General features: G+C 72.3%; 103 protein-coding genes, 1 tRNA gene and 2 pseudogenes (1 of these 106 running past the window's edge). 61 read left to right on the top strand and 45 right to left on the bottom strand.

The features are described from left to right. Nucleotides 1-438, top strand: the 3' portion of a protein-coding gene (locus ABGB05_RS16335) for a Crp/Fnr family transcriptional regulator (RefSeq protein ID WP_347654248.1). Its footprint begins 240 nt before the window's first position; only the last 438 of its 678 coding nucleotides appear in the window; its start codon lies off the left edge, out of view; its stop codon occupies nt 436-438. A 115-nt stretch (nt 439-553) separates the two neighbouring features. On the opposite strand, the gene ABGB05_RS16330 is transcribed toward ABGB05_RS16335, so the two are convergent. From ABGB05_RS16330 to ABGB05_RS16315, 4 genes and pseudogenes are all read right to left on the bottom strand, one after another. After that, nucleotides 554-1489: an NADP-dependent oxidoreductase gene (locus tag ABGB05_RS16330; RefSeq protein ID WP_347654247.1), complete on the bottom strand. Its 936-nt coding sequence runs from the start codon at nt 1487-1489 to the stop codon at nt 554-556. Between the two features lie 107 nt (nt 1490-1596). After that, nucleotides 1597-2319, bottom strand: a complete 723-nt coding sequence (locus ABGB05_RS16325; RefSeq protein WP_347654246.1) for a BON domain-containing class I SAM-dependent methyltransferase — start codon at nt 2317-2319, stop codon at nt 1597-1599. A gap of 213 nt (nt 2320-2532) precedes the next feature. Further along, nucleotides 2533-2784, bottom strand: a pseudogene (locus ABGB05_RS16320) (hypothetical protein); the annotation flags it as partial. Nucleotides 2785-2895: 111 nt separating this feature from the next. Continuing rightward, nucleotides 2896-4533: an ABC-F family ATP-binding cassette domain-containing protein gene (locus ABGB05_RS16315; RefSeq protein ID WP_347654245.1), complete on the bottom strand. Its 1638-nt coding sequence runs from the start codon at nt 4531-4533 to the stop codon at nt 2896-2898. 153 nt (nt 4534-4686) lie between these two features. Between ABGB05_RS16315 and ABGB05_RS16310 the strand changes: the two genes are divergently transcribed. From ABGB05_RS16310 to ABGB05_RS16300, 3 genes are all read left to right on the top strand, one after another. Then, nucleotides 4687-5439 carry an ROK family protein gene (locus ABGB05_RS16310; protein WP_347654244.1) on the top strand — a complete coding sequence of 251 codons (753 nt, stop codon included), beginning with the start codon at nt 4687-4689 and terminating at the stop codon, nt 5437-5439. 125 nt (nt 5440-5564) lie between these two features. Further along, nucleotides 5565-5933 carry a tetratricopeptide repeat protein gene (locus ABGB05_RS16305; protein ID WP_347654243.1) on the top strand — a complete coding sequence of 123 codons (369 nt, stop codon included), beginning with the start codon at nt 5565-5567 and terminating at the stop codon, nt 5931-5933. Nucleotides 5934-6051: 118 nt separating this feature from the next. Continuing rightward, nucleotides 6052-6306, top strand: coding sequence for a Smr/MutS family protein (locus ABGB05_RS16300; RefSeq protein ID WP_275032160.1), 255 nt, complete (start codon nt 6052-6054; stop codon nt 6304-6306). 35 nt (nt 6307-6341) lie between these two features. Here ABGB05_RS16300 and ABGB05_RS16295 read toward each other — a convergent pair whose 3' ends face one another. Continuing rightward, the gene (locus tag ABGB05_RS16295) at nt 6342-6737 is read right to left on the bottom strand and encodes a hypothetical protein (RefSeq protein WP_347654242.1); all 396 of its coding nucleotides are present in this window, start codon (nt 6735-6737) and stop codon (nt 6342-6344) included. 197 nt (nt 6738-6934) lie between these two features. On the opposite strand from ABGB05_RS16295, the gene ABGB05_RS16290 reads away from it, so the two are divergent. Continuing rightward, nucleotides 6935-9385, top strand: coding sequence for a glycoside hydrolase family 9 protein (locus ABGB05_RS16290; protein ID WP_347654241.1), 2451 nt, complete (start codon nt 6935-6937; stop codon nt 9383-9385). Nucleotides 9386-9439: 54 nt separating this feature from the next. Here ABGB05_RS16290 and ABGB05_RS16285 read toward each other — a convergent pair whose 3' ends face one another. The 4 genes from ABGB05_RS16285 to ABGB05_RS16270 all read right to left on the bottom strand — a co-directional run bounded on the left by ABGB05_RS16285 (nt 9440) and on the right by ABGB05_RS16270 (nt 15903). Further along, complete coding sequence (locus tag ABGB05_RS16285) at nt 9440-11722, bottom strand: bifunctional polysaccharide deacetylase/glycosyltransferase family 2 protein (RefSeq protein WP_347654240.1); 2283 nt, start codon at nt 11720-11722, stop codon at nt 9440-9442. Nucleotides 11723-11727: 5 nt separating this feature from the next. Beyond that, entirely contained in the window at nt 11728-12135 is a 408-nt protein-coding gene (locus ABGB05_RS16280; RefSeq protein WP_347654239.1) for a hypothetical protein, read from the bottom strand. Between the two features lie 60 nt (nt 12136-12195). Then, nucleotides 12196-13221, bottom strand: coding sequence for a hypothetical protein (locus ABGB05_RS16275; protein WP_347654238.1), 1026 nt, complete (start codon nt 13219-13221; stop codon nt 12196-12198). A 120-nt stretch (nt 13222-13341) separates the two neighbouring features. Then, nucleotides 13342-15903, bottom strand: coding sequence for a M28 family peptidase (locus ABGB05_RS16270; protein WP_347654237.1), 2562 nt, complete (start codon nt 15901-15903; stop codon nt 13342-13344). A 67-nt stretch (nt 15904-15970) separates the two neighbouring features. Between ABGB05_RS16270 and ABGB05_RS16265 the strand changes: the two genes are divergently transcribed. The 13 genes from ABGB05_RS16265 to ABGB05_RS16205 all read left to right on the top strand — a co-directional run bounded on the left by ABGB05_RS16265 (nt 15971) and on the right by ABGB05_RS16205 (nt 29980). Beyond that, nucleotides 15971-16327, top strand: coding sequence for a hypothetical protein (locus ABGB05_RS16265; RefSeq protein ID WP_347654236.1), 357 nt, complete (start codon nt 15971-15973; stop codon nt 16325-16327). 211 nt (nt 16328-16538) lie between these two features. Further along, entirely contained in the window at nt 16539-17747 is a 1209-nt protein-coding gene (locus ABGB05_RS16260; RefSeq protein ID WP_347654302.1) for a SpoIIE family protein phosphatase, read from the top strand. Continuing rightward, nucleotides 17744-19540, top strand: a complete 1797-nt coding sequence (locus ABGB05_RS16255; protein ID WP_347654235.1) for a CHASE3 domain-containing protein — start codon at nt 17744-17746, stop codon at nt 19538-19540. The genes ABGB05_RS16260 and ABGB05_RS16255 overlap by 4 nt, the downstream gene beginning before the upstream one ends. 28 nt (nt 19541-19568) lie before the next feature. Beyond that, nucleotides 19569-20021 carry a response regulator gene (locus ABGB05_RS16250; RefSeq protein ID WP_347654234.1) on the top strand — a complete coding sequence of 151 codons (453 nt, stop codon included), beginning with the start codon at nt 19569-19571 and terminating at the stop codon, nt 20019-20021. Beyond that, on the top strand, nt 20014-20823 hold the full coding sequence (locus tag ABGB05_RS16245) for an inositol monophosphatase family protein (RefSeq protein WP_347654233.1): 810 nt from the start codon (nt 20014-20016) through the stop codon (nt 20821-20823). Before ABGB05_RS16250 ends, ABGB05_RS16245 begins: the two co-directional genes overlap by 8 nt. 336 nt (nt 20824-21159) lie before the next feature. Next, on the top strand, nt 21160-22113 hold the full coding sequence (locus ABGB05_RS16240; protein WP_347654301.1) for a hypothetical protein: 954 nt from the start codon (nt 21160-21162) through the stop codon (nt 22111-22113). A 36-nt stretch (nt 22114-22149) separates the two neighbouring features. Next, nucleotides 22150-23742: a fused MFS/spermidine synthase gene (locus ABGB05_RS16235; protein ID WP_347654232.1), complete on the top strand. Its 1593-nt coding sequence runs from the start codon at nt 22150-22152 to the stop codon at nt 23740-23742. 208 nt (nt 23743-23950) lie between these two features. Next, nucleotides 23951-25156, top strand: coding sequence for a substrate-binding domain-containing protein (locus tag ABGB05_RS16230; RefSeq protein WP_347654231.1), 1206 nt, complete (start codon nt 23951-23953; stop codon nt 25154-25156). A 4-nt stretch (nt 25157-25160) separates the two neighbouring features. Continuing rightward, a complete protein-coding gene (locus ABGB05_RS16225) occupies nt 25161-25904 on the top strand; it encodes an ABC transporter ATP-binding protein (protein ID WP_347654230.1) in 744 nt (247 codons plus the stop codon). Continuing rightward, a complete protein-coding gene (locus ABGB05_RS16220) occupies nt 25901-26659 on the top strand; it encodes an ATP-binding cassette domain-containing protein (RefSeq protein WP_347654229.1) in 759 nt (252 codons plus the stop codon). Before ABGB05_RS16225 ends, ABGB05_RS16220 begins: the two co-directional genes overlap by 4 nt. Beyond that, complete coding sequence (locus ABGB05_RS16215) at nt 26656-27546, top strand: branched-chain amino acid ABC transporter permease (RefSeq protein ID WP_347654228.1); 891 nt, start codon at nt 26656-26658, stop codon at nt 27544-27546. Before ABGB05_RS16220 ends, ABGB05_RS16215 begins: the two co-directional genes overlap by 4 nt. Nucleotides 27547-27734: 188 nt before the next feature. After that, nucleotides 27735-28778, top strand: coding sequence for a branched-chain amino acid ABC transporter permease (locus tag ABGB05_RS16210; RefSeq protein WP_347654300.1), 1044 nt, complete (start codon nt 27735-27737; stop codon nt 28776-28778). Nucleotides 28779-28978: 200 nt separating this feature from the next. Next, nucleotides 28979-29980 (top strand): type IV toxin-antitoxin system AbiEi family antitoxin domain-containing protein, encoded by a 1002-nt coding sequence (locus ABGB05_RS16205; RefSeq protein ID WP_347654227.1) that lies wholly within the window; start codon nt 28979-28981, stop codon nt 29978-29980. Between the two features lie 76 nt (nt 29981-30056). Here the strand turns inward: ABGB05_RS16205 and ABGB05_RS16200 are convergent, their stop codons facing one another. After that, nucleotides 30057-32873 (bottom strand): hypothetical protein, encoded by a 2817-nt coding sequence (locus ABGB05_RS16200; RefSeq protein WP_347654226.1) that lies wholly within the window; start codon nt 32871-32873, stop codon nt 30057-30059. An 89-nt stretch (nt 32874-32962) separates the two neighbouring features. Further along, nucleotides 32963-34423 carry a DHA2 family efflux MFS transporter permease subunit gene (locus ABGB05_RS16195; protein WP_347654225.1) on the bottom strand — a complete coding sequence of 487 codons (1461 nt, stop codon included), beginning with the start codon at nt 34421-34423 and terminating at the stop codon, nt 32963-32965. 97 nt (nt 34424-34520) lie between these two features. On the opposite strand from ABGB05_RS16195, the gene ABGB05_RS16190 reads away from it, so the two are divergent. Continuing rightward, nucleotides 34521-35093: a TetR/AcrR family transcriptional regulator gene (locus tag ABGB05_RS16190; protein ID WP_347654224.1), complete on the top strand. Its 573-nt coding sequence runs from the start codon at nt 34521-34523 to the stop codon at nt 35091-35093. A gap of 88 nt (nt 35094-35181) precedes the next feature. Beyond that, a complete protein-coding gene (locus ABGB05_RS16185) occupies nt 35182-35928 on the top strand; it encodes an SDR family oxidoreductase (RefSeq protein ID WP_347654223.1) in 747 nt (248 codons plus the stop codon). An 84-nt stretch (nt 35929-36012) separates the two neighbouring features. On the opposite strand, the gene ABGB05_RS16180 is transcribed toward ABGB05_RS16185, so the two are convergent. Beyond that, on the bottom strand, nt 36013-36810 hold the full coding sequence (locus ABGB05_RS16180; protein WP_347654222.1) for a hypothetical protein: 798 nt from the start codon (nt 36808-36810) through the stop codon (nt 36013-36015). 196 nt (nt 36811-37006) lie between these two features. Here ABGB05_RS16180 and ABGB05_RS16175 point away from each other — a divergent pair, with 196 nt between their 5' ends. Together ABGB05_RS16175 and ABGB05_RS16170 are read left to right on the top strand one after the other, a co-directional pair. Next, the gene (locus tag ABGB05_RS16175; protein ID WP_347654221.1) at nt 37007-38884 is read left to right on the top strand and encodes a BTAD domain-containing putative transcriptional regulator; all 1878 of its coding nucleotides are present in this window, start codon (nt 37007-37009) and stop codon (nt 38882-38884) included. 34 nt (nt 38885-38918) lie between these two features. Then, on the top strand, nt 38919-41084 hold the full coding sequence (locus ABGB05_RS16170) for a DEAD/DEAH box helicase (protein ID WP_347654220.1): 2166 nt from the start codon (nt 38919-38921) through the stop codon (nt 41082-41084). Nucleotides 41085-41103: 19 nt separating this feature from the next. Here the strand turns inward: ABGB05_RS16170 and ABGB05_RS16165 are convergent, their stop codons facing one another. Further along, entirely contained in the window at nt 41104-42060 is a 957-nt protein-coding gene (locus ABGB05_RS16165) for an NlpC/P60 family protein (protein ID WP_347654219.1), read from the bottom strand. A 115-nt stretch (nt 42061-42175) separates the two neighbouring features. Between ABGB05_RS16165 and ABGB05_RS16160 the strand changes: the two genes are divergently transcribed. Then, nucleotides 42176-43210: a hypothetical protein gene (locus ABGB05_RS16160; protein ID WP_347654218.1), complete on the top strand. Its 1035-nt coding sequence runs from the start codon at nt 42176-42178 to the stop codon at nt 43208-43210. Between the two features lie 18 nt (nt 43211-43228). On the opposite strand, the gene ABGB05_RS16155 is transcribed toward ABGB05_RS16160, so the two are convergent. From ABGB05_RS16155 to ABGB05_RS16145, 3 genes are all read right to left on the bottom strand, one after another. After that, entirely contained in the window at nt 43229-43654 is a 426-nt protein-coding gene (locus tag ABGB05_RS16155; RefSeq protein ID WP_347654299.1) for a helix-turn-helix domain-containing protein, read from the bottom strand. 130 nt (nt 43655-43784) lie between these two features. Next, nucleotides 43785-45026 carry an SAM-dependent methyltransferase gene (locus ABGB05_RS16150; RefSeq protein ID WP_347654217.1) on the bottom strand — a complete coding sequence of 414 codons (1242 nt, stop codon included), beginning with the start codon at nt 45024-45026 and terminating at the stop codon, nt 43785-43787. A 184-nt stretch (nt 45027-45210) separates the two neighbouring features. Then, nucleotides 45211-46950, bottom strand: coding sequence for a DEAD/DEAH box helicase (locus ABGB05_RS16145; RefSeq protein WP_347654216.1), 1740 nt, complete (start codon nt 46948-46950; stop codon nt 45211-45213). A 463-nt stretch (nt 46951-47413) separates the two neighbouring features. Between ABGB05_RS16145 and ABGB05_RS16140 the strand changes: the two genes are divergently transcribed. Then, nucleotides 47414-48163, top strand: coding sequence for a ferritin-like fold-containing protein (locus ABGB05_RS16140; protein ID WP_347654215.1), 750 nt, complete (start codon nt 47414-47416; stop codon nt 48161-48163). 87 nt (nt 48164-48250) lie between these two features. On the opposite strand, the gene ABGB05_RS16135 is transcribed toward ABGB05_RS16140, so the two are convergent. Then, nucleotides 48251-48481 (bottom strand): DUF3107 domain-containing protein, encoded by a 231-nt coding sequence (locus tag ABGB05_RS16135; protein ID WP_347654214.1) that lies wholly within the window; start codon nt 48479-48481, stop codon nt 48251-48253. A gap of 66 nt (nt 48482-48547) precedes the next feature. Further along, nucleotides 48548-49186, bottom strand: a complete 639-nt coding sequence (locus ABGB05_RS16130; protein ID WP_347654298.1) for a TetR/AcrR family transcriptional regulator — start codon at nt 49184-49186, stop codon at nt 48548-48550. A gap of 161 nt (nt 49187-49347) precedes the next feature. On the opposite strand from ABGB05_RS16130, the gene ABGB05_RS16125 reads away from it, so the two are divergent. The 8 genes from ABGB05_RS16125 to ABGB05_RS16090 all read left to right on the top strand — a co-directional run bounded on the left by ABGB05_RS16125 (nt 49348) and on the right by ABGB05_RS16090 (nt 59353). Next, on the top strand, nt 49348-52362 hold the full coding sequence (locus ABGB05_RS16125; protein WP_347654213.1) for a hypothetical protein: 3015 nt from the start codon (nt 49348-49350) through the stop codon (nt 52360-52362). 135 nt (nt 52363-52497) lie between these two features. Further along, complete coding sequence (locus ABGB05_RS16120; protein WP_347654212.1) at nt 52498-53613, top strand: alpha/beta hydrolase; 1116 nt, start codon at nt 52498-52500, stop codon at nt 53611-53613. A 14-nt stretch (nt 53614-53627) separates the two neighbouring features. Further along, a complete protein-coding gene (locus ABGB05_RS16115; protein WP_347654211.1) occupies nt 53628-54593 on the top strand; it encodes a DUF3152 domain-containing protein in 966 nt (321 codons plus the stop codon). Nucleotides 54594-54695: 102 nt separating this feature from the next. After that, the gene (locus tag ABGB05_RS16110; protein WP_347654210.1) at nt 54696-55724 is read left to right on the top strand and encodes a DUF3152 domain-containing protein; all 1029 of its coding nucleotides are present in this window, start codon (nt 54696-54698) and stop codon (nt 55722-55724) included. 164 nt (nt 55725-55888) lie between these two features. Continuing rightward, nucleotides 55889-57070 (top strand): adenylyltransferase/sulfurtransferase MoeZ, encoded by a 1182-nt coding sequence (gene moeZ, locus ABGB05_RS16105; RefSeq protein ID WP_347654209.1) that lies wholly within the window; start codon nt 55889-55891, stop codon nt 57068-57070. Between the two features lie 305 nt (nt 57071-57375). Next, nucleotides 57376-58260, top strand: a complete 885-nt coding sequence (locus ABGB05_RS16100) for an ABC transporter ATP-binding protein (protein WP_347654297.1) — start codon at nt 57376-57378, stop codon at nt 58258-58260. After that, on the top strand, nt 58257-59108 hold the full coding sequence (locus ABGB05_RS16095; RefSeq protein WP_347654208.1) for an ABC transporter permease: 852 nt from the start codon (nt 58257-58259) through the stop codon (nt 59106-59108). Before ABGB05_RS16100 ends, ABGB05_RS16095 begins: the two co-directional genes overlap by 4 nt. Further along, entirely contained in the window at nt 59108-59353 is a 246-nt protein-coding gene (locus ABGB05_RS16090) for a helix-turn-helix transcriptional regulator (RefSeq protein ID WP_347654207.1), read from the top strand. The genes ABGB05_RS16095 and ABGB05_RS16090 overlap by 1 nt, the downstream gene beginning before the upstream one ends. Before the next feature lie 37 nt (nt 59354-59390). On the opposite strand, the gene ABGB05_RS16085 is transcribed toward ABGB05_RS16090, so the two are convergent. Next, entirely contained in the window at nt 59391-60299 is a 909-nt protein-coding gene (locus tag ABGB05_RS16085; protein WP_347654206.1) for an AraC family transcriptional regulator, read from the bottom strand. A gap of 161 nt (nt 60300-60460) precedes the next feature. On the opposite strand from ABGB05_RS16085, the gene ABGB05_RS16080 reads away from it, so the two are divergent. The 3 genes from ABGB05_RS16080 (at nt 60461) to ABGB05_RS16070 (ending at nt 62495) form a co-directional block, all read left to right on the top strand. Continuing rightward, complete coding sequence (locus tag ABGB05_RS16080) at nt 60461-61222, top strand: SDR family oxidoreductase (RefSeq protein ID WP_347654205.1); 762 nt, start codon at nt 60461-60463, stop codon at nt 61220-61222. A 129-nt stretch (nt 61223-61351) separates the two neighbouring features. After that, complete coding sequence (locus ABGB05_RS16075) at nt 61352-62164, top strand: prenyltransferase/squalene oxidase repeat-containing protein (RefSeq protein WP_347654296.1); 813 nt, start codon at nt 61352-61354, stop codon at nt 62162-62164. Then, nucleotides 62151-62495, top strand: a complete 345-nt coding sequence (locus ABGB05_RS16070) for a hypothetical protein (RefSeq protein ID WP_347654204.1) — start codon at nt 62151-62153, stop codon at nt 62493-62495. Before ABGB05_RS16075 ends, ABGB05_RS16070 begins: the two co-directional genes overlap by 14 nt. 42 nt (nt 62496-62537) lie before the next feature. Here ABGB05_RS16070 and ABGB05_RS16065 read toward each other — a convergent pair whose 3' ends face one another. Beyond that, entirely contained in the window at nt 62538-63806 is a 1269-nt protein-coding gene (locus ABGB05_RS16065) for a glutamate-5-semialdehyde dehydrogenase (protein WP_347654203.1), read from the bottom strand. 100 nt (nt 63807-63906) lie between these two features. Continuing rightward, complete coding sequence (gene proB / locus ABGB05_RS16060; RefSeq protein ID WP_347654202.1) at nt 63907-65082, bottom strand: glutamate 5-kinase; 1176 nt, start codon at nt 65080-65082, stop codon at nt 63907-63909. A gap of 71 nt (nt 65083-65153) precedes the next feature. Here proB and ABGB05_RS16055 point away from each other — a divergent pair, with 71 nt between their 5' ends. Continuing rightward, the gene (locus ABGB05_RS16055) at nt 65154-65462 is read left to right on the top strand and encodes an MGMT family protein (RefSeq protein ID WP_347654201.1); all 309 of its coding nucleotides are present in this window, start codon (nt 65154-65156) and stop codon (nt 65460-65462) included. Nucleotides 65463-65503: 41 nt separating this feature from the next. On the opposite strand, the gene ABGB05_RS16050 is transcribed toward ABGB05_RS16055, so the two are convergent. Next, nucleotides 65504-66109 (bottom strand): hypothetical protein, encoded by a 606-nt coding sequence (locus ABGB05_RS16050; protein WP_347654200.1) that lies wholly within the window; start codon nt 66107-66109, stop codon nt 65504-65506. A 218-nt stretch (nt 66110-66327) separates the two neighbouring features. Between ABGB05_RS16050 and ABGB05_RS16045 the strand changes: the two genes are divergently transcribed. After that, the gene (locus tag ABGB05_RS16045; RefSeq protein WP_347654199.1) at nt 66328-67260 is read left to right on the top strand and encodes a TAXI family TRAP transporter solute-binding subunit; all 933 of its coding nucleotides are present in this window, start codon (nt 66328-66330) and stop codon (nt 67258-67260) included. A 12-nt stretch (nt 67261-67272) separates the two neighbouring features. Here ABGB05_RS16045 and ABGB05_RS16040 read toward each other — a convergent pair whose 3' ends face one another. Beyond that, complete coding sequence (locus tag ABGB05_RS16040) at nt 67273-68637, bottom strand: HAMP domain-containing sensor histidine kinase (protein WP_347654198.1); 1365 nt, start codon at nt 68635-68637, stop codon at nt 67273-67275. A gap of 12 nt (nt 68638-68649) precedes the next feature. After that, nucleotides 68650-69306: a response regulator transcription factor gene (locus tag ABGB05_RS16035; RefSeq protein ID WP_347654197.1), complete on the bottom strand. Its 657-nt coding sequence runs from the start codon at nt 69304-69306 to the stop codon at nt 68650-68652. Between the two features lie 226 nt (nt 69307-69532). On the opposite strand from ABGB05_RS16035, the gene ABGB05_RS16030 reads away from it, so the two are divergent. The 6 genes from ABGB05_RS16030 to ABGB05_RS16005 all read left to right on the top strand — a co-directional run bounded on the left by ABGB05_RS16030 (nt 69533) and on the right by ABGB05_RS16005 (nt 76876). Continuing rightward, the gene (locus tag ABGB05_RS16030) at nt 69533-70981 is read left to right on the top strand and encodes an MFS transporter (protein WP_347654196.1); all 1449 of its coding nucleotides are present in this window, start codon (nt 69533-69535) and stop codon (nt 70979-70981) included. An 80-nt stretch (nt 70982-71061) separates the two neighbouring features. Next, nucleotides 71062-72546, top strand: a complete 1485-nt coding sequence (locus ABGB05_RS16025) for an aspartate aminotransferase family protein (protein ID WP_347654195.1) — start codon at nt 71062-71064, stop codon at nt 72544-72546. Between the two features lie 133 nt (nt 72547-72679). Beyond that, nucleotides 72680-73426: a lytic polysaccharide monooxygenase gene (locus ABGB05_RS16020; RefSeq protein WP_347654194.1), complete on the top strand. Its 747-nt coding sequence runs from the start codon at nt 72680-72682 to the stop codon at nt 73424-73426. A 187-nt stretch (nt 73427-73613) separates the two neighbouring features. Continuing rightward, nucleotides 73614-74279, top strand: a complete 666-nt coding sequence (locus ABGB05_RS16015) for a DUF305 domain-containing protein (protein WP_347654193.1) — start codon at nt 73614-73616, stop codon at nt 74277-74279. 66 nt (nt 74280-74345) lie between these two features. Then, on the top strand, nt 74346-74957 hold the full coding sequence (locus ABGB05_RS16010) for an NADH-quinone oxidoreductase subunit B family protein (RefSeq protein WP_347654192.1): 612 nt from the start codon (nt 74346-74348) through the stop codon (nt 74955-74957). Between the two features lie 338 nt (nt 74958-75295). Further along, nucleotides 75296-76876 carry a serine/threonine-protein kinase gene (locus ABGB05_RS16005; RefSeq protein WP_347654191.1) on the top strand — a complete coding sequence of 527 codons (1581 nt, stop codon included), beginning with the start codon at nt 75296-75298 and terminating at the stop codon, nt 76874-76876. A 12-nt stretch (nt 76877-76888) separates the two neighbouring features. Here the strand turns inward: ABGB05_RS16005 and ABGB05_RS16000 are convergent, their stop codons facing one another. Genes ABGB05_RS16000 through ABGB05_RS15990 form a run of 3 tightly spaced genes read right to left on the bottom strand, consistent with a single transcriptional unit; the run spans nt 76889 to nt 80486 of the window. Further along, nucleotides 76889-78187 (bottom strand): serine/threonine-protein kinase, encoded by a 1299-nt coding sequence (locus tag ABGB05_RS16000; RefSeq protein WP_347654190.1) that lies wholly within the window; start codon nt 78185-78187, stop codon nt 76889-76891. Beyond that, nucleotides 78184-79383: an FHA domain-containing protein gene (locus tag ABGB05_RS15995; RefSeq protein ID WP_347654189.1), complete on the bottom strand. Its 1200-nt coding sequence runs from the start codon at nt 79381-79383 to the stop codon at nt 78184-78186. The genes ABGB05_RS16000 and ABGB05_RS15995 overlap by 4 nt, the downstream gene beginning before the upstream one ends. A 56-nt stretch (nt 79384-79439) precedes the next feature. Next, nucleotides 79440-80486 (bottom strand): glucose 1-dehydrogenase, encoded by a 1047-nt coding sequence (locus ABGB05_RS15990; protein ID WP_347654188.1) that lies wholly within the window; start codon nt 80484-80486, stop codon nt 79440-79442. A gap of 137 nt (nt 80487-80623) precedes the next feature. Between ABGB05_RS15990 and ABGB05_RS15985 the strand changes: the two genes are divergently transcribed. Together ABGB05_RS15985 and ABGB05_RS15980 are read left to right on the top strand one after the other, a co-directional pair. Next, complete coding sequence (locus ABGB05_RS15985) at nt 80624-81352, top strand: NADH-quinone oxidoreductase subunit C (protein WP_347654187.1); 729 nt, start codon at nt 80624-80626, stop codon at nt 81350-81352. Beyond that, nucleotides 81352-82317 carry a complex I subunit 1 family protein gene (locus ABGB05_RS15980; protein ID WP_347654186.1) on the top strand — a complete coding sequence of 322 codons (966 nt, stop codon included), beginning with the start codon at nt 81352-81354 and terminating at the stop codon, nt 82315-82317. The genes ABGB05_RS15985 and ABGB05_RS15980 overlap by 1 nt, the downstream gene beginning before the upstream one ends. Nucleotides 82318-82418: 101 nt before the next feature. On the opposite strand, the gene ABGB05_RS15975 is transcribed toward ABGB05_RS15980, so the two are convergent. Further along, nucleotides 82419-83834: an MFS transporter gene (locus ABGB05_RS15975; RefSeq protein WP_347654185.1), complete on the bottom strand. Its 1416-nt coding sequence runs from the start codon at nt 83832-83834 to the stop codon at nt 82419-82421. A gap of 141 nt (nt 83835-83975) precedes the next feature. Between ABGB05_RS15975 and ABGB05_RS15970 the strand changes: the two genes are divergently transcribed. Then, nucleotides 83976-85034: a LysR family transcriptional regulator gene (locus ABGB05_RS15970; protein ID WP_347654184.1), complete on the top strand. Its 1059-nt coding sequence runs from the start codon at nt 83976-83978 to the stop codon at nt 85032-85034. A 279-nt stretch (nt 85035-85313) separates the two neighbouring features. Here the strand turns inward: ABGB05_RS15970 and ABGB05_RS15965 are convergent. After that, nucleotides 85314-85427, bottom strand: a pseudogene (locus ABGB05_RS15965) (TetR/AcrR family transcriptional regulator); the annotation flags it as partial. Between the two features lie 121 nt (nt 85428-85548). Here ABGB05_RS15965 and ABGB05_RS15960 point away from each other — a divergent pair. Next, nucleotides 85549-86340 carry an SDR family oxidoreductase gene (locus ABGB05_RS15960; RefSeq protein ID WP_347654183.1) on the top strand — a complete coding sequence of 264 codons (792 nt, stop codon included), beginning with the start codon at nt 85549-85551 and terminating at the stop codon, nt 86338-86340. Between the two features lie 63 nt (nt 86341-86403). Here the strand turns inward: ABGB05_RS15960 and ABGB05_RS15955 are convergent, their stop codons facing one another. Beyond that, entirely contained in the window at nt 86404-86976 is a 573-nt protein-coding gene (locus tag ABGB05_RS15955; protein ID WP_347654182.1) for a Uma2 family endonuclease, read from the bottom strand. 187 nt (nt 86977-87163) lie between these two features. On the opposite strand from ABGB05_RS15955, the gene ABGB05_RS15950 reads away from it, so the two are divergent. From ABGB05_RS15950 to htpX, 7 genes are all read left to right on the top strand, one after another. Beyond that, on the top strand, nt 87164-87682 hold the full coding sequence (locus tag ABGB05_RS15950) for an NADH-quinone oxidoreductase subunit I (protein ID WP_347654181.1): 519 nt from the start codon (nt 87164-87166) through the stop codon (nt 87680-87682). Continuing rightward, nucleotides 87679-88182, top strand: coding sequence for an NADH-quinone oxidoreductase subunit J (locus ABGB05_RS15945; protein WP_347654180.1), 504 nt, complete (start codon nt 87679-87681; stop codon nt 88180-88182). Before ABGB05_RS15950 ends, ABGB05_RS15945 begins: the two co-directional genes overlap by 4 nt. Next, complete coding sequence (locus ABGB05_RS15940) at nt 88179-88643, top strand: NADH-quinone oxidoreductase subunit NuoK (RefSeq protein ID WP_347654179.1); 465 nt, start codon at nt 88179-88181, stop codon at nt 88641-88643. The genes ABGB05_RS15945 and ABGB05_RS15940 overlap by 4 nt, the downstream gene beginning before the upstream one ends. Continuing rightward, nucleotides 88640-90625 (top strand): NADH-quinone oxidoreductase subunit L, encoded by a 1986-nt coding sequence (locus tag ABGB05_RS15935; RefSeq protein WP_347654178.1) that lies wholly within the window; start codon nt 88640-88642, stop codon nt 90623-90625. Before ABGB05_RS15940 ends, ABGB05_RS15935 begins: the two co-directional genes overlap by 4 nt. Next, nucleotides 90622-92223: an NADH-quinone oxidoreductase subunit M gene (locus tag ABGB05_RS15930; RefSeq protein ID WP_347654177.1), complete on the top strand. Its 1602-nt coding sequence runs from the start codon at nt 90622-90624 to the stop codon at nt 92221-92223. Before ABGB05_RS15935 ends, ABGB05_RS15930 begins: the two co-directional genes overlap by 4 nt. Nucleotides 92224-92409: 186 nt before the next feature. Further along, nucleotides 92410-94068, top strand: a complete 1659-nt coding sequence (locus ABGB05_RS15925; protein WP_347654176.1) for a proton-conducting transporter membrane subunit — start codon at nt 92410-92412, stop codon at nt 94066-94068. Between the two features lie 110 nt (nt 94069-94178). Beyond that, the gene (gene htpX / locus ABGB05_RS15920) at nt 94179-95060 is read left to right on the top strand and encodes a zinc metalloprotease HtpX (protein ID WP_347654175.1); all 882 of its coding nucleotides are present in this window, start codon (nt 94179-94181) and stop codon (nt 95058-95060) included. A gap of 78 nt (nt 95061-95138) precedes the next feature. Here the strand turns inward: htpX and ABGB05_RS15915 are convergent, their stop codons facing one another. Then, nucleotides 95139-96053 carry a hypothetical protein gene (locus ABGB05_RS15915; RefSeq protein ID WP_347654174.1) on the bottom strand — a complete coding sequence of 305 codons (915 nt, stop codon included), beginning with the start codon at nt 96051-96053 and terminating at the stop codon, nt 95139-95141. A 34-nt stretch (nt 96054-96087) separates the two neighbouring features. Then, nucleotides 96088-96909: a MerR family transcriptional regulator gene (locus tag ABGB05_RS15910; protein WP_347654173.1), complete on the bottom strand. Its 822-nt coding sequence runs from the start codon at nt 96907-96909 to the stop codon at nt 96088-96090. A 145-nt stretch (nt 96910-97054) separates the two neighbouring features. Here ABGB05_RS15910 and ABGB05_RS15905 point away from each other — a divergent pair, with 145 nt between their 5' ends. From ABGB05_RS15905 to cutA, 3 genes are all read left to right on the top strand, one after another. Then, nucleotides 97055-98323, top strand: coding sequence for an MFS transporter (locus ABGB05_RS15905; RefSeq protein ID WP_347654172.1), 1269 nt, complete (start codon nt 97055-97057; stop codon nt 98321-98323). 355 nt (nt 98324-98678) lie between these two features. Beyond that, nucleotides 98679-99392 carry a hypothetical protein gene (locus tag ABGB05_RS15900; protein ID WP_347654171.1) on the top strand — a complete coding sequence of 238 codons (714 nt, stop codon included), beginning with the start codon at nt 98679-98681 and terminating at the stop codon, nt 99390-99392. A 93-nt stretch (nt 99393-99485) separates the two neighbouring features. Then, nucleotides 99486-99830, top strand: a complete 345-nt coding sequence (cutA, locus tag ABGB05_RS15895; protein ID WP_347654170.1) for a divalent-cation tolerance protein CutA — start codon at nt 99486-99488, stop codon at nt 99828-99830. 66 nt (nt 99831-99896) lie between these two features. On the opposite strand, the gene ABGB05_RS15890 is transcribed toward cutA, so the two are convergent. After that, entirely contained in the window at nt 99897-100394 is a 498-nt protein-coding gene (locus ABGB05_RS15890) for a YajQ family cyclic di-GMP-binding protein (protein ID WP_347654169.1), read from the bottom strand. A 146-nt stretch (nt 100395-100540) separates the two neighbouring features. Between ABGB05_RS15890 and ABGB05_RS15885 the strand changes: the two genes are divergently transcribed. Next, nucleotides 100541-100621, top strand: a tRNA-Tyr gene (locus tag ABGB05_RS15885). A 131-nt stretch (nt 100622-100752) separates the two neighbouring features. On the opposite strand, the gene ABGB05_RS15880 is transcribed toward ABGB05_RS15885, so the two are convergent. The 9 genes from ABGB05_RS15880 to ABGB05_RS15840 form a co-directional block, all read right to left on the bottom strand. Then, nucleotides 100753-102207 carry a tyrosine-type recombinase/integrase gene (locus tag ABGB05_RS15880; protein WP_347654168.1) on the bottom strand — a complete coding sequence of 485 codons (1455 nt, stop codon included), beginning with the start codon at nt 102205-102207 and terminating at the stop codon, nt 100753-100755. Further along, a complete protein-coding gene (locus ABGB05_RS15875) occupies nt 102204-102398 on the bottom strand; it encodes a helix-turn-helix domain-containing protein (protein WP_347654167.1) in 195 nt (64 codons plus the stop codon). Before ABGB05_RS15875 ends, ABGB05_RS15880 begins: the two co-directional genes overlap by 4 nt. Nucleotides 102399-102529: 131 nt before the next feature. After that, the gene (locus tag ABGB05_RS15870) at nt 102530-103879 is read right to left on the bottom strand and encodes a DUF3631 domain-containing protein (RefSeq protein ID WP_347654166.1); all 1350 of its coding nucleotides are present in this window, start codon (nt 103877-103879) and stop codon (nt 102530-102532) included. Beyond that, nucleotides 103876-104745: a bifunctional DNA primase/polymerase gene (locus ABGB05_RS15865; RefSeq protein WP_347654295.1), complete on the bottom strand. Its 870-nt coding sequence runs from the start codon at nt 104743-104745 to the stop codon at nt 103876-103878. The genes ABGB05_RS15870 and ABGB05_RS15865 overlap by 4 nt, the downstream gene beginning before the upstream one ends. Before the next feature lie 180 nt (nt 104746-104925). Beyond that, the gene (locus ABGB05_RS15860) at nt 104926-105219 is read right to left on the bottom strand and encodes a hypothetical protein (RefSeq protein ID WP_347654165.1); all 294 of its coding nucleotides are present in this window, start codon (nt 105217-105219) and stop codon (nt 104926-104928) included. Continuing rightward, nucleotides 105216-105449 (bottom strand): hypothetical protein, encoded by a 234-nt coding sequence (locus ABGB05_RS15855; protein WP_347654164.1) that lies wholly within the window; start codon nt 105447-105449, stop codon nt 105216-105218. Before ABGB05_RS15855 ends, ABGB05_RS15860 begins: the two co-directional genes overlap by 4 nt. A gap of 147 nt (nt 105450-105596) precedes the next feature. Next, complete coding sequence (locus ABGB05_RS15850; RefSeq protein ID WP_347654163.1) at nt 105597-107759, bottom strand: cell division protein FtsK; 2163 nt, start codon at nt 107757-107759, stop codon at nt 105597-105599. A gap of 95 nt (nt 107760-107854) precedes the next feature. Further along, nucleotides 107855-108646, bottom strand: coding sequence for an ABC transporter permease (locus tag ABGB05_RS15845; RefSeq protein WP_347654162.1), 792 nt, complete (start codon nt 108644-108646; stop codon nt 107855-107857). A 145-nt stretch (nt 108647-108791) separates the two neighbouring features. Next, nucleotides 108792-109037 (bottom strand): DUF6284 family protein, encoded by a 246-nt coding sequence (locus tag ABGB05_RS15840; protein WP_347654161.1) that lies wholly within the window; start codon nt 109035-109037, stop codon nt 108792-108794. A 332-nt stretch (nt 109038-109369) separates the two neighbouring features. On the opposite strand from ABGB05_RS15840, the gene ABGB05_RS15835 reads away from it, so the two are divergent. Together ABGB05_RS15835 and ABGB05_RS15830 are read left to right on the top strand one after the other, a co-directional pair. After that, entirely contained in the window at nt 109370-110236 is an 867-nt protein-coding gene (locus ABGB05_RS15835; RefSeq protein WP_347654160.1) for a winged helix-turn-helix domain-containing protein, read from the top strand. Further along, entirely contained in the window at nt 110233-110925 is a 693-nt protein-coding gene (locus ABGB05_RS15830) for an HAD family hydrolase (RefSeq protein WP_347654159.1), read from the top strand. The genes ABGB05_RS15835 and ABGB05_RS15830 overlap by 4 nt, the downstream gene beginning before the upstream one ends. A gap of 32 nt (nt 110926-110957) precedes the next feature. On the opposite strand, the gene ABGB05_RS15825 is transcribed toward ABGB05_RS15830, so the two are convergent. Beyond that, the gene (locus ABGB05_RS15825; protein ID WP_347654304.1) at nt 110958-111143 is read right to left on the bottom strand and encodes a hypothetical protein; all 186 of its coding nucleotides are present in this window, start codon (nt 111141-111143) and stop codon (nt 110958-110960) included. 197 nt (nt 111144-111340) lie between these two features. On the opposite strand from ABGB05_RS15825, the gene ABGB05_RS15820 reads away from it, so the two are divergent. Next, entirely contained in the window at nt 111341-111514 is a 174-nt protein-coding gene (locus tag ABGB05_RS15820; RefSeq protein ID WP_347654158.1) for a hypothetical protein, read from the top strand. Between the two features lie 422 nt (nt 111515-111936). Here the strand turns inward: ABGB05_RS15820 and ABGB05_RS15815 are convergent, their stop codons facing one another. Together ABGB05_RS15815 and ABGB05_RS15810 are read right to left on the bottom strand one after the other, a co-directional pair. Next, the gene (locus tag ABGB05_RS15815; RefSeq protein WP_347654157.1) at nt 111937-113037 is read right to left on the bottom strand and encodes a hypothetical protein; all 1101 of its coding nucleotides are present in this window, start codon (nt 113035-113037) and stop codon (nt 111937-111939) included. Nucleotides 113038-113283: 246 nt separating this feature from the next. Beyond that, nucleotides 113284-114381: a hypothetical protein gene (locus ABGB05_RS15810; protein WP_347654156.1), complete on the bottom strand. Its 1098-nt coding sequence runs from the start codon at nt 114379-114381 to the stop codon at nt 113284-113286. Nucleotides 114382-115343: the final 962 nt, after the last annotated feature.

The raw sequence follows: 115343 nt of genomic DNA, 5'->3' as shown, positions 1-115343 counted from the left end.
GCGGTGGACAAGAGCGCGGTCCTGGACGGCGGCCGCCACACCGCCACCTGGCTGGCCGCCACCACCGTCCACTGCCGGATGCTGCCCGCCCCGGAACTGCTGCGGCTCGTCGACGACGTCCCCGCGGTCCGTCGGCACGTCCTGGCCCACCTGGCCCGCGAACTACGGCACCGGCAACGCGATCTGGTCCGCACCGCGTTCGCGGACGCCCCCACCCGGGTCGCGTCCTGGCTGGTGACGGCGGCAGCACAGACCGGCCGACGGGTCCCGCTGCCCGGCGCCCAGCAGGGGCTGGCCGAGACGCTCGGCCTGACCCGCGTCTCCGTCAACCGGGCGCTGCGGACCCTGGCCGACGCGGATCTGATCCGGGTCGAGCCGGGGGCGGTGACGGTACTCGCCCCCGAGATCCTCGCCCGCCGGGCGGCCGGAGCTGACTGACTTCCGCCCCGCCGGGCGGCCGGAGCTGACTGACGCCAGGTCGGCCGGGCGGCCGGAGCCGACCGACGTCGGTCCGCCGGGGCGCACTGACGTCGGGGCCGCCGAGTGACGCCGGTCAGCCGATCGCGACGGCGATCTTGCCGACCGTGCCGCTGCTGTTGAAGTCGGCGAACGCCTGCGGCACCTCGTCCAGCAGGTAGGTCCGGGCGATCGACGGGCGCAGCCGGCCGGCGGCCACCTCCGTCGCCAGGTGCTCCAGCACGATCCGGTCCGGGACCGCCTCGATCGCGGTCACCGACAGGTCCCGGCCACCGAACTGCTCCGGGCCCACCCCGAGACTGGACGAGAAGCGCCCGCCCGGCACCAGCAGGTCGGCGAGCACGTTCGGATCCCCGGCCAGGTGCACCACGCAGTCGACCCCGGCCGGCGCCAACCGTCGTACCTGGGCGGCCAGGTCACCCCGGTGGTCCACGGTGTGCGCGGCGCCCAACTCGAACATCAGGTCGGCCTGCGGCCCCGGCTCGGCGGTCGCGATCACCGAGGCGCCCCGGGCGGCGGCGAGCTGCACGGCGTAGTGCCCGACCCCGCCGGTCGCACCGCAGATCAGCACCAGCTCGCCGTGCCCCGGCGCCACCGCGTCCACGCTGGCCAGCGCGGCCACCCCGGCCAGCCCCAGCACCCCGGCGGCGCGGTAGTCGACCCCGGCCGGCAGCGGGGCCAGCCCGATGTCCTCCGGTACGACGACGTACTCGCTGAACGAGCCGTCGCCGAGTCGCGGCTTGGCGACGACCCCGAAGACCTTCTCACCCGGCATGAAACCGGCCACTCCGGGACCGACCTCGGTGATGATGCCGGCGAAGTCCCGCCCCAGCACGACCGGGAACTGGTGTTCGATGTCGCCGCCCAGGTATCCGTCGACGAGTTTCGCGTCGTACCCGTTCAGCGACGACGCCTGGACCTCGATCTTCACATCGCCGCCGACGGGCGACGGTTCGGGCATCTCCCGGACCTCCGGCATCGCCCCGTACGACTCCGCCATCACCGCGCGCATGCGCCGACCTCCCCAGCAGACTCGACCGTTTCCGACACGGTCGGGTTCCCGTCCGGGCCACCGGCATGCCTTCCCCCGGCATCCCGGCGGGGCGTCGGCTGTGCCGGTCAGTCGAAGAACCGGGCCAGGTGGGCACGGTCCGGGCCGGGATCGTCCGGGCCCAGCGGGGTCAGGTCGGCGAAGATCGACGCCCCGTCGCAGCCGGCGTGCAGCGGATACCAGCGCCGGGCCCCTGGATGACGGTCGCACATGTGCTTGATCGTCTGGACGTCCAGCAGTCGTACGTGGGTCGGGTCGGCGACCGCGTTGACATGCCCCCACCAGGGGCTCATCACATGCAGGACACCGCCCGGCCGGAGCACCCGGTGGATCTCGTCGACCAGGGTCAGGAAGTCGATCAGGTGTTCCAGGATGTGCACCGTGAAGACCACGTCGACCGAGTCGCCGGCCAGCGGCAGCGAGGTGGAGAGGTCCGCCTGGGCGTCGACCCCCGGTGCCAGCCGCAGGTCCAGGCCGAGGTTGCCGGGATACTGCTTCGCCGCACCACAACCCAGGTCGACGACGACCGGCTCCCGACCGGCCACCCGGACCCGCGACCAGACGGCGAGTACGCCGTCCAGCCGTCCGACCAGGTCCCGCACCATCCGCAGCTCGGCGGCGTCCGCCACGTCACCGGTCAGGTGCGCGACCCCCCGGTCGAACCGGGCCTCGACCGCGGTGCCGCGCAGCCGGTCGTCGTGCCTGACCAGGTCGGCGTACGCCATGCCGAGAAACTCGTCGATCGCCCGCAACCGGTCTCCGGAGGGCGCCCTGTGCAGTTGCGCGACCATGCCCACCTCCGGGTCGTGCCTACCCGGTTTCCACCCCGCCATGCGTGTGGGGACGCCCCTTCCTGTCGCGGGGACGCCCCTTTCTGTCGCCGGGGCGGCAGCCGGTGGCGCGGAAGGGGCCTTGCGCACACTCCGGCGCTGCGCGGGGTGTCAGCCGACGGCGCGACGGGCGGACCGACTGACGTTGCGGATCCGGGGCCGGGTCGGGGCGACCGCGATCGGCCGTTTCATGTGGTAGCGGTGCAGTTCGGCGCTGCCCTGCATGTTGCTGTCCTCGGTGACCGAGACCAGTTCCCAGCCCTGGGCTCCGGCGCGGTTGAGGTGGGTCAGGGCGGTGTCCCCGTACGCGGAGACGTCGAGCACGGCACCGTCGGGGCCGTACCAGGTGTATGCCAGCTCCCAGCCGGCTTCGTCGAGCCGGGGCTGCCGCCGGCGGACCAGCAGGGCGTACTCCCACTTGGGCATGGCGGGAGCTTTGCCCAGTCGGTCGGGTAGGCAAACAGGGGAGTGCCGATGTCGCTGCCGTCCGTAGTGCGGAGGGGTGGCGAGGTCAGGGGCGGATCAGGGCGCTCGGACTCAGCGTTCGGTCACCCGGCCGGCGTCGACCTGGATGTGCCGGGTGGTCCGGATCGTCTCCAGCATTCGTCGGTCGTGGGTGACCAGCAGCAGAGTTCCCGGGTACGACTCCAGCGCCGACTCCAACTGCTCGATCGCCGGCAGGTCGAGGTGGTTCGTCGGCTCGTCCAGCACCAGCAGGTTGACGCCCCGGGCCTGGAGCAGGGCCAGCGCCGCCCGGGTCCGTTCCCCGGGCGACAGGGTGGTGGCGGGGCGGAGCACGTGTGCCGCCCGCAGCCCGAACTTGGCCAGCAGGGTCCGCACGTCCGCCGGGTTCATCGTCGGTACGGCGGCACCGAAGGCGTCCAGCAGGGCCTGCCCGCCGAGGAAGAGCCCGCGTGCCTGGTCCACCTCGCCGACCACCACCCCGGGTCCGAGCGACGAGGTGCCGTCGTCCAGCGGCAGTCGCCCGAGCAGCGCCGCCAGCAGGGTGGTCTTGCCGGAACCGTTGGCCCCGGTGATGACCATCCGGTCGGCCCAGTCCACCTGCAGGTCGACCGGGCCGAGGGTGAACCCGCCCCGGCGTACCACCGCGCCACGCAGCGCCGCGACCACCGCACCGGCCCGGGGCGCGGCGGCGATCTCCATCCGGAGCTGCCACTCCTTGCGCGGCTCCTCGACCACCTCCAGCCGTTCGATCAGCCGTTCGGTCTGCCGGGCCTTCGCCGCCTGCTTCTCGGTCGCCTCGGTCCGGAACTTCCGGCCGATCTTGTCGTTGTCGGTCGCCTTCCGACGGGCGTTCTTGACGCCCTTCTCCATCCAGGCGCGCTGGGACCGGGCCCGCGCCTCCAGCCCGGCCCTCGTGTCGGCGTACTCCTCGTAGTCGGCGCGGGCGTGCCGGCGGGCCACCTCCCGCTCCTCCAGGTAGGCCGCGTAGCCGCCACCGTAGTGCCGGACCTGCTGCTGCGTCAGGTCCAGTTCCAGGACCCGGGTGACCGTGCGGGTGAGGAACTCCCGGTCGTGGCTGACCAGCACCGTGCCGGCCCGCAACCCGGTGACGAACTCCTCCAGCCGTTCCAGCCCGGCCAGGTCGAGGTCGTTGGTCGGCTCGTCGAGCAGGAAGATGTCGTAGCGGCTGAGCAGCAGCGACGCCAGCCCGGCCCGGGCCGCCTGGCCGCCGGAGAGCGCGGTCATCGGCTGGTCCAGGTCGACGGTGAGGCCGAGTTCGGCGGCGACCTGGTCGGCCCGTTCGGCCAGGTCCGCCCCGCCGAGGGCGAGCCAGCGCTCCAGCGCGGCCGCGTACCGGTCGTCGGCGCCGTCCGCCCCGGTGGTCAGCGCCTCGGTCGCCGCGTCCAGTTCGGCCTGCGCGGCGGTCACCCCGGTCCGCCGGCCGAGGAAGTCGCGGACGCTCTCGCCGGGTCGGCGCTCCGGCTCCTGCGGCAGGTAGCCGACGGTCGCGGTGGGCGGGCTGAGACTGACGGTGCCCTGCTCGACGGCCTGCCAGCCGGCGAGGGTACGCAGCAGCGTCGACTTCCCGGCGCCGTTGACCCCGACCACACCGACGACGTCACCGGGGGCGACGACCAGTTCCAGGTCGGCGAAGAGGATCCGCTCCCCGTGGCCGGCGGCAAGGTCCTTGGCGATCAGTGTGGCGCTCATGAGGACTCCGATGCTATCTGCCGTGATCCCTCGGCCGTCCGGTCGGCCGGCCCGGGGCGAGCCGCTGCCGGGCCGGGGCGGGGGTTGCCGGTGGGCCGTACGGAGCGACGGGCGGAGCGGGCGGACCGGTGGCCGGGGCGGCAGACTGGGACGGTGAAGACCACGTTGGCGATCGACTGCGGTGGCGGCGGGATCAAGGCCTCCGTACTCGACGACGCCGGCACCATGCGGGCCCGGCCGCTGCGGGTGCCGACGCCGTACCCGCTGCCGACCAGCCTCTTCGTCAAGACGCTTGTCGACCTCGGCTCCCGGCTGCCGGGCGCCGACCGGGTCACCGTCGGCATGCCCGGGATGATCCGGCACGGCGTGGTGGTGGCGACCCCGCACTACGTGACCCGGGCCGGGCCGCGGACGAAGCCGGACCCCGCGCTGGTCGCCGAATGGTCCGGGTACGACGCGCAGAGCGCGCTCGCCGAGGCGTTCGGCCTGCCGGTGCTGGTGCTCAACGACGCCGAGGTGCACGGTGCCGGGGTGGTCGCCGGGACCGGCCTGGAACTGGTGTTGACCCTCGGCACCGGGCTGGGCTGCGCGCTCTTCGACGGCGGGGTGCTCGCCCCGCATCTGGAACTGTCGCAGGCCCCGGTGCGGTGGGGGATGAGCTACGACACCTACGTCGGGGAGCACGAGCGGCGCCGGCTCGGTGACGCGTTCTGGTCCCGGCGGGTCCGTACCGTCGTCGACGGGCTGCGCCCGGTCTTCCAGTGGGACCGGCTCTATCTCGGTGGCGGCAACTCCCGACTGGTCCGGCCGGAGCAGTTGGCCCGGATGGGGGACGACGTGGTCGTGGTGCCGAACACGGCCGGCATCGTCGGCGGGGTACGGGCCTGGGCGATCCGGCCCGGTTGAGTCGGATATTCCGCAGTGAACGGGCATCTTCCGCCCGTACTGCGGTAGGGGGCGGAACAGTCGCGCGAGTGGCGGTGTTGTGCCAGCGTCGAGGCAAGTGGCGGCGACAGTGGGAGGTGGGTCGAATGGATCTTCTGGCGGACTACCGGCGGGCGACCATGTGCTTCGAGACCGGGGACCCGTCCGAGGCGGCCCGGCTGCTGGAGCCCATCGTCGAGGCGGAGCCCGACAACGCCGCCGTACGGCAGCTGCTGGCCCGGGCCTACTTCCAGACCGCCCAGCTCGGCCGGGCCGAGGAGCAGCTGCGCACCCTGGTGAACCGTGACCCCAGTGACCACTACGCCCACCACGTGCTGGGCCGTACGTTGGAACGGGTCGGTCGGCCGGTGGAGGCGCTGCGGCACCTGCGGATCGCGGCCGCGATGTACGCCGGCAACGACGACTACCGGATCGCCATGGAGCGGGTACAGACCCGGGTCGGCGGGCGTCGGTGAGTCCGGGCCGACGGGTGGCGGTGAGGTCGACCCGGCAGGCGCTGGCGAGGTCGGCCCGGCCGCCGTCGGCGTGCCTAGGATGGGGTGCCATGGACCCTGCGCCGACGGTGGCCGCCCGATGAAGCTCAAGCTCGACCTGCACGACATCTTCAACCGTGGGCAGGACATCGACCGGGCGCTGCGCGGGATCATGGACGAGGCGGTGGCGAAGAAGGCGACCCTGGTCGAGATCATCCCCGGCAAGGGTTCCGGCCAGCTCAAGAAGCGGGTGCTGCGGTTTCTCGACCAGAAGGAGATCAAGCAGCTCTACCACCGGGTGGAGAAGGACTCCAAGAACTTCGGTCGCCTGTTCGTGCACTTTCGCTGGAAGTAGCGGCCACGTCGGCGGGCCGCCGACGTGGCCGCCGGTCAGGCCGGGGTGTGTTCGGTGGGCTGGCCGGTACCGGCTGCGGCGCGTGGGGTCTGGTTGCTGACGCCGTTGCTGGAGACCGCCGGGGCGGCGCCGACGCCGGCCACGGTCAGCGCGGCCAGCAGCAGTGCGATCCACTCGTTGGAGTCCAGGCCGCCGAGGATCACCGTGGCGAGGACCTGGAGGACACTGAGGACCACGGCGACGGCGGTCTTGGCCCACCGGTACTGCGGGGTCAGCGGTACGAGGTAGACGCCGATCGCGGTCGCGGCGGCGATGGCGATCTGCACCGCCTCGTCGGCCTCGATGCGTTGGTCACCGGAGAGCGCGCCGTAGGCGACGGTGAGCGCGGCTCCGGCGATCGCGGCGAGGGCCTTGCCGTACTTGCGGATCATCGGTGGGCTCCCCTCGGATCCGGCGGCGCCGGGAGGACCTCCCAGGTGGCGCCGGCTGGGCTGAACGCGGGCGGACAGCACGATGCTGTCTGACCAGGCGCGGGATGTCAGTCCAAGATCTTGCCGACCTTAGTCGGATTTATCGCGATCAACGGGTTGCGGTCCTCCGAACGGGCTGTTGACACGCATGAAACTCGATGTCAATCTCCCGGTATCCATCGGTCTGGGAGCGCTTCCATCGATCCTGGTCCGCGTCCACCAGACTGGTCCGTCCGCACCTGACACCCAACCGGCGGTGCCGGCCCCCCGGTCACCGCGTGCCCACCGGAAGGACTCCCGTGCCCAGACCCCGCTGGCAGCGAGCCGTCCCCCTCGCCGCCGTGACCGCCACGGCGCTGGCCGCCACCGCACTGAGCGCGCCCGCCGTCGCGTACGCCCCGACCGACGGGACCACTACGGTCGCCGCCGACGCGCCGGAACAGATCGTCAACGGCAGCTTCGACAACGGCCACGCCCCCTGGTGGGGCACCGCCAACCTGACCCTCGACTCCAGCACCGGCCAGCTCTGCGCCAACGTCCCCGGCGGCACGGTCAACCCGTGGGACGTGATCATCGGCCAGGACAACATCAACCTGGTCGCCGGTGAGACGTACGAGTTCCGGTTCTTCGGCCAGGCGACCCCGGCCCGGGTCGGCAAGGCCCTGGTCCAGCTCCCGGTCGACCCGTACACCCAGTACCTGGCGGCCAACCCCGAGCTGAGCGTCTCCGGCAACAACTACCGGTACACCTTCACCTCCCCGGTCGACCTGCCGAACGCCCAGGTCGCGTTCCAGATCGGCGGCAGCGCCGAACCGTGGACCATCTGCCTCGACGACATCTCGCTGACCGGCGGCGCCGAACCCGAGGTGTACGTCCCGGACACCGGCCCCCGGGTCCGGGTCAACATGGTCGGCTACCTGCCGAAGGGGCCGAAGAACGCGACCGTGGTCACCGACGCCACCGCCTCGCTGCCGTGGCAGCTGCGGGACCGCGCCGGCCGGGTCGTGGCGCACGGCCACACCACCCCGCGCGGCCTCGACCGCTCCTCCGGGCAGCGCGTGCACACCGTCGACTTCGGACGGTTCACCCGCGCCGGCACCGGATACACGCTGACCGCCGACGGTGAGACCAGCCGGCCGTTCGACATCGACTCCGGCTTCTACGAGCAACTCCGTACCGACGCGCTGAAGTTCTACTACACCCAGCGCAGCGGGACCGAGATCTCCGAGACGCTGCGCCCCGGCTACGGCCGGCCGGCCGGACACGCCGGGGTGGCGCCGAACCAGGGCGACACCGTGGTGCCCTGCCAGCCCGGCGTCTGCGACTACACCCTGGACGTCTCCGGCGGCTGGTACGACGCCGGCGACCACGGCAAGTACGTGGTCAACGGCGGCATCTCGGTGCACCAGCTGATGAGCGAGTACGAGCGCGCGGTACGGGCCGACACCGGTGAACCGTGGCGGATCGGCGACCGGACCCTGACCCTGCCCGAGAGCGGCAACCGGGTGCCGGACATCCTCGACGAGGCCCGCTGGGAGCAGGAGTTCCTGCTCAAGATGCAGGTCCCGGCCGGTCAGCCGCTCGCCGGGATGGCCCACCACAAGATCCACGACGACTCGTGGACCGGCCTGCCGCTGCTGCCGCACCTCGACGACAAGCGCCGCGAACTGCACCCGCCGTCCACCGCCGCCACCCTCAACCTGGCCGCCACCGCCGCGCAGGCGGCCCGGGTCTTCACCCCGTACGACCGGACGTTCGCGCAGCGCAACCTGGTCGCGGCCGAGCGGGCCTGGGCGGCGGCCAGGGCCAACCCGGCGATCTACGCCGACCCGAACGACGGCAACGGCGGCGGCGCCTACAGCGACCCCGACGTCAGCGACGAGTTCTACTGGGCCGCCGCCGAGCTGTACCTGACCACCGGGGCGAAGACGTACCGGGACTTCCTGCTCGCCTCGCCGCACCACACCGGCGACGTGTGGCGGGAGCGGGGCATGGACTGGGGCAACACCGCCGCGCTCGGCCGGCTCCAGCTGGCGACGCTGCCCAGCAAACTGCCGGACCGCAACCGGGTACGTGCCTCGGTGCTGGCCGGCGCCGACCGCTACCTGGCCACGCTCGAGGCCCACCCGTACGGCATCCCGTACAACCCGTCGGACAACCTCTTCGACTGGGGTTCCAACAACCTGATCGTCAACAACGCGATCGTGATGGCGGTCGCGTACGACATCAGCGGCAAGGACCGGTACCGCGACGGGGTGCTGCAGACGATGGACTACATCCTCGGCCGTAACGCCCTGAACCAGTCGTACGTCACCGGTTACGGCGAGGTGGCGTCCCGTAACCAGCACAGCCGCTGGTACGCCCGCCAGCTCAACCCCGACCTGCCGAACCCGCCCCGGGGCACCCTCTCCGGCGGCCCGAACTCGGCGATCCAGGACCCGGTGGCGCAGCAGAAGCTGCGGGGCTGCGCGCCGCAGTTCTGCTACATCGACGACATCGAGTCGTGGTCGACGAACGAACTGACCATCAACTGGAACGCCCCGCTGGCCTGGATCGCGGCCTTCGTCGCCGACCAGGACAACGGTGACGCCCGGGGTCACCGGCACTGACCCGCGCTCAGCCGGGAGGGGCCCCTCCGCAAAGGAGGGCCCCTCCCGCACACCTCAGGCGTCGCGGTGGATCCGTACCCGGGGCCGGTCCGGATAGTCCGTGCGGTTCGTCGGCCAGCGGGTTCCGGCGCCCTGGACACCGGTCGGCGGACGTTGACCGACGGGCGGATCGACCAGGGCCGCCGCCTCGCCGGTCCGGACCATCCGGTGCCAGCGCAGCCGGCCGCCGAGCAGGGCGGTGACCACCGACTGCACCACCACCAGGTACATCAACTGGCGGTGGACGAGCTGCTGCAGCGGCAGTGCCCAGAGCGGTCCGAGTCGTTCCCCGTCGAGTCGCAGCGCGTACCCGGCGGTCAGCGTCTGCAGGGCGAGCAACCCCAGCCAGGCCAGCACGAGCTGACTCCAGGGCAGGAAGAACAGCCCGTAGACGGCGAAGACGTCGACCGCCGGCGCGGTGAGCGGCAGCAGCACCTGGAAGACGGTGAGGTACGGCAGCGCCCGTCGGCCCAGTCGTCCGCCGGCACCCTGTTCCCGTACCGACCGGCGGTGCTTCCACATCGCCTGCAGGGTGCCGTAGCACCAGCGGTACCGCTGTCGCCACAGCTGGCGCAGCGTCGCCGGCGCCTCGGTCCAGGCGATCGCCCGTCCCTCGTACGGCACCCGCCAACCGGCCCGCAGCACCGCCATGGTCAGGTCGGTGTCCTCGGCGAGGGTGTCCGCCGGTACCCCGCCCGCGTCCCGTAGCGCCTCCCGGCGGAAGGCGCCGATGGCTCCGGGGATGGTCGGCATGCACCGCAGGACGTCGTACATCCGGCGGTCGAGGTTGAAGCCGATGACGTACTCGAGGTGCTGCCACCGGCCGAGCAGCCGGCGTCGGTTCGCCACCTTGGTGTTGCCGGAGATCGCCCCGACCGACGGGTCGACGAAGCCCTGGACGAGCCGGTACACGGTGTCGGGCTGGAAGACGGTGTCCCCGTCCACCAGGACCAGGAACTCGGTACGGGCGTACCGGATGCCGGTGTTGAGCGCGGCCGGCTTGCCGGCGTTCGCCTGCCGGACCACCCGTACCCCGGGCAGCCGCATCCGTTCCACGATGTCGGCGGTGCCGTCGGTGGAGCCGTCGTCGACGACGATGACGTCGAGGGCGGGATAGTCGCTGGCCACCAGGGACCGTACGGTCGCCGCGATGTTCGCCGACTCGTTGTACGCCGGCACGACGACGGTGACCGGTTCGAGGAACCGGGGCCCGGTGCCGGACCGGGCACCCACCCGCCGGCGGTGCCGTTCGGCGCAGACCACCTGGACGGCGAGCCGGGCAAGGCCGAGCAGCAGCGCCAGGCCGAGCAACCAGGTCATCGCGGCGGCGAGCCAGCCGGCGGCGGTCTGGGCGTACCGCAGGGTGTCACCACCCAGCCGGTCGGTCCGGGAGGCCGGCGGGTTCGACGACGCCGCGGCGAGTCCCCCGGAGACGGTGGTGAACCGGTAGCCCTGCCCGGTCAGCGCCGGCAGCAGCCGGTCGAGCGCGGCGACGGTCTGGGACCGGTCGCCGCCGCCGTCGTGCATCAGCACCACCGCACCCCGGTCGCTGTCCCCGGTGTCCTGGTCGCCGGTGCCGTCGTCCACACCGAGGGTGGCGGCGACGACGGCGTCGACGCCGGGCCGCTGCCAGTCCCGGGTGTCCCGGTCGGCCAGCACCGCGATGTGCCCACTCCGGGCCGCCGCCCGCAGCACCGACTGGTCGTCGGTGGTCAGCGCGCCCGGCGAGGATGAGAACGGTGGTCGGAAGAGGGTGGGGTAGCGGCCGGTGGCCCCGGCGACCGCGGTACGGGTGAGGCTGAGCTCCAGCTCCCGGCGCCAGTCGGGCACGGCAGCCAGCTCGGCGTGGGTGAAGGTGTGCGAGCCGATCTCGTGGCCCTCGGCGAGGATCCGGCGGGTCAGTTCCGGGTGCTCGTTGACCCGGGCGCCGACCACGAAGAACGTGGCCTTGGCGTGGTGCCGACGCAGGACGTCGAGGATCGCCGGGGTCCAGCGCGGATCGGGACCGTCGTCGAAGGTCAGCGCGATGGTCCGGGCGGGCATCGACCGGGTCACCGGCTTCGGGCCGTCGAGTCGGATCACCGGCCCGCCCCGGCTCAGGTCGTCGTCCGTCGACGGCCCGCCGGGCGGAGTCGGGTCACCGTCGGCGGTGCCCGCCCGGTCCGCGGCGTGGCTCGAGCCGCCCGATCCGACGGTCGCGTACCCGTGCAGGAACAACGCGGCGAGCAGCACGGTCAGGGCGAGGAAGAGCAGGAACCAGTGGGCGCGGGGGTCCTTCCGCGCGACGTGCAGAGCCATCCGCGTCACCCCGGCGTCCCGGCCGACCGGTCCGGCCGGCCCGTCCGGTCCGGCCCGCCGGGTTTGCCCGGCGACGGGTTCCGGTGCGGGTCACCAGGGTTGGCGCGGGTGGTCGATGCTGACGGTGCGGGCGTCGTACGGGGCGTCTCGGCGGGTGGGCGGGCCGGCCCCTCCGCCGGCCCGCCCTGGCCCGTCGGGATGGTGCCCGGCCCAGGGGCGTCGACCAGTTGGCCGACGCCCGCCCTCTCCCGTCCGGTTCCGTCCTGCGGGTCCGGCCAGCCCGGTACCGGAACGGAACCGCCCGCGAACAGCCCGAGTGCGATGGCACCGAGGCTGACCAGCAGGCCGGCGCCGAGGCCGGAACCGGCCAGGACGGCGAGCCGGCGGCGTCGACCGGTCCGGTCGACGAACACCGGCTGGGGCCGTGCCGGGCGATGGCGCGTTCGCGTGGCGGGATGGCGGCTGTCCAGCATCTATCGCTCTCTCCTGGATCCGGTGCCGGGATCGCCGACACCGGGTTGGTCACCCGGCCGGCTGCCGGGCTGGTTGGTGGACCGGGGTGGCATGGAGGGCCGGCCGGCCGGCGTCGTGCCGGGGGCCCGGTCCGGGCCCGGTGGCTGTTCCGGTCGCCGGGTCGGGTGTGCCGGGGTTCCGGATGGCCGGTCGACGGGTGTTCGGGCGGCTGGCGGCGGGACGACCCGCGAGGTGGCGGAGTCGGCGGCGGCCAGGACGGCGGCGCAGTAGGCCGCGACCCGGTCCACCCCACCGGCCGCCGCGACCAGGTCGGCGGCCGGCGCCGGCGCGGTCGTGCCGGTGACACCGGCCCGGCGCCCACCGGTGTCCCCGTCGTCGTCGGCTGGTCCGGTGTCGCGGTCGTCGTCGGTCCGTCTGGCGTCGCGGTTGTCGGTCTGTCCGGTGCCGGATGGCCGGCCGCCAGCGGGTCCGCCGCCCCGGTCGCCGCCGGACCCGCTGGTCGGGCCCGTACCGGACGGCGGCGCATCCGGTCGGGGAACGCCGGCGTACGCCCGGCAGAAGTCGAGGTGGGCGGCCGGCGGGGCGGCGGTGCCCGGTGCGGTACCGGACGGGGTCACCGGGGCGGCGGGCACGGCGACGTCGGGCCGGGGCCGGGCCGTGGTGGTCGACGGCTCCCGGAGCGCCCCGGACGTGGCCGCCAGGGTGGCCCCACCGCCGACCGCGACCACCACGGCGGCCAGCACACCGGCCCGGACCGGCCCGCCGGTCCGCAGCCACCGGGGTGCCGAGATCCGGGTACGCAGGGGCCGCCGTCGGTCCGGCAGCGGGTCCGGCCGGCCGAGTCGGACAGCCCGGTACGCCGCCGCCGCGTCCGGCTCGCCCACGAGTTCACCGGGCCGGGCCGGTGCCGAGGCGGCGACGAGCAGCCGGACGAGCCCGTCCAGCCCGGGCGGGGGCCGACCGTCCTGATCGAGCAGCCGGTCGGCGACGCGGGTGTCGAGCCGGCTGAGGTGCTGATTGTTCATCTCAGGCACTAGAGCGCCGTGCCTGCCGCGGGTGTTACCTCAGAACCGGACCCGTCCCGGACGGCGGCTCACCGGACCCGTCCCGGACGGCGGCTCACCGGACCCGTCCCGGACGGCGGCTCACGGGAGGGAATAGCGGCGGGCGACGGCGACGAGTTCCGACTCGTGCGATCCGACGACTCCCACCCCGGGCGGACGGGGCCGGAACCCGGGCAACCCGGCCAGACCGTCACTGCCGTCCATGACCCGCAGCGACACCGGCCCACCGGTGGTACGCAGCCGCAGTTCGACCTCGATGCCCTCCGGCGGCGGCGCGTGGAACACCACCCCGAACGGTTCGGCCGCCCCGGAAACCGGCTCGGCCTCGACCGGGTGGCCGGCGACCCGGGCCCCGACGACGGTGGCGGTCGCCGGGTCGACGTGCAGCGAGACGAGTCGTACCGGCCGTTGGGGGACCAGCCGCAGCCGCAGGGTGCGTACCCCGGCGTCGGTCTGGTCGGCGAGCACGTCGAGCCGGGGCGCGGGCAGGGCCGCCGGCTGTGCCGGACCGACCCGGAACTCCTCGTCGCCGAGGGCCGGGAAGGCGTCCCCGGCCCGGTCGGTGCCGGTGACGTACCGCGCCGTCCACGGCTGCGGGTCCGTCTCGGTGCTCAGCCAGCGGGCCGTACTGGTCTCGGCGTCCAGGGCGTACATCAGCTGGGTCGGCACCGGATGGGTGGGGTCGAACCGGTCCACCGCCAGCCCGACTCCGGCGAGGACGACGGTGGTCAGCGCCGTGGCCAGCGCGGGTACCCCACCGGCGCGGCGGGCCCGGAGCGCGGCCATCGCCCGCTGTCCGCCGGCGGCCGGGTGCAGCAGGTCGACGACCGGGAGTGCGGCGAGGCCGAGCAGCACCGCGAAGAGCGCCGCGACGCCGCCCATCGCCAGGCCGAGCGCGGGGAAGAGCAGGACCACGGTCGGCAGCAGGATCAGTACCCCGACGGTCGCGCCGGCGGTCACCGCGACCACCGGCCAGACACCGTCGCGGCGGCCGACCAGCGCCAGCAGCCCGCCGAGGGTGCCGGCCAACGCGGGTAGCGTCGTCAGGTACGACCCGCCGGGCGCCAGGAAGGCGAGCGCCACCCCGAGTACGGCCAGCCAGCCGAAGCCGCCGACGGCCAGGGCGGCCGGCCCGACCCGGCGTCGGGTGAGCGCGTACCAGGCGCAGAGGGCCGTGCCGGCGAGCGCCAGCACCGCCAGGCGATACCACAGTGGACGGTACGGGTCGAGCAGCGTCGCGTAACCGGGTCGGATTGCGGTGATCCCCGCCCAGAGCAACTGGGCCCCGACCGGCGCGACCACGATCGGCACCAGGGCCAGGCCGAACCCGGCGGCGAGCCGCGGCCACGAGGTCCGGCCACGTCGCCGGGCCAGCCAACCGAGTAGACCGACCCCCGCCAGGGCGAGCAGGGCGAGCGGCAGGGTGAGCCAGCCCGGGTACCGGGCCAGCCCGCCGGGCAGCGGGAAGTAGCTGGCGTCCCCGTCGGCGGTCACCCCGGCCAGGTCGATCGCGCCGAACTCCCGGGCCAGCGCCAGCGCGTTCGCGCCGTGTTGCTGCAGGGTGCCCCGGTCCACCCGGTCCGGGGTGTCCAGCGGGGTGTGGTAGACCGCCGCACCGTCGATGTAGGCGGCGTTCAGACCGACGAAGCCCTGGTCGAGGAAGGCCGTGAAGTCGGTGTCGTTCGGCAGCAGCCGGTAGACCTCGACCGCGAACGAGGTGCCGACCGGGTACGGCGCGGCCCGGCCGAAGACCTCGACCAGCCCGGCGTTCCGGACCGAGGTCTCGAACATGATCACCGGTCCGGTGCTGCCCCGGGCCTCCAGGTTGAGCACCACCCCGCCGTCGGCGGCCAGCGGATGGCTGGACGCGAACGCCGCCGCCCCGCAGAGGCACGCCTCCTCGGCGTCGGTGAAGACCAGGACGACGTCGTTGCGGGGGCGGGGGCCGGTGGTCAGCGCCCGGGCCACCTCCAGCAACGCCGAGGTCCCGGCGCCGTCGTCGTTGCCACCCGGCCCGGACTGCACCGAGTCGTAGTGGGCGACCAGGAAGACCCGTCCGGTGGGGTCGGTACCGGGGATCCGGGCCACCACGTTGCGTACCCGGGCCAGGGTGACCCCACCGGCCCCGCCGCTGAGCTGCCCGGCCTCCGGGCCGACGGTGTCCTGGGTCTCGGTTTCCAGGCCGAGGCCGCGCAGGGTCGTCTCCAGGTGGACCCGGACCCGTTCGGCGGCCGGGCTACCGGCGACGTGGGTTTCCGCCGCGATCGTCCGAAGATGCCCGTACGCCCGTTCCGCGCTGAACTGGTCCGCCGGCGCCCCGGTGCCGAGTGGGGCGGGCGTGCGCAACCCGGCCAGGGTGATCACGCCCACCACCAGCAGCGCGGCGAGCGAGGCCAGCGCCGCCGGTACGCGCCGACGGGGCCGGGCCAGCGCCCGGTCAGCGGCCGGCAGCAGCCGCGCCGGTCCACCGGTCGGTCCGGCCGCCGGTCCACCGGCCGCGCCGGCATCGGGGGTGGAGGCAGGCCCGGAAGCGGCAGCGGCGGCGGGTGCCGGGGAAGCGGACTTGTCGGGGATGGCCGGGGACGGCCCCTCGGGGGTGGGCACGGGTGCCTCCAGGGAAAACGGCAGAGGGGGTGTCATCATCGCGCCTCGATCCGCCGCCGGCCTCCCGGGGCGGCTGAACCGCCGCCCGTCGCATAGCGTGCTCCATATGTCTGTGTCTGTTGACCCGATCGCCGTACTGCGGGAATTTGTCGCGCGGGTCACCCCGTACGACCCGGATCCGGGTGCGGTGCCGGTTGCCTCCGTCACGGTTTCCGCCGGATCGGACACGGAAACGGTGCCGATCACCCCGCATCTGGCCCGGGCTCTGGCGCAGGCGCTGTCCGCCTACCGGGATCCGGCCGATCGGGGTAGCTGCGCGGGTTGCGGTGGCCGCCGGCTTGACGACAATCTGCACTGCGTCGACTGCGGTCGGTTGCACGGCATCCTTGGTGAGGTGATTTCACGACAGGTGGCCCGGGTACGGGAACAGGCCGCCGAGGGCCGGCCGGGCACCGTGCCGTGAGCGGCGGCGCGGCGCCGGCGATTTCGGCGCCGGCGGTGTTGTGTGGCAGCGTGGGGTGGTAAAGGATCGGCCTCGATCGGGCGGCCCGGGGCGGGTGCCGACGGTCACGGCTGGCGACTGATCGGAGCGAGGAGGGACCAGTGACGCGTCGTTGCGTCGCCAGCGGACGGTCCCCGCGTGCGGGAGCGGGGCGGTGACCGGGTCATCCCTGGTGCCGGCGCCGGCGTACCCGCACGGCGGGCTCGGCCGGCACGCGAAGCTGCCGCCCCGGGAGCGGCTGCGGGTGCTGCTCGTCGAGGACGACGAGGCAGACGCCTTCCTGGTCTCGGAACTGCTCGCGGAGAGCGACGCGGCGGTCGACCTGCTGGTCGCCCGTAGCCTGAACGAGGCCCGCGCCCGGATGGCCGGCGTCGACTGCGTGCTGCTCGACCTCGGGCTGCCCGACGCCCAGGGACTCGAGGGGTTGCGTCAGGTGTTGGACGCCGTCAGCGGGGCGGCGGTCTGTGTGCTCACCGGCCGCTCCGACGAGCACCTGGGCATCGGTGCGGTGGCCGAGGGCGCCCAGGACTACCTGGTCAAGGGCCAGGTCGACGGGGTTCTGCTGGCCCGGGCGCTGCGCTACGCGGTGGAGCGCAAGCGGGCCGACGAGAACGCCCGCCGGCTGCGCGAGGTGGAACTGCGTCAGGCCGAGTCGGCCCGACTGGAGCGGGGACTGCTGCCGCAGCCGCTGATGGACACCGACCAGGTACGGGTGCACACCTTCTACCGACCCGGCCGGCACGCCGCGCTGATCGGCGGCGACTTCTACGACGTGGTGCAGACCCGACCCGACCGGATCGACCTGATCATCGGCGACGTCTGCGGACACGGGGCGGACGAGGCGGCGCTCGGCGTCGAGCTGCGGGTCGCCTGGCGGGCCCTGGTGCTCGCCGGGGTGCCGGACGACCAGGTGCTGCCCGCGATGGAGCAGGTGCTGATAAGCGAACGGCCGCTGCGGGAGACCTTCGCCACGGTCGCCGCCGTCCGGCTCGACCTCGCCAACAACCGGGCCCTGGTCCGGCTCGCCGGCCATCCGCCGCCGCTGCTGCTCGCCGGCGGGCGGGTCGAGCCGGTACCGGCGCCGTACGGGCTGCTGCTCGGGGTACGCCCCCGGCCGCCGGTCGCCTACGAACTGCAATTCGAGACCGAGGACTGGTCGCTGCTGATGTACACCGACGGACTGATCGAGGGACGGGTCGGCGAGGGCGACGACAGGCTTGAGGTACCGGGGCTCACCGACCTGGTGGCGCAGCCCCGCACCCGGGACGTGCCATTGCCGCGGCTGCCCGGCTGGCTGGTCGAACGGGCCGAGGAGGGCAACGGCGGGCCACTCGCCGACGACGTGGCGATGCTGCTGCTCAGCCGGGGTGCGGGCCGATGAGGACCCGGGCTGCCGCGCCGAACTGGACCCTGCGGCGCCGGGTCACCACGCTCTGCGTGGTGGTCGGCGCGCTGCTGGCGCTGCTCGCCGCCGGCGCGGCGGTGGTCGCCGCGAACAACCGTCAGCACCTGGACACCCTGCTCACCAAGACCGGGCCGCTGCGGACCAACGGGGAGGCGCTGCTCAGCGCGCTGGTCGACCAGCAGACCGGGGTACGCGGCTACGCGGTCACCGGGCGGGACGCGGACCTGGCGCCGTACCGCGCCGGTCTGGAGCAGGAGACGAAGCTTATCGCCGAGATGGACGCCCTGCTCGGTGACCAGCCGGAGATCCGGCGGGACCTGCACACCGTGCGGGACCACGCCCGGCAGTGGCGGGAGGCGGTCGCCGAGCCGGTCATCGAGGCGGTCCGGACCGACGGCACGGCGGCGGCCCAGACGCTGCTCGCCGCGCAGGCCGGCGACCGGTTCGACAACCTCCGCGCCGAGGTGGCGACGCTGCAGGAGTCCGTCCTCGCGCTGCGCAACGACGTCGCGGACAAGGCGCGGCGGACCGGAAGCGCCCTGGTGCTGCTTTTGATCCTGGCCGCGATCGTGGTGGTGCTCGCCGGGGTGGCGCTGGTGACCTCGCTGAACCGGCTGGTGATCGGACCGGTGACCAGCCTGGCGGGCCAGGTGCGGAGAATCGCCGACGGTGACTACCAGCGCCACATCGAGCCGTCCGGGCCGCCGGAGCTGGCCCAGCTCGCCACGGACGTCGACGCGATGCGTCGGCGGATCGCCGCCGACCTGAGCGAGGTACGCCAGGCCCGGGAGCGGATCGAGTGGGTCAACAGCCAGCTGGAGAAGCAGGCCGAGGAGCTGGTGCGCTCCAACCGGGACCTGGAGCAGTTCGCCTACGTCGCCTCGCACGACCTGCAGGAGCCGCTGCGGAAGGTGGCGAGCTTCTGCCAGCTGCTGCAGCGCCGGTACGCGGGCCAGCTCGACGAGCGGGCCGACCAGTACATCGCGTTCGCGGTGGACGGCGCGCAGCGGATGCAGCGCCTGATCAACGACCTGCTCGCGTTCTCCCGGATCGGGCGGTTGACCACCGGTTTCACCGAGGTCGACCTGAACCAGGTGATGACCGAGGTGGCGGCCCAGACCGAGAACAGCCGCCGGTACGTCGACGGCGAACTCACCTGGTCGGACCTGCCGGTGATCCGGGGCGAGGAGACCCTGCTGACCAACCTGCTGGCCAACCTGGTCAGCAACTCGCTCAAGTTCCGCCGGCCGGACCTGCCGCCGAAGGTGCACGTCTCGGCCCGTCGGGTCGGCGACGAGTGGGAGATCAGCTGCCAGGACAACGGGATCGGCATCGAGCCCGAGTTCGCCGACAAGATCTTCGTGATCTTCCAGCGGCTGCACGCGAAGGACGCCTACCCGGGCACCGGCATCGGCCTGGCGATCGTGAAGAAGATCGTCGAGTACCACGGCGGCCGGGTCTGGGTCGACGTCGAGAACCGCGAGGGTGCCCTGATCCGGTTCACCCTGCCGGTGCCGCCGGAGCTGCCGGATGCCGCCGAGCCGGCCGAACCGACCGCGGTCGGCGCCGACGGAGCTGACGAGGTCGACGGGTCCGGGGACGACGCCGCCACCCCGGCCGAGACGACGGGGACCGGGGCGTCCGGGTCATCCGAGGCGTCCGGGGCCGACGAGGCCACGCCCGCCGGGGCCGGCGGGTCGCGGCGTGACCCGGATCTCGCCACCGGTGAGTCGGCGCGTCCGGCCGACGGGATGAAGGAGACTGTGTGACGGCCGAACTGATCGACGAGGAGGGCCGATGACGGCACCCGCCGACGGTAAGAGCCCGATCGAGGTGCTGCTGGTCGAGGACGACCCGGGCGACGTGCTCATGACGCAGGAGGCGTTCGAGGAGCACAAGCTGCGGAACCGGCTGACCGTCGTCTCCGACGGCGCGGCCGCCCTGGCGTACCTGCGCCGGGAGGGCGAGTACGCGGACGCCGTCGCACCGGACCTGATCCTGCTCGATTTGAACCTGCCCCGTCGCGACGGCCGGGAGGTGCTGGCCGAGATCAAGCGGGACGAGCAGCTCTGCCGGATCCCGGTCGTGGTGCTGACCACCTCCCAGGCCGACGAGGACATTCTGCGCAGCTACCAGCTGCACGCGAACGCGTACGTCACCAAACCGGTCGATTTCGACAGATTCATCTCGGTGGTCCGGCAGATCGACGAGTTCTTCGTCAGCGTCGTGAAGCTGCCGCCGCGTGGCTGACCCGATCGTCGACCGGGTCGGCGCGTTGCTGCGCGAGGCCGCGGCCACCGCCATCCTGCCGATGTTCCGTCGGCTCGACGCCGCCGACGTGACCGAGAAGGCCCCCGGCGAACTGGTCACCGTCGCCGACCGTCGGGCCGAGGAGATCCTGGACGCCGGGCTGCGCCGGATCCTGCCCGACTCCGAGGTGGTCGGCGAGGAGGGGGTCGCGGCCGACCCCGACGTACTCGACCGGCTCAAGGGTCCCGGACCGGTGTGGCTGGTCGACCCGGTGGACGGGACGGCCAACTTCGCCGCCGGACGGCAGCCGTTCGCGGTGATGGTGGCACTGCGGGAGGCCGGGGTCACCCGGAGCAGCTGGATCCTCGACCCGGTCGGCGACACCCTGCTGGTGGGGCGGGCCGGCGAGGGGGCGTACCGGGACGGCGTCGCGGTGCGGTTGGCGCCCGGGGAGCTGGAGCCGGCCGCGCTGCGCGGCGCCGCGCCGACCCGGTTCCTCCCACCCGACCTGCGGGAACGCATCCTGGCCGGTGGACGCCAGCTCGGCGAGCTGCTGCCCGGTCTGCACTGCGCGGGTCAGGAGTACGCCGACATCGTCGCCGGGCGGCAGCACTTCGCCCTCTTCTGGCGGACCCTACCCTGGGACCACGTACCGGGCACGCTCCTGGTCGAGGAGGCGGGCGGGGTTGTCCGCCGGCTCGACGGCAGCGCGTACGACCCGACGGACAGCCGGCCCGGGTTGCTGGCCGCCGCCACCGAGCAGATCTGGGACACCGTCCACGCCGCACTGTTCGCCTCCTGATCCCGGCCTCGACCAGCGCGCTCGCGCCACGGGGCGGCGGCCACGGACAACCCGGCGACCGGGCTCGGGACACCGCGCCGACGCGGGCCGACAGCGGTTGCGGATTCCGGTAGGCTGACCGGCGGTCTCCGCCGAGTGGCGCCGCCTTGGGCGCCGGCGGTGGCCGCCGCCGAACGGTGCCGGTGGATTGCGGTGACGGTGGATCCTGCGGGGTCGGCGGCCGACGCGGAAGGATTGGCTTTCGTGCGTATAACGGCCATCGCGCGGCTACACGGGCCGCGCCGGATCACGGCGTTGCTGGTCGCCGCCGTACTCCTCGCCGTGACACCCACTCTCCTGATCAGTCCCGACGCCCCGGCCCTCGCCGCGCCGAGCGGGCCCGGCAACGAGGGGGGCACCAAGAAGCTGCGGGACGCCCTGGAGGACGCCGCCAAGGGGCACGTCGAGGCGACCAACAAGCTGGAGAACTCGAAGAAGCGGCAGAAGCAGCTCGGTGAGCGGTTGAAGCAGCTGGAGACCGACATTGCCACCCTCACCGAGGAGGTGGGGGTGATCGCCGCCCAGTCGTACCGGCAGGGCCGGCTCAGCCCGGTCTCGGCGTTGCTCAGCAGCGCCTCGCCGGAGGCCTTCCTGGAGCGGGCCAACCGGCTCGACATGATCGCGCAGCGCAACGACAAGCAGCTCCGCCAGCTCACCGAGGCGCTGGACGAGGCGGGCCGGGCCAAGCAGGCGATCGACGCCGAGGTCACGGAACAGAAGCGCCAGGTCGAGATCATCGCCAAGAAGAAGCGGGACGCCGAACGCGCCCTCGCCGCCGTCGGCGGCGGCGCGGCCGGCGGCCTGGTCAGCGCCAACTCGCCGCTGGCCAAGCCGGCGCCGAAGAACTCCGACGGCTCCTGGCCCAGGGAGTCCTGCAACGTGGACGACCCGACCACCTCCGGCTGCATCACCCCGCGCACCCTGCACGCGCTGAACCAGGCGAAGGCGAACGGCTACCGCCGGCACGTCTCGTGTTTCCGCAGCGGTGGCGGCGGTGAACATCCGAAGGGACGGGCCTGCGACTTCTCCGCCGCGGCCGGCGGCTTCGAGAACGTGCACGCGACCGGCGGCGACCGGAGTTACGGCGACACCGTCGCGGCGTTCTACGTCAAGAACGCCAGCCGGCTCGGCGTGATGTACGTGATCTGGTACCGGCAGATCTGGATGCCCGGCACCGGGTGGCGGGCGTACAACGGTGGTGGCGATCCCGCCTCCGAGCACACGAACCACGTTCATCTGTCCATGTTGTAGCCCGAATCTCCCCGACCACCGCATAGCATCGCAGCGATGGACTCTTCACCACCTGAGGTCGCCGACGCTGACGCCGGCACTGACACCGACGCCGGTAACCGGCCCGGGCAGCCGGCGCCGGAACCGGAACGGCGTGCCCTGCCGCCGGGACTCGCCGCCACCCTGGTCTTCCTCTCCAGCGGCGCGGTCCTGGTCCTGGAGACCGCGTCGCTGCGCCTGGTCGGCCCGTACGTCGGAGTGACCCTCCAGGTCACCAGCTCGGTGATCGGGGTGGCGCTGGCCGCGATCGCGTACGGGGCCTGGATCGGTGGCTGGCTCGCCGACCGCCGCGACCCGCGTACCCTGCTGGCGCCGGCGTTGGTGCTGGCCGGCATCACCACCGCACTGACCCTGCCGATCGTCCGGTACGCCGGCGAGGTGCTGCGCGGCGGAGCCGCCGTCGGCATCCTGCTGCTCACCGCGCTGGCCATCTTCCTGCCGGCGGCGCTGCTCTCGTCGATCACCCCGCTGGTGGTCAAACTGCAGCTCGCCGACCTGCGCCGGACCGGCCAGGTGGTGGGACGGCTGTCCAGCATCGGCACCCTCGGCGCGATCACCGCCACCCTGGGCACCGGGTTCGTGCTGGTCGCCGCCCTGCCGAGCTCCGCCATCATCATCAGCCTCGCGGTGCTGCTCGGGCTGACCGGTCTCGGGCTCGGCCGGTGGCTGCACCGGCGGACCCGGACCACCCTGCCCCGGCCGTCCCGGGCCACCGCCGCGCTGGCGGTGCTGGGGCTGGCCGGTGCCTCGTTCTCCGCGGTCGCCCCGACCCCGTGCGACGTGGAGACCGCCTACCACTGCGCGTCGGTGGAGCCGGATCCGGTGAACTCGACCGGCCGGCTGCTGGTGCTGAACTCGGCCTGGCACTCCTACGTGGACCTGAACGACCCGGCGCACCTCGAGTTCGCGTACACCCAGTGGATCGGGGCGGTGGCGGACGTGGCGGCGCCGGCCGGGCAGGCACTGGACGCCGTACACCTCGGTGGTGGTGGCTTCACCATGCCGCGCTATCTGACCGCGACCCGGCCCGGCACCCGTAACGAGGTCTACGAGATCGACGGTGAGCTGGTCGAACTCGGCCGCCGGGAACTCGACGTACGACTCGGGCCGGAACTGCGGGCCCGGGTCGGCGACGCCCGGATGCTGATCGGCGAACGGCCGGACCGCAGCGCCGACCTGGTGGTCGGGGACGCCTTCGGTCACCTGGTGGTGCCGTGGCACCTGGCCACCCGGGAGATGGCGGCCGAGGTACGCCGGATCGTCCGCCCCGGCGGCATCTACGCGCAGAACGTCATCGACCATCCGCCGCTGCGGTTCATCCGGGCCGAGGTGGCCACCGTCGCGGCGGAGTTCCCGCACGTGGCACTGATCGCCCCGCCGGCCGCGATCGCCGGTGAGCAGGGCGCGAACTTCGTCATCGTCGCCTCGGACGCGGCGCTGCCGGTGGAGGTGCTGCGCGAACGGCTCACCACCAGCGCCGACTCGCCGGTGGCCCTGCTCTCCGGTGCCGAGTTGGACGACTTCGTCGACGACGCGATGGTGCTGACCGACGAGTACGCGCCGGTCGACCAGCTGCTCGCCACCGCCTGAGCCGGTCGTCCAGAACCGTGCCCGGTCGGTCGGCCGGGAAGGGGTACGCCGGACGGTGGTCACCGGGACGCCGTCGCGGTCGGCCCTTGTCTGTGCCGGCCATCTCCTCGGTGTTACTTGTGGGTTTCAGCCACATAGCCCGTGCGTGACGTCACTCCTACCGTGAGCCGACGATGCTTCTCCCAACTCCCCCTCATGTGGAGCGAAGATGACGGTCCGGACGACGCGGCGGGTGTTTGTCACCGCCACCACGCTGCTGGCCGCGGCGCTCGCCGCGACGGCCTGCGGCAGCCCGCAGGAGACCGCGACCGGAGGCGGCGACGGCACCGCCCCGGTCAAGGTAGGCCTGGTCTACTCCCAGTCGGGGGCGTTGGCCAGCTACGGCAAGCAGTACATCGAAGGCTTCCGTGCCGGTCTGGCGTACGCGACGGGTGGCACCAACAAGATCGGTGACCGTACCGTCGAGGTGACCGAGGTCGACGACGCGGGTGACCCGGCCAAGGCGGTCTCCGCCGCCAAGGACCTGATCGGCAAGGGATACAAGATCCTGGCCGGCTCGACCGCCTCCGGGGTGGCGCTGCAGGTCGCCCCGATCGCCGCCCAGAACAAGGTGCTCTTCATCTCCGGACCGGCCGCCACCGACGCCGCGACCGGGGTCAACAGGTACACCTTCCGGTCCGGGCGGCAGTCGTACCAGGACGTGCTGACCGCGAAGTCGTTCATCGGCGACGCCACCGGCAAGAAGGTCGTGGTCTTCGCCCAGGACAGCGCGTTCGGCAAGAGCAACGAGGACGCGGTCAAGGCGGTGATCGGCGGCGCCGGTGCCACCGTGACCAGCGTGCTCGCCCCGGCCAGCGCCACCGACTTCACCCCGTTCGCCAGCCAGCTCACCGCCGCCAAGCCGGACCTGCTCTTCGTCGCCTGGGCCGGCACCACTGCCCCGGCGATGTGGCAGACCCTGGACCAGCAGGGCGTGCTCGGCTCCACCACCGTGGTCACCGGGCTGGACATCCGCGCCTCCTGGCCGACCTTCGGCGCGGCCGGCACCAAGATCTCGTTCCTGTCGCACTTCTTCGACGGCGCCGCCGACAACCCGGCCGCGCAGGCGGCGAAGAAGGCGGTCCCCGGCGGCGTGCTGGACCTGTTCCACCCGGACGGTTTCACCGCCGCCCAGATGGTGGTCCGGGCGGCCCAGGAGGGCGGCGACGACGTCGACAAGATGGTCACCGCGCTCGAAGGCTGGAGCTTCGACGGGGTCAAGGGCAAGCTCACCGTACGCGCCGAGGATCACGCCCTGCTCCAGCCGATGTTCCAGGCGAAGCTCGCCGGCAGCGGTGACGCGATCACGGCGACGGCGCAGAAGGTGCTGACGCCGGAGGAGACCGCGCCGCCGGCCGTGGCGATGAAGGGCTGAGCAGGTGCTCGCCACCCGTGCCCTGACCTGGCGGATCGGTGAGGTCGCCATCGTCGACGGCGTCGACCTCGACCTGGCACCCGGGGAGTTCCTCGGCGTGATCGGGCCCAACGGCGCCGGCAAGACCTCACTGTTCAACCTGGTCTCCGGCCTGCGCCGGCCCACCGCCGGCCAGGTGCTGCTCAACGGTACGGACATCAGCGCCCTGCCGCCGTACCGGCGGGCCCGGCTCGGCCTCGGCCGGACCTTCCAGTCCTCGTCGGTCTTCGGCTCGCTCAGCGTGCGGGAGAACGTGCGGCTGGCCGTACAGGCGCACCGGGGTGGCTCGATGAGGCTGTGGCGGCGGGCGGCGGCCGACCGGGAGGTGGTCGCCGCCGCCGACGCGGCACTGGACCGGGTCGGGCTGGCCCACCGGGCGGAGGCCCTGGCCGGCACGCTCGCCCACGGCGAGAAACGGAAACTGGAGATCGCGCTGCTGCTGGCCGGCGAGCCGACGGTGATGCTGCTCGACGAACCGATGGCCGGGGTCAGCGCCGAGGACGTGCCGGAGCTGGTCGCGGTGATCCGGTCGCTGACCGGCGACAGCGGACGGGCGGTACTGATGGTGGAACACCACATGGACGTCATCCTCGGCCTGGCCGACCGGATCGCGGTGATGCACCACGGCGCGCTGCTCGCCTGCGACGTACCGGAGACGGTGATGGCGAACCCGGTCGTGCAGGAGGCGTACCTGGGGGAGGAGCTGTGACCGGGCCCGTCCTCACCGTCACCGACCTGTCGGTACGGATCGCCGGCCTGCACATCCTGCAGGGGGTCTCGTTCGACGTGGCGCGCAGCGGGGTGACCGTGCTGCTCGGCCGCAACGGGGTCGGCAAGACCACCACCCTGCGGGCGATCCTCGGCCTCACCCCACGCGGCGGTGAGGTACGCGGCACCGTCCGGACCGGCGACCGGGACCTCGGCGGCGAACCGACGCACCGGCTGGTCCGTGGCGGTCTCGGCTATGTGCCGGAGGACCGCTGTGTCTTCGCCGGCCTCACCGTCGCGGAGAACCTCCGGCTCGCCGAGCAGCGTTCCGGCACCCCCGCGTACGACCGGGTCTACGAACTGTTCCCGGAGCTGAAGCGGCGTGGCCGGCAGCGGGCCGGCTCGCTCTCCGGCGGCCAGCAGCAGATGCTGGCGATCGGCCGGGTGCTGCTCAACACCAACCGGCTGCTGCTGGTCGACGAACCGACCAAGGGACTCGCCCCGAAGGTCGTCACCGAGGTCGCCGAGGTGCTGGAACGGGTCGCGGTCGCGGTACCGGTGCTGCTTGTCGAACAGAACCTGGCCGTGGTACGCCGGCTCGCCCGCGACGCGGTGGTGCTGGCCGCCGGCCGGGTCGCCTGGAGCGGTGCCGCCGACGACCTGCTGCGGGAGCCGGAGCTGACCAGGTCGCTGCTCGGCGTCGGCGTCGCCGGCGAGCACGCTGCCGGTGCCATCGGGAAGGCGGATTCGTTGTGAGCACCATCGTGTTGTTGACGCTGACCGGGCTCGGGTTGGCGGCACTGTACTTCCTGGTCGCCTCCGGACTCTCCCTGGTGTTCGGGCTCGCCGACGTCCTCAACTTCGCGCACGGGCTGTTCCTCTCCGTCGGGGCGTACGCCACCTGGTGGGCGGCGGGGAACCTGCCGGGTGCCGGCCCGTCCGGCCTCGGTTTTGTGCTCGCGGTCGCCTTCGGGGTGGTCGCCGGGGCGGTGGTCGGGATGGCCGTCGAACTGGTCATGATCCGGCCGCTCTACTCCCGCACCATCGAACAGGTGCTGGTCACCGTCGGCCTCTCGCTGGCCGGTGTCGCGCTGCTCCAGGCCACCTGGGGTGCCGATCCGCGCCCGTTCCCCCGCCCGGCGTGGACCCAGCAGGTGACCCCGGTGCTCGGCGCCAAGGTGCCGAATTCGGGCATCCTGCTCATCCTCGCGGCGCTGCTGGTGCTGGCCGCGCTGCTCGGCTTCCTCCGCTACACCCGGTACGGCCTGATCATCCGGGCCGGAGTGGAGAACCGGGAGATGGTGACCGCGCTCGGCATCGACGTACGCAAGGCGTTCACCCTGGTCTTCGCCATCGGCGGGGCCGCAGCGGCGCTGGCCGGGGCACTCGGCGGCGTCTACTTCGGATCGGTCTCGCCGAGCCAGGGCGGGTCACTGCTGATCTTCGCCTTCATCGTGGTGGTGATCGGCGGCATGGGTTCGGTCGTCGGATCGGCGTACGCGGCGGTCGCGGTCGGGCTGCTGCAGCAGTTCGTCAACTACTACGGCACCTCGGGTGCGGGGGACATCTGTGTGGTCGCGTTGCTCGCGATCGTGCTGCTGCTCCGCCCGCAGGGCATCGCGGGAAGGGCGGCGGCGGCATGACGGAGACAGGCACCTCGTCCGCCGGACCGGCTCCCGCGCAGGCTTCGGCGCAGGCCCCGGCCCCGGCTCCGGCGCAGGCTTCGGGCCCGGCTCCGGCTTCGGCGCAGGCTTCGGGCCCGACCTCGGCTTCGGCGTCAGCTCCGGCCGCTGGGGCGGCCCCGACGGCCGGTCGGGGCTGGCGGCCCCTCCTGCGGACCTGGTCGCCCCTGCTGGTGCTGCTGGTCTTCGCGGTGCTGCCGTACTCGACGGTCTCCGTGCCGGGCATCTTCGACGGACCGCTCAACGCCCCCGGCACCCTGCAACTGCTCGCCATCTGCCTTGTCTTCGGCGGCCTCGCCGCCGGCTACGACCTGCTCTTCGGCCGCACCGGGATGCTCTCCTTCGGCCACGCCCTGTACTTCGCGGCCGGGGTCTACGGCACCGACATCCTGATCACGAAGGGCGGACTGCCGCTGTGGCAGGCGGCCCTGCTGACCCTCACCGGCGGCACCATCCTCGCCGCACTGCTCGGCGCGGTCGCGCTGCGTACCGCCGGCATCGCGTTCGCCATGGTGACCCTGGCGTTCGCCCAGGTGGGCGCGATCCTGGTGGCCCGGGACTTCGGCGGGCTGACCGGTGGCGAGGAAGGTCTGCCGCTGGACGTCTCCGGACTGCCGACGATGCTGGTCGGCGTCGCCAACACGGTCAACCTGTACTGGCTGGCGCTGGCGTACCTGGCGGTCGTGGTACTGGTGGTGCACCGGGTCGCCGGTTCGCCGGCCGGTCGGGTCCTCGCCGGCCTCCGCGACGACGAACGGCGGATCGGGGTGCTCGGGCTCGACCCGTACCGGTTCAAGCTGGTCGCGTTCACCCTCTCCGGCGGGCTGGCGGTCGGTGGCGGGGTGATCTACTGCCTGCTGGTCGGCGGTGCCTCACCACACGTCACCTCCTCCGAACTGACCCTGTCCCTGCTGGTCATGGTGGTGCTGGGTGGACCGGGGACCCGCTGGGGTCCGGTGCTCGGCGGAGTGCTCTACATGTACCTGGACCACCGGCTCACCGCCTTCGGCTCCTCCTCCGCGGTGGACTCGCTGCCCGGCTTCCTGAGCGGGCCGCTCTCCCAGCCGCTTTTTGTCCTCGGCACCGTCTTCATCCTGGCGGTGTACTTCTTCCCGGGTGGGCTCGCCGGCCTCGCCGGTCGACTCGGCCCGCTGCGCGCGGCCCTCGGCGTCGGCCGCCGCCGTCCCGACTGACCCGGCCGCCTCGGTGATCACGTAATCGTCGGCCGGCTGGGGTAGGCCGGCGATTACGTGATCACTGAACCGCTGATGTAACCAGGGGACGGGTCGGTGTAACCAGGGGACGGGTCGGGCCTGTGCACAACCCGACCGGTTGTCCACAGGCCCGCGGCTTGGGGTGGCGGTGCCCACCGCCGTTCGGCACCCTCGGCCGCATGTCCGAGCAGCCCGCATCGCACCGCCCGGGTCGCGGCGATCCGGCCGGCCATCCCACCCTGCCCGAACTGCTCCGGCGGCAGCACGGAGTGCTCACCCGCCAGCAGGCGTACGCGGCCGGACTGACCAAGGCGCAGCTCGAACACCGGGTGCAGACCGGGCGGTGGCGGCGGCTGCCCGCCGGACGGGTCTTCGCCGTATTCACCGGACCGCCGACGCGTCCGGCGCTGCTCTGGGCGAGTCTGCTGCGTGCCGGCCGAGGTGCCGTACTCAGTCACCACACCGCCGCCGAGTTGCAGGGACTCGTCGACGATCCTTGGCCGGACGTCCACGTCACCGTGCCCGGAAACCGCCGGGTACACCGCCTGCCCGGGGTTGTCCTACACCTGCGTACGGGGATCGGGGCGGCCCGGCACCCGAGCCGGCTGCCGCCGCAGACCCGGGTCGAGGAGACGGTGCTCGACCTGACCCAGCAGGCCGGCACACTGGACGAGGCGATCGGCTGGCTGACCCGGGCGGTCGGCCGCCGGCTCAGCACGGCGGAGCGGATCGGCGCGGCGATGGACCGGCGGGCGAAGCTGCGCTGGCGGGCCGAACTGGGGGCGGCTCTGGCTGACGTGGCGGACGGCTGCCACTCACCACTGGAACTTCACTACCTCCGGGACGTCGAACGGGCCCATCATCTGCCGACCGGACATCGGCAGGCGGCTCGGGCCCGTCAGGGCGGCCACTGGTACGACGACGTGTACTACCTGGGCTACCGGACCCGGGTCGAACTCGACGGCCGGGTTGCGCACCCCGCCGATCGCCGGTGGCGGGACGCCCACCGGGACAACGCGGCGGCGGTACTGGGCGACACCACGCTGCGATACGGCTGGGCCGACGTGGTCGAGGCTCCGTGCGGCGTGGCGGCCCAGGTCGGGGCGGTGCTCCGCCGCAACGGCTGGGCCGGCCCACCGCGCCCGTGCGGTCCCGCCTGTACGGCGGCGTCCATCCCGTGATCACGTAATCGCCGGCCGGCTGGGGTAGGCCGGCGATTACGTGATCACTGCTTCGCTGGTTGAACGGCGGGGCCTGTCAGACCGGACGGCAGCGCTGGTCCGGGGAGACGCCGTCGAGCCCGCAGTGGAACACCTCGACCGGTGCGGTGGCCACGTCGGGCACCCGGGCCACCCGCAGCAACGAGATCCGTTTCGCCACCGGCTCGCCGGAGTCGGGGGCGAACCGGATCGGCCCGGCCACCCCCGGGAAACCCTGTGCCGCGTTCTGCCGCAGCACCTCGGTGTGCACCCCGATCGGATTGACCGCCCGGGGGTTCCAGCGCTGCCGGGGGTCGGCGTGCCGCAGCCGCGCCGCCAGGCCCTCCACCGCGCGGACCATCATGGTCGCCGCGTCGTACGCCAGACTGACCCGCTCGCCGACCGGGGCGTTGACGCCGTCCCGGCAGCGTGGCACGTCGAGCAGACCGTCGGCCTGGATCCAGGTCAGGAAGCCGCCACGCACGTCGTCCCGACGATCCCGGGCGGCGTGCAGACTCGCACAGCTGGCCAGACCGGCCTTGGAGACGTACGTGACCGGAAGGTTGCCGGGGGCGCTGGCCCGGAGGCCGGGATTGGCCATGTACCGGTTGGCCGAGTCGTTGGCGACCAGGTGACGGGGCGGGTTGGCGCCACACTCCTTCAACGCCCGGAGGAACCCGTCGAACTCGGACCAGCGGCCGGTGAAGAGCAGCAGGCCGGAATATCCACAGTTGTCGGTCAACCGCTGTCCGGTGCGCCACTCCTCGGCCCGGGCGAGCCGGTCACCGAAGCGCTGCCGGAGCCCGGTCAGCATGGTGCCGACGTACAGGTCCTCGGTCAGGGAGCTGTACTCACCCGTGGTGTAGTACACCCGTGCCTCGTCGACCCGGAGCACCTGCCGGGCGTACTCGTCGATCATCGCCACCTGGTCCCGGTTGGGCGCGGAGATCTGCAGGTAGAGGTCGGAGTTGGCGTCCATACCGTCGGCCGAGAGGGTCGGCGCGATCGCCGGCAGGCCGATCCGGTTGAGTTCGCGCAGCGCGAGGGCGGTGCTGGTCCGGCTGTCCACCAGGCCGACCACGCCGAGCACCGTCGGGTCGTCCCGGGCGAGGTCGGCCAGCATCGCCACCGCACGTCCGGCGTGCCGCATCTGGTGGCCGCCGTTGGCGACCACGACCCGGAGCAGCGCCGCCCCGTCGGCACCGGCCGACTCCTGCAGCAGCGCGTACTGGGCGGTCGCCATCCCCTCCAGTTCCTCCCGCTCCGAGACGTACGACTCCTCGTCGGCCCGGGTCCGGTTGCCGGTGAGGGTGCCGAGGTAGACCAGAGTGAGGAAGGGCCGCCGCCGGTCGCTGCGTTCCCAGACCTGTTCGGCGGCGGTGTTCTGGGCGAAGATCCGTCGCTGGATCGCCCGGAGCCGGTCCTGTCCCGGGTCCCGGTTGAAGACGTGTCGGGCCGAGTCGCTGTAGCCGACACACTCGCCGTCGACCATCTCGACGGACACCGCGACCCCGGGTACGGCCGCCGGGTGGCAGTCCACCGACCACCGGCTGTCGACCCAGGTCACGGCGCCGGCGAGGAGCAGCAGGCTGATCGCGGCGGGCAGGAAGCGACGGGACCACCACGGCGGGGGCGGCGGGCTGAAGTGGTGCGTACCGCCCCGTGGCTCGGATCCGTCGCTCGGGTCGCCCAGCGCCAGCACGATGAGCCAGGCCCCGGCCCGGCGCAGCCGACGCGTCTCGGGCAGCACGTCTGCCCACTCGTCGTACGCCTCCTCCGCGTCGACCAGCGGATACGCCTCGGGCAGTTCGGGTGGTGCGGCGGTGGCCGTGACGAGGACCAGCAGCGGGTCGTTGCGTCCCGTCTCGTTGCGGACGTCGTTGACCAGGCGGACCAGGGTGTGCCCGGGGTCGCCGGGGCGCACCCCGTCGACCAGCAGGATCGGGTACGCGGTACGCCGCCAGCTTCCCGGTCGCCAGAACCGCCGCCGGTACGCCTGCCGCAGGTCCTCCAGGAAGGCGTGTACCAGCAGCTTGTGTACCTGGTCGGGTTGTTCGGCGTCCCGCCAGCCGGCGGTGAGCCGCTCGGCGAAACCGAGGAAGCTCACCGACTGCCGGGGCGCGAGATACTGCTGGCGCATGAACCACCGGTAGTGCGAACCGAGCAGCGGGACCCGTCCGGAGATCGCGACCCGGAAGACGATGCTCGGGATCGCGCGACGGACCAGCCAGAAGACGAACTGGTAGACGGTGGCGCCGGCGTCGTCGCCGCCGGCGGGTCCGCCGTCGGTCGTCTCGTCGGCGGGCCGCCGTCCACGTCGGTCGCGCAGCCGCCGGACCAGGTCGCGGCGGTGCTCGCCGGTGTCGGATTCGTCGGTCGGCGTCTGGTGCAGCAGCCAGTCGGCGAGCGGGTAGTGCCGGAACCGGAGGCGCTCACCGCCGAACGCCTCCAGGGACAGTTGCCGGTACACCTGACGCAGTGCGATCGCGAGGTCGGTTCCGGCGGTCGGCCCGCCGGCGGTCGGCGGGCTGTCGGCCGACGGTGTCGGGCCGCCGTCCCGGGTGGTGTGCGCGGGCTGCCGGGCGGTGGGGCTGGACCGCAGCGGCACGGGGTCGGGCTGCCGGGCCGAGCGGGCGGACGCCTCGAGGACGGCGTGCGGGATCCGGCGTCGTTGTCCCCGGCCCAGGATCCGGCGGAGCAGGCTGATCAGGTCGGGCGCGCCGTCGGCCCGGACCAGCCAGATCAGCGGCAGTTTGCGTTCGCCTCGCCGGGGTCGCCGGAGCAGGTCGGCGAGCAGGCCGAGGAATTCCGAGCCGCCCGACGGGAGTCGTTCCCGTCCGGAGGCGGACTGCTTCTGCTCCGTCAGCCCTCGCATCCCGCACCTCCGACTGTGACCCTGGGTCGTTTAAAGATGACCACAGTGTCGCGAGCGCGGACAAGGGGAGTTTTGACGTCAGCCGATCCTCACCGGGTGCGATGGGGACCGGGTAGCAGCAGGGCCAGGACAGCCCCGACGGCCACCACGAGCGCGCCGACGGCCACCGCCGGTCGCAGGCCGTCCACGAACGACGCCGGGGTGATGTAGTCGCCCTGGCCGGCGAAGACCGAGGCGAGCACCGCCACCCCGACCGCGACGCCGAGCTCCCGGATGGTGTTGTACGTGCCGGAGGCGATGCCCTGGGCCTCGGACGGCACGCTGGCGAGCGTGGCGGTGCTCATCGGGGCGAAGGTCAGGCCCATGCCGACGCCGGCCAGGGCCAGCGGTACCGCGAGGGCGCCGTATCCGGCTTCGACGGTGCTGACCAGGGCGAGCCAACCGAGGGCGATCGCGAGCAGCATCTGCCCGGTGACGATCAGGACGCGTGGGCCGAGTCTGCCGACCACCAGGCCGGCCAGGGGTGCGACCAGCATCGGCGCCATGGTCCAGGGCATCGTCCGGATGCCGGCGGCGATGGGACTCAGCCCCTGTGCCACCTGGAAGTACTGCGCGAGCAGGAAGACCGAGCCGAACACGCCGAGCGAGAAGGTGAACGCCACCGCGTTGACCAGGCTGAATCCGCGCGAGCGGAACAGGTGTGGCGGCAACATCGGGGTCGGGGTGCGGTGCTCCCAGAGCACGAAGGCGGCCAGCAGGACAAGCCCACCGAGGATCGTGCCGGTCACGGCCGTGGACGTCCAACCGCGGTCCTCGCCGTTCGCGACGCCCCAGATCAGCGCGAGCATGCCGGCGGCGGAGAGGACCAGTCCCAACGGGTCCAGCCGGCCGGCCGGCCCCCGGGATTCGCGCAGCACGGTGGTTACCAGCAGGACAGCCACCAGCCCGACCGGGACATTCAGCCAGAAGATCCAGCTCCAGTCCAGTCCCTCGGTCACCGCGCCGCCGACCAGCGGCCCGACCGCGACCCCGAGACCGCTGATTCCGCCCCAGATGCCCACGGCGGCGTTGCGCAGTCGGTCCGGCACGGCGGCGGCGAGCAGGGTGAGGGAGAGCGGCATGACGGCGGCTCCGGCCGCGCCCTGGACGGCCCGGGCCGCGGTGAGTATCCAGGGTTCGGTGGCCAGCGCGCAGGCGGCGGAGGCGATCGTGAACAGGGTGATGCCGGCCAGGAACAGCCGGCGTCGCCCGATCCGGTCGCCGAGTGCGGCGGCGGTGAGCAGCAGCGCCGCGAACGGCAGCGTGTAGCCGTTGACGAACCACTGCAGGTCGGTGAGGGACGCGCCGAGTTCGGTCCTGATCACCGGCAGCGCCGTGGTCACCACCAGGTTGTCGAGGGTGACCATGAACATCGGTACGCCGACCGCGGCGAGCACGGCGGCCAGTGGTCCGCTGCCGGACCGGCCGGTGGGTCCGGCCGGTGCCGACGGTGGGGCCGGACGGGGTCCGGCGGTGTCAGCCGGTTCGGTGGTGACCACGGATCGGCTCATCGGGACAGCTCCTTAGTTGTTATCGACTGATAACTTCACGGGAGCGAAAGTAGCTATCAACTGATAACATGTCAACCGACGGGCTGAAGGAGGCACGATGACCAGGACCCGGTTGACCGCCGCCGAACGAGGCGAGCAACTCGTGGAGGCCGCGGTACGGGCATTCGCCCGGGCCGGGTACGCCGGCACCAGCACCGACGACGTGGCCCGGTTGGCCGGCGTCTCCCAGCCGTACGTCATCCGGCTCTTCGGGTCGAAACAGCGGCTCTTCATCGCCGCCGTCGAGCACGCAACCGGCCGGATCGAGCAAATCTTCCGGGACGCGGCGTCGGAACGGGCCGACCTGGAAGCCCTGGGCGACGGCTACGACCGGCTACTCGCCGAACCCGACCTGCTCGCCATCCTGATGCACGGCTTCGCGGCCAGCGCCGATCCGGAGATCGGGGCCCGGGTCCGCGACCGTTTCGGCCGGATCTACACCCTGGTCCGCGAACTGACCGGCGCGGACCCCCGGCAGACCCGGGACTTCCTGGCCGCCGGAATGCTGCTCACCGTACTCGGTGCGATGCGGGTCACCGGCCCCGACGCGGTCACCCCGGACACCTGGGCGGCCGAACTTCTTGACACCTTCGACCGCCCCGGCGCCAAGTCGGGCGACCACGGCTGCTGAGCGCCGTCCCACCGCCCGTCCCCGAATTTGATCATCGCGCCCGCGGCTGGGCAGGATGTCCGGAAACGACCAGCACATGGGGGAACTGATGACGGAACGTCTGGCGGTGGTCAGCGGCGGCGCGACCGGGATCGGCGCGGCGATCGCGGCGGGTCTGGCCGAGGACGGGTACGACATCATCGTCGTCGGACGCCGTGCCGACCTGCTCAGGGGAGCGGCGGACCGGATCGGGGCCGGCTGCGGCCGACCGGACGCGGTTCAGGCGGTGCCGGCGGACCTGACGGATCCGGCGCAGTTGGCGCCGGTCGTGGCGGCGGTCGGGGACCGGCAGGTCGACGTGGTGGTGAACAACGCCGGTGGCTACCTCGGCGGGGACGGATCCACCCTGGAGGGTGTCGCCGCGCAGTGGCGGGCGAACCTCGACAGCAACGTGCTCACCGCCGTACTCCTGACCGAGGCGCTGCGGCCGGCGCTGCGTCGACCGGGCGGACGGGTGATCCTGCTCAGCTCGATCGCCGCGCTGCGAGGCGGCGGTGGGCCGTACTCGGCGGCGAAGGCGGCACTGCACGGCTGGGCGTACGACCTGGCGCAGCAGCTCGGACCGGAGCAGATCACGGTCAACGTGGTGGCTCCCGGCTATGTCGTCGACACCGAGTTCTTCGGCGACCGGATGACCCCGGAGGGGCACCAGCGGCGGGTCGACGCCACCCTGGTCGGCCGGGCCGGTGAGCCGGCCGAGATCGCGGCGGCGGTCCGCTACCTGGCCGGCCCGTCCGCCGGCTACGTCACCGGACAGGTGCTCGGGGTCAACGGCGGCTCGGTCTTCGGCCGCTGACATCGCCTGGCCGGGGCATCCGCGCCGGCAACTGACCGGATCGGGCGGCGGCTCCCCGTGCAGCCGCCGCCCCCCACGTTCCGACTATGCGTTGAACATCTCGTACGCGGCCGCCGGCGCCGGCTGGGCCTCGTCGCCTTCCGGCGCGGTCAGTTTCGGCGCGTTGCCGTAGTCCTCGTACGTCACGACGTACGTGTACGCCTTCGCGTCGCCGGCGGCGGGCACCTCGAGGGTGAGCGAGGTCAGGTTGCCGTCGCCGTCGACGGTCGCGGTGAACGGAACCTGCTTCGCCGCCTCGCCGAGCGCAGTCATCTGGTCCGCCTCCAGGACTTCGGCCGCCTCACCCGAGGTGAGGTCGATGCTGCCGGAGTACTTTCCGGACCCCTGGTCCTCGACCGACGTCGCGGCCTGGATCAGCGGGCCGGTGTTGCCGATGTCCACGCCCTCGTAGCGCGGCACGCTCTCGCCGTCGTCGAGCTTGGCGCGGTCGATCGCCATCCACGTCTTCGGCAGTTTCGGCAGCCCGGTCAGGCCCTCCGTGTCGGAGAAGGTGATTTTGGACCACACGTCGTCGCCGATGACCAGGAATGCCACCTTGGTGGTGAAACCGTGCTCCGGGTCCTTGGTCGAGATCGCCAGCTCGGCCGCTTTCGCCGCCCCGTCCACCGAGCCGGTCAGTTCGCCGGTGCTGTCCTTGTGGGTGAAGCGGAACGGGCCCTCCGCGCCGTCCGGCACCGTGGCCAGCAGCTTCTCCTTGGCGGTCGGTTCGGCCAGCGGGTTCAGCTCGGAGCCGCACCCGACGAGCGCCGCCGCCGCGAGTGCCACGGCGAACAGACCGCCGGTCAGGCGTACGGCACGGGTCGCCCCGATGGTTCTGTTCATTGTCTTCCCTTCGAACGTCTGTGCTTCCGCAGGGAGATGCTGCCTGGACCTACTGTCGTCGTACTGCCGTTATGCTGCGGTCGGAATGCCGTGGCACTGCCGTCGGAATGCCGTGGCACTGCTGTCCGCCGCGGTGCGGCCGTGAGCGGCGGAGTTGAGTCCTGACGCAGGGTCCGGAAAGGTCGTCTGGTCGCCGATGGTGGGATTTGAGATCCTCGGCCCGCAGCGGGCCTGGTACGGCGACCAGGAGCTCGATCTGGGTCCCGGCAAGCAGCGGGCGGTTCTGGCCGTGTTGCTGCTGCACGTCGGACGGCCGGTGTCGACGGCGCGGATCGTGGACGCGGTCTGGGCCGGGGATCCGCCCGCGAACGGCCCCAACGTGGTGCAGAAGTACATCGCCGGGCTGCGCCGGATTCTGGAGCCGGAGCGTTCGCCGCGTACCCCGGCCCAGGTGCTCACTCTCACCGACGCCGGTTACCTGCTGCGGGTGCCGTTGGACGCGGTCGACGCGGCACGCTTCGAACGGTTGATCCGGCAGGCCCAGGCGGCCCGGGCGGACGGCCGGGTCGCCGAGGCGGTGGAGCTGCTGCGGACCGCGCTCGAACTCTGGCGGGGCGAGCCGTTCCCGGGCCTCGATACGCCGTTCTTCGAGGCCGCCCGCAACCGGTTGGTGGAGTTGCGTACGTCCGCCCTGGAGACCTGGTCGGAGTGGGGGCTGGAGCTGGGGCGCCACCAGGAGCTGGTCGCCGAGCTGAGCCGGCTGGTGGTGCGGTTCCCGGTCCGGGAACGGCTGCGCTACCTGCAGATGCTGGCGCTCTACCGGGACGGGCGGCAGGCCGAGGCGCTGGCCGCGTTCCGGGAGACCCGGTCACTGCTGCGCGACGAGTACGGCGTGGAGCCGGGTGAGCAGCTCCAGGAACTGCACCGGCGGATCCTGCGGTCCGATCCGGGTCTCACACTTCCCACCCCGGCCCCGGCCGCCACAGCCCCGGAACCGGATCCCGGGCTCGGGGCTGTGGCGGCCGGGCATGTGACGGCCGGGCACGTGACGGCCGGGGGTGAGGCGGCCGGGCGTCCGGTTGCCGAGGGTGCGGCCGTCGCCGGTGGTTCGGAGGGTGCCGGTGGTTCGGAGGGCGCCGGGCCGACCGTGGCCGAGGCCCGGCCGGTGTACGTACCCGAGCAGCCGCCGTTCCCGACCGGCGCGGTGACGCCGGGCGGGTTGCCGGTGGAACTGGGCCCCGACCTGGGCGGTGTCTGGCGGCGGGACCGCGATCACCGGTCCCCGCTCTGGGTCAGCCACGTCGGCACCGGGTTGGGCGCCCTGATCGTGCTCGTCTCGTTCGGCGTCCTGGCCTGGCTGGTGATGGCCGTCTTCGCGATCCGGCGACGCAGTTGGCCACTCGCCCTGTCGGCGGTCGGCTACCTGCTGGTCAGCCTGGTCTTCAGCGTCACCATGGGCAGCGGCGATCCGGACGAGCCGAAGCCGTTCGACTTCGTGATGATCGTCATCATGGCCGCCGGCTGGGTCGGTGGCGTGATCCACGTGGTTCTGCTCAACCGGGGCCTCCGGGCGGCGATGGGCGGCGGATGGGCCGGGAAACGCCACGACGGGGAGCGACGGCTGCGGCGGGAGCAGGCCAGGTATCTGCTCTACCACTACCCGGCGGCCCGGACCGAGCTGCGGATCGGCCGCCCGGACCTGCCCCGCCGCTTCGACGACGGCGGGCTGGTCGACCTGAACGCGGTTTCCGAGCAGATCGTGCTCCGGCTGCCCGGGCTCGCCGAGGCGCAGTGGCGGCGGGTTGTCGCGGACCGCGGCCTCCGCGGCCCGTACGGGTCGATGGAGGAACTCGTCTCCCGCTGTGCGCTTCCGCTGACCGCCACGGAACCGCTCCGGGAGATCCTGCTCTTCCTACCTCCCGTACCGGCGGCCGGGACGCCGTTCGACCTGCCGAACGTGCCGGTTCCCGGGCAGTCGGCCGGGCCGGTGTCCGGATGGTCGGCCGCCGTCCCGTTGCCCGAGCCGTCGCCGTACGCCCGGCCGGCAGTGGACGCACCGCCGCACGCGCGGTGAGTCGTCCGTCGGCATCCGCTGGTAGAAATGCCGGATGGGTGACGATCGGGCAGAGGTACGCGAGCGGGCCGAGGCGGTGCTGCGCCGGCTGGCCGGCGAGCGGGCGCGGCTGCGGGACGACCAGTGGCGGGCGATTGAGGCGCTGGTGGTCGACAAGCGGCGGGTGCTCTGCGTACAGCGCACCGGATGGGGCAAGTCGGCGGTCTACTTCGTGGCCACCGCCCTGCTCCGGCAGGTGTCGGGCGAGCCTGGAGCGGGCGAGCCCGGAGCGGGCGCGGCCCGGGAGACCGGGCCGACGGTGATCGTCTCGCCGCTGCTGGCGCTGATGCGCAACCAGGTCGAGGCGGCGGCCCGGGCCGGGATCCGGGCCCGCACGATCAACTCGGCGAACCTGGACGAATGGGACGAGATCGCCGCCGAGATCACCGCCGGTACGGTCGACGTCCTGCTGATCAGCCCGGAACGGCTCAACAATCCGGACTTCCGGGACGGGGTGCTGCCCCGGCTCGCCGCCACGACCGGACTGCTGGTGGTCGACGAGGCACACTGCGTCTCCGACTGGGGGCACGACTTCCGGCCCGACTACCGCCGGCTGCGGACCTTCCTGGCCGGGCTGCCCGCCGGTACGCCGGTGCTGGCCACCACCGCCACCGCGAACGCCCGGGTCACCGAGGACGTGGCGGAGCAGCTCGGCGACGCCCTGGTGCTGCGGGGGCCACTCGACCGGGAGTCGCTGCGGCTGGCCGTACTGGAGTTGCCGAACCCGGCGTACCGGCTCGGCTGGCTCGCCGACCACCTCGACCGGCTGCCCGGTTCGGGGATCATCTACACCCTCACCGTGGCGGCGGCCGGCGAGACCGCCGAGTTCCTCCGTACCCGTGGTTACACCGTCGCCGCGTACACCGGGCAGTCCGACGACGCGCAGCGGCGCGCGGCCGAACGGGACCTGCTGGACAACAAGCTGAAGGCGCTGGTCGCCACCTCCGCGCTCGGGATGGGGTTCGACAAGCCGGACCTGGGTTTTGTCGTGCACCTGGGCGCCCCGCCGTCGCCGATCGCCTACTACCAGCAGGTCGGGCGGGCCGGCCGGGCGGTCGGCGAGGCCGAGGTGCTGCTGCTGCCGGGCGCCGAGGACACCGCGATCTGGCGGTACTTCGCCTCGTTGGCGTTTCCGCCGGAGGAGCAGGTCAGGGCGGTGCTCGGGGTGCTGCGGCCGGACCGTCCGCTCTCGACCCCGGCGCTGGAGCCGATGGTGGACCTGCGTCGGGCCCGGCTGGAGCTGATGCTCAAGGTCCTCGACGTCGACGGCGCGGTCCGCCGGGTCCGGGGCGGCTGGCTGGCCACCGGCGAGCCGTGGCACTACGACGCCGGCCGGTTGCGTCGGGTCGCCGAGGCCCGCGCCGTCGAGCAGCGCTCGATGCTGGAGTACGCGGCCACCAGCGGTTGCCGGATGGAGTTCCTCCGCCGTTGCCTCGACGACCCGGGGGCGACCGCCTGTGGACGCTGCGACAGGTGCGTCGGCCCCCGGCATCCGGCCGAGGTGTCGGCGCCCGGGCTCGCGGCGGCGCAGGCGTTCCTGGGCCGCCCCGGGGTGGAGATACCGCCGAAGAAGCTCTGGCCGACCGGTCTGGAGGCGGTCGACGTACCGCTGCGGGGGCGGCTCGGTCCGGCCGAGCAGGCGCTGCCCGGGCGGGCTGTCGGACGCCTCTCCGACCTCGGCTGGGGTGCTCGGCTGCGGTCCCTGGTCGGCCCGGAGGGGGTCGACACCGACCTTCCGGAGGACCTGGCGGGCGCGGTGGTCGACGTGCTCAAGGTGTGGGCGCACGGTGACGACCGGTGGCCGGCCCGCCCGGTCGGGGTGGTGGCGGTCGGGTCGCGGCGTCGGCCACGGCTGGTCCGTACCCTGGCCGAACGGATCGCCACGGTGGGGCGACTGCCGCTGCTCGGCGAGGTCCCGGCCCGGTCCGGCGATCCGGACGGTGCCGGGCCGCGCGGCAACAGCGCCCAGCGGGTACGAGCCCTGCACGACGCCTTCACCCTGCCCGGGCCGATGGCGGCGGAACTCGCCGGCCTGACCGGCCCGGTCCTGCTGGTCGACGACCTGGTCGACTCGGGCTGGACGATGACGATGGCCGCCCGGCTGCTGCGTCAGGCCGGCGTGCCGGCCGTGCTGCCGTTCGCCCTCGCGGTCGCCGGCTGAGGCTCCGGACCGGGTCCGCTCAGCCGGGTCGGCCGTAGCTGTGGACGGGCTGGTAGTCGACCCGGTCGATCCGGACGCGGCGGCCGGTCCCGGGCGCGTGGATGATCTTCCCGTGCCCGACGTAGATCGCCACGTGGTGCAGGTCACGGTAGTAGAAGACCAGGTCGCCGGGGATCCGGGCGGCCGGGCTGACCCGACTCACCGCCCGCCACTGCCGGGCCGCGTTGTGCGGCAGGCGTATCCCGGCGGTCGCCCAGGCGGCCATGGTCAGACCCGAGCAGTCGTACCCGTCGGGGCCCTCGCCGCCCCACCGGTACCACGTGCCGAGCTGTGCGTACGCGAACCGTACGGCCTGGTTGGCGGCGCCCGGGGCGGAGGCGGCGGGCGGTGGTGCGGTCTCGGCGGGGCGGTCGTCGCCCCGCGGTGACCGGCCCAGCCGGGTCAGTTCGCTCTCGATCGCGAGCCGGCGGGCGGCGAGTTGACGCTCCTGACTCCGCTGCCGGGCGGCGAGTGTCCGCACCGTGTCGCGGGCGGCGGCCAGCCGGGCGTACGTCTCGGTGAGCCCCGTGACGACCCGCTGCCGCTCCCGGGTGAGCCGGTCCAGGATGATCAGCGGATCGACCAGGTCGTCCCGGTTCCGCATGCTGATCAGGGCGCCCAGGAAGCTCAGCGAGCGGACGTCGCCGACCCGGTACGCCCGCGCCGCCAGCTGACTGATCTCGGCCCGGTGCGTGTCGATCGCACGCTGCAACTGCACCATCTCGGCGTGGATCGCCGCAGCCCGGGCCTGGGTCTCCCGCAGTTCCTCCCGCAGGTTGTTGTACTGCTCGACGACGATTTCCAACTGCTCCGCCGCGGTGCCGGGGCCCGGCTCGGCGGTCGGGTCGGCCCGGCCGGGGAGCGGGGCGAGCGCCAGCGCCACGGTCATCCCGGCGGCGAGCGCGGCGGCGCGACGTGGCCATGCGGTGGTCGGCACGATCTCTTCAACGATCGATGCCCGGCCGAGGCGACGTGGTGCCGGTCGGCGTCGCCCGGGGAGCCCGGGGTGACCGGCGGTCCAGGGGAGCTGACCAGCGGGTAACCTGCCCGGTATGAGCCAGCAGCGGTCGGTCGATCGACGGACCCGGTCCGTCGGTTCCCCGCCGCGCGCCGACGCCGACAAGGTGGTCGGGTCGCGTGCCGACGCCGACGAGGCGGTCGGGTCGGCGGTACCCGACCGGGGCACGGTCCGCCTCGCGCTCACCATCGCCGGTCTGGTCCTCGCCCTGCTCGGCGGCTTCACCCTCGGTCGGCTGAACCCGGCCCCGGGGGCGACACCGGTCGGCGGCCCGGCCGCCGGTACGACGTCCGCCGACCACACCCACCCGCCGGGTACCGGCCCGCACGAGCACCCGACCGGCGCCGGCCCGGCCGGTGCCGCCGAGGCGGCGGGTCTGGCGGTCAGCGCCGCCGGCTTCACCCTGGTGCCGACGGGTACGTCGTTCACCGCCGGTCGCCGTACCGATTTCACCTTCCAGGTCCGGGGTGCGGACCGGCGGGTGGTGACCGACTTCGCGGTGGTGCACGAGAAGCCGCTGCACCTGATCGTGGTCCGTCGGGATCTCACCGGCTACCAGCACCTGCACCCGACGAGGGGGCCGGACGGCACCTGGCGGGTGCCGCTCACCCTGGCCGAGCCGGGGATCTGGCGGGCGTACGCCGACTTCACCGCGCGGGACGGTGCCGGCGCCGAGGTGCCAGTGACGCTCGGCGTCGACCTGGTCGTCGCCGGGGCGTACACGCCACACCCGCTGCCGGGGCCAGCCCGGGAGGCGACCGTCGACGGGTTCACCGTGACGTACGAGGGGACCGGGCAGGTCGGGGCGAGCACACCACTGCTGTTCCGGGTCTTCGCCGACGGAAACCCGGTCACCGACCTGCAGCCCTACCTCGGCGCGTACGGGCACCTGGTGGCGTTGCGCGAGGGTGACCTGGGCTACCTGCACGTACACCCGGAGCCCGAGCTGGTCGGCGGGGCGGTGAAGTTCTGGCTGACCGTGCCGAGCCCGGGACGCTACCGCCTCTACCTCGACTTCCAGGTCGGGGGCGTGGTCCGGACCGCCGAGTTCACCGTCACCGTCGCCTGACGGCTGCCCGGCCGGCCCTCAGCCGGCCCGGCGGATCGGCCGGTGGGCGAGCTGGCGCAGGGTGTCCCGGATCAGCTTCTTCTCCTCGGCCGGTACGGCGGGATCGGCGAGCCGGGACATGATCATCCGTAGGTCGGCGTCGACCGGCGACTCGACCACGAGCCGGCGGGCAGCCGGCGGGCCCGGTTCGGCGTCGGGCAGTCCGAGGGCCCGGAACGCGGCACCGACCGGTACGCCCAGTGCGGCGCAGAAGCCACGGACCTTGGCCAGCTCCGGATAGTCCTGCCAGTCGCCGGCGAGCCACCGGAAGACGGTGGACCGGCCGACACCGGTGTGGGCGGCCAGCTCGCTGACGGTCCAGCCGCGGTCGCGTTTGGCGTCGTCGATGGCTCGGCGCACGAAGCGGGCGAAGGCCGCCTGCGGCGAGTCCTGAGTGGCACCAATACTCAGCGGAATCCCTTTCGCCCGGAGCGGGTGACTCTGCTGAGAGTAGTGCGACGTGAAGGTCGACAGCGCCGCCTGATTGACCCCATCCCGCCGGTACCCTCGGCCAGAACTGCCCTCCCGCCTCCGGCTACCGGGTGGCGTCGGACCCGCCGGCAGGCCGGTCGAGCAGGGTTTTCAGACAGGGTGTGACCTGCCACTGTTCGACCAGTCCGGCGTACTCGGCCCGTTGCTCGGCGGTTGGCGCGGCCCCGGTGCGTCGGGCCCGCAGCAGCAGATTGCGCGGGGTGTGCCGGGAGTCGACGAACTCCACCACCTCGACCCGGTAGCCGTGCAGCCGGAGCAGGGCCGCCCGCAGCGCGTCGGTGAGTACGTCGGCGAAGCGTTCCCGCAGGATGCCGTGCCGGACCAGTGGCTCGTACGGCGTCGGAGCCGGGTTGGCCCGCAGTTGCGCGGCCAGGTCGTGGTGGCAGCAGGGGGCGGCGAGCACCCAGCGGGCCTCCCACCGGACCGCCCGGGCCAGCGCCTCGTCGGTGGCGGTGTCGCAGGCGTGCAGCGCGAGCACCAGATCGGGGGCCGGGTCGACCGTCGCGTCCAGGATGGTGCCGGCGACGAACCGGACCTGGTCGGCGCAGCCGAGCTGCTCGGCCAGCGCGGTGTTGCGGCGCCGTTGGTCCTCGCGGACGTCGACACCGACCACCTCGACGGCGACGCCCCGGCCGGTCAGGTACCGGTGGGCGGCGAAGGTCAGGTACGCGTTTCCGCAGCCCAGGTCGACGACCCGCAGTGGACCGGTCAGGTCGGCGGGCAGGGTGGCCGCCAACGCCCGCAGGAACGCGTCGACCTGACGCCGCTTCGCCGCGCTGGCGCCGATCGCGGCGAAGAACGGGTCGTCCGGGTCGAGCAGGTGTTCCCTGACCCGGTCGTGCCCGTTGACCGGCGCGACCGGGGCCGAATCGGCGCCTGCTGTCGCACCGTCTCCGGCCGTCGTGCGGTGGTCGGGCTGCGGCCGGACCCCGGGGTGCGGGGCCGGGGCGCGGTGCAGTTGCGCCTCGCCGCGCTTGGTGACCCGTACCTGCAGGGTGGTGGTGGCCGTCTCGACGTGCCAGTTGCCGAACGGCTCGGCCAGCAGGGCGTCCACCGCCGCGTCCGCCTCCGGTCCGAAGGAGACGTTCCGGGTGTGGGGGCGGGCGCCGTCGTCGGTGACGATCTGCAGCCGGGGACCCGCCTTGAGCGCCACCGGGCGCAGTTCGGCGCGTACCACCGCCGGGGCCGTCCCACGGCGCCGCCCGGCGGCGACCGCGCGGGCCAGCCCGGGGTCGAGCAGCAGCGCCCGTACTTCGGCGAGCGCGCCGCCGAGATCCTGTGGCATCTCTCTCCACTTTCCGCCGGCGGCGTTGTCACGCCGGCCCGACCAGTCCCGCCGGCGGCGTCCGGGCCGCCGGTCGACCTCCGGCGGGGTCCGGGCGGACCCGGACCGGTCCGCCGGCCGGTTCGACAGAACCGCCGCCGGCGGGTGCCGGCGGCGGGTGTTGACGGGGTACGAATCCGTCCGGTCAGTCCTCGGTGGACGGCTCGCCGCCCGGGGTCACGTCGCCGGTCTGGCCGGCACCGCCGGAGCCGGCCCGGCGGCGACGCCGCCGCCTCGGCTTGGCCGCCCCGTCGGTCGTCTCGACCATCGTGGAGGTGCCGCCCGCGCCGGTCTCCCGGCCGGGAGCGTCCGACGCGGTGTCCGTCGATGCGGCGCCTCCCGGCGCGGTGTTCTCCGGGGTCCCGGTGACGATCTCGCCCGCCCGGCGCCGCCGGCGCTGCCGGCGACGGGGCTCCTCCTGGCCGGTGGCCTCGGTCTCGGGCCCGGTCGGCCCGGTCTGGTCGGCTGTCGCGGAGTCCCGGCCACCGCGCCGTCGGCCGCGGGACCGGCCCGCGCCGCCGCCCTCGGTGCGGCCGGGGCCGCGCCGGCCACCGGCGCTCCGGGACCGGCCACCGAGGTCCTCCTCGACCTCGGCCGCCAGCCCGGCCCGGGTCCGCTCCGCGGACGGCAGGGTGCCCGGCGTGCCGGCCGGGATCTCCAGGTCGGTGTAGAGGTGCGCGGAGGTGTGGTACGTCTCCGGCGGCTCCGGCATGTCCAGCCCGAGGGTCTTGTCGATGATCCGCCAGCGGGGCATGTCGTCCCAGTCGACGAAGGTCACCGCGACACCGGTGGCGCCGGCCCGGCCGGTCCGGCCGATCCGGTGCGTGTAGGTGTCCTGGTCCTCCGGGCAGTCGTAGTTGATCACGTGGGTGACGCCGGTGACGTCGAGTCCGCGCGCCGCCACGTCGGTGGCGACCAGAATGTCGATTTTGCCGGCCCGGAACGCCCGCAGCGCCCGCTCCCGGGCGCCCTGGCCCAGGTCGCCGTGGACGGCGGCCACCGCGAACCCGCGGAAGTCGAGGTCCTCGGCCACCCGGTCGGCGGCACGCTTGGTCCGGGTGAAGATCATCGTGAGGCCCCGGCCCTCGGCCTGCATGATCCGGGCGACGATCTCGATCTTGTTCATCGAGTGGGTCCGGTAGACCAGTTGCCGGGTCAGCGGCGACGGCCCGGTCTCGGCGGTGTGCCCGGCGTGGATGGTCACCGGCTGCCGGAGGAACCGTCGGGACAGGGCCACGATCGGATCCGGCATGGTGGCCGAGAAGAGCATCGTCTGCCGGTCCTCCGGCAGCATCGCCAGGATCCGCTCGACGTCGTCGAGGAAGCCCAGGTCGAGCATCCGGTCCGCCTCGTCCAGGACGAGCGCCCGGACCCGGTCCAGCCGCAGCTGCTTCTGCTTTGCCAGGTCGAGCAGCCGGCCGGGCGTACCGACCAGGATCTCGACGCCCTTGCGCAACGCGTCGACCTGCGGCTCGTACGCCACGCCGCCGTAGATCGGCAGGACGCGTACGCCCCGGGTGCTACCGGCCGCCGCGAGATCCTTCGCGACCTGCAGACCCAGCTCCCGGGTCGGTACGACAACAAGCGCCTGCGGCAGCCCGTCGCCGCCCTCGGCCGGGGCGAAGACCCGCTCCAGCAGTGGTACGCCGAAGCCGAGGGTCTTGCCGGTGCCGGTCGGCGCCTGGCCGATGAGGTCGGAACCGCGCAGTGCGATCGGCAGGGCGTACTCCTGGATCGCGAAGGCCCGGGTGATGCCGACCGCGGCGAGTGCGGCCACGGTCTCCTCGCGCGCGCCCAGCTCCGCGAAGGTGGGAGCCTCGGGACGTACCGGCGCGTCGGCGGCCAGCGCTTCGCCGGCCGGGATGTTCTCGGTGTGATCGCTCATGTGGTTGTGGGGGTGCCCTCTCGTGGTGCGCCCCGTCTGTCCAAAGGGCGCGATGTCGGTAAATGGCGCGGGCCACACGGTCGACGGCGAATCGCCGAGGAAGAGACCGGGCCGCACGCGCGCCGCGAGGCAGAATTTCCGAGGAACGTCAGCGCCCGTTTCCGGGACGTCGGGCCCCCGTGGGCCGGCGGGTAAACCGTCGGTACCCGTGGAACTCTGCCGACCAGCGGAACTCTGCCGGCTGCGGCAACTGATCCATGCTACCTGAGCCCGGCATACGGCGTCTCCACTCCGCCCGGAACGCCGACGCGCGGGGTGGCCAGATGTGAGCTTGCTAACTCCGAAGTTGGAGACCGGAAGGGGCGCGACCGGTCGGAACGCCCGGTTTCCGCCGTGGATCGCCGAAGGAGCGGGTTGTCGTCATCCCACCCGCCCGCCGGTCCCCGGGCGGTAACCTGCGGGCGTGTCCGCCCCCGCAGAGCCCGTTCCCGCCGGCCCGTCCGCCGCCTCTCCCGCCCCGGTTCCGGCCGGTGTCGGGGACGGTCCGAGCCCCGGTGCCCGGCCCGGTCCCGTACCCCGGGCCGCGTTGGTGGACCTGCTCGGCCTGGTCGCGTACGGGGAACTGCTCGCCTTCGACCGGATGGCCGCGGACGCCCGACTGGCGCCCGACCTGACCCGGCGGGCCGTGCTCTGTGAGATGGCGGCGGTGGAGATCCAGAACTACCGGCGGCTCGCCGACCGGCTGACCGCACTCGGTGCCACCCCCGGCGAGGCGATGGCGCCGTTCGTGCCCGCGCTGCAGTCGTACCACGACTCGACCGAGCCGAAGGACTGGTGGGAGGCGCTGACCAAGGCGTACGTCGGAGACGGCATCGCGGACGACTTCTTCCGCGAGATGGCGGCCTTTCTCGACGAGCCGGACCGACGGCTGGTCCTCGACGTGCTGCACGACTCCCGTTACGACGAGTTCGCCGGCCGGGAGATCCGGCTGGCGATCGCGGCGGAACCGAAGCTGGCGAGCCGGCTCTCGATGTGGGCCCGGCGGCTGGTCGGGGAGGGCGTCTCGCAGGCCGTCCGGGTGGCCGGCGAGCGCAGTGCGCTGGCCGCGCTGATCGGCACCGACCCGGACGAGCAGACCGGTGTCCCGGCGCTGTTCAAACGGCTGACCGTGACGCACAGCGCCCGGATGACCGCGGTCGGTCTGAACAACTGAGCCGGCGGTCGGTACGGGACTTCCCGGACGTTGTCCGGCCACCCGTCGACGGCACGTTCGGCCGTCGCCGGGTACGGCGGGACAGGGTCAGCGGGCGACGAATCCGACGGCGCGCGGCGACGCCTCGGCGATCTCGACGTACGCCACCTTGTCGGTGGGGACGATGACCCGCCGGCCCTTCTCGTCAGTCAGTGACAGGGTGCCGCCGCCGTTGCTGCCGAGGGCGTCCGTCACGATCTGCTCGATCTCGGCCGGCGTCTGCGCGCTCTCCAGGACCAGCTCGCGGGGCGCGTACTGCACGCCGATCTTGACCTCCACAGGACCTCCTCGTTCAGGGCGAAAGATCCGCCGTCGGAAAGGCTATCCGATTGCCGCGGGCGAGAGTCAGGCCGACTCGCCCTGGAGCGGGAAGCTTGCGATCCCCCGCCAGGTGAGATTGGTCAGCAGCGCCTCGGCCTCCTCCTTCGGCACCTGGCGTCCGTTGGCCAGCCAGAACTGCGCCGCCGTCTCGGCCGCGCCGACCAGCCCGGAGGCGAGCAGTTCGGCGCGGGCCCGGCTCACCCCGGTATCCGAGATGATGGTGTCGGTGAGGGCGGCGATGCAGCCCTGCTCGACCCGCTCCACCCGGTCCCGGACGGCCGGCTCGTTACGCAGGTCAGACTCGAAGACCAACCGGAACGCGCCACTCTCGTGGTCGACGAAGTCGAAGTACGCCCGGACCGCGCCGCTGACCCGTTCCCGGTTGTCGGTGGTCGCCGCCATCGCCTCCCGGACCTTCGCCACGATCGCGTCGCAGTGGGTGTCCAGCAGTGCCAGGTACAGCTCCAGTTTGCCGGGGAAGTGCTGGTACAGGACCGGCTTGGAGACTCCTGCCCGCTCGGCGATGTCGTCCATCGCCGCGGCGTGGTAGCCCTGCGCGACAAAAACCTCCTGGGCCGCCGCCAGCAGCTGTTTGCGCCGGGCCGAGCGCGGTAGCCGCGTTGGTCGGCCGGCAGTCTGCGCGCCGTTGCCCAGCTGGGACACGGTCACCTCCGCTTCGCCTCGCACGTCACCGATCCTCGATCCGATCCTCGTCCCGGGTCGGGTCCATCCTCCTCGCCCGACCGCACAATTAGCCTGCCGCTGTAACTTATCGGCACTGCCACCACACGGTAGCCTCAGCGGGGGCGACCAAGGAGCGCACGGTGGACGAAACAGGGCAACCCGGAGCCCCCACACCGGGAGACAACGGTAACGGGGCAGGTCCGCAGGGCGACCAGGCCCGCCCGATCAACGGCTGGGCGGCCGACGCGGGCTGGCCCGGCGCCGAGAACGGCGGCGACGCGTCCGGGCGGCAGTGGCGGCAGCCGGCGGAGCCGGTGCTGAGCCAGGGCTGGGGAGACCGGTCGACGTCGTACCCGACGCAGCCGTTCCCGGGCACTGCGGCGGAGCACCGGCAGCCGGTCAACGGCGTACACCTGGGCGAGGCGGCCGAGGCGGAGCGGGGCTGGGCCGGTGGACGTGGCGAGCCGGGCTACCCGTACGGGCCGGAGCCGACCGACCCGTACGTGCGACGGTCGCCGGTACCGGAACTGCCGGCGGGGCCGCCGGAGGAGTACCCGACCGGCCCGCTGACCGCGCAGTCGCCCGACGGGGCGGCACCGGCTGAACCGGCCCGGCACGCGTACTCCGAACGGGAACCGGGTGGCACCCTGCCGGCGGGGCAACCGCCACGGTGGGGGGAGTCCGGCTATCCCGGCCACCCCGGACCGATCTCCGGGCCGCCGGCCGCCGCCGTCTCCGGGCCGCCGGTGCCGGCCTCGGCGCCGCCGATGCAGGTCTCCGGGCCGCCGGCCCAGATCTCCGTACCGCCGGCCAACCCCGACCGGATGGTGCGGGAGCGGACCGCGTTGATGCCCGCCGTACCCCGACCGGCCGACCGTGTCCCGGGCCAGGGCGGCCCGTCGGGGCACGGTCAGACCGGAACGCCGTCGGGCGCCTGGCCGGCGGCACATCCGGTCGACCGTGGCGCGCTGCCGAGCGGCCCGGGCGCCGCGCCGGCCGGCCCGGGCGCCGCGCCGGCCGGCCCGGGATATCCACCCGGTGAGCCCGGTACGCCGCAGGGCGGTGCCGGTGAGCCGGACGGTGCCTGGTCGTCCGGGTGGGCACCGCCGTGGGCGGCGCCGAGCCCCACGCCGACCAGCGCGAATCCGGTCGACCCGCAGCCCGCCGGTCACGGCGTGCTCGACCCCCAGCCCGCCGGTCATGGACCGGTCGGCCCGCACACCGCCGGTCCCGCGTCCCTCGACCCGCATCCGGAAGGACCCGGGCCGGTCGGTCCGCCCGCCACCTCCGCCCCGGCCGGGCCCGGCGTCGGCGGTCCCGCCGCCGCGCCGCACGCCGCCGGCCTTGGCCACGGGGGCGACCAGGCCGAGCCGGCGGGCGAGTTCCGGGACGGCGGACACCGCCGCGACGTCGAGCCCGCCCCGGACCAGGGCTGGTCCCCGCCGGGCTGGGCGAACCAGCGGGTGCAGCGGCTGCCCGTGCAGCGGCCGCCCGCCGAGTCCCCGCTGACCGCCGTCCGCGAGGTCGGCCACCGGGACGACCAACCCCAGCCGGCGGGCTACGACGACCGCGGCCAGTCCGGCGGATACGACGACCAGGGCCAGCGTTCCGGGTACGACGACCGCGGCGAGCCGCGCGGCTACGACGAGCACGGCCAGCGTTTCCGGACGGCGTACGACGAGCACGCCCAGCGGGTGGGACACCCGGTCGGCCCGGCGGGGCCCTCGGGCGCCGATCCGGGCAGCCACCGCGTGGGGCCGGAAGATCCCGGGCAGCACGGTCCGGTCGGACCGGTGCCGGCCCAGCATCCCGAGGCGCCGGGTTACCTGCCCGGGCCGGGTGGCCTGCGCTCCGCCCGGGCCGGCGAGCCGACCGGTCATCCACCGCACCGCGAGGCGCTCGCCCTGCCGACCTCGTCCAGCGTCGCCGGTCCGGCGTACCCGCACCAGCCTCCGTCGCTGTCGGCGGCCGAACCCGGATCCGTGCCCCGCCCCGCCGAGCAGGGTTTGGACGCGCTACCCCAACGCATTCCCGCTGAGCCAGACGTGCCCACCGTGCCGGAGCCGCCAGCCGTGGAGCCCCCCGCCGAGACGCCGGAACTCGCCCGAATCGCGACCCACCTGCGTCGGGAGGACGGACCGGTGCAGCCACGCGAGCGGCCGGACGGGTTCGACGTCGAGGCGATCGTGGCGGCGGTACAGGGTGTACCCGGGGTTCGGGACGCCTCCGTCCGGACCACCCCGGCCGGAGCCCACAGCCTGCGGCTGGACCTCGCCGACGGTGCCGACCCGGCCGAGGTCAGCCGGCAGGTGGCCCGGCTGCTCCAGGAACGGATGGGGCTCGCGGCGGCCCCGCAGAACCTGCCCGACACCGCACCGGTCGACCCGACCCGTCCGGGGTGGCCCGGCTCCGGGGCGTCCGCCCCGGGGGCACCGCCCCGGCAGGTGCCGACCGCCGCGCCCCGGCAGCCGGGCACGTACGGCGCGCCCGCGCCCACACCCGCACCCGGGGCGTTCGGCGGGCCGACCGGCCCGGGCACGTACGGCACCGCGACGGAGGGGGCCCGTCGGCGCCGCCCGGCCCCGGCCCGGGGACGGGCCAGCGCGGAACAGCCGGAGGGGGCCACCCCGACGGAGACCGGCCGGAGTGGCGGGCTCGGCGCCACGACCGTCGGCACCTCGTACTCCGGCAGCCCGGTCACCACCACGGAGAGCGCGCCGTCCCGGCCGCTCAACCCGGGCTCACCGCCGGGACCACGGGTGATCATCGACCACGTGCAGGTGAGCACCTTCGGGCTGGACGCCACGGTCGAGGTCCGGCTGGCCGCCGGCGACCAGCCGGCGGCCGGGCTGGCCACCGGGCCGGCGGTCGACGGGTACGTGCTGCGGCTCTGCGCCGTCGCGGCGGCCGCCGCGATCGACGAGCTGCTCAGCTCCTCCACCCGGGTCACCGAGCGCGGCCGGTGTTTTGTCGAACACGCCGCCGTGGTGCCGTTCGGCAGCTGTGAGGTGGCGACCGTGGTGGTCCTGCTGGTCTGCGACGGCTGGGTGGAGCAGCTCGCCGGCTCGGCACTGGTCGCCGGTGATCCACGCCAGGCCGTTGTCCGGGCCACCCTGTCCGCGGTCAACCGGCGGCTTGAGGCGTTGCTCACCTGACCCGGCCACCGGAATCCGGCAGAGCGTGACGACCGGGGAGGGGACGGGGCAGACGTCCCCGCCCCGGTCGGGCCGCCGGCGGCCGTCCTGCACGGAGCGTGGGCGCGAGCCGACGGACAGCGACACACTTGACTGATGAAGCGCGCGTTGCTGGAGGCGGACGAGCTGGTCGTCCGCGACGAGGTGCCGCCGCCGTGGCCCGGCCGGACGGTACGGATCGACGGTCTGCTCACCCACGTCCGGGACACCCCGGCCACCTCCCCGGACGCCGAACCGGCGCTCTATGTGCACGGACTGGGCGGATCCGCGCAGAACTGGACGGACCTTGCCGGCCTGCTCGCGCACCGGCTCGACGGGCAGGCGATCGACCTGCCCGGCTTCGGGCTGAGCGGCCCGGCCCCGCGGTACACCGTCCCGGCCCTGGCCGACCGGGTGATCCGCTACCTCGAACACTCCGGCCGGGGTCCGGTGCACCTGTTCGGCAACTCGCTCGGCGGGGCGATCTCGGTACGGGTCGCCGGGCTCCGCCCCGACCTGGTCCGCACCCTGACGCTGGTCTCGCCGGCGATGCCGTTCCTCGACCCACGGCGCTCGCTGCAGGGCAGGATGGTGCCGCTGCTGGCGGTACCCGGCGCGGAGCGGCTAGCCGCCCGCCTGCTGACCCAGCTGCCGCCGGAGGAGATGGCCCGCCAGGTGATGGAGGCCTGCGTCGCCGACACCAGCCGGATCTGCGACCAGCGGCGGCAGGAGGCGATCGAGGAGATCAGGATCCGCTACACGGCGGAGCACTACGCGAGCGCCTATCTTCGTACGCTGCGTGGCCTGGTGGGGAGTTTCCTGCGGGCGTACCTGCCCGGTGCCGGGTCGCTGTGGCGGCTCGCCGCCACGATCACCGCGCCGACCCTGGTCATCGGCGGCTGGCAGGACCGGCTGGTCGACGTACGGGTGCCGGCCCAGGTGGCCCGGCTGATCCCGGACAGCCGGCTGCTGATGCTGGACGGGGTGGGACACGTGCCGCAGCTGGAGGTGCCGCGTACGGTCGCCCGGGCCGCCCTCGCCCTGCTGTCCGAGCCCGGTACCGGTTCTGGCCGGCTGTCCGAGCCCGGTACCGGTTCTGGCCGGCTGGCGGAGTCCGGTATCGGTTCTGGCCGGCTGGCGGAGTCCGGTATCGGTTCTGGCCGGCTGGCGGAGTCCGGCACCGGCCGGCCGGTCGGAGTTGATCTCACGGGGCAGCAGAATTCGCTCCGCTGACGTCTGATGTAGGCGTGCGGAAAAGTCGGCGCCCCCAGCCCCCGTCCGAGCGTGTCGAACCCGGGCCGGCCCTGTCGTCCGGTCGGCCGCCTCGGGAGGGCCGGGACACCGCCCGGCCGCGCCCGGACGGCCGGGGCGCCTACCGGGGACGGGCACGTCGTCCGCCGGTCCGCCGGTCCGGCTGGCTGGCGGTGGGCCTGCTGGCGGTGGCGGGTGCGGTCGCCGTGGTCGGGATCCTGGTGCCGCCGGCGGACCGGCTGGTGGCCGACGACGGCCCGGCCGGCGCCCCGACCGGGGCGGCCGGACCGACCGGGCCCGCGACACCGAGCCCGACCGCGAGTGCCACGCCGTCGGCGCCACCACCACCGCCGGTGTTGAAGCTCGACGGTCCGGGGCCGTCCACCGGGCCGGGGACGTTCAGCTACGCCAAGGGACGCGGCGAGGTGCTCGGCCGGGCGGGGACGCTGCGGAAGTACCGGGTGGCGCTGGAACGCGGCACCGACGAGGACCTCGACGAGTTCGCCGCGAAGGTGGACGCCGCGCTGGCCGACCGCCGCAGCTGGATCGGCAGCGGACGGCTGCGGTTGCAACGGGTGCCGGACAACGCCGGCCACGACTTCACCGTCTACCTGGTCACCGCCGGTACCGCCCGGCGGATGTGCGCCGAGTCCGGTGTGGACATCCGGGTCGACGGCAGGCCGTACACCTCGTGCCGGGGCGCCGGGCGGGTCATCCTCAACCTGGACCGCTGGCGGCTCTCGGTGCCGCACTTCGTCCGGGCCAAGGTGCCGTTGGAGACGTACCGCAGTTACGTGGTCAACCACGAGGTGGGGCACGAGCTGGGCCACCGGCACGAGCGCTGTCCCCGCGACGGGCGGCCCGCCCCGGTGATGATGCAGCAGACGCTCTTCCTCAACGGCTGCAAGGCGAACCCGTGGCCGTACCTGGACGGGGAGCGGTACACCGGACCGCCGCTCTGACCGGCGGCTGACGGTCCGCCGCGCTGACGGTCCGCCGGTCCGGCCGGGCGTCGGTGCGGCGGCTGGTGCGGGCCGGCCGCCGCGTGGCACAGTGGGCCCGCCATGCAAGGGCCGGCCGCGCACACCGATCCCGTCCGTCTCCCGGAGCTGTCGACTCCGGGCGACCGTACCGGCGACCCGGCGGGCGAGATGTGGCCGGAGGACCGTACCGACGACCGGGCCGACCGAGTCCGACCTGGCGATGCTCGACCTGACGATGCCCGTACCGACGACCCGGTCGACGCGGCACCGCCGGGCGGCCGGCGCGGCCGGCACCGGCTGGCGATGGCCCGGGCCCGCCGCCGTCGCCGACGTGCCGTCGCGCTCGCGCTGCTGTCGACCACCGCCGGCCTGGTGCTGGTCGGGCTGGTGCACGGTGGCCCGCCGGACGGTGCGCCGGTGGCGGCCGGGAGTGCCGACGGAGTGGTCGCCGGTGGCCCGGCGCGCGGTGCCGGCCCGTCCGGAGACGCCGCCGGAGCGCCGGACGGCACGGCCTCCGGGCGGTCCGACGGGCAGCCCGCCGACTATCCGACCACCGGTCCCGGCACCTTCGGGTACGCCGGCGGCGGTGACGTCGTCGGCACCACCGGTGACCTGCGTCGTTTCCGGGTCGCGGTGGAGCAGGGGATGGGGCAGGACACCAACGGCTTCGCCCGCGCCGTCGACACGGTCCTCGGCGATCCACGCGGCTGGACGGCCTCGGGGAAGGTCCGCTTCCAACGGGTCGGCCGGACGGCGAAGGCCCAGTTCACCGTCTTCCTCGCCACTCCGGGAACGTCGGAACGGATGTGTGCCGAGGCTGGCCTGCACACCGAGCGGTACGGCTCGTGCCACGTCCCCGGCGAGGTGGTCCTGAACATCGCCCGCTGGCTGACCGCGGTACCGGACTACGGCGCCCCGCTCGACGTCTACCAGGCGTACGCGCTCAACCACGAGGTCGGGCACGAGTTGGGGGAGCGGCACCAGGCGTGTCCCCGGACGGGCGCCCCGGCTCCGGTCATGCAGCTGCAGACGTACGGGCTGCGCGGCTGCGCGCCGAACGGCTGGCCGTACGTCGACGGGCGCCGCCACGTCGGCCCGGTGCTGCCGTAGCGTGCCGGTGGTCACCCGGTGCCCGGTTATTCCCGCTCCCGGATTCCGGGCAGGTGTTCCACCTCATGGCCGATATCGGCCCCGGCGAGCGACAATGGCCCGACATGCCACTGTCGATGCGCTCAGCCGTCCGCTGAGCGAGGATCGGAACCGGGGAGTCCATCGTGTCACTGCCCCCGCTCGTCGAACCCGCCGCCGAGCTGACCGTTGACGAGATCCGTCGCTACTCGCGCCACCTGATCATCCCGGACGTCGGGGTCGAGGGGCAGAAGCGGCTGAAGAACGCCCGGGTGCTCTGTGTCGGGGCCGGCGGTCTCGGCTCGCCCGCGCTGCTGTACCTGGCCGCCGCCGGGGTCGGCACGCTCGGGATCATCGACTTCGACGTCGTCGACGAGTCCAACCTGCAGCGGCAGGTCATCCACGGCGTCTCCGACGTCGGCCGGCCGAAGGCGGAGTCCGCCGCGGCCAGCATCCGGGAGATCAACCCGCTGGTCAACGTGGTGATCCACAACACCGCCCTGGACCGGGACAACGTGCTGGAGATCTTCGGCCAGTACGACCTGATCGTCGACGGGACCGACAACTTCGCCACCCGGTACATGGTCAACGACGCGGCGGTGCTGCTCGGCAAGCCGTACGTCTGGGGGTCGATCTACCGGTTCGACGGCCAGGCGTCGGTCTTCTGGGCCGAGCACGGCCCCTGCTACCGCTGCCTCTACCCGGAGCCGCCGCCGCCCGGAATGGTGCCGTCCTGCGCCGAGGGCGGGGTGCTCGGTGTGCTCTGCGCGTCGATCGGCTCGATCCAGGTGACCGAGGCGATCAAGCTGTTGACCGGGATCGGCGAGCCGCTGGTCGGCCGGCTGATGGTCTACGACGCGCTGGAGATGTCGTACCGGAAGATCAAGGTCCGCAAGGACCCGAACTGCGCGCTCTGCGGCGAGAACCCGACCGTCACCGCGCTGCTGGAGGACTACGAGGACTTCTGCGGCGCGGTGTCGGCGGAGGCGGAGGAGGCGGTGGTCGACTCGACCATCACCGCCCGGGAGCTGAAGGAGTGGCAGGACGCCGGCAAGGACGTCTTCCTGGTCGACGTCCGGGAGCCGGCCGAGTACGAGATCGTCCGGATCCCCGGCGCCACGCTGATCCCGAAGGGCGACATTCTCTCCGGCGCGGCACTCGCCCAGCTGCCGCAGGACCGGCAGATCGTGCTGCACTGCAAGTCCGGCGTACGGTCCGCCGAGGCGCTCGCCGCGGTGAAGGCCGCCGGGTTCCGGGACGCGGTGCACGTCCAGGGTGGGGTGCTCTCCTGGGTCAAGACGGTCGACCCCTCGCTGCCCAGCTACTGATCCGCCAGTCCGCCAAGGCTGGTCCACCCAGTCCGCCACGGCTGATCCACCCAGTTCGCCACGACGGGGCGGCTCCGGTTTCCGGAGCCGCCCCGTCGGTTTTCTGTCCGAGGAGTCCCCCGCCGACATGTAGTACATGTACTATCGTCGCTCGTAGACCTTGGATGATAGGGGGCAGGTCTATGACTATGACCGAGGGATCGGGCCTGGTTGAGGGATCGGGCCTGGTCGAGGAGGCGGGCCGGCCGCCGAAGCCGGTCGGCGAGCCGGGCCCGCCGCCCGTGATCGACGTACGTGACCTGCGGATGCGCTACGGCCGGACCGACGTGCTCACCGGGGTCACCTTCACCGCCCAGCCCGGCGAGGTGGTGGCGCTGCTCGGCCCGAACGGCGCGGGCAAGACCACGACCATCGAGATCCTCGAGGGGTTCCGGATGCGGTCGGCCGGCGACGTTTCGGTGCTCGGCGTGGACCCGGCGCACGGCGACGAGCGGTGGCGGGCCCGGCTGGGCGTGGTGCTCCAGTCCTGGCGCGACCACGCCAAGTGGCGGGTACGTGAGCTGCTCCAGCACCTCGGGTCGTACTACACGTCGTACGCCACCGACCAGGTACGGCGACCGTGGGACATCGACGAGCTGGTGGACGCGGTCGGGCTCAACCCGCACGCCCACAAGCGGGTCAGCCAGCTCTCCGGCGGGCAGCGGCGCCGACTGGACGTCGCGATCGGCATCGTCGGCCGTCCCGAGCTGCTCTTCCTCGACGAGCCGACGGCCGGGTTCGACCCGGAGGCCCGGCGGGAGTTCCACGACCTGGTACACCGGCTGGCCGACCTGGAGCAGACCACCATCCTGCTGACCACCCACGACCTGGACGAGGCGGAGAAACTCGCCGACCGGATCCTGATCCTGGCCGGTGGTTCGATCATCGCGAACGGCTCGGCGGAGCAGCTCGCCCGGCGGATGCCGTCGGACGCGGAGGTGAAGTGGAGCCGGGACGGCGAGCGGTTCGTCCACGTCGCCGCCGACGCCACCCGGTTCGTCCGCGAACTGTTCGGGCAGTACGGCGACAGCGTCACCGATCTGGAGATCCGCCGGGCCAGCCTGGAGGACACCTACATGGCACTGGTCCGTGAGTTCGAGTCCGGGCGCAGCGGCGCCGCCCTGCGCAACTTCCAGGAGGTGGATCGGTGAGTCCGATGCTGATGGCGGCGCGGGCCGGGCTGGTGCGGGGCGGGATCGAGGTCCGGCACACCCTGACCAACGGTCAGGACCTGTGGAACTACATATTCCCCAACGTCGTCTTCACGGTGGTCCTGTTCTTCATGCGGAACTCGACGGTGCCCGGCACGGATTTCTCGCTCGGCGCCCGCAACCTGCCGAGCATGATCGGCGGCGGGCTGGCCTTCGGCGCCATGGTGACGATGATGATGACGCTCATCATCGAGCGGGAGGACGGCACCCTGCTGCGGGCCAAGGCGATCCCGCACGGCATGCTCGGTTACCTGGTCGGCAAGGTGGTGCAGGTGGCCGGGATGAGTGCGGTCAGCGCGCTCATCCTGGTGGTCCCGGGACTGCTGCTGGTGGACGGGCTCGCGCCCGGGGGGCCCGGCCGCTGGCTGATGCTGGCCGGCGTGGTGCTGCTCGGCCTGGTCGCCTGTCTGCCGCTCGGCGCGATCTTCGGATCGCTGTTCGACAATCCGCGTAACGCCGGGGTGATCATGCTGCCTATCATGGGGCTGGTCGGCACCTCCAGCATCTTCTACCCGATCAACAACTACCCGGTCTTCCTGCAGTGGATCGGCCAGGCGTTCCCGATCTACTGGCTCGGGCTGGGCACCCGCTCGGCACTGCTGCCGGACGAGTTGGCGGCGGCGGAACTCGGCGGCTCCTGGCGGCACCTGGAGACGTTCGGGATGCTCGGTGCCTGGGCCGTGGTCGGGCTGCTGGTCGCGCCGGTGGTGTTGCGCCGGATGGCCCGGCGGGAGTCGGGCTCCAGCGTGGCTGCCCGCAGGGTGAAGGCGATGCAGAGGACCACCTGATGAGTAGCGAGTCCATCTACAACCGCATCGCGGTCCTGCGGGCGGAGCGGGGGATCTCGCGCCGGGACCTCGCCGACGCGCTCGGGGTGCACTACCAGACGGTCGGCTACCTGGAACGGGGGGAGTACAACCCGAGCCTGCACCTGGCGCTGCGGATCGCCCGGTTCTTCGAGGTGCCGGTGGAGGTGGTCTTCTCCACCGAGCCCTTCCCCCGGATCGGCGCCCCCGACCGGGTGGTTGCCTGAACCCGGTCGGTGCGGGCCGCACCGGTCCAGTCTCCGGTCACGGCAGGGCCGGGGCGACGTCGCCCACCGGGGCGCGGAGCCGGGCGGCGTCCTGGCTCGGCGGCGCGCCGAACTGGCGGCGGTACTCGCGGCTGAACTGTGACGGGCTGTCGTAGCCGACCCGGTGCCCGACGCCGGTGACGTCGCCGGGGTGGGTGGCGAGCAGCAGCCGGGCCTCCTGGAGCCGGATCTGCTTCTGGAACTGGATCGGGCTCATCGCGGTGACCGCCTGGAAGTTGCGGTAGAAGGCGGAGACACTCATCCCGGACAGCCGGGCCACGTCCTCCACCCGGAAGGCCTGGGCGTAGTTGTCGCGGATCCAGCGGACGGCGCGGGCGATGTGGGTCAGGCTGCTGTCCGCGAGGCCGAGTTGGCGTACGACGGCGCCCTGGTCGCCGGTGATGATCCGCCAGAGGATCTCCCGTTTGACCAGTGGCGCCAGCACGGTGACGTCACGCGGCCGGTCGAGCAGACGCAACAGCCGGATCGCCGCGTCGAGCAGTTCCTCGGGTGCGTCGCTGACCGCCAGTCCGGAGGGTGTACCGCCGGTGCTGGGCGGGATGTCACCGGGGGCGGCGTGCAGCAGCAGTTCCGCGACCTCGGCCGGGCGCAGGACCAGGCCGAGTCCCAGTGCCGGCCGCTCCGGCTCGGCCTCGGTGAAATGCCCGGTGACCGGCAGGTCGACCGAGGCGACGAGATACTGCCCGGCGCGGTACTCGTAGACGCGGTCGCCGAGCGCCAGCCGTTTCGCCCCCTGGGCGATGAGCGCGAAGACCGTACCGGACATCGAGGTCGAGGGCGGCTCGGTGTGGTCCACCCGGGAGACCAGGACGTCGTCGATGGCGGTGGTCGTGTCCGGCCGGGCGTGCCGGGCCACCAGGTCGCGCAGTTCCTCCAGGCGGTGCATGTGGCGATTGAACCACCTGGCCGATGCTCCGTACAACGAGAGGATCAGGCAAGCATTCAGGAGATCCGTTCTAAAGTTTGAGCAGGTTCCGATGCTTCGATAGGAGGATCAGATTCGCGGGGAGCGCAGACAGCCTCCATGATTGAACAGGTGGACCGACCATGCGGGTCGCTATCGTCACCGGTGCCAGCTCCGGCATCGGGCAGAGCACAGCCGTCCAGCTCGCCCGGCGCGGCGCGGGAGTGATCCTCACCTACGGCCGCAACCATGCCGGCGCACTGGAGACGGTCGCGGGCATCGAGCGGGAGGGCGGCACGGCGGTCGCGCTGCCGCTCGACGTCGGCCGGAGCGAGACCTTCCCGGCCTTCCGCGACTCCGTCGTCGCGGCGCTGCGCGACACCTGGCAGCGGGACACCTTCGACCACCTGGTCAACAACGCCGGGTTCGGGCACGAGGCGACCAGGTTCGAGGAAACCTCCGAGGAGTTCTTCGACCGGCTGATGCGGGTCCTGCTCAAGGGGCCGTACTTCCTGACCCAGTCCCTGCTGCCGCTGATCGTCGACGGCGGCGCCATCGTCAACGTGACCAGCAACTCGGCGCAGGCGTCCGGGCTGACCCCCGGCTACTCCGCCTACGGCACGATGAAGGGCGGACTCACCGTCCTGACCCGGTACATGGCCAAGGAGTTCAGCATCCGCGGCATCCGGGTCAACTCCGTCGCGCCCGGCACCACCCGTACCCGGATCGCCGACAACGCCTTCGAACGGTTCCCGGAGGCGATCCCGGCCGCCGCCGCGACGATCGCGCTCGGCCGGATCGGTGAGCCCGACGACGTCGGCCTGGTGATCAGCGCCCTGCTCGGCGAGGAGGGCCGCTGGATCACCGCACAGAACATCGAGGTCTCCGGCGGCCAGAACCTCTGACCGACCCCGTCCCCCGGAGCGCAGCGCCATCCGCGCCGGTCCGCCATCGATCGACCGGTGGCCCGACCCCGGCCGACCTACCGAGGTGGAACCACGTTCCCACCGGTAGCGTTCTGCGCCGTGGTCGACATGGACGCCGCGATCGGGTTCGTGGTCGCGCACGGGGACGCGGTGGACCGCGCCCGGCTGCAGCGACTACGGACCGGGACGGCACCGGCGCCGGAACTGCTCGCCGAGGCGGAGGTCGGACCGGCTCCGGACGGCGGCTGGCCGGCGAGCTGGGCGGCCGAGGTCGGCTCGGTCGACGCCACCTGCTTCCGACTCGCCGAACTCGACGACCTGGGGGCGCTCGGCCGGGACGCCGCCCGCAGAGCGCTGGACTGGCTGGTCAGCCGGCAACGGGCGGACGGCACCTGGGAGGAGGATCCGTCGCTCGCCGCCGAGGCACCGCCGTGGGCCCGCCCCGGTGACCCGGAGGCGACCCTCTACCTCACCGCCAACGCCGGCTACTGGCTCACCGTCGCCGGCCTGGACGCCCGCCCCGCCGGCCCGCTGGACACCCGGGTCGGCGGGGCGTACGCGGGTGTGGTGCAGGCCGCCGCGCAGGCGCTGGCGGGCCAACTGCGACCCGACGGGACCTGGCCGTCGTACCTGGCCACCGGTTGGTTGGCGGCGGCGGTGCTGCACGGGCGGGGGTTGTTCGGCGAATCCGCCCGGATCCAGTCCGTACTCGCCGTCCGACTGCCGGAGATGTCCCCGGCCGACGTGGCCTGGATGGCGTCGGCGCTGCGCCGGGTCGGGGTCGCGGCCGCCGGCTGGCTGCTGGCCGCCGCCCGGCGTCGGCTCGCCGAGACCCAACGCAGCGACGGCGGCTGGCCCAGCGACGACGGTGCGATGTTCGAGGTGCACACGACCCTGGCGGCGATCCGTGCCTGCCGCTGAGCCACCGGAGCCGCGCCGCCAGCCGGTCCGCGCCTTCATCGGACGGCACCAGGGACTGGTGGGCACCGCCCTGTTCGTCGGGCTCGGTGGCGGCGGGATCGCCGCCTGGCACCGCTGGGACCTGTGGTGGCTGGAGAACAGCCTGGTGCAGGGCGCGCTGATCCTCGTGGCCAGCATCGGCATCCTGGCCCTGTTCTACTGGGCCGAGGGTGCGCTGCCCCCGCACGGCGGTCGCCGGGGCCGGCGCCGGTCGCGCGGCGAGCGCGAGTCCCACCGCCCGGCCCGGTCCCGCCCACGCGCGCGGCGGTCACGACGCCGACGCCGGAAGTGACCAGGGTTCGGGCGGCCCAGCCCTCCGGAGACCGCCGGGGAGTCAGCCGCGCAGGTGGCCGTCACCGGTGACGACGTACTTGGTGGAGGTCAGCTCGGGCAGGCCCATCGGGCCCCGGGCGTGCAGCTTCTGGGTCGAGATGCCGATCTCGGCCCCGAAACCGAACTCGCCGCCGTCGGTGAACCGGGTGGAGGCGTTCACCATCACCGCCGCCGAGTCGACCCGGGCCACGAACTCCCGGGCCGCCGCCACCGACTCGGTGACGATCGCCTCGGTGTGCTGGGTGCCGTACCGGGTGATGTGCGCGACCGCGGCGTCGAGCGAGTCGACGACGGCGGCCGAGATGTCCGCGGAGAGGTATTCGGTGCCGAAGTCCTCGTCGGTGGCCGGCACCACCTCCGCCGAGTACGCCGCCACCTCCGGCGAGCCGTGCACGGTGACCCCGGCCTCGTGCAACGCGGCCAGCACCCGCGGCAGGAACGCCTCCGCGACGTCGGCGTGCACCAGCAGCGACTCGGCGGTGTTGCAGGTCGACAGCCGCTGGGTCTTGGAGTTGAGCACGATCGCCAGCGCCTTGTCGAGGTCGGCGGCGGCGTCGACGTAGACGTGGCAGTTGCCCACCCCGGTCTCGATCACCGGTACGGTCGACTCCTCGACCACCGCCCGGATCAGTGACGCCCCGCCGCGCGGGATCAACACGTCGACCAGGCCACGGGCCCGCATCAGCTCCTTGACCGAGTCGCGGGAGGAGGCGTCCAGCAGTTGGAGCGCGTCCGCCGGCAGCCCGGCACCGGCCACCGCGTCCCGCAGCACCGCGACCAGAGCGGTGTTCGAGTGGATCGCCGACGACGAGCCGCGCAGCAGCGCGGCGTTGCCGGACTTGAGGCAGATGCCGGCCGCGTCCACGGTGACGTTCGGGCGGCCCTCGTAGATGATCCCGACCACCCCGAACGGGACCCGGATCTGCCGCAACTCCAGCCCGTTCGGCAGGGTGCCGCCGCGGACGACCTCGCCGACCGGGTCGGCGAGCGCGGCCATCTGGCGCAACGCGTCGGCGATCGCCGCGACCCGCTCGCTGGTGAGGGCGAGCCGGTCCAGGATCGCCGCCGAGAGACCGTTGTCGCGCCCGGCGGTCAGGTCGGCCTCGTTCGCGGCCAGGATCTCCGGCGTACGGGCGACCAGCGCGTCCGCCATCGCGTGCAGGGCCGCGTCCTTGGTCGCCCGGTTGACGGTGGCCAGGGTGGCCGCTGCGACGCGGGCACGCTTCGCCGCCTCCACGGTCCCGGTGGCAGGGGAGTTCTGGGTCGACATCTGCACACTGTAACCACCCGGGAGGCGTCGCCCGGTGTGCTGTTCGCCCAGCGAGACGGCCGGCCGCCGCAGCGGCCTTGGACCGGCCCGTCCGGTCAGATCAGAGCAGCACCAGATCGTCGCGGTGCACGACCTCGCGCTCGTAGCCCGGGCCGAGCGCGGCGGCGAGTTCGGAGGTGGAGCGGCCGAGCAGGCCGGGCAACTCCACCGCGTCGTAGTTGACCAGCCCCCGGGCGACCGCCGCCCCCGCGTCGTCGACCAGGTCGACCGGGTCGCCGGCGGTGAACGTGCCGTCCACCGCGGTGATCCCGGCCGGCAGCAGCGACTTGCGGCGGGCCACCACGGCCTGCACCGCACCCGGGTCCAGGTGCAGCCGCCCCCGGGGCGAGGTGGCGTGGGCCAGCCAGAAGAGCCGGGCCGCCGGCCGCTGGCGTACCCGGTGGAAGAGCGTGCCCACCGACTCGCCGGCGAGTGCGCCGGTGGCCAGTCCGGTGGCGGTCAGCACCACCGGGATACCGAAGCCGGTGGCGATCCGGGCCGCCTCGACCTTGGTGACCATGCCGCCGGTGCCGACCCCGGCCCGGCCGGCCCGGCCGACCACCACCTCGGCCAGGTCCCGCTCGTCACGGACCTCGGCGATCCGGACCGTGCCGGGACGGGCCGGGTCGCCGGTGTAGAGGGCGTCGACGTCGGAGAGCAGGACCAGCAGGTCGGCGTCGACCAGCGCGGCCACCAGCGCGGCCAGCCGGTCGTTGTCACCGAACCGGATCTCGTCGGTGGCGACCGTGTCGTTCTCGTTGACGATCGGCACCGCACCGAGGTCGAGTAGCTTGCGCAGGGTGCGGTAGGCGTTGCGGTAGTGGGCCCGCCGGGTCACGTCGTCGACGGTGAGCAGCACCTGCCCGACGGTCCGGCCGTGCCGGGCGAAACCGCTGGTGTAGTGGGCGATCAGCAGTCCCTGGCCGACGCTCGCCGCAGCCTGCTGGGTGGCCAGGTCGCGGGGACGGCGGGACAGGCCGAGCGGGGCCAGGCCGGCGGCGATCGCCCCGGAGGAGACCAGGACCAGCTCCCGACGGTCGGCGGAGCGGCGGCGCCCGTCGGCGGCCGGCCCAGTCGGTCGGCCGTCCGGGCCGGGCCCGCCGTTGGCCAGCCAACCGGCGAGTACGTCGGCGAGGGCGTCGACCCGATCCGCGTCCAACCCGCCGGCGGCGGTGGTCAGCGACGACGAGCCGACCTTCACCACGATCCGGCGTGCTGAGGTAACTGCTTCCCGCACCCGCCCATTCTCCCGGTGCTGCTCCGGGCCGGCCGGACCGGTCTCCCCGTACTCCCATATCGTGGCAGCTTGTGACCCCGGAGGAGTACGTCGAAGAGGTGCTGTCGGTGGTCGAGCGGATCCCGCCGGGACGGGTGATGTCGTACGGGGCGATCGCCGACTACCTGGCCGACCGGTCCGGTCGCGCCTCGGCCCGGCTGGTCGGCTCGGTACTGGCCCGACACGGCGGTGGCGTGCCCTGGCACCGGGTGGTGAACGCCGCCGGCCGGCTGCCGCCGGGCCACGAGCGGACGGCCCGGGAGCGGCTGGTCGCCGAGGGGACACCGCTGCGGGGTGCCGGGGTCGACCTGAGGTCGGCCGCCTGGTGGCCGGAGGACTGATTCGGCGACGGTGTGGGGCGGGTCGGTCGGCCCCGGGCGGGTCAGCTGGCCAGCGAGATCGGGCGGGCGCTGTGGCGCAGGATGCGGTCCTTCTCCGCGCCGCCGGGCACGGTCACCAGCAGACAGCCCGAGCGGCGGGCCACGGTGGCGGTCGAGCCGAGCAGGTGGGCGCTGCGTACCAGCACCGCCGCGAGTTCCGTGTCGGCGATCCGTACCCCGAGGATGGTGGTCCGGACGTGCCGGCCGGCGGCCAGCAGCGCGGCCCGCCACGCGGCGGCGGCCAACGCCTGCCGACGGGCGTGCCGGGGGGTCGAGGCACCGATCACCGACGGGTCCAGCAGCGCGGTCCGGCCCTGTTGCCAACCGGTGGCCAGCAGGGTCGGCTGGCCCGGCTCGACGACGTGCAGCCGGTGCAGTTCGTAGCGGCGGCGGACCCCGGCGGTGATCCGCTCCGGCCGGGGTGCACTGCCGAGCCGGGTCAGCAGTGCCGCCAGGCGGGCGGCGGCAGCCTCCGAACTGAATTCGGCCAAGAGGTTCGTCGACTGCCGCACGCTCCCCGCGCGGGTGCACCGGACCAGACATGCCGCCTCGAAGGCGTCCGCCAGCGAAACCCGGTCCAGTGGCTTGGTACCGGCGGTGGGCCGCACGGACGGCCGCCTTGCGGGGTAGGTCGCGGTGCCCCAGATCATTCGGTCGCCCCCCGTACTCGCGACGAACAGCTACCTCAACGGTGGCCTTTGAAACGGTCGGACGGTAGACATCGGTTGAAGGCTTGAGCAAAATTTGCGCTGAGCGGGAGCGTCGCCGGGGTGGTGGTGGGGTGGCCGGGACAGGTGCGGGCCGGCGTGCGGGCGGCAGGCCGACCGTGCGACGGGTCACCACTCTTGCCACGGTGCTGCTGCTGGTCACCACGTCGATGCCGGTCGGCGCCTGCACGTCGCCGAAGTCGGAGACCCGTCGGCTCCGGATCGCCACCGGCAGCGCGACCGCTGTCTACTACGCGGTCGGTCAGTCCCTGGCCACCATCCTCAACCGGGAACTGCCCGACATGGCCGCCACCGTGCTGGTCACCGCCGCGTCCGAGGAGAACGTCAAACTCGTCTCCGGCGGGCGGGCCGAACTCGGCTTCACCCAGGCCGACATCCTGCCGACGCAGCCGCCCGCCGGATCCGGGCTGAGTGCCGTCGCCCGGGTCTACGACGACCTGCTGCACCTGGTCACCCGGGCACAGGGACCGATCCACCGTTTGGAGGACCTGCGGGGCCGCCGGGTGGCGGTCGGCGCACCGGGCTCCGGTACGGCGGTCACCGCGAACCGGCTGCTCAACGTCGCCAACGTACGGAGTGGACTGGCGGAGACGCTGGCGCTCGGCATCGACGACGCGGTGGCCGCGATGCGGGCCGGCCAGATCGACGCGTTCTTCTTCTCCGGCGGGCTGCCGGTCAAGGCCGTCGCCGACTTCGCCGCCGAGACCCCGGCCCGGTTCGTCGACCTCGGCGCGTGGGTCGAGCCACTGCGGAAGTCCTATCGGGAGGTGTACGTCGGACGCGACATTCCCACCTCGGCGTACGGAACGGAACCGGTGACCACGGTGGCGGTGCCGAACTACCTGGTGGTCGCCTCGGACCTGCCCGAGCAACTCGTCTACGACATCACCCGGCTGCTGATGCAGCGGCGGGACGAGCTCAGCGCCGCCCATCCGGCGGCCGCCCGGCTGAACCCCCAGTCGGCGATCACCACCACCCCGCTCGTCCTGCACCCGGGAGCGGCCCGCTACTACCAGTCCCACAAGCCCTGAGCGGGCCCGGCCTCACACCCGGAACCAGGCTTCGGCGGTGAGGCCGGTCGGTTCGGCGGGGCGCATGCTGAGCCGGCCGCCGGAGGCGTCGACGAGGACCGCCACGATGGTCAGGCCCAGGCCGGCGCCGTCGATGTTCTGGGTGTCCGGCGCCCGCCAGAAGCGCTCGGTGGACGATTCGAGCTGGGGTGCGGTCATGCCGGGGCCGTCGTCGGTGACCTGGACGACGATCCCGTCGTCGCGGCGGGAGACGGAGACCTCGACACGGCCGCCGGGGTGGTTGAACTTGACCGCGTTGTCGATCAGCGCGTCGAGGACCTGGTCGATCGCGGTGCGTACCGCCCGGGCCGGATGTGGCCCGTCGGTCGGCCGCAGGTGCAGCGTGACGCCCCGGTGGGTGGCGAGTGGCTGCCAGGCGGCGACCCGGGAGGCGGCGACCGCGGCCGCGTCGACCACCACCATGGTGTGCTCAGCCCGTTCGGTCCGGGCCAGGGTGAGCAGCCCGTCGAGGACCTGGGCCAGCCGGTCGGTCTCCTCCAGGGCGAGCCGGTGCTCGGCACGGCCGTACTCGTCGGTCAGGCTCGGACCGAGTTCCTCGACCCGCAGCCGCAGCGCGGTCAACGGGTTGCGCAGTTGGTGGCTGGCGTGCGCGACGAACGCCCGCTGCCGTTCCAGGGCGTCGGCGACCGCGTCCGCCATCTCGTTGAAGCTGGTGGTGAGTCGGCGCAGCTCGGGTGGACCCTGCTGGTTCGGCACCCGGGCGGTACCGTCGCCGGCCGCGATGTCATGGGTCACCACGTCGAGTACGGTCACCGGCCGCAGTACCCAGCCGGCCAGCCGGAATGCGGTCATCACCCCGGCGGAGACCGCCAACAGCCCGATCGCGGCGAGCGCGGTCCACCAGACGGTGACGCTGCGGCGTACCCGGTCGGTGGTGGAGACCGTGACGACGGTGCCGATCACCTCCCCGCCGTCGCTGACCGGTACGGCCACCACCAGCGGCGCCGCCTGCCAGGGCCAGATCACCTCCGGGATGGTCATCTGCCGGCCGGCCAGGGCACCGAAGACCGCGGTCCCGATCGGCTCCGAGCTGACGAAGTCCTCGGTCGCCACCACCGGCCGGCGTTCCCGGTCGATCAGGGCGGCGGTGATCCCGTACAGCTCGTGGTAGTGCTGGAACTCGTCGTCGACGGCGCCGACCGCGCCGCTGCGCAGCGCGGGACCGGAGAGGGAGGCGAACCGGTTCGCGTCGGCCAGCCGGTCCGCGCGGATCCGCTCGGTCTCCCGGTTCGCCAGGGTGACCGCGAGCGGGGTCTCCAGAGCGAGCAGGACCAGGATCATCAGCAGGGAGTAGCTGAAGACCAGACGGCGGCGCATGTCGGTTCCGGTCTACTCGGCGCAGAGCCGGTACCCGACGCCGCGTACCGTCCGGACCAGGTCGGGGTCGCCGAGCTTGGCGCGCAGCGAGCCGACGTGCACCTCCACGGTGTGCCGGGCGGCACCGGTGGTCGGCCAGACGTCCAGCAGGATGCGCTCGTGCGGCACCACCGCACCCGGCTGCCGGGCCAGCGACACCAGGATGTCGAACTCCTTGCGGGTCAACGCGACGGACTGGCCGCGTACGGTGACCAGCCGGGCGGCCACGTCGACCCAGACCGGGCCGACCTCGATGATCTCGGCGCGGGGGGTGCCGGAACTGGACCGGCGGAGTACGGCGACGATCCGGGCCTCCAGTTCGGCCATGGAGAACGGCTTCACCACGTAGTCGTCGGCGCCCATCCGCAGGCCCAGGACCCGGTCCCGTTCCTCGCCCCGGGCGGTGACCGCGATGATGCCGAGCTGGGCGCTGCGCTGCCGCAGGGCCCGGCAGACCTCCACCCCGTCGCCGTCGGGCAGGGTGAGGTCGAGCAGCACCAGGTCACACGGGGCGGCGGCGAGCGCGGCGGCGGCGGTGCCGGCACGTTCCACGTCGTACCCGCGTCGGGACAGCGCGGAGGCCATCGCACCGGCGACCCGGGCGTCGTCCTCGACCAACAGGATGCGCATCCGGCTCGCTCCTCGTCCGGGTGGGTACCCTCGTGCCGCGGGTCGCGGCCCTGCGATCATCGCGCATCCGACACGCCGGGCGCACCGGGGTGTAAGGAGCCCGATCCTCAATTTTGGCTCAATTCCGGTGCGACGGTGGTCCCGGGTCGGGTACGCCGATCGGCCGGCAGGTCGGCACGTTCGCGGGAGACCGGATCCAAGATCGCGGCGGATAACATTCCGGCGCATGGATGCCCCGCGCACCGGTAGCCGATCGACCATCCGCCCGGTCTCCCGGTCCGGTCCGTCCTCGCTGGCCGGTCTGCCCCGGCGGGTGCACGCCGGCTACGCGCTCGGCTCGTTGGCCACCGGCGCCTTCGGTACGGTGCCCGGCCTGGTGCTGCTGCCGTACCTGACCGACACCCTGGGGGTGGCCGCCGGGGTGGCGGCCCTGCTCGTGCTGCTGCCGAAGGCGTGGGACGTGCTGGTGAACCCGGTCGCCGGCCGGATCTCCGACCGGACCCGTTCCCGGTGGGGTGCCCGGCGGCCGTACCTGCTGTTCGGCGGGCTCGCCCTGGCGGTGCTCTTCGCGGCCATCTTCGCCGCCCCGTTCTCCGCCGACCCGGCCGGCGGCGCCACCCCCGGTCCGGCCGCCGCCGGGTACGTCGCGGTGGCGTTCCTGCTCACCGCGACCGCGTACGCCTTCTTCCAGGTCCCGTACGTGGCGATGCCGGCCGAGCTGACCTCGGACTACCAGGAGCGGACCCGGCTGATGACCTGGCGGGTCGCCGTACTGGCGGTGGCGATCCTGGTCTCCGGCGCGGCCGCGCCGCTGGTGGTCGACGCCGGTGGTGACGGTGTCGCCGGGCACCGTTGGCTGGGACTCTTCGTTGCGGTGCTGATCGTGGCCGGTGCGGTCGGGGCGTTCCTCGGCACCCGCTCGGCGCCGGCGGACGCCGTGGCGGCGAGTGAACCGACCCTGCGGGCGCAGCTCGCGGTCGCGGCCGGGAACCGGCCGTTCCGGCTGCTGCTGAGCTGTTTTGTCGTCCAGTCGGCCGGCGTCGCGACGGTGTTGGCCGGGGTGAACTACTTCGCCGAGCAGATCCTGCGGGATCCGGGGACCGGCCCGACGCTGCTCTTCGCCTGTTTTGTCGGCCCGGCCCTGCTGGTGATGCCACTGTGGAGTCGGGCCGGCGCCCGGCTGGGCAAGATCCGGGCGTTCGGCCTCGCGTCGCTGCTGCTGGCGCTGGGCACGCTGCTGCTGGTCGCCGCGCCGGTGCTGCCGGCCTGGCTGGTCTACCTGGTGGTGGCGGTGATCGGCGGCGGCTACGCCGGTCAGCAGGTGTTCGCGCTGGCGATGCTGCCGGACTGCATCGCGTACGACACCGCGCGGACCGGGCGGCGGCAGGCCGGGGTCTTCACCGGGCTCTGGACGGCGGGCGAGACGTTCGGGTTGGCGCTCGGGCCCGGCATCTACGGCCTGGTCCTGCAGGTGTCCGGCTACGTCTCCTCGTCGACCGGTACGGCGGCGGCGCAGCCGGACAGCGCCCGGCTCGGGGTGCTGCTCGGGTTCACGGTGCTGCCGGCGTTGCTGATCGGGCTGGCGCTGCTGACGGTACGCGGCTACGACCTCACCCCGCAGCGGCTGGCCGCCGTCGGTGCGCCGGCCGACGGGCGGGACGGGGCCGGGCGGTGACCAGCGGGGCGGCACGACGGACGACGGGGCGCCGGCCGCGACGTTGACCGTGCCCCGGATCGGCGCCTACGGTGGCCGCCATGGTCGAGGCGCTGCCGGCGAAGGGCGTACCCGCGGATCAGATCCTGGCCGAGTTGGGTGACCTGCGGGCGGCGGATCTGCCGACGCACGGTGGCCGGCTCTTCGCCTACGTCTACGACCCGGCGATACCCGGTCTGGACGAGTTGGCGACGACCGCGTACGCCCGGTCGGCGCACGTCAACGGGCTCGACCCGACCGCGTTCCCGTCCCTGCTGACGATGGAGAACGCCCTGGTCGGGGCGGCGGCCCGACTGCTCGGCGGTGGTCCCGGCACCGCCGCGCCGGACGTGGTCGGCAGTGTCACCGGCGGCGGCACCGAGTCGCTGATCCTGGCGGTGAAGGCGGCCCGGGACGCCCGGCCCGAGGTGACGCGGCCCCGGCTGGTGGTGCCGGCCACCGGGCACGCCGCGTTCGCCAAGGCGGCGCACTACCTGGGGGTCGCCCTCGACCAGGTGCCGGTGTCGGCGGAGACGTTGCGGCCGTCGGTCGACGACGTCCGGGCCGCGATCGGGCCGGAGACGGTGCTGGTCGCCTGCTCCGCTCCGTCGTACGCGCACGGGGTGGTGGACCCGGTGGCACAGATCGCCGAGGTGGCGGCGTCGGCCGGGGTACGGTGCCACGTGGACGCCTGTTTCGGCGGCTGGACCCTGCCGTACCTGCGTCGGCTCGGCGTACCGGTGCCGCCGTTCGACCTCACCGTCCCCGGGGTCACCTCGATCTCGGTCGACCTGCACAAGTACGCGTACACCCCGAAGGGTGTCTCGGTGCTGCTGCACCGGGACGCGGACCTGCGCCGGCCGCAGTACTTCGCGTTCGCCGGCTGGCCGGGCTACACCATGGTGAACCCGGTGATCTCCTCCACCCGCTCCGGTGGCCCGATCGCCGCCGCGTACGCCACCCTGCGGCACGTCGGCGACGACGGATACCTCCGGCTGGCCGAGCAGGTCCTGGCCGGGGTACGCGGACTCGCCGCCGCGGTGTCCGAGGTGGACGGTCTGCGGCTGCTCGCCGAACCGGAGTCGACGGTGGTCTGCTTCACCAGCACCGGGTCCGGGCCGGACCTTTTTGTCCTCGCCGACGAGTTGGCCGTGCGTGGTTGGCACTGCCAGCCCCAGTTGTCGTACGCCGGCCTGCCGGCCAGCATCCACCTGTCGGTGGCCGCGGCGGTGGCTCCCCGGGTGGCGGAGTTCGGTCCGGATCTGCGGGACGCGGTCGAGGCGGCCCGGCTGGCCGGGCCGGTACGGCTGCCCGCCGAGGTGCTGGCCCTGGCCGGGGCGCTGACCCCGGAGCTGCTCACCCCGGAACTGGTGGCCAACCTTGCCGCCGGACTGGGTCTCGGCGCCGGCCCCGCCGCCGACTCCTCGGCCGGGCCGCTGCCGGCCCGGATGGCACTGGTGAACACGCTGCTCGATGCCGTACCGCTGGCGCTGCGGGAGCGCTTGCTGGGTGAGTTCCTCGGCCTGTTGCAGCGGCCGACGTACTGACCCGCCGGGCCGGTGCCGGCCAGAGGCGACAGCCTTGTATCGATCCATCGACAAATGTTGCCGCCATGTATTTACTGTTAAGAATCTTTCTTTTATGTTGAGGAGACCTTCCCGATGACCTAAGGAGCCCGCGATGCGGAGATCCGTGGTTCTGACGTTGGCGACGGTCGCCGCCGTCCTCGCCAGCGTGCTCGTGGCCGCGCCGGCCGCCCAGGCGCACGGCTACATCTCGTCCCCGCCCAGCCGGCAGGCCCTCTGCGCGCAGCGGGCGGTGCCGGACTGCGGCCAGATCCAGTGGGAGCCGCAGAGCGTGGAGGGGCCGAAGGGCCTGCGCAACTGCCACGCCAACATCGCGCACTTCGCGGTCCTCAACGACGACGGCCGCGGCTGGCCGGCCACCTCGGTCGGCAACACGGTCACCTTCAACTGGGTGCTCACCGCCCGGCACGCCACCAGCACCTGGGAGTACTACATCGGCGGCTCCCGGATCGCCGTCTTCGACGACGGCGGACGGCAGCCCGGCGCCACCGTCTCGCACACCGTCAACCTCGGCGGGCGGACCGGCCGGCAGAAGGTGCTGGCCATCTGGAACATCGCCGACACCGCCAACGCCTTCTACAGCTGCGTCGACCTCCAGGTCGGCGGTGGCGGCAACCCGAACCCGACCCCCACCCCGACCCGTACGACCAACCCGCCCACGCCTCCGCCGACCAGCGCGCCCACCCCGCCGCCGTCCAGCGGCACCTGGCAGGCCGGCACCACGTACCAGGTCGGCAGCACGGTGACCTTCAACGGTCTCAGCTACCGCTGCCGCCAGGCGCACACCGCCATCCAGGGCTGGGAACCCCCCTACGTCCCGGCCCTGTGGGAACGGATCTGAGCGGACCGGAGCTGAGCCGACCGGAGCCGGCGGGTGACGTCACGCCGAACGGCACCCGTCACGGGCCCGCGTCGAACGTGACGCGGGCCTGTACCGCCGTCGAGCGGTGTGGTCGGGGCGGCAGCCCGCAGACCGGCAGGCGCCCGGCAACCGGCGACGGACGCCGGGAACGGATCGGAGGAGAAGGATGGCGTACTGGCGTCGTACCCCACTCGTCGTCGCCCTGCTGCTGCTCGGCGGCTGCGGGGCCGGCCCGACCGGCCCGACCGGCCAGCCGGCCGCCGCGCCACCCAGCCCGGTCCCGACGGCGGTCGCGGCCGGAGCGCCGGCCACGTCCGGAGCGGTCACGCCCGGTGCGTCGGCCGCGTTCAACGCCGCCGACGTGATGTTCCTGCAGATGATGGTCACCCACCACGGCCAGGGCCTGGACCTGGTACGACTCGTGCCCGGCCGGGCGGCACGGTCCGAGGTGACCGTCCTGGCGGCCGCCATCGAGGTGACCCAACGGGCCGAACAGGAGACGATGCGGGGCTGGCTGCGGGACTGGGGACGGCCGACCGAGGCGGATCCCGACGCGCACGCGCACGCCGACCACGGCGGACTGCCGGTGACCGGGCCGGCGCAGATCGCCGACCTGGGGCGCAAGAGCGGGACGGAGTTCGAGACCGACTTCCTCAACCTGCTGATCGGCCACCAGCACGGCGCCGTCGAGATGGCCCGGATGGAACTGCGGTCGGGGACGTACCCGGAGGTCCGCGAGTTGGCCCGGCGGATCGAGCTGTCCCGGACCGCGCAGATCGACCAGATGCTGAAACTGGCCGCCGCGCCGGCCGGCGACGGATCGGCCGGGTAGCTGCCGGCGCCCACGCCCCCGGCGCTGTGGTTCACTGTCGGGAGGAGACCAGGAGAGGGGGCGATCGTGCAGCTACCGGCGGTGCTCGGCGAACCGATCCGGTTCGTGCTCAACTGGGGCCGGCGCTACTCGCTCTGGGTCTTCAACTTCGGGCTGGCCTGCTGCGCCATCGAGTTCATCGCCACCAGCATGGGACGGCACGACTTCATCCGGCTCGGCGTGATCCCGTTCGCGCACGGCCCGCGCCAGGCCGACCTGATGGTGGTCTCCGGCACCGTCACCGACAAGATGGCCCCGGCGATCAAGCGGCTCTACGACCAGATGCCCGAACCGAAGTACGTCATCTCGTTCGGCGCCTGCTCCAACTGCGGGGGGCCGTACTGGGACTCGTACTCGGTGACCAAGGGAGTCGACCAGATCATCCCGGTCGACGTGTACGTACCCGGCTGTCCGCCCCGGCCGGAGGCACTGCTGCACGGCATCCTGATGCTGCAGGAGAAGATCGCCGGCGAGCGGTCCGGGTTCGGCGGCGTCGCCCGCCCCGACGAACTCGCCTCCCCCGCCGACGCCCCGGTGTCGACGCGGGCCCCGGCAGCGACCCGGGCCCCGGCCGGCCTCGGGCGCAGCGTCGAGTCGCTGACCGCCCCACCGGTGCCGCCGCCCTCGATCGGCGGCTGACGGTCACCCGGTTCGCGACCGCCGACCTCACCGAGCTGCGGGCGATCGCCGGCGGTGCGGGCCGCCATGATCGAGGCGTTCGAGCGGTACCTGGCCACCCTGCGACCGGCGACGGCCAGCTGCCCCGCCTGTAGCGTCTCCCGACGGTCCAGCAGGGGTGCGTCCGCCGCATACCCTCACTATGATGACCGTCAAAATCTTCGAGTGCGGTGCGGTTTCCGCAGCCGTACGCGTCGCCCTTCGCCAGGGCCTCGATGACCTCCGCCGACGAGCGGGCCGGTCCGTGTCGGTCACGGACGACGCCGGTGCCGATGGTGTCCCACGAGGGGAGTGAGGCCGTGTTCACGAGTCTGAGCAGCGACGACCCGCAACAGATCGGCGGCTACCGGCTGCGGGCCCGGCTCGGGTTCGGCGGCATGGGCCAGGTCTACCTCTCCTTCACCCCCGGCGGTCGCCCGCTGGCGCTGAAGGTCGTCCGGCGGGAGTACGCCGACGACCGCGACTTCCGGCGGCGGTTCGCCGAGGAGGTCCGTGCCGCGCAACGGGTGAACGGCGTCTACACCGCCCAGCTCGTCGACGCCGCCGCCCCCGAGGCGGAGGTCCCCTGGCTGGCCAGCGCGTACGTTGCCGGCCCAACGTTGCGAGATGCGGTGCAGGACCACGGCCCGTTGCCGGTCGGCAGCGTACGTCCGCTGATCGCCGCCGTTGCCATGTCGTTGCACGCCATCCACTCGGCGGGCGTGGTGCACCGGGATCTCACCCCGGGCAACGTGGTACTCGCCGCCGACGGTCCCCGGGTCATCGACTTCGGCATCGCCCGCGCGGTCGACGCCACCCACCTCACGCTCAGCCACACCCCGATCGGCACGCCCTCGTTCATGGCTCCGGAACAGGCCAACGGCCTTCCGCTGACCCCGGCGGCGGACGTCTTCAGTCTGGGCGCGGTCGCCTACTTCGCGGCCACCAATCGCACCGCGTTCGGCGACGGCAACTTCCTGAGCGTGCTGCGCCGGGTCGCGGAGGCGGAGGCGGACCTGACGGACTGCCCGGCCGAGCTGCGCGGACTGGTCGAGGCGTGCCTGCGCCGGGAACCGGGTGAGCGGCCGAGCACCACCGATGTCGTGGAGGCGTGCGGCGGAGTGCCCCGGTTCACCACCGGTTGGCTGCCGCGGCCGGTCGCCGCCGACGCCGCAGCCCGGAGCGCCGCCGTGGCGGCCCTGGCAGCCGAGCCGCCGGAGGCGGTACGGGTGTTTCCGGGCGTACCGTCGACCGGCGCCACCGGTACGGGCGCGGCGGCGGTCTCGCGGCGCCGCCGTGGTCCGCTGGTCGCGTTCGCCACCGTACTGGTGCTGCTGCTCGGGGTCGCCGGTGGAGTGGCGATCGCGTCGATCCTCGATCCGGACTCGGGTACCGGTCAGCGAGACGGGCTCCAGGACGGGGCGGTCGCCACGCCGGGTGGCGACGCGCCCGGCACGTCCGGCCCGCCGTCCCGGTCACCCAGCCCGTCCGCCACCCCGTCGCCGACCGCCGAGCCGGGTCCGGCCGTGCAGTGGACCGGCAAGGTCCGGATCGCCCGGTACGGCGTTGACCTGGACCCGGTCCCGCCAGAGCGGGGCGATCTGTACGACCTTCTTGACGCGGACGTCGATCTCGGCCTGGTGGGCGATCGCGATTCCCAGATTTCCGGTGTCGGAACGGGCCTTGCGACCTGGCCCGGAGACAACGCTCCCAGCCATGCGGAGTGTACGGAACTGCTCCTCACCCAGGGTGTGGGGGCGCTACGGGTGACAGCTGGCGAGGTCGTCTGCGTGGCGACCGACGAGGAACGCGTCGCGGTGCTGACCGTGGACGGAATCGCCAAGGACTTCAACACCGGATTCACCGCGACGGCGAAGGTGTGGGCACCGGCCGGCTCCTGACGTCGGAGCCGGTCACGCCTGGCCGTCGCGGAAAGCGCGGATCTCGCGGACCAGGGGATGGTCGGCACCCAACGCGGCCTCGGCCCTCGCGGCCAGCCGGACCAGGCGAAACGCCGCGACCGCCTGCACACCCAGGCCGAACTTGCTGCGTACCCGGCCGAACTCGGCCGCGAACCGCTGTGGATCGCCGTCGTGGCCCTGGACGCGCAGCCGGTGGGCCAGCTCGGCGAAGTGCCGGTCGGCCTCGGCGTACCGGCCCTGCCGGAGCAGCAGTTCACCGTGACGCAGCTCCGGTGGCTGACCGGGATCGGCCTGCTGACCCGCTGCCGGTGCGGGGTGCGGGACCTCGACCGTCGGGCGGCGTTCGCCGGTCACGATCGCCCGTTCCCGCGCGAGGGCTGCCGAGTCGGGCGGGTCCGGGGGTCCGGACAGGTCGACCTGGGCGGCGGCCGGCGCGAGCGGCGGCGGGACGATCCCGGCCGGTGCCGGGAGGAGCCCGGCGAGGACGTCCCGGACCTGACCGGCGGAGGGCCGGGCCGGCGGATCCTTGGCCAGCATGGCGAGAATCAGCCTGGCCAGCTCCGGCGGCGCCTCCGGGCAGCGCGCCGTCACCGGTTCCGGCCGGGTGTACAGGACCCGTCTGGCGAATTCCTGGGGCAGGCCCTGTACGCCGAACGGCGGGGCGCCGGTCAACAGCGCGTACAGCACCGCCCCGAAAGCGTGTATGTCGGTGGGGAGACCGGGTTCGTCGCCCCGGTACTGCTCCGGCGACATGTACGGGAGTGTGCCCATCACGACACCCGCCGCGGTGAGCCGGGGTACGGACGAGTCGGGGAGGGCGGCCAGCCCGAAGTCGCAGATCTTGATCATCCCGTCCTCGTCCAGGACGAGGTTCGACGGTTTGAGATCGCGGTGGACGATCGGGGTCTCGGCGCCGTGCAGGCGAGCCAGCGCGTCGGCGACCGGTATGCCGTACCGGATTACCTGTCCGACCGGCAGCCGCCGGTGTTCGCGCAGGAGATGGTTGAGATCCGGGCCGGTCAGGTGCTCCATCACGACGAAGGCCCGGCCGTCGTGCCAGTCGTAGTCGAAGATCGCCACGACGTTCGGGTGCCTGATGCTGGCCAGTACCTCGGCCTCCCGCTCCAGGCGGGCGAACCGCTCCGAGTCGAAGGTGGACGGCAGCAGTTTGATCGCGACCCGGCGCTTCAGTTTCTGGTCGAAGGCGGCGTACACCTCACCCTGACCGCCCTGCCCGAGCTGGTGCGACAGGAAGTAGCGCCCCTTCAGCCGCTCGCCGCTGGCGGTCACCGGCGGTGCGACCGGTAAAAGCCGGTCTTCTGGTCGGCCTGCGCGCGTACGGCATCGACCGGGGCCGGGATTCCCGGATCGGCGTCGAAGACGTACCGCCGGCCGGAAGGGACCAGCTCGACATCGTCGCAGAGCACGACCACCTGACCGCTGCGCAGTTGCCAGGTCCGGCCGCGCGGAATCCGACTCCGCGGACCCGGCGCGGGATCGTCGCCACCGGCGTCCGGACCTCCCAGCACTGCGGCGCCGTCACGGCGCAGCCACGTCCCGTTCCGGCTGAGATCGCGGACGCTGATCCTCGACCCGTCCCAGGTCAGCTCGACGTGTTCCCGGCTGATCCGGTCCAGGTCCTGCTCCCGCAGGATCGGGCTGGTCAGGGCGACACCCGACTCGGCGGGTGCCCGACCGACCACCACCGCCGTGCCGGCCACCAGCATGAACCGGTAGCGCACGACGCCCTCGATCCGGACCTTCACCTGCACCCGGGACGGGGTCGGGCCGAGGTCGGTCATCCGCTCGCGGTGGGTGGGGCAGCGGACGACGGCACCGTCGAAGACCGGTGCCGGCTGTCCGCCGACCGGGTCGGGCCCGAACATCGGGCAGTCCGGTACCGGACACAGCCAGAGCCGGGTCAACAGCTCTTGGCGGGCGCCGGTGCCGGTGCGGCGGTCGTACATGTGGGCCGCCACCAGCCGATCCTGCTCCTCCTTGCGGGAGATCTCGTGCTCGGCAGGCGTGGGCATGGGGTTGGGCGTGATGCCGACCCCGATTCCGCCCGGACCCGGCACCTGCCGGAAGAACTGGTCGGGGTTTCCCGCGATCCAGGGGTATTTCCGGTAGTCGCCCACGTACCGGTCGTTGCTGACCACGTAGAGCCCGGTGGTGTCGGCGAGTTCGAGGATCCGGTCGTCCGCCCGGGGCCGTACCTCGATCAGACCCTGCTGGTACCAGCGGTGCAGGGTCGCCCGCTCCTGCGCGGTCAGGGCATGTTGTTTCAGCAGCGAGCGGTCCGCGACCGCGTACACCTGGACCGTCTCGTCCCGGGTGTACGCGGCCAGCGCCTCGATCAGCCCCAGGAAACGCTGGAGGTTCGCCGGCCGGTCGTCGCACAGCTTCCGGTCCCGGACCACGTTGGAGAGATCGACCACGAAGTCCGCGGCCCGGGGCTTGAGGGTCAGATGATGCTCCGGACGCATACATGCAAATCTAACAGTCGAGAAAAGGTCGGGCCGTACTCGAAGAGGGGACCGGGTCACCGCTGGAAGTCGACGACCACCTTGATGTCGTCCGGCTCCCGACGGTACGCGTCGGCGTACGCCGCCACCGGCACCCGGCGGCTGATCATCGTGCCGAGCCAGTCCGGGTCGGCGGCGGCCAGTGCCTCGGCGGCGAGTTCCCAGTGCCGGCGGTTGGCGTTCACCGTGCCGAAGACGACGTTGTTCTCCAGCACCAGCGCCCGGTTGAGCGCGCCCGCGTCGAAGTCGATCGTCCGACCACCGGTGGAGACACCGGTCAGGCAGACGATGCCGTTCGGTGCCGCCTTGCACATCGCGTCCAGGATCACCGGGGGCGCGCCGGTGCACTCCAGCACGACGTCGAACTCGGGACCGATGTCGGTGACACTGCCGGTGTGGAAGCGCCCGCCGAGCGCCTCGACCAGCGCCGGCTTCGCACCACTGGCGGTCCGGTTCAGTACGTGCACCTCGAAGCCGCGCTGGCTGGCCAGCAGGGCGGCGAGCAGCCCGATCGGTCCCGCCCCGGTGACCAGTACGGTGTGCGGCTCCCAGGTCGACCGGGCGCCGATCCGCTCGATGTGGTCCCAGGCCTTGGCGAGGATGCTGGTCGGCTCCAGCAGCACGCCGAGTCCGCCGAGCTTCGGGTCGAGACGTACCGCGAACTTCGGCGGCACCCGCCAACGGTCCCGGGCGAAGCCCGGCAGCCCCTTGATGCCGTGCTCGGTGTAGCGGCCGTTGCGGCACATGTCCCACTCGTCGGCGGCGCAGTTCGAGCAGGGCACCGGGTCCGGGTGCCGGACGATGCCGGCGACCAGGTCACCGGGGGCCAGCGAACCGGTCGGGTCCTCGACCACCCGGCCGAGTGACTCGTGCCCGAGCACCAGGTTCCGGGTGCCCGGTGGCGGTTCGCCGTGCCCGCCGTCGATGATCTCGTGGTCGGTGCCGCAGACGCCGACCGCGATCGCCTCCACCAGCACCGCGCCCTCGGCGGTGTCCGGCTCGGGATGCTCCTCGTCCAGCCGCAGCGAGTCCGGTTGGCCCGGGATCACGGTTATCGCACGCACCTGGTTGATTGTTCCCTGCCGAGCCGTCCGGTACGCCCGAACCGGCCGACCTCGTCGCACCGGTTACGTCCAGCCGAACCCCAGGTCTGAGGTGTTGGCCGGCGACGTGGACGCCGGATGGCCATAGGATCGCGGGCATGACGCCGGAAGAGGTCGGGAACCGGTTCGCCAGCCTGCTCGCCGACGTGGAGGTCACTGTCGGGCGGTCGGGTGGTCAGGCGTACGCCCGGGCGACCGTGGACGTGCCGCCGGGCAGTTGGCGGGCGGCGCTGCGGGCGGCCCGGGACGACGCCGAACTCGCCTGCGACTTCTTCGACTGGCTCTCCGCGGTGGACGAGTTGGCCGCCGGCTTCGACGTGGTGGTGCACCTGTGGTCGACCCGGCACCGGCACGGTCTGCTGCTGCGTACCCGGGTGTCCCGGGAGGAGCCGACGGTGGCGTCGGTGGTGGACCTCTTCCCCGGTGCGGGTTGGCACGAGCGGGAGACGTACGAGATGTTCGGCATCGGCTTCGACGGACATCCCGACCTGGCCCCGCTGCTGCTGCCGCCGGAGTTCGAGGGACATCCGCTGCGCAAGGAGTTCGTGCTCGCCTCCCGGGTCGCGAAGGCGTGGCCGGGGGCGAAGGAGCCCGGCGAGTCCGAGGCCGGGACCGGCCGCCGGCAGGCGATGCGGCCGCCGGGCGTACCGGCGCCGGGGGAGTGGGGACCGGCGGCGGCCGTACCCGGGGTGGAGAGCCCGCCGCAGCGTCCGGCCCGGCGCCGGCCCACGACCGGCACCCCCGGCACGCCGGCCCGCCCGCCGGTCTCCGGACCGGCCGGGTCCGGGTCGTCGTCCGGCGGGGCCGAGGGCGGGGAGGAGTCCTGATGCCGCTCTGGCTGGAGCTGCTGGTGCGGGTGGTCGGGGTGATCGCCGCGTTCCTGGTCCTGCCGTTGGTCGTCGGGCAGGCCGAGCACAAGGTGATGGCGCACATGCAGGGCCGGCTCGGCCCGATGTACGCGGGTGGCTTCCACGGCTGGGCCCAGCTCATCGCCGACGGGGTCAAGTTCGTGCAGAAGGAGGACGTCACCCCGCGCGAGGCTGACCGGGCGGTGTTCCGGCTGGCCCCGGTGGTGGCCCTGGTGCCCTACCTGCTCGCCCTGCTGGTCATCCCGCTCGGCCCGAACGACCTGGTCGGGCAGCCGTTGGACATCGGGCTGTTCTTCGTGCTCGCGGTGGTCGGCGTCGGCGTGGTCGCGGTGCTGATGTCGGCCTGGGCGTCGGCGAACAAGTACAGCCTGCTCGGCGGGCTGCGGGGCGCGGCCCAGCTGCTCGGCTACGAACTGCCGCTGGTGCTGGCGGCGGCGAGCGTGGCAATGGCCGCCGGTACGTTGAGCCTGCCCGGCATCGTCGAGGCGTGGCAGCCGTGGTGGCTGATCTGGCAGGCGCCGGCGATGTTGGTCTTTTTCGTCGCCGGGCTGGCCGAGATCCGGCGCCCGCCGTTCGACATGCCGATCGCCGACTCGGAACTGGTCTTCGGCTACCTGACCGAGTACACCGGCCTGCGGTTCGCCTTCTTCCTGCTCGCCGAGTACGTCGGCATCGTGGTCATCGCCGCGCTGACCACCGTGCTCTTCCTCGGCGGCTGGCAGGGTCCGTTCGGTGACGAGTACCTCGGCTGGCTCTGGACCCTGATCAAGGTGTTCCTGGTCTCCTTCGTGATCATCTGGTTCCGGGTCAGTTATCCCCGGCTGCGCGAGGACCAGTTGCAGCGGCTCTGCTGGCTGGTTCTGGTGCCGGTGGCGCTCGGCCAGCTCGTGCTGACCGCCGGGGTCCGGCTCGCGATCGCCTGAGCCCGGAGTCGGCTGTCGCTCCTCGACTGGTCCACCGGGGCGCCACCGCAGGCATGTTCCGGGTCGGGACACCGTCCACCGGCAGCGGCCGCCGAGCGCGCTCAGCCATTCGGCCGGTGTGGCCGGGCCCGGACGGCGAACGCCGTCGCGGCACAGCACACGGCGCACAGGATCAGCGAGACGGCGGCGCCGCCGCTGTCTCCGGGCTGCCCGACGGTGACGAATGCGCCGGCCACGGCCACCCCGACGGTCGCGCCGACCTGACGTACCGCGTTGAGCAGCCCTCCGGCGACGCCCGCCGTACCGGGCGGTGCCGTGGTGACCACGGCGGTGGCGAGAGCGGGCAGGGCCAGCGAGACGCCGAATCCGGTGCCCAGCAGCCCGACGACCAGCAGGGGGTACGACGTCCCGGCCGCGAGGGCCCCGCCGAAGGCCGCCACGGCCGCGCCGAGGGCCAACCCGGCCACGGTCAGCAGCGCCAACCCGGCGAGCACCGGCTTCTCCGGGCCGGTCCGGGCCACGATCCGGCCGGTCAACAACGGGTTCACCGCGAACGGCACGGTCATCGGCAGGAACGCCAGGCCGACCGCGACCGGACTCAGCCGCAGCGTCTGCTGGAAGACCAGAGGCAGCACGAACAGCACCGCGGACATCATGAAGTTGACCGCCGCCCCGGCCAGTAGCGCGGACCGGATACCTGCGGTCCGGATCACGGCGGGGGCGAGTACCGGAGCGACGCTGCGTCGTTCCCGTACCACGAAGAGCGCGCCGGCGGCGACGGTGGCGAGCGCCGCCGCGAGCCCGTGCCGCACCGCGCCGGAGCCGAACGCGATGAGCGCGTCGGTCAACAGTCCGAGCACCGCGCACGCGGCGAGCTGCGCGGGCCAGTCGATGGTGCGCTCACCACGGGGGCAGCGGACCGCGGCCCCGGCGGTCAATCCCAGTACGACGCCGGCCAGTGGCACGTTGACCAGGAAGATCGCCCGCCAGCCGGCGAGGTCGACCAGCGCGCCGCCGACGATCGGGCCGGCCGCGAGAGCGGCGCCGCTGGTCGCGGCCCAACCGGCAACCGCCTTCGCCCGGGCGGCCGGTTGCGGGTAGAGCCTGGCGATCATGGCCATCGAGGCGGGCACGGTCGCGGCGGCGGCGGCTCCGAGCAGCCCGCGCAGCACCACGAGGACCCCGACGTTCGGCGCGAGCGCGCAGAGCAGGGAGCCGAGGCCGAAGAGGGCGATGCCGGCCCGGAACGACCGGTGAGCGCCGTACCGGTCGGCGACCGCGCCGGCACAGAGCAGCAGACCGCCGAAGACCACGGTGTACGCGGTGACCACCCACTGGAGGCCGGCCACCGAAGTATCCAGTGATCTCGCCAGGTCCGGTTCGGCCACCGACAGCACCGTCATGTCGAGCAACACCATGAAATAGCCCAGCGAGATGCCGAGCAGAGCGGATCTTCTCGCCCCGGGTTCGGCCGGCGTATCGGCCCCGGCGGGGCGGGCAAGGGGAACAGAGGTCATCAACTTCTCCCGGACCATCGGTTTCGGCGCTGCCAGCCTCGATCGGCGCCGGTCCCCGTTCCACCGGTGAGGCCGGACGCCGCGTTCGGAATTTCCGTACGTGGCGGCGGTGTTGACCATCAGCGGACAGGAGGAGAGCCCGTGGAACTGCGTCAGCTGCGCACCTTCGAGGTGGTCGCGCTCCGGCGTACCGTCACCGACGCCGCCCTTGACCTCGGCCTGGCGCCGTCCTCGGTGTCGGAGCAGATCCGCGCCCTGGAGAGGTCGCTCGGGGTGCCGGTGTTCGACCGCGGGCCCCGGGGCATGCGGTTGACCCCGGCGGGTGAACGCCTGCTGGGCTGGGCCCGGCGCCTCCTCGATCAGGCCGAGCAGGCCCGCCGGGAGGTCACCGCCGCGCCGTCGGTGCTGCGGCTCGGTGCCCTGGAGACGATCGCCGCCACCCACGTGCCCGGGGTGCTGGCCCGACTGGCCGAGCGCCGACCCGACCTCAGCATCGAGGTACGCGCCGACGGGGCCCGTGACCAACTCCTCCACGCGGTCGGGGTCGGTGATCTGGACGCCGCGCTGCTGCTGGACAGCGGTGACCGGCTGGGCGACCTCGGCTTCGACCTGCCACCCGCGCCGCTGGACTTCGTCGACCTGGAGCCGGTGCCGCTGGCGCTGGTCGCCGCGCCCGACCATCCGCTCGCCAACGCCACCACCCCACTCACCCGGACGGCGCTACGTGGTCAGAAACTGCTGGTCAACCTGCCGGCCTGTTCGTTCTGGCTGGCCGGCGAGCGGTTGCTCGGCGGTGAGGTCGAACGGGTCCGTGCCGGCGGCGTACCGGTGATGCGGGCCTGGGCGGAGCAGGGGCTCGGCATCGCGCTGCTGCCCGAGTTCGCGGTCGCCGACCAGTTGGCGGCCGGTGGTCTCCGCAAACTCGCCCTCGACATCCCGGAACTGCAGCTCCGGCTGGTCTGGCGGACCGACCGGGAGACCGATTCGGCGGTGCGCCAACTCCTCTACGCGGCCAGCGCCCACCGGCCGCTGGCCGGGCGCCTCTCGGTTGGTTCAGGACTGCGGCCAGGCCCGCATGGCGGCCTCCGCGACGGCCTCGAGCTGAGCCCGGGTCGCACCGTCCCGGGCCTGCTGGGACATGCCCTGCAGGGTGGTGGCGGTGAACATCGCCAGAGTTCCGGGGTCGGTGTCGGAGGGTAGGTTCCCGGCGTCGACATCGGCCCGGATCCGCTGTTCCAGCTCGCGTACGTTCGTGTTCCGCTGCCGACGGAGCAGCTCCTCGACATCGGCGTTTCCCGGACCGCAGTTGGTGGCGGCGCTGATCACGAGACAGCCGCGCGGGTGCTCGGGATCGGTGTACTCGGCGGCGGCCTCCCGCAACATCCGGGCCACTCCCCGTCGCGCGGTGGGCTCCTCGGCCAGGGACCGCATCGCGAACGCGCCGTGGCTGCGCCCGTACGCCTCGACGGCCTCACGGAACAGTGCCTTCTTGTCGCCGAAGGCGGCGTAGAGGCTGGGCGTACCGATGCCCATGGCGCCGGTCAGTTCGGCAATCGACGTCGCCTCGAAGCCGTACTCCCAGAAAGTCCGCATGGCGACGTCGAGCGCCCGGTCCCGGTCGAAGGCCCGGGGGCGTCCGCGTCGTGGTGTAGTCGTCGTCACACATCCATTCTATAGCGCTTGCTACAGAAGCGACCATAGCCTTTATGTAGTGATGACTACAGAAAGGCGGATCCCCGTGGGTACGTTGACCGGCAAGACGGCGCTCGTCACCGGAGCCAGTCGCGGCATCGGCCGTGCCATCGCCCTCCGGCTCGCCGCCGAGGGGGCGCTCGTGGCCGTGCACTACGGCAGCAACGAGGCCGCGGCGAAGGAGACGATCGACTTGATCGCAGGCGCCGGCGGCCGGGCGTTCCCGGTTCGCGCCGAGCTCGGCGTACCCGGTGACGTGGCCACCGTGTGGTCCGGCTTCGACGCCGGGCTGCACGCCCTCGACGTCGAGCCCGGCCTCGACATCCTGGTCAACAACGCGGCCATCGCCCGCTCGGAGGCGCTCGACGGGGTTACCCCGGCGGAGTTCGACGCGCTCTTCGCCGTCAACGTCAAGGCGCCGCTCTTCCTCGTCCAGCAGGGTCTGGATCGCATCCGTGACAACGGTCGGATCATCAACATCGGCTCCGGCGTGACCCGGATCGCCTATCCCGAGACGATCGCCTACTCGATGTCCAAGGGCGCGTTGGACACCTTCAGCCTCACCCTGGCCAAGGCCCTGGGGCCACGGAACATCACCGTCAACTCCGTCTCGCCGGGCATCGTCGACACCGATGTCAACGCCGGTTGGTTGCGCGACAACCCGGACGCGTGGACGCACGCGGCGGCGTACTCGACCTTCAACCGGGTTGGTCAACCCGCCGACATCGCCGACGTGGTGGCCTTCGTCGCCTCGTCGGACGCGCGCTGGATCAGCGGCCAGAACATCGACGCGACCGGCGGATCGCATCTCTGACTCCGACCAGGATCCGGCGGGACATCCGTGGTGACTGTCCGTGGTTCGTGGCTGGAGTTGCAGCTAGAAATGACGCGGGATCAGCCGGCTGATCGGCAGGTTGATCGGCCAGGGTTCGCCGGTGTCGACGTACTTTGTCCAGCGGCCGGTCTCGACGTAGATCTCGTTCACCGGATCAATCTTGTGGGTGTGCACGACCAGCCCGTCCCTGATTTCGATCCGCCAGTAGAACGGGATGCCGGCCTTGGCGTACAGCGCCGGTTTGAGGACCCGGTCCATACTCTCCGAACTCTCCGAGACGATCTCCACGGCGAGCACCACCTCGTGTGGCTCGTACTTGGCGGTGCGTCGGGCCGCGGCGGCGGCGGTGGTGACCAGGACGTCCGGTATGAAAGACCGTCGATTGCTGATCCGTACCTCCACCGCCTGGGTGACGTCGTACTCGTCCGGGCAGTCCTCTTCCAGAGCGACCATCAGGCGTCCGGCGACGGTCTGGTGAGCCGCGGTGGGGGAGGGCGACATGATCAGAACTCCGTCGAGAAGCTCGCGGCGGTGGCCGTCGTCGGGCATGGCGTCGAGATCGTCGGTGGTCCACCCGCCGGTGGGCGGGTACGCGTCGCTCAGGGCCGCGGTCATGGCGCTGCTCCTCTTCGAGGTGTCGGGGCGCAATCACCCAGTGCCACCGTACCGCTTCCGTCGGGTGGGGGTGGTCGCGCCGGAACGGCCGACACGGCAGGATATGGCGCATGAGCGAGCGGAGCGAGCGAACCAGCCAGCTCAGTCTCGGCGTTCATGACGACGACGAGCGGAGCGGGGAGTCGGCATGAACGTACCCGGCGAAGGACTGGCGAAGGGGCTGGCCGTCACCCTCAAGACGATGACCCGCCGCTCGCACACCCAGCAGTACCCGGACGTCCAGCCCGACCTGCCACCCCGCTCCCGGGGCGTCATCGCGCTGCTGGCGGAGAACTGCACGGTCTGCATGCTGTGCGCCCGGGAGTGCCCGGACTGGTGCATCTACATCGACTCCCACAAGGAGGAGGTGGCGATGCCCGGCGCGGCCCGGCCGCGTCAGCGCAACGTGCTGGACCGCTTCGACATCGACTTCTCGCTCTGCATGTACTGCGGCATCTGCGTCGAGGTCTGCCCGTTCGACGCCCTCTACTGGTCACCCGAGTTCGAGTACGCCGAGTACGACATCCGGGACCTGCTGCACGACAAGGAGCACCTCGGGCAGTGGATGGCGACCGTGCCGCCGCCGCCCGCACACGACCCGAACGGTGAACCGTCGAAGGAGGAGGCCACCGCCGCGCGCAAGGCCGCCGCCGAGGGCCCCTCGTGACCGCCGCCGACGTACTGATGCTGGCCCTGGGTGCGGTCGCGGTCGGCTCCGGGGTGCTGGTGGTGACCACCCGGCACCTGGTCCGGGCCGGCCTCTATCTGGTGGTCACCCTGGCCGCCGTCGCCGGCCTCTTCCTGGTGCTGACCGCCGAACTCGTCGCCTGGGTGCAGTTGCTGATCTACGTCGGCGCCGTGGTCGTCCTGCTGCTCTTCGCGGTGATGCTGACCCGGGCGCCGATCGGGGCCGCCGACGACCTCGACCGCCCCGGCTGGCCGGGCGCGTTGATCGGCGGCGGGACCGGGCTCGGCCTCGCCGCCCTGCTGGTCGACGCGTACCGGTGGTCGACCGTGGAGTTGCCGGAGCCGGGGACGGCGGAGCGGCTCGGCACCGAACTGTTCAGCTCCTGGGTGCTGCCGTTCGAGGTGCTCTCCGTACTGCTGCTCTCCGCCCTGGTCGGGGCGATCGCGATCAGCGTACGGATCCCGGGGCGTGACCGGTGAGACCCGTCATCCCGTACGTCGTCGCCGCGTTGCTCTTCGGCCTCGGCGTGTACGGCGTCCTGCGCCGCCGCAACGCCGTCCTGGTGCTGATGTCCGTCGAGCTGATGCTGAACGCGGTCAACCTGCTGCTGGTCACCGCCAACACCGCTCCGCTGGCGACCGCGACCGGCCGGGCCGTCCCGGCGCCGGTCGCCCCACAGCCGTCCCCGGCCGCCGAGACCGCCGCCGCGCTGCCGTTCACCGGGCAGGCGTTCACCCTGTTCGTCATCGTGATCGCCGCCGCCGAGGTGGGGGTCGGGCTGGCCATCGTGCTCCAGCTCTTCCGGCTGCGGGGCACGGTGGTCGTCGACGACGTACGCCTCGACGGACACACCCCGGACACCGGACCGCAGGCGATCGTCGCGGCGCCGCCGGTCGCACCGGCTCCCGACGGGCCGACGACGAGGGGAGCGGGGACGTGACCGCCGCGCACACGCTGGGCGTGCTGCTGCCCGCCGTACCGTTCGGGCTGGCCCTGGCCGGGCTGCTGCTGCCGCAGCGGTCCCGGCTCGGCGCGGCGGCGCTCGGCACCACCGGCGCGGCGGTGTCGCTGGCGGTCGCGGTCGCCCTGCTGCTGACCCTGAACGGTCGGTCCACCGACGCCGCCGCCGAGTGGATCAACGTCGGCGGTTTCTCCGTCACGCTCGGCGTCCGGCTCGACCCGGCCGCCGCCCTGGTCGCGGTCGCCGTCGCCGCGGTGGCGACGGCCGTGCAGGTCTACTCCGTCGGCTACCTGCGCGACGACGACCGGTACGCCCCGTACGCCGCCCAGATCAGCCTCTTCACCGCCGCGATGCTGCTGGTGGTGGTCTCCGGCGACCTGATCCTGCTGCTGGTCGGCTGGGAGGTGATGGGCATCTGCTCCTACCTCCTCATCGGCCACGACCGGCGGCTGCCCGAGGCGCCGGCCGCCGCCGTCAAGGCGTTCCTGGTCACCCGGGTCGGCGACGTCGGCTTCCTGCTCGGCATCGTGCTGCTCGGCGTGGCCGCCGGCAGTTTCCGGATCGCCGACGTGCTCGCCCACGACTACTCGACCGGCCAGCTCACCGCCGCCTGCCTGCTGCTGCTCGCCGGGGTCGCCGGCAAGAGCGCCCAGTTCCCGCTGCACACCTGGCTGCCGGACGCGATGGCCGGCCCGACCCCGATCTCCGCCCTGATCCACGCCGCGACCATGGTGGCGGCCGGCATCTACGCCGTCACCCGGCTCTTCCCGCTCTTCGCGGCGGCCCCGGCGGCGCTGGCCGTGCTCGGCGTGCTGGGCGCGGTGACGCTGCTGCTCGGCGCGCTCGCCGCGACCGCACAGGACGACATCAAACGGGTGCTGGCCTGGTCGACGGTGTCGCAGATCGGCTACATGGCCGGGGCGCTCGCCGTCGGTTCGCCGCCCGCCGCGCTGTTCCACCTGCTCAGCCACGCCGCGTTCAAGGCGCTGCTGTTCCTCGCCGCCGGTGCGGTGATCCACGCGGTCGGCAGCAACCTGATGTCCGCGATGGGTGGGCTGCGTCGGCCGATGCCGGTCACCTTCTGGTGCACCCTGGTCGGGCTCGGCGCGTTGGCCGGGGTGCCGCCACTGGCCGGCTTCTGGAGCAAGGACAACATCCTGGTCGTCGCCGAGCAGGCCGCCCGGCACCACACCGGCCCGACCGCCGCCTGGGTCGGCTGGCTGGTCTGGATCGCCGGCCTGGTCGGGGTCGTCCTCACCGCCTGGTACGCCACCCGGCTGCTGCTGCGCACCTTCCTCGGCCCGTCCCGGGCCCAGCCGCACCCGATCGACGGCGCACCGACCGACACCCCGGAGGCGGTGTCGCTGGACGCCCCCGCCCCGGCAGCCGACCGTACCGTCGGGACCGCGCCGATCGACGCGCCGGCCAGCGCCCCCGCACCGACCCGGGCCGGCGTACCGCACGACCCGCCGGGGCTGCTGCGCTGGCCGATCCTGCTGCTCACGGTCCCGACCGTGGCGCTCGGGCTGCTGGTTTTCGTCGACCCGTTCCGGTCCGCGCTCGACCTGGACGAGGCCCACCTGGACGGCTTCGTGGTCATCCCGGTGGCGCTGATGCTGGTCGGCGCGGGACTCGCCTGGTGGCGCTGGCGGGCCGACCCGACCGCCGACCCGGCGACCGCGCTGGGTCCGCTACGCCCGGCCTTCGCCGGCGCCTTCTGGCTCGACGAGGTCCAGCACACCCTCGTCGTACGGCCGGTCCGGGCCCTCGGCCGGCTGGCGAGACGTACCGACGAGGTGGTGGTGGACGGGGCGGTCGAGGGAACCGGCCGGGCCACCACCGGGCTCGGCACCGGACTGGAGCTGCTGCACCGGGCCGGCGTACCCCGGGCGGTGGCGGCGGTGCTGGCCGGCGCCCTGCTGCTCGGCGCCGCCGCACTCGCCTGGGGAGGTGCGACGTGAACCCGGACGGGACGGTCACCCTCGGCGGGGTCGGGCTGGTCGCCACCGTCGGGCTGCCCGCTCTCGGGGCGTTGCTGCTCGCCCTGTTTCCGGCCCGGGCCGACCGGGCGGCCCGGATCACCGGCACGGCCTTCGCCGCCGCCACCCTCGTGGTCGCCGCCCTGCTCGCGGTCGGCGCGAACAGCGGCAGCGGCGGCTGGTTCGGCTACCGGCCACAGACCGCCGGCCCGCCCGGGATCCGTCCCTGGCACGACCTGGACCTGACCTGGGTACCCGGCCTCGACCTGCGGTTCCACCTCGGGGTCGACGGGGTCTCCTATCCGCTGGTGGTGCTCACCGCACTGCTGACGCTGCTCTGCTGCGGCTACACCCTGTGGCGGGTGCCCACCCCGGGACGCGGCCGGACCCTGGTCGCCCTGCTGCTAGTCGTCGAGGTCGGCATCCTCGGCACCTTCCTCGCCCTCGACCTCGTGCTCTTCTTCCTCTTCTTCGAGGTCGTGCTGCTCCCGATGTACGCGATCATCGCCATCTGGGGCGGCGAGGGGCCGGAGATGCCGCGCCGCTACCCGCCGTACGGCTCGCCGGTGCGCGACCGGGCCCGGCACGCGGCCCGCAAGTTCGCCCTCTACACCCTCTTCGGCTCGGTACTGCTGCTGGTCGGCGTTCTCACCGTGACCACCGCCGCCGGCACCGCCGACCTGGTGACGCTGACCGGCGGCGGCGGACTGTCCCGGGGCACCCAACTGGCCGCGTTCATCCTGCTGGCGATCGCGTTCGCGGTGAAGAGCCCACTCTGGCCGCTGCACTCCTGGCTGCCGGACGCGCACACCCAGGCGCCGACCGTCGGCAGCGTCATCCTCGCCGGCGTACTGCTCAAGATGGGGACGTACGGGCTGATCCGGGTGGCGGTCGGGGCCGCCCCGGAGGGCGCCCGGTGGGCCGCCCCGGTGCTCGGTATCCTCGCCGTCGCGGCGATCATCGTCGGTTCGCTGGTCTGCCTGGCGCAGAGCGAGCTGAAGCGGCTGATCGCGTACTCCAGCGTCGGGCACATGGGCTTTGTGCTGCTCGGCATCGCCACCCTGACCGCCACCGGGATCCAGGCGGCGCTGATCGGCAACATCGCGCACGGCGTCATCACCGGACTGCTCTTCTTCCTCGCCGGGGCGATCAAGGACCGTACGCACACCGGCGCCCTGACCGAGCTGGGCGGGCTGCGCGAGTCGACACCCCGGCTGGCCGGGCTGCTCGGCTTCGCCGCGATCGCCTCACTCGGGCTGCCCGGCCTCGCCGGCTTCTGGGGCGAGGCGTTCGCCGTGGTCGCCGCCTGGCAGCGCGGCGGCCCACTCTGGACCACCCTGGCCGTGCTGGCCGCGTTCGGCGGGGCGCTCACCGCCGCCTACCTGCTCCGGCTGCTGCGCCGGGTCAGCCACGGACCGGCGAGCCCGGCGGTGCTCACCCTGACCCCCGGGCTCAGCGGCGCCGAACTGGCCGCCTGGGCGCCGCTGGTGCTGCTCGCGCTCGCCATCGGCCTCGCCCCGACCCTGGTGCTCGGCGTGGCCGAGACCCCGGTCGGGATCCTGCTGGAGGCGATCCGGTGAGCCGACCGTGGCCGGTGGCCGTGACCCGGGCCGGGATCCTGCTGGGGGCAGATCCGGTGAGCCGACCGTGGCCGGTGGCCGTGACCCGGGCCGGGATCCTGCTGGGGGCAGATCCGGTGAGCCGACCGTGGCCGGTGGCCGTGACCTGGGCCGGCGTGGTCCGATGAGCCGACGGTGGGAGCTGCCGTGACCCAGACCGTGGACAACGTGGCGCTGCTGCCGGCGTACCTGGCCGCCGGCACCGCCGTACTCGTGCTCCTGGCCGACCTGCTGGTCGCCCGGCGGGGCGCGACGGTGGCCGCCTTCGCCGCCGGGGCGGTCGCCACCGGGATCGGCGCGGTCGTGGTCAGGGTGCAGGCCGGCGACCGGCGGACGTTCTGCGTCGGCGACGGCTGCTCCTACCAGTGGACGGGCAGGGCAGCCCTGGTCGGTTGCCTGTTCGCACTGCTCACCCTCGGGGTGCTGGCACTGTCGGCGCCGCTGCTGCGCGCCGGGCGGGTGCCGCCGGGCGAGTACTGCTTCCTGCTCGCCTGCTCGATGACCGGCGGCGTGGTGCTCGGCGCCGCCGGTGACCTGATCACCCTGGTCGTGGCGCTGGAGACGCTGACCCTGCCGCTCTACGTCCTGGTCGGGCTCCGGCAGCGCAGCGTCGCCGGCGCCGAGGCGGCGCTGACGTTTTTTGTGGTCAGCGTGGTGGCGACCGCGGTGACCCTGCTCGGCGCGGCACTGCTCTACGCGGTCACCGGGGTGGTGCACCTGAGCCTGCTCGGCGCCGCCTTCGAGGCCGGGCCGACCCTGCTGGACCTGCCGCTGGCGGTGGTCGCGGTGGCGCTGGTGGTGCTCGGGCTGGTCTTCAAGGTGGCGGCGGTGCCGTTCCACGCCTGGGCCCCGGCCACCTACGACGGGGCACCGGTGCCGGTCGCCGCGTACCTCTCCACCGCCTCGAAACTCGGCGGGGTGGTCGCGTTGCTCGCGGTTGTCGGCAGCGGCGTGGTCCAGGCGGTCATCCCGTCCGCGCCGACCGGGTCGCCGGCCACCGCGCCCGGCGCCCCGACCGCACTGCCGGCCGAGGTGACCGGCCCGGTGCTGGCGATCGTCGCGGTGCTGACCATGACCGTCGGCAACCTGGTCGCGCTGCGCCAGCGCCGGATGGTACGCCTGCTCGCCTGGTCGTCGGTGGCCCAGGCGGGCTACATCCTCGCCCCGCTCGGCGCGCTGGCACTCTCTGCTGGCCGTACCCCGGAGGCACTCGACACGGCGGTCGCCGCCGCGGTCGCGTACACGGTCTTTTTTGTACTGCTGGAGTTGGCCGCGTTCGCCGCGGTGGTCGCGCTGCGGCCGGCGGTCGCCGACGGCGGCGAGCTCGACGACTACCGGGGCGCGGCTCGCCGCCGGCCCTGGACCGGGGCGGCGTTTGTGCTCGCCCTGATCGGTCTGGCCGGGTTGCCGCCCGGGCTGGCCGGGCTGTTCGCCAAGGTCACCGTGGTCCGGGCGCTGCTGGACGGCGGTGCCGGCTGGCTCGCCGTGGTGGTGGCGCTGAACGCGGTGGTCGGGCTCGCCTACTACGTACGGGTCGCCGCCGCCCTGTACGCCCCGGCACCCGACACCGCCCGGACGTCCGACCCCGCCCCGCAGCCGGCCGCTTCCCGGGCCGGTACGGCCGCCGCCCCGCCGGTGCCGGCCGATCCGGCCGCGCCGGCGGTGCCGGCCGACGGTGTGGCCGTGCCCGGTGCGGTGGCGGTCCGACCCAGCTGGGCGGTTGTCGCCGTACTGGCCGGCGCGACCGTGGTGGCGGTTGTCGTCGGCGTCGCCCCGCAACTCGTGCTGGACGTCGCCGGCCTGTGACAACGGGCCGTTTTCCCAGCTAGTTCACAGTCATATCCGGATTGTTGAGCGGGTATCCGGTTGTTGAACCGGTCAGCGGGCCCACCTGCCCGCGCACCGAAGGAGTTATCGTGCATAGCCATCGAAACGGGCTCAAAACAGCCGCGCTACTTGGCCTGCTCACCGCTCTGATCCTCGGCGTCGGTTACTGGTTCGGCGGCAGCGGCGGTCTGGTGATCGCCGTGCTGATCTCGCTGGCCATGAACGCGGCCAGCTACTTCTGGTCGGACAAGCTCGCGCTGCGCGCGATGCGGGCGCAACCGGTCAGCGAGGCCGAGTTTCCGGCGCTCTACCAGATGGTCCGGGAGCTGGCGACCGAGGCCGGTCAGCCGATGCCGCGGCTCTACGTCAGCCCGACCATGCAACCCAACGCGTTCGCGACCGGACGTAACCCGCAGCACGCGGCGGTCGCGGTCACCCAGGGCATCACGCAGATCCTGGACTACCGGGAGCTGCGCGGCGTGATCGGACACGAGCTGTCGCACGTCTACAACCGGGACATCCTGATCTCCAGCGTGGCCGCCGGCCTGGCCGGCATCATCACCCTGCTGGCCAACCTCGCCTGGTTCATCCCGCTGGGCGGCGGGGACGACGAGGACGCGCCGAACCCGGCCGTACTGCTGCTGACACTCATCCTGGGCCCGATCGCGGCGACCCTGATCCAGCTTGCGATCAGCCGTAACCGGGAGTTCCAGGCGGACGCCTCCGGCGCCCGGCTGACCCGGGACCCGCTGGCGCTGGCCAGCGCCCTACGCAAGATCCACGCTGGTACCCAGCGGCTGCCACTGCCGGCCGACAACCGGCTGACCAGCACCGCCCACCTGATGATCGACAACCCGTTCAAGGGTGGTGGGGTGGCGAATCTCTTCTCCACCCACCCCAACATGGAGGAGCGGGTACGCCGCCTGGAGCAGATGGCGTACAGCGCCGGCCCGGTGCAGTACCAGCGCTGATTCCGGCCCCACCTGCGGCGGTCAATCTCGTCCCGGCCCCGGCACTCGAACGAGTGCCGGGGCCGAACCGTCCGCGGATCAGCTCGCCGGTGCCGGCCCGGGGGACACCGGTTTGAGGCGCTGGTGGAGTGCGGCGAGGGCGGGGGCGGGGTCGTCGGCGAAGAACCGGACCGTCCGGACCTCGGCACGCCGCCCGAGCGGACGTGTCGCGGTGACCGGCTCGGTCAACTCCAGCAGCAGGTTCGTCTGCGCCCCGACCGCGACCGCGAGCCGCTCCCCGTCGACCCGGACGGTTCCGGACTCGTCGTACCGGCGGATCTGCCGGACCTCGGCGATCAGCCGGCGCGGGACCCGGAGGTCGAAGAAGGCGCCGTAGCGGATCCGGACCTCGTCGGCGGTGATCACGTGCGGGCGGGTGACGATCGCCGCGACGACCGAGAGCACGGTCAGGATTCCGTACCCCTCGAGAACCAGGAGCAGGGTGCGTAGCGCCACCGGGGCGCCGAGCCCGCGCAGCAGGATCTCCACCGCGACCATCTCGATCACCATCACGACCAGGAGGACCACCGTCATCCCGGCCTGGGGACCGGTGTACGGGACGGCGGTCCCGCCCCTCGGTACCCCGTGTCGACGACCGGCGACCCAGAGGGCGAGGCTGACCAGGTTCCGCACGTCGAAACCCACGATCCGGCGGACCGGCTCCGGGACCAGCCGGTCGTGGACCGTGCGGACGGCCAACCGCCGGGACGCGCCGGCCTGGCGGGCAGCCCGGAAGAGGCAGTACGCGGTCAGCACCTCCACGCCGAGGGCCGCCGCGACGAGGATCTCGGCCACCACGACCAGCGGACCCGGCAGCGGCACCCCAGCCAGCAGCAGCACCAGGAGCAGCAGCTCGGCGGGTACGAGCGAGTACAGCACGCCCCTGGCCAGGCGTACCAGGCGGTCGACCCGTACGGCGTCGGTCGGCCCGGCCGGATGCCCGCCCACGGTCACGCCCGGTCCCTCGTCGCCGGCCGGCCTCCGGCGGTCACGCCCGGTCCCCGGCGCCGACCACCCGCCCGTCGGGCCCGTCCAGTCTGCTCCGCAGCCGGAGCATGAGGAGACGGACAACCTCGGCCTGGGCGGCGGACAGTTCGGTCGACATCGCCGCCAGCCACTGCTCCGCCTCGGCGTCGTCGACCCCGGTCAGCAGGGTCGAGAGTAGTTCGGCCGGAAGGTGGGTGGCGAGCTGCTCGGCGACCTCGTCGGCGAGGACGGCGATCCGGGGGTCGGTGGGTGCGGCGTCGCCGAGTTCGTCCAGCCGGGCGTAGTGGGCAGCGGTCTGGGCCGCCATCGTAGGGGTGTTCAGCGGCCCGAACAGCTCGGCATACCCGAGAGGGGCGGCTGGCGGGCCCGCCCCGCCGGGATTGTCTCCAACGAGGGTGAGCAGGTCGCGGTCGAGTCGGGCGATCGCCGAGCCGTCGCCGGTGGGCAGGGTACGCAGCAACGCGGCCAGTTCGGCGGGGACCGTCGAGTCGACGTCCAGGTCCGCCTCGGCCAGCAGGGTCGCGAGCCGTTGCCGGCGGGTCGCCAGCGCCTCCTGCTGCCGGGCCAGGTCGGCGTCGAGTTCCTCCAGCACCTCGCGGAGTTCCCGGCCCTGGGCGTCGCCGAGGATGTCGCGGATCTCGTCCAGGGCCAGGCCGAGTTCGGCGAGCCGGCGGATCCGGGCGAGCAGCACCGCGTCCCGCAGCCGGTACGCCCGATAGCCGTTGCCGAGGCGGTGCGGTTCCGGAAGCAGCCCCAGGTGGTGGTAGTGCCGCACGGCACGGGTGGAGACCCCGACCAGTGCGGCGAGTTCGCCGATCCGCATGACATCAGTAGAAACCTTGACGTCGCGTCATGGTCAACGTAATCCGGTTCGGTTGGCCGACCTGCCCGCGTTAGGGTCGATACGACTTCCACTCATTACGGCGCCGTCCCGCCGTGACCTCTGTCGCCTCAAGGAGTGCCCGCTCGTGACCGCGCTGCGTCAATACCTGCAGGTGTGGCGGATCCCCGGTGCGCCGATGCTGCTGATCGCCGGCATCGTCGGGCGACTCGGCATCGGCATGACCCCGCTCGCCCTGCTGATGGTCGTCGAGCAGGTCACCGGCCGGTACTCGCTGGCCGCCGTCGCCGGTGGCGTGTACGCGCTCGCCGGCGCCGCGCTCAGCCCGATCGCCGGCCGGATCGCGGACCGGGTCGGGCCCAGCCCCGTACTGCTGGTCACCGCGATCGCCCACCCGGTGGCGCTGATCGGCCTGCTGCTCGCCAGCCGCGCCGGAGCCGACGCCCTCGTGCTGATCTTCATCGCGTCGGCGGTCGCCGGGGCGACGTACCCGCCGTTGACCGCCGCCATCCGGGGAGCCTGGAACGACCTCACCGACCCCGCCTCCGGCCGGTACGCCCTGCGCAACACCGCACTGGCCGCCGAGACCTCCCTCTTCGAGATCGTTTTTGTCGTCGGCCCGACCCTGGTCGCGGTCTTCGTCCTGGTCGCCGACGCGGCTGCCGCGCTGGTCGGCGCCGCCGTGGTGACCCTGACCGGCACCGTCACGATCGCGCTCGGCAAGGTGATGCGGGGTTGGCGCCCGCACCCGCACGACACGCACGCCAAGGGACTCGGCCCACTGCGGGTCGGCGGCTTCCCCGCCCTGCTGTTCTGCGTGGCCGGGCTCGGCATCGCATTCGGCGCCGCCGGAGTGGCCGTACCCGCGTACGCCAGCGCACACGACGCGCCGAACGCGGAGAGTGTGGCCGGCATCCTGCTCGCCATGTGGGGGACCGGCAGCGCGATCGGCGGGTTCTGGTTCGGCACCCGGCCGCAGGCCCGCAACGCAGCCCGACAGTTCGCCCAGCTCCTCGCCCTGCTCGCGGCCACCTTCGTGGTCTTCGCGGTGATGCCCGGACCGCTCGCGCTCGGGGTGGCGCTGGTCGTCGGCGGGGCGACGATCGCCCCCGCGCTGACCCTGGAGAACACCATGGTCGGCCGGATCTCCCCGGCGAGCATGCTGAACGAGTCGTACACCTGGGTGGTGACCGTGGCGGTGGCGGCCAGCGCGGCCGGCGGCGCCGGAGCCGGCATCCTGGTCGACCTGGTCGGCGTACCGTGGGCGTTCGTCTTCGCCGGCGTCGCCGTCGCGGCCGCCGCGGTGGTCGCCGCGCTGCCGACCGGTTCGATCGCCCGGGCCGAGGCGTTGGCCGAGGTACGCCTGGAGCGCGCCCTCGCCACCGAACCGAGCTGACCGACCGGCCCGACCGGGTCAGGTGCTGACCTTTGGCCCGGTCCGGTTACCGTTGCGCAGCGTGGGGATCGACTGGGTACCAGCACGCCCCCGTCCCGGGACGGACCTCGACAAGCTGCGGGAACTGGTCGCTCTCCAGGCCCGACATGTGCAGGCGGCGGTGGCGCCACCCGGCGGCTGGGCGGCGCCCGAACCGCACCGCGCGCCGCTGCGGCCTGACCCGGTTGTACCGCGTGCGTCGCGGCCTGACCCGGTCGCGCCGCCCGTGTCGCGGCCTGACCCGGTTGTACCGCGTGCGTCGCGGCCTGACCCGGTTGTACCGCGTGCGTCGCGGCCTGACCCGGTCGCGCCGCCCGTGTCGCGGCCCGACCCGGAGCTGGACGCCGAGGTGGTCGGCCCCGGGCGGTACGCCGACGTGGTCGACGGGCTGCGCAACTGGTTGGTGACCAGTTCGGACGAGAACGGCCACTCGCCCTACTTCCGGGTCACCGTGATCGGCGGCAATCCGCGGTTTCCGCTCTCCTGGCGCAGGGAGGCGTTCAGCAGCCTCCTGCCGGCTGCCGCCGTCGACGCGGTTGGCCGCTGGCGGTGGTGGTACGGCCAGATCAGCGCCGGGCGGATGTCGCACCATCTCAGTCATCTCCGCGCCTGGGAGGCCTACCTCGACCTGGTCGAGGCACAGGCCGCCCTGACCGCACGGGCCCACACGACCCTGTCGCGGACCAACGCCTGGGCCGGGCGGGACAACCTGCAGCAGGCCCGTCAGCGGGTGTTCGAACTGCCCGACCCGGCACCGCTGACCCGGCCCGGCCCGCCACCGGAGTCGCCGGCTGACGACCGGGCGGACCACGAGCGGGACAGGGCGATCCAGACGCTCGCCGGGCAGGTGGCGCGGGTGCGGGAGGTGACCCGGGAGTTCAACCGGGCGGTGCCCCGAGGCGTACGCGCCCGGGCACCAGAGCCGTTCGACCCGGCGGAGCTCCCGGTCCGGGACGAGTGGGTGGAGGAGTTCCTCGACTGGGTCGAACCGTTCCTGCGTACCGGACACGGCCTCTACCTGTGGGCCTGACCACGCCATGCCGGGTCGTACGCCTGCCGGAATCGCCTCCAGGCTCGCCGCCCCGGCCTGACCGCCGGTGAGCCCCGGTCGTACCCTCCTGCCATGGAGGAGACCTGCGAGGTGATCGTCACCGCGGCGGAGGCGGAGTGGCTGGCCGAGTTCACCCGTCGGCTGGTGACGGACCGGCTCGCCGCCTGCGGGCACAACATCGCCGCGATCCGGTCGATCTACCGGTGGGAGGGGAACGTCCACGACGAGGACGAGGCCCGGGTGGCGCTGCACACCCGGCGGTCCCTGGTGCCGGAGATCGTGGTTCGGGCGAACCAGGAGCACCCGTACGAGGTGCCCTGCGTGATCGCCGTGCCGATCGTCGACGGCAACCCGGAGTACCTGCGGTGGATCATCGCCGAGACCCGGGAGCCGGGGCAGTCGCCGGCGGCGAACTAGACAGAACGTGCGGGGCGGCCCGGATCCGGGCCGCCCCGCACAGTTCGTCACGCTCCGGCGGTCATGTCACCGGTAGTTGGTGAACTGCAGCGCCACGCCGAAGTCCTCGCCCTTGAGCAGCGCGATCACCGCCTGCAGGTCGTCCTTCTTCTTGCCGGTGACCCGCAGCTGGTCGCCCTGGATCTGCGCCTGGACCCCCTTCGGGCCCTCCTCGCGGATCTTCTTGCTGATCGCCTTGGCCTTGTCCGACTCGATGCCCTGGATGATCCTGCAGTCGATCTTGTACGCCTTGCCGGACGAACGCGGCTCGCCGGCGTCCAGGGCCTTCAGGGAGATGTTTCGCTTGACCAGCTTCTCCTTGAAGACGTCCAGGGCCGCCTTGACCCGCTCCTCCGTCTCGGCCTCGAGGCTGACCGCCTCGTCGCCGCCGGACCAGGAGATGGCGGCGCCGGTGCCCCGGAAGTCGAACCGGCTGGTGAGCTCCTTCTCGGCCTGCCGGAGGGCGTTGTCGATCTCCTGCCGGTCGACCTTGCTGACGATGTCGAACGACGGGTTGGCTGCCATGGTTGCGCTCCTGCTGTCTGCGTCATGAAGGTGTGCCGGGGCCGCCGGATGGCGGTACGACAAGCCGACCGTACCCGGTTGCGCGGCCCCCCGATGCAACCGCTATCCTTGCTTCCGCTGCCACGCTTAGCGGGGCGGCACGCCCAGGCGGGTTGCCCGAGCGGCCAATGGGAGCGGACTGTAAATCCGTCGCGAAAGCTACAGAGGTTCGAATCCTCTACCCGCCACAAGGTGCGAAAACAGCCCTTGACCAGCCGAAACGCCGGTCAAGGGCTGTTCTCGTCTGTCCAGTCGTCAACGGTCCTGTCCGACCGTCAACGGGCATCCACGGAGAATGCGCGGAGAAATTTCCGGGGGCTCAGGCGGCGCTCTCGCCCTGGTCGTCGTCGGGGTTCAGCGCCTCCTCGATCCGGCGCCGGGCAAGCTCGTCCTGCCCGACGATGCACTTCGCGTAGGTCCGTAGCAGCACATCCACGCTGTGCCCCGCCCACTCGGCTACCTGGGTGGCTGGTACCCCGCCGTTGAGCCAGGTCGACACGGCTGCGTGTCGCAGGTCGTAGGGCACGCTGGCCAGCGGCGACGCTGCCTCGGCCGGGCTCAGCGCCCGGACCCGTGCCTTGTGCCAGACCCCGAGGTACGTCGATTCGCCGATGGTGCCGCCGCGCGGCCCCACGAACAGCCGGCCGTCCGGTGCCGTGCCGAACTCCTCCAGGTGCTCCCGCAGAAGCGTCACCAGCTCCGGATGCGCCGGGACCGGTCGCGTCTCCCGAGCGGCCCGGTGCTTGAGCCCGCGCCGTTCTCGTGACCGGCCGCTGTCCGTCCAGGCCGTTCCGGTGCGCGGCGCCGAACTGGTCAGCAACAGTTCGCCCCATCCCTCCTTTGGTAGCCGGGCAAGGTTCTCCCGCCGGATTTCCATCGCTTCTCCCGGCCGGGCGGCGGCGTAGTACATGCAGGCGAAGAATGCGACCAGGCGGTGCCCGATTGCCGACTGCTCCCGAATCGCTGTCAACAACGCCCGTGCCTGCCGGGGGTTGATCGCTGCCCGGCGCCGGTCGACCGTCTCCACCGCTTTTGGCGTCTTCCAGGTAATCCGGTCGATCGGATTCCCGGACAGGATGCCCAACTCCACCGCGTACGCCAGGGCGTTGTAGAAGACCGCTCGTTTTCGGGCGACCGTCTTCGGTGCCGCCGGGCGCCCGTCCAGTCGTAAGGCGAGTCGGTCGAGCGCCCGCCGGGTCAGTTCGGGACCGGTCGTCGGATCTTCCAGGTCGGCCAGCGCGACCGTGCTGCGTTGCAGCCACCGGATGGCGGCGGCGACATCGGCCGGCGGGTCGCCAGCCTGCCGGCGCGGTGCGACGAACGCCCATCCGTAGAGTGCCCGGCGCAGCGTGTCGGCGTCCGGCCGGCCGCGTTCCGTGCTGAGCAGTGCGGGTGTGACGGTGGCCAGCGTTTCCGCGATGCCGGTCCGTGACTTGGGTGCCGCCTCGGGCCACTTCATGTCGACGTACCGGCAGGCGTGCTCAAACCAGGGCTTGACCTGCTGTTCCCGCAGCATCGTTTCCGGCAGCCCGGTCGCGGCGTCGAACAGCCTTCCCCGTTGGGTCGCGGACAGCAGCTGCGCGCGGAACCCGTCGGCAAGCGCGCGGGTCCGGAAGGTCTTGTGATGCTCCCGGTCGGCGACGGTCCAGCGGACGGCGTACGTCTTGCCACGCTTCCCCTCTTGGACTCGCAGCGCCCAGATACGTACGTCGTGGGACAGGCGCCGGGCACCTCCGTCATAGGGGCGCCCGGCATCGACGCGGCGGCGGCTCACGCGGCCTCCTCAAGTCCGTCAAGCCAGGTGGCTAGGTCGGTACGGCGCACCCTGATCTCTCCGTTCGGGAGCTTGATGCAGCGGGGTGCCTTGCCGGTCTGTCGCCAGTAGTAGAAGGTCGACCGGCTCACCTTCAGTTCGCTGATCACTTCGGGGATGGTCAGAGACTCCTCAACTCGGCGCGGCGCCATCGAGCGATGTCCTCCGTTGTTCGTGGGGTGGTGCCAGAGCCCGTGAGAGGCACGGAGAGCGCCTTCCGGGTCGGCGGGGTGGTGAGCGCCGGTTGAAGGGGTGCAACCGGCAGGGAGCGTTTCGGCGAAGGTCATGCGCGGCGCCTGGTGACCCGTCGCCGGGGGATATCCGTACCATCCGTACCAAGCTCGTTTTGGCTGCTCAGGGCTGGTACGGATTGGTGCGCTGGTACGGATTGATGCGTACCGGGGACGTGCCCGCGTCGGGTTCGTGGGACGGATTGATCCGTACCGGCTGGGGCATCCGTACCGGGGGTGACCTCGGAAAACGACGTTGGTACGGATGGGACGGTTACCTCGGGGGCGGGTGTCTCGGGTTGCTCGGCGGGCGGTGCGGGGCAGTACCGGTTCCACGCGTCGGTGAACGCGTCGCGGGGGTAGCCCTTGGCCTGGCCGACGGGGAAGCGGATGGTGTCGGACTTGATGCCGAACTCCCTGAGGTGGTCGCCAAGTTTCTTGCCGGTGAGCCCGGCGGGTCCGCTGTCGGCCCACGGTGCTTCGGGGTCGCTGTTCAGGGCGGCGAGTAGTTCGCTGGTGGGGGCGGCCGGCGGGTCGCCGAGCACGGTGAACGCGGTGCGGATGTCGGCGAGTAGCCGGATGCGGGTGGAGACGTTGCCGGCGTCGTCGGCTTCAGCGGTGAGCGTGGTGACGGCGGTACGTGCGCGGGTCGGCCAGCTTCCGCCGGCGTGGTCGGCGACGGCTACCAGGGGTTCCCAGGTGTCGGCGGCGCGGTCTTCGACCGGCATGGCCGGTTCCGCGGATTCCAGCTCGGCGAGGTGGGCGCCGAGCCATTCGGCGAGTCGGGCGGCGATGCGGCGCAGCGTCGGGCTGTCGCGGCGGTGCCGGTAGGGGGCCACGGTTTCACCGGGAGCGCGGCGGCGCATCCGGACCACGACGGCGCGGTCTTCGATGGTGTCCGGCATGGCGCCGATCCCGGCAAGCGCCGCCATGGCGAAGGTCGGGATCTTCTCCAGCCGTTGGGTGGCGGCGTCCCACCGGATCGCGGGCCGGTTGCGCTGGTGACCGGCGTTCAACAGGCCACGTAGGTCTTCGTTCGCCTCTGCCTTGCCGTTGCCGAAGATGGTGTCGGCTTCGTCGACGAGCAGGGTCGGCGGGTTGTCGGTGCCGATCGCCCGGTAGACGGCGGCCGGTGACGCGTTGACGGTGATGAGCGGGTTGTGGCAGGTGCCTTCCACGATGTCGAGCAACCGCGACTTGCCGCACCGCTTCTCCGGTGCCCGGATGACGAGCCGGGGCGCGTGTGCCCACGCGGCCTGGGCGTGGGTGGCGGCGATCCACAACGTCACGGCGTCGACCGCCTCAGCGGACGGCAGGATGACGTACCGGGTCAGGCAGGCGTGAAGGTCATCGAGGATCGCGGCCCCGTCGATGCGGCGGCCGGGCAGGGTCGGTTGGTTCATGCGGCGACTCCTTCGTCTCGGAACCCGCCACAGATCGCGGCGCGGATGTCCCGGTCGGTTTGCTCGGCACGGCGGCCGGCGGCGGTGAGCGCGGCGATCGCGTCGGCCTGGTCGATGGCGTCGGCGGCGACCATCCGCGCGATGCCGCGCGCGGCGCCGTAGAGGGTGGTGCGGCGGCGGCCTTCGGGGGCGCTGGTGACCGCGTGCAGGTGCGCGGCGAGTAGCCGGTCAGGGTGGGAGATGCCCCGCCCCGGACGGGTGTCGACCGGGCCGACCGGGGCGGGTGCCGGCGGCGACGGTGGTTCGCACGCGTCGACCAGCGGCGGGGGCATCTCCTCCACCCGTCGACCCGGTACCCACCGGTACGGGCGGCCGGTGGACGGGTGCACCGACGGCGGGAGCACGACGTACCCGCCGTCGGCTTTGATGTCGATGCCGGGTCGGCCGGGCATCGGCCGGGACAGCACCGGCCGCCCGGGGTGCCGGTAGTACAGATGCCGGCCGCCGGAACCGGTCACGACGTGCGCGGTCGGTGGCAGCAACCCGGCGCGGATGAGCGCGGTCATGCTTTCGTCGCCACCGTGCCGGGGGTCGATGTCGACCACGACCAGACCGGACGGGCTACCGGCTCGCAGGGCGAGTTGTCCGCCGGGGACGGCGGCGACGATCGCGGCGATCCGGTCCGGGTCGGTGGTGGCGGCGTAGAAGCCGTGACAGGTCAGGCAGTCACAGGCGGCCGGGTCGTGGCTGTCGTCGGCGTCCCGGCAGGCCGGGCAGTTCGCCACGGGCCGTTTCGACCGGGCGAGCATGAAGACGGGCCAACCCTGGTCGGCGTACCGCAGCGCGGCGGCCAACAGGTCGAGCATGAGCGTTCCTCCTTCACCAGCTGGGGGATGGGAGTCGAGGCGACCGGCGATCGCGGCCGGGGTGTGCCGGGGGCAGCGCGGGCCGGTCAGGAACAGGCGCACCGAGTGCGCGTCGTGGCAGTACCGGCCCGCGTCGCCGATCCAGTGCCGGCACCGGGCGGTGAGGTTGCGGCCCACTGGTCACCACCGACGGGCCGGCGCCGGGCGGTTAGCGAGCGCCGCCCGGGTGACCAGGGCACGCAGGTCGGTCAGCATCGCGCCGAGCTGCCGGCGGGCGGCCGGCTCGGCGTCGACCAGGGCGACGCGGAGACGGATCTCGGCGTGCCCGGCGCCGCCGTCGGTGGCGACGCGGGTGAGTACCGCCCGGCCGTGGCCGGGCAGGTCGACCACGATTTCCTCGGACCGGTGTTCGGAGAGGTTGCAGCGGTGGTCACGGGCACACCAGTCGGTGTGCCGGGTCGGGCGGCGCTTCATCGGTTGCCGGCCTTGTACTCGGCCCGGAAGTAGTCGTAGACGCGGCGGCCGACCCGCACGCGGCGGCCGGTTCCGTCGCACCAGCGGCAGTCACGGTGCCGCCGGCCGGGCCGGTTGCGGCGGCCGGCGCAGTGCCGACAACGGCCGAACGGCGCGGCAGCGCACAGGATCAGGTACCACGCTGCGTAACCGGCGATGATCAGGCTAGCGAGCAGCACGATGGGGGTCATGGAATGCCTCCACGGGCGGTTTTCGGGTGCGGTGAGCTGAGCGCCGCTAGTGGCTAGGGCGCTGGCCAGGGAATGGGTGTGGCGCTAGCGGGGGTGCTAGGTCTAGCGGGGTGTGCCGCTAGACCTAGCATCCGCAGCGTGTCCGGCTTAGGCTGCTTCGTCCCGGCGGCGCTTGTTACGGTCCGCTACCGTGTCGGCGATGTCGGCCCGTTCGATGCCGCGCCGGTTGGCGCCCTTGCCGGTGGTCGGGTCGGTGCCCCACACCTGCCCGGTGGTGATGCCGTACGGCTTGAGCGCCGCCGTGAGTTGGTCTCGGGTCAGGTCGGCGTACAGGTCGGGCCGCAGCCCGGTCAGCCGGTCGAGAACCGTCTCCGTCCACACCTTCGGCTCGGTGACCGGTACGACGGACAGGATGTCGTCGAGCAGGGTGTCTCGGCGGGTGGCCGGTGTCTCGACGGTCTGCCCGGCCGCGTGGCCGGTCAGCGTGCCGGCCGCCTCACGGGCGGCGCGTGCCCGTTCGGTGATCTTCTCGGCGGTCGGGCCGTTGACGTAGAACGTCCGGACGATCTGCGCTTCGTCGGCGGTTCCGACCAGGTAGCCGACACCCTTGTCCTTCTTGGCGAACATGGTTGCCCGGATGCCGTTCTTGTAGGCGCTGGTGCCGAGAACCATGTCGTTCTCGGTCTGGCCCATCACCTTGAGACAGAACCGGGTACCGGCGTTCGCGGACACCCCGGTCGGCAGGCTCTTGGCGTCGGGCCGCTGAGTGGCCAGCAGCAGAATCACGCCGAGCGCCCGACCCAACTTGATGACCTTTTCGGCAAGTTCCCCGGCCTCCTTGCCGAATTCCGGATGGCTGAACAACTCCTGGATCTCGTCCAGGGCGACGACCAGCCAGTGCAGCCCCAGCGCCTTACGCCGTGCCAACTCCGGGGTGACCTTGTTGTCCGGGCACACCGTCTTCGGCAGGCCCTTGATGACGGCCGCCCGGCGCTGGCACTCCTTGCGCAGCTCCCGAAGCGCCAACAGGCCGGCTTCGGCGGTGTCGTCGTCCTGGCCGGACGCGTACCGGGCGGCAACCTTGGCCAGCGGGTCCAACCCGCCGGTGCCCTTGAAGTCGAACGCCCAAATCTCGGCGTACGGGTCGAGCGCGGCGGCCAGCAGTGGCACGGCGATCGCGCCGGTCTTGCCGTAGCCGGGGATCGAGCCGATCAGGACGTTGGTGTACGGCAGTTCGATCGTCACCGTCCGGCCGCGCGGGTCGGTGCCGAACGGCAGCGGCTTCGCCACGTCGAAACTGCCGGCCTTGGCCAGCGGCCATGGCTTGGCTGGTGCGGCGGCCATGTCCTGATCGCCGACCCACAGCACCAGCCGACCGGGGTGCACCTCCGGGCGCCCTTCCGGCCACACACAGCCGAGCGGACGGGACAGGCCAGAGGCGAGCCGTTCGCGTTCCTCGGCGATGTCGCCGGCCGTCACGCCCGGAGGCAGGTCGAGTTCGGCCCGCCACCCCGGACCGTCGCGGGTGATCGGTGCCGTGAACGCGATCGCCCGGTTGCCCTGCTTGCGCAACGCCTGGTTGATGCCGCTGTTGCCGAGCACCGACAGCGCCCGGATCACCACCTCGGAGGTGAGTCGCGCCACGCGCGGTACCACCACGGCGGTGTCCAACAGCGGCTTGTCGGCGGGGCGGCCGACAACGCCAAACAGGGCGGTCAGGGTGGCGAGGCTTGCCCACCGCACCCATTCCGGGGACAGCGCCGCCACGATGCCGGCCGCCACCGTGGCGACGGTCGCGGCGGTGGCGACGATGCCGCGCCACCGGACCCGCCGGTCACGCTGCCGGGACAGTTTCAGGTACTCCTCGGCGTTCTCCCGCCGTACGGTGGCTTGCCGCACCTGCTCGCCTTCCAGGTCGAACAGCCAACGGATACCGCCGGACAGCACCCGCCACACCCCGACCGGCGCCCGGAACGCGAGCCGGACGGCGTAGAGCGGCAGGCGGAGCAGGTGGTACGCGGTGACGTGCCCGGCGTGGCCGAATGCCCACCGCACCACGTCGCGCAGCTCGTCACGGGAGCGCAGCCACGCGGGCAGGACGGGCCGGCGCTGGCCGGCCCGCAACCCGGCCACACTGAACCGCGGCCCGCGCTGCGCCTTCGGCGAGTCGACCAGCAGCGGCCCACCGTCGTCGGTGTCGCCGAACCGGGCCGCGCGGACGGCGTCCAGGTCGACCACGTCGGCACCCTCGGACAGGTCACGCTCGGCGGCCTGCCAGTCGAACGGCTGTTCCTCGTTCGGGGGAGTCATGATGAGTGTTCCTCCGTCAGGGATGCATTTCTCGGGATGGGGGCCGGCGGCGCGGCAACGGTTTGCGAGGCCAGGGGCCGCGCCGCCGGGCGTAGCTAGTCGTGCGAGCGCACGAGGTGGGCGAGGGCAGCGCCCATGCCGAGTACCGCCACCGGCAGGCAGGCGACGGCGGTGGTGATCCACCAGGGGGCCGACTCGACCCCGGCGGCGACCAGCAGGTGGTAGGCGACCTGCCCGAGTGCGCCGACCAGCAGTGACGCGATGGCGGACCACTTGGCGAACCGGCGTGCCCGGTCCGGCACGCGGCCGGACAGCCACACGTAGAGCGCGTACGCGCCGTAGGTCTCGACACCGATCGGCAGGGTGATCGCGGTGTTGATGGAGAACCCGTCGGCGATGCCGGGCAGCGGGTGTACGACGCCGAACCCGGTGAGTCCGCCGAGTCCGACCCACCCGGACCAGATGGCGACGAACGCGGGAAGGGCGAGCAGGACCACCGGCCAGACCGCCGCTGGCCGGGCCGGCGCGGGTGGGGTGGGCGTGTCCGGGTGACTGACCGGCGTGACCTCGGTCGGCGGGTCGGCAGGGCTGATCTCTGGTGCGGGTGCCGGGTCCGGCTCCACCGGCGGCGCGGGTTCGGGTGCGGCCGGTGCCGGCACCGGGTCCACGTCGACCGGCACGGCGATGTCGGGAGCCATCTCGGCGGATGCGGCCTTGAGACGGCTGAGCAGTTCGTCCGCCTTCGGTGCGCCGATGCGGAACTCCCGCATCAACCGGTTCCGCGACGGGAACGCCTGCCCCTCGGGCAGATCCAGCCTCCGGGCCGCCGGCAACAGGTCTTCGATCGGTTGCGGGTAACGGGTCCCGTTGATGGTCGGGGCGGTCATGCTGCTACCTCCTCTGGGTAGGCACAGGCGATGCACTCGCCGAGCGAGCGCGGAATGGAGTAGGGCCGGACCAGCAGGCAGGTCGGGCAGGTCCGGTGTGCAGCCAGAGCGGCGGCGCGATGTTGCGCGGCGCAGACGCGCGACATCAGGCCACGCGGTACGAGTCGGTACGGGAGGCCAGGTCGGCGGCGGTGCGGGTGACGCGGGCTTCGGCCCGGCGCACTCGGCGCCAGTCGAGTTCCGACGGCCCGCCGTGGTCGTCGGCGTAGATGAGGGTGATTTCGGCGTCCAACAGGTCCAGCTCAGCCGCGATCAGCGGCCATTCCGCCTCGATGGCGGCCAGGTCGGCGGCGGACGGTTCGGTGTTGACCGGGGCAAGACGCTTCCGCACAGGAAACCTCCGGTAGTCGATGAGGGGGAAGCCGGTGGTGGGCGGGGGACAGTCCAGACCACCGACGAGCAGGGGGGATGTGCACGGACCTATGCCGTGCGTGGCGACCTTTTCGGGGAGGTGCGGCCCCATGCAGTTGTCAGGGAACGACCAGGCACGGCGGCTCGTAGGCGCGCAGCAGCGAACTGCCGCCTTCCCCGGCTGCCACCGGCTGGCTTGTCGTACCTGGCTAGTCAGGTGCGACGTGATCGACAGTAGGGGTGCCTGGCTAGTCAGGTCAAGCGAAGATCGGAAACTTCCCTAACTTGGCTAGTCAGCGCTACCGTGAGCGGGTGAGCGAGAACCTTGACTTCCTCGGCCAGTTGGACCCCGACGATCCGAAACAGGCGTCGCACCAGATCGCGAACAAGCTGCGGGCAGCCATCCTTACGCGGCGGCTCGCACCGGGCGACAAGCTCCCATCGCAACCTGACCTCGCAACCCGCTACGGCGTCGCGCGGGAGACAGTCAAGCGAGCCCTTGACCTGCTCAGGGCTGAGCGGCTGATTGTCTCCCGGCAGGGCAGCGGCGCGTTCGTCCGAGCACAGACACAGCGACCCGTCGAGTTGCGTCCGCACATCGAAGCCGCGTTCGAGCGGCCCCACGTAGCCATCGACTTCGCGGGCTTCTCCGGAGAGACGCTGCGCGACGCACTTTCCGAAGCGCTGGACAAAGTACGGGTCGGGCGGCTCGCGCCCGAGACGATCGCCGTCCGAGTCCTGATCTCCGACATGACCGTGCCGATGGCGCTGCCCTCACGTGCTGAGACACAGTCCGACGACCCCGCCGTACGCGAGCGCGCCGAGCGGATCACTCGGCGGGCGGCGGACGGGATCATCGACCAGGTGACGGAGCTGGGTGACCTCGGCCTGATTCGGTCGACCACCGTAGAGGTACGGATGCACCGGGCATCGCCGCTGTTCAAGCTCTACATCCTGAACGGCGAAGAGGTGTTCTACGGCTTCTACCCGGTCGTAGAGCGCACCGTCTCCATCAAGGGTGAGCCCATGGCGATCTACGACCTAATGGGCAAGGACGTACCGCTGTTCCACTACGCGGTGACCGACGATGACGCCTCGCACGGCACGCAGTTCGTGGAGGCATCTCGCCAGTGGTTCGACTCGGTGTGGTCGACCATCGCCTACCGGTACGACGGATGACCGCCGACCTCGGCCGGCTCTTTGCCCCCGGCGGGCCGGTGTTGCTCGACTTCGACGGGCCGGTGTGCAGCATCTTCGCGGGCTACCCCGCACCGCAGATCGCGGCCGAGCTGGTCGACGTGCTTCGGCGCCAGGGCGTCGAGATGCCGGCGCACCTCGCGAGCGAGCGTGACCCCCTGGAGGTGCTGCGCTGGATCGGTTCGACCGGCGACCAGGAGGCCACGAAGTCGGTGGAGGAAGCACTTTGCGCGGCTGAGCGGCAGGCCGCCTCCACCGCCACACCCACGCCCTACGCGCGGGAGGTCATCGTGTCTGCCCGGCAGGCTGGTTCGCCGGTCGCGGTGGTGAGCAACAACTCTGCCGGTGCGGTGGGCGCCTACCTGGCAGCGCACCGGCTCGCCGGGCACGTCTCGCCGATCATCGGACGGGCGTACGCCGAGCCGGGGCGCATGAAGCCCAACCCGGAACCCATCCTGCGTGCCGTGCACGCACTCAACGCGGAGCCGCGGACTTGCGTGCTGGTGGGCGACTCGCTGTCCGACATTGAAGGCGCCCAGGCGGCCGGGGTGCTGGTCGTCGGGTATGCGAATCGGCCGTGGAAAGAGGAAGCCTTCCGTGAGGCCGGGGCGGATGGGCTGGTTACCAGCATGCGGGGGATAGCGGATGTGCTCTTGGATCGGTTGGAGTGATCGACTCAGCATGTCCGGAAGCGGTTTTTTTTTTACTCGGCTGTCCGCCGATTCTTGATCCACTCTTCAACGTCACGCTTCAACCACACGTGCCCCATCTTCAACTTCTGAACCGGGGCGGGGAAGTCGCGGTGGCTGGTGATCACGTGCACCCGCTGTCGGGACAGGTTTCCGCCCAACATGTCGCGGATCTCGGCGACCCCCACCAACTCCTCCACATGATCGACGCTAAGCAACGGCGGTTGCTGTTGACGTCGACAACTACGACGTCAACACTTAGGGGATGAGCTTCCCGAATCAGTCCCCGATCTTTGACCGCCCGACTCCGTACCGACTCAAGCCACACCAGCCGCGCCGGCCCCTCTGGGAGTGCCAGGGCTGCCCCGGGCAGCCCTGGCCGTGTGGCAACGCGCGGTTGCTCCTGAAAGCCGAGTTCGAAGGCGCGCCGGTCGGCCTGGCCATCTACATGGCGGCGCAGTTGATGTCGGCCATGCAAGACCTCTACAAGCTGACCCCACAACCGGAACCGGATCCGAGGATGCTGTTCCAGCGGTTCGTGGCTTGGACGGCGCGGGAACCGCTTGCCTAAGCTTCCCTCGGCATTGGCCCTGACCTCGGCCGGCCGTGTACAGGTTACTGTAGTGCCTCCTGGCAGATGCAAAGAAGGCGTGACCGGCCGGAGCGCATCTTGCGCGCTGTGCATGCGCTCAACGCCGTAACGCGAAACTGCGTGGTATTGGGCGACTCTTAGTCAGACATCGAAGGGGCGCAGTTGGCTCGCGTCCCGGTGGTCGGTTATGCCGGCTCACTCCTAGCCCGCCATCGTGCCGACTTTCAGGTTCCTGGCTCAACAACGTGGCCCTGCGCACGATACTTCATCTCATGCACAGTCAGAGCAGTTGCGCCATGAAAGCGGGGTCAGTGCCAAGTCGAGCCGTTCGGTTCAGACGCCTTTGAGCGCCGGAACAGGGACACCCATGATCGGGTCGACAGGATCGAGCGAGCGGGAGCTCATAGAGTTATTACTCCGGGATGTCCTTCTGTTCGCCAACCAATTTTCCATAGGGTTTTTGGGGTAATTGACTCGGTTGCGGCGACAACGACGTTTAATGGTAGCTCGATGTTTCCCATCTCTTCGAGTATTTGGGTGGAAACTTTCGCGACTCGACGGACGGCTGTGGGCACAGGGCTCGCGCCGAACAGTACTAGTTGCCCATGTGCTGGAGCGTCCACGATAAGGAACGTGACCGGAGCAAATGGTGCTCGCAATTCTTTTTTGGCCTGCGCTCTTACCTTCAGGCCCCAGACGATGGCGTCGTGGATCTGATGCCGTATGTTCGCTGGGCGGCTTGGCAAGTGCTTGATGTCGATAATCATATTGGGAACTGTCCTGAGTCGCGACGTAAGGACTGCGTCGGCGAAGGAGTCGCCCAGCCTCACGTCTGGCGTGACGTCGACGTCTGGCCCATAGGCGGCTGCGAGAGCGTTCATAACGTGCATGACGCTGGATTTGGTTATTTCTTGTAGACGCTCACCGCTTAAATAATTCCTAATGTTGGCTGTCGGTACAGGTGTGTCAGCCTGGATCTCCTCTGTCGCCTCCTCGTTTGCCAAGTGAACACTTCCTGTGCTCATAGGGGAATCAGTCGCTTCCTCGGAGTCAGGCACAAGGGATTCGGCTGCCTCCTCTTCGCGTCTCTTCTGCGCTATCTCCGGATTTTCTTGGTGTTCACGGAGTAGCAATAGTGTTTCCTGATAGGCCTTTTCTCGATCTGTCTCGAGTTTTGCAAGTTCTGCGAGCTCGCGACTGTCGGTTCGACTCTGTTGCTTCTTCCAAGCAACTGCACCCCAGATTATTAACGCGAGGCCGATGGCGGTTAAAGCACTGGAGACATAGGGCCAGGAGCGTAGCAAAAGAATCATTTGCTCTTGTTGTAATTGGATAGCAGACCTCGACCCGGGCGGCAATGCCTGTAGTTCAGCCTGGGTGGTTTTCAATACACTCTGACTGCGCAGAAGCAGCACCGGAAGTCCCACGCCGACTCCGACGGCGAGTCCTCCCACGCTAACTAAAAACTTGTGGAAGTCCGTGTACTGGAGGGTGGGGAACACTGCGCTACTGTACGCGACCCTCGCAACGCCGAGAAGCAATCGATAGTGGGGCGGGGTGATGGGGTGATGCTATATGACCTACCCCAGGCCGGTATGCGTGGACATGTGGTGAATCATCCGGAGGTTGAGGAGGCATGTGTGACCGGGATCGTGGGTGGACAGGATCCGGATGATGGAAAGCCGACGAACATGGTCTAAGCGGTGTGAGTTATATTGGAATGAGAGACCCATACTTATTGGCCAAAATCAGGTTAGTTCCTTGATTCTCGCCTCTCCTAGATTGACTAAGTAGTCGGCGGACAACGTGGTCATTGCCGTCGCAGCGAATAGCACTAAGCTTAAGGATACTGCCCATTCTCGATCGTTTTGATCGGCAAGCCCGACTGCCAAAGTGACAGTAAACATGCCGAAAATGGCGGTAGTTGCCTTTCCGATAGTTTTGGCGGCAGCTAGGGTTCGATGACATAGTCGGCGGGTCATCAACTCGCGCTGCATTGCGCATAGCGCGGCCGACGCCAGCATGAATCCGGTTAGGGGAAGCAAAAGGGAACTTACTCCATTGAGCACTGTCTTGTTTCCAAGGTTAGACCATGGGCCGGCAACGATGGCCGCAAGTCCTGCTAGGAAGAATGAGCCGGATATTCGTGTGAAGACGTGAAGGCTCTCCGGAAATAGCTTTCTCGTAGCGGCCGCCTGGAGGCGAGCGATCCCTTCCCCGACGCTGGAGGCATATTCACCGCAAGCGTCGAATCGCTCTGAGATGCCGATGATATCCGCGCGCAATGCTCTATGCTCCTCCTCGGTCTGCGTTTGCAAATTAGGATTTGCGAGCGAATCAACGTGGCGCACAAGTCTCCTACCGAACTCGCGAACCGAGATGCCCTCGTCCGCTTGAGAAGGCGACTCTACGCCGACGGGAGTTGCTGTTGCTGGCTCATACAAGATTGCTTGGTTCACGCCTCTCGACCTAGCGCCCGGAACGATGAATGCTAGGTTTGTGATTACTACGGTGATCCAGGATCGGAATATTGAAAAGGAGCTTCGCGAGCCCGTTTCTTCCAGGTATTTATCAAGACATATCAACTTCATCATGAGGGCGAGCTCATGTTTTCCGTCATCGAGTAGGAAATCTTCGTCTATATCCCTAGTCTCAAGTTCGTGTCCCACGTTGAGTAAAACGCGACGCGCCTCCTCGTGCGAGATTGTCGGCGAATGCCATGCAAGTTCGCGTGCTCGCGATATTTTTTCCTCGTCTCGGAACTCCTGTCTAAGTTGGTTTATTCGGTTGCGTGTCGAACGCCAGGCTGCCCCGAACCTCGTCAATACAGAGGCGGCTCGGTCCATGAGTAGATACCTCCTTGACGATCATGTAGATTTTGTGCGGGGGTCATTGCTTTAGTGCTCATTTAGCGTGGCTGTTAAATTAGTTTCTGCTTCCAGGGACTCGCTGACCAAGCTGATTTTTCAGCATGGGAGGGGTGTTCGCCAGTATCGGTGCCGTAGTGTCGGACCTTTGGCACAAGTATTGATCTCCGCAAGGTGATGGGTGGCGACGGTTGTAGCGTGCAACGTGCGCGTTTGGCCCCCCAGCGAGGACGGCCGGACGGAGTCAAGGTGCGGGCTAGTTCTGAGCGTGTTGTTTCGAGGCGACGGCGTTGCTGGTCTGGGACGGCGCGGTGTGCCACCGAGGATGGCCACGGGGCTGGCCGATCACCAGCAGGGGCAGGTGACGCCGTGCCTCGCGGCTTAAGGCCCAGGTGGAGACGCCTCGGAGGATGTGCGGAGAGGTCGCCCGCAGGCAGGGGAAAACCCCTGCTCGAAGCCGGTCTCATGCCCGCACTGTAAATCCGTCGCGAAAGCTACAGAGGTTCGAATCCTCTACCCGCCACCAGGGAACGACAAGGCCTCTGACCTGCGGAAACGCAGGTTGGGGGCCTTTGTCGTCTCCTGCTGCTGTTGGCCGCGAGTGCCTCCGGTTTACTGGCTGATCGGGCACGCAACGGGCACGTAAGCGAGTGAGGTCCGCAGAAGCGCCGGCACGGTCGGGAGGCACGGTTTGACTGTCAGTGCAGCTCACTCTGCCGCGTTCAGGAGCGAGGCTCCTGCTGCCGGGCGTGTCTGGACGCTCCTACTGCTCTGTTTCGTAAATAGCTATCCGTTTAGTAGGCTGTGCGTGTGACGCGTGCTGCCGCACCGCTGGTGCTCGAAACCGGTCAACGGGAACTGCTGGAGTCTCTTGCCAAGTCGCGTACGGTCGAGCATCGGCTGGTGCAGCGGGCGCAGGTGCTGCTGCGCGCCGCGGACGG

It is taken from the genome of Plantactinospora sp. B5E13, from assembly GCF_039871775.1.
Taxonomy (GTDB): domain Bacteria; phylum Actinomycetota; class Actinomycetes; order Mycobacteriales; family Micromonosporaceae; genus Plantactinospora.
This window is presented reverse-complemented; position numbering and strand designations above follow the sequence as displayed.

Coding starts and splice junctions, on each gene's coding strand:
- ABGB05_RS16330 (WP_347654247.1), bottom strand. CDS start 1,489: ATGCGCGCGGTGATGGCGGAGTCGTACGGGGCGATGCCGGAGGTCCGG.
- ABGB05_RS16325 (WP_347654246.1), bottom strand. CDS start 2,319: ATGGTCGCGCAACTGCACAGGGCGCCCTCCGGAGACCGGTTGCGGGCG.
- ABGB05_RS16315 (WP_347654245.1), bottom strand. CDS start 4,533: ATGAGCGCCACACTGATCGCCAAGGACCTTGCCGCCGGCCACGGGGAG.
- ABGB05_RS16305 (WP_347654243.1), top strand. CDS start 5,565: ATGGATCTTCTGGCGGACTACCGGCGGGCGACCATGTGCTTCGAGACC.
- ABGB05_RS16300 (WP_275032160.1), top strand. CDS start 6,052: ATGAAGCTCAAGCTCGACCTGCACGACATCTTCAACCGTGGGCAGGAC.
- ABGB05_RS16295 (WP_347654242.1), bottom strand. CDS start 6,737: ATGATCCGCAAGTACGGCAAGGCCCTCGCCGCGATCGCCGGAGCCGCG.
- ABGB05_RS16290 (WP_347654241.1), top strand. CDS start 6,935: ATGTCAATCTCCCGGTATCCATCGGTCTGGGAGCGCTTCCATCGATCC.
- ABGB05_RS16285 (WP_347654240.1), bottom strand. CDS start 11,722: ATGGCTCTGCACGTCGCGCGGAAGGACCCCCGCGCCCACTGGTTCCTG.
- ABGB05_RS16275 (WP_347654238.1), bottom strand. CDS start 13,221: ATGAACAATCAGCACCTCAGCCGGCTCGACACCCGCGTCGCCGACCGG.
- ABGB05_RS16270 (WP_347654237.1), bottom strand. CDS start 15,903: ATGATGACACCCCCTCTGCCGTTTTCCCTGGAGGCACCCGTGCCCACC.
- ABGB05_RS16265 (WP_347654236.1), top strand. CDS start 15,971: ATGTCTGTGTCTGTTGACCCGATCGCCGTACTGCGGGAATTTGTCGCG.
- ABGB05_RS16255 (WP_347654235.1), top strand. CDS start 17,744: ATGAGGACCCGGGCTGCCGCGCCGAACTGGACCCTGCGGCGCCGGGTC.
- ABGB05_RS16250 (WP_347654234.1), top strand. CDS start 19,569: ATGACGGCACCCGCCGACGGTAAGAGCCCGATCGAGGTGCTGCTGGTC.
- ABGB05_RS16235 (WP_347654232.1), top strand. CDS start 22,150: ATGGACTCTTCACCACCTGAGGTCGCCGACGCTGACGCCGGCACTGAC.
- ABGB05_RS16230 (WP_347654231.1), top strand. CDS start 23,951: ATGACGGTCCGGACGACGCGGCGGGTGTTTGTCACCGCCACCACGCTG.
- ABGB05_RS16205 (WP_347654227.1), top strand. CDS start 28,979: ATGTCCGAGCAGCCCGCATCGCACCGCCCGGGTCGCGGCGATCCGGCC.
- ABGB05_RS16200 (WP_347654226.1), bottom strand. CDS start 32,873: ATGCGAGGGCTGACGGAGCAGAAGCAGTCCGCCTCCGGACGGGAACGA.
- ABGB05_RS16195 (WP_347654225.1), bottom strand. CDS start 34,423: ATGAGCCGATCCGTGGTCACCACCGAACCGGCTGACACCGCCGGACCC.
- ABGB05_RS16190 (WP_347654224.1), top strand. CDS start 34,521: ATGACCAGGACCCGGTTGACCGCCGCCGAACGAGGCGAGCAACTCGTG.
- ABGB05_RS16185 (WP_347654223.1), top strand. CDS start 35,182: ATGACGGAACGTCTGGCGGTGGTCAGCGGCGGCGCGACCGGGATCGGC.
- ABGB05_RS16180 (WP_347654222.1), bottom strand. CDS start 36,810: ATGAACAGAACCATCGGGGCGACCCGTGCCGTACGCCTGACCGGCGGT.
- ABGB05_RS16175 (WP_347654221.1), top strand. CDS start 37,007: ATGGTGGGATTTGAGATCCTCGGCCCGCAGCGGGCCTGGTACGGCGAC.
- ABGB05_RS16170 (WP_347654220.1), top strand. CDS start 38,919: ATGGGTGACGATCGGGCAGAGGTACGCGAGCGGGCCGAGGCGGTGCTG.
- ABGB05_RS16160 (WP_347654218.1), top strand. CDS start 42,176: ATGAGCCAGCAGCGGTCGGTCGATCGACGGACCCGGTCCGTCGGTTCC.
- ABGB05_RS16150 (WP_347654217.1), bottom strand. CDS start 45,026: ATGCCACAGGATCTCGGCGGCGCGCTCGCCGAAGTACGGGCGCTGCTG.
- ABGB05_RS16145 (WP_347654216.1), bottom strand. CDS start 46,950: ATGAGCGATCACACCGAGAACATCCCGGCCGGCGAAGCGCTGGCCGCC.
- ABGB05_RS16120 (WP_347654212.1), top strand. CDS start 52,498: ATGAAGCGCGCGTTGCTGGAGGCGGACGAGCTGGTCGTCCGCGACGAG.
- ABGB05_RS16110 (WP_347654210.1), top strand. CDS start 54,696: ATGCAAGGGCCGGCCGCGCACACCGATCCCGTCCGTCTCCCGGAGCTG.
- ABGB05_RS16100 (WP_347654297.1), top strand. CDS start 57,376: ATGCGCTACGGCCGGACCGACGTGCTCACCGGGGTCACCTTCACCGCC.
- ABGB05_RS16090 (WP_347654207.1), top strand. CDS start 59,108: ATGAGTAGCGAGTCCATCTACAACCGCATCGCGGTCCTGCGGGCGGAG.
- ABGB05_RS16085 (WP_347654206.1), bottom strand. CDS start 60,299: ATGCACCGCCTGGAGGAACTGCGCGACCTGGTGGCCCGGCACGCCCGG.
- ABGB05_RS16080 (WP_347654205.1), top strand. CDS start 60,461: ATGCGGGTCGCTATCGTCACCGGTGCCAGCTCCGGCATCGGGCAGAGC.
- ABGB05_RS16075 (WP_347654296.1), top strand. CDS start 61,352: ATGGACGCCGCGATCGGGTTCGTGGTCGCGCACGGGGACGCGGTGGAC.
- ABGB05_RS16065 (WP_347654203.1), bottom strand. CDS start 63,806: ATGTCGACCCAGAACTCCCCTGCCACCGGGACCGTGGAGGCGGCGAAG.
- ABGB05_RS16040 (WP_347654198.1), bottom strand. CDS start 68,637: ATGCGCCGCCGTCTGGTCTTCAGCTACTCCCTGCTGATGATCCTGGTC.
- ABGB05_RS16035 (WP_347654197.1), bottom strand. CDS start 69,306: ATGCGCATCCTGTTGGTCGAGGACGACGCCCGGGTCGCCGGTGCGATG.
- ABGB05_RS16030 (WP_347654196.1), top strand. CDS start 69,533: ATGGATGCCCCGCGCACCGGTAGCCGATCGACCATCCGCCCGGTCTCC.
- ABGB05_RS16025 (WP_347654195.1), top strand. CDS start 71,062: ATGGTCGAGGCGCTGCCGGCGAAGGGCGTACCCGCGGATCAGATCCTG.
- ABGB05_RS16020 (WP_347654194.1), top strand. CDS start 72,680: ATGCGGAGATCCGTGGTTCTGACGTTGGCGACGGTCGCCGCCGTCCTC.
- ABGB05_RS16015 (WP_347654193.1), top strand. CDS start 73,614: ATGGCGTACTGGCGTCGTACCCCACTCGTCGTCGCCCTGCTGCTGCTC.
- ABGB05_RS15995 (WP_347654189.1), bottom strand. CDS start 79,383: ATGCGTCCGGAGCATCATCTGACCCTCAAGCCCCGGGCCGCGGACTTC.
- ABGB05_RS15985 (WP_347654187.1), top strand. CDS start 80,624: ATGACGCCGGAAGAGGTCGGGAACCGGTTCGCCAGCCTGCTCGCCGAC.
- ABGB05_RS15980 (WP_347654186.1), top strand. CDS start 81,352: ATGCCGCTCTGGCTGGAGCTGCTGGTGCGGGTGGTCGGGGTGATCGCC.
- ABGB05_RS15975 (WP_347654185.1), bottom strand. CDS start 83,834: ATGACCTCTGTTCCCCTTGCCCGCCCCGCCGGGGCCGATACGCCGGCC.
- ABGB05_RS15960 (WP_347654183.1), top strand. CDS start 85,549: ATGACTACAGAAAGGCGGATCCCCGTGGGTACGTTGACCGGCAAGACG.
- ABGB05_RS15955 (WP_347654182.1), bottom strand. CDS start 86,976: ATGACCGCGGCCCTGAGCGACGCGTACCCGCCCACCGGCGGGTGGACC.
- ABGB05_RS15950 (WP_347654181.1), top strand. CDS start 87,164: ATGAACGTACCCGGCGAAGGACTGGCGAAGGGGCTGGCCGTCACCCTC.
- ABGB05_RS15910 (WP_347654173.1), bottom strand. CDS start 96,909: ATGCGGATCGGCGAACTCGCCGCACTGGTCGGGGTCTCCACCCGTGCC.
- cutA (WP_347654170.1), top strand. CDS start 99,486: ATGGAGGAGACCTGCGAGGTGATCGTCACCGCGGCGGAGGCGGAGTGG.
- ABGB05_RS15890 (WP_347654169.1), bottom strand. CDS start 100,394: ATGGCAGCCAACCCGTCGTTCGACATCGTCAGCAAGGTCGACCGGCAG.
- ABGB05_RS15875 (WP_347654167.1), bottom strand. CDS start 102,398: ATGGCGCCGCGCCGAGTTGAGGAGTCTCTGACCATCCCCGAAGTGATC.
- ABGB05_RS15870 (WP_347654166.1), bottom strand. CDS start 103,879: ATGAACCAACCGACCCTGCCCGGCCGCCGCATCGACGGGGCCGCGATC.
- ABGB05_RS15865 (WP_347654295.1), bottom strand. CDS start 104,745: ATGCTCGACCTGTTGGCCGCCGCGCTGCGGTACGCCGACCAGGGTTGG.
- ABGB05_RS15860 (WP_347654165.1), bottom strand. CDS start 105,219: ATGAAGCGCCGCCCGACCCGGCACACCGACTGGTGTGCCCGTGACCAC.
- ABGB05_RS15855 (WP_347654164.1), bottom strand. CDS start 105,449: ATGACCCCCATCGTGCTGCTCGCTAGCCTGATCATCGCCGGTTACGCA.
- ABGB05_RS15850 (WP_347654163.1), bottom strand. CDS start 107,759: ATGACTCCCCCGAACGAGGAACAGCCGTTCGACTGGCAGGCCGCCGAG.
- ABGB05_RS15845 (WP_347654162.1), bottom strand. CDS start 108,646: ATGACCGCCCCGACCATCAACGGGACCCGTTACCCGCAACCGATCGAA.
- ABGB05_RS15830 (WP_347654159.1), top strand. CDS start 110,233: ATGACCGCCGACCTCGGCCGGCTCTTTGCCCCCGGCGGGCCGGTGTTG.
- ABGB05_RS15810 (WP_347654156.1), bottom strand. CDS start 114,381: ATGGACCGAGCCGCCTCTGTATTGACGAGGTTCGGGGCAGCCTGGCGT.